The sequence below is a fragment of the Segatella copri genome (assembly GCF_019249795.2).
GTDB classification, from domain to species: domain Bacteria; phylum Bacteroidota; class Bacteroidia; order Bacteroidales; family Bacteroidaceae; genus Prevotella; species Prevotella copri_B.
The window spans coordinates 1-115,343 of the sequence record NZ_CP156892.1 but is presented as its reverse complement, the minus strand read 5'-3'; the positions used below and the strand labels follow the sequence as shown (position 1 = coordinate 115,343).

The 115,343-nt window shown below is 45.5% G+C and carries 105 protein-coding genes; 58 read left to right on the top strand and 47 right to left on the bottom strand.

Annotated features, from left to right (window positions below; translation table 11 throughout):
- The first annotated feature begins 32 nt into the window (after positions 1 to 32).
- The 6 genes from KUA48_RS13485 (at position 33) to KUA48_RS13460 (ending at position 8,877) form a co-directional block, all read left to right on the top strand.
- Entirely contained in the window at positions 33 to 1,784 is a 1,752-nt protein-coding gene (locus KUA48_RS13485) for a phospho-sugar mutase (protein ID WP_218431757.1), read from the top strand.
- Positions 1,785 to 1,992: 208 nt separating this feature from the next.
- Positions 1,993 to 3,432 (top strand): amidophosphoribosyltransferase, encoded by a 1,440-nt coding sequence (locus tag KUA48_RS13480; RefSeq protein ID WP_118253514.1) that lies wholly within the window; start codon positions 1,993 to 1,995, stop codon positions 3,430 to 3,432.
- 205 nt (positions 3,433 to 3,637) lie between these two features.
- Positions 3,638 to 4,966, top strand: a complete 1,329-nt coding sequence (locus KUA48_RS13475; protein ID WP_022120934.1) for a TolC family protein — start codon at positions 3,638 to 3,640, stop codon at positions 4,964 to 4,966.
- 98 nt (positions 4,967 to 5,064) lie between these two features.
- Positions 5,065 to 6,177 carry an HlyD family secretion protein gene (locus KUA48_RS13470; RefSeq protein ID WP_118253515.1) on the top strand — a complete coding sequence of 371 codons (1,113 nt, stop codon included), beginning with the start codon at positions 5,065 to 5,067 and terminating at the stop codon, positions 6,175 to 6,177.
- Positions 6,178 to 6,209: 32 nt separating this feature from the next.
- A complete protein-coding gene (locus KUA48_RS13465) occupies positions 6,210 to 7,904 on the top strand; it encodes an MFS transporter (RefSeq protein ID WP_118253517.1) in 1,695 nt (564 codons plus the stop codon).
- A gap of 103 nt (positions 7,905 to 8,007) precedes the next feature.
- Positions 8,008 to 8,877 carry a helix-turn-helix domain-containing protein gene (locus KUA48_RS13460; protein ID WP_218431758.1) on the top strand — a complete coding sequence of 290 codons (870 nt, stop codon included), beginning with the start codon at positions 8,008 to 8,010 and terminating at the stop codon, positions 8,875 to 8,877.
- A 55-nt stretch (positions 8,878 to 8,932) separates the two neighbouring features.
- On the opposite strand, the gene KUA48_RS13455 is transcribed toward KUA48_RS13460, so the two are convergent.
- The 3 genes from KUA48_RS13455 to proS form a co-directional block, all read right to left on the bottom strand.
- Entirely contained in the window at positions 8,933 to 9,325 is a 393-nt protein-coding gene (locus KUA48_RS13455; RefSeq protein ID WP_118151925.1) for a hypothetical protein, read from the bottom strand.
- Positions 9,326 to 9,481: 156 nt separating this feature from the next.
- Positions 9,482 to 9,904 (bottom strand): hypothetical protein, encoded by a 423-nt coding sequence (locus KUA48_RS13450; RefSeq protein WP_218431759.1) that lies wholly within the window; start codon positions 9,902 to 9,904, stop codon positions 9,482 to 9,484.
- A gap of 47 nt (positions 9,905 to 9,951) precedes the next feature.
- On the bottom strand, positions 9,952 to 11,433 hold the full coding sequence (proS, locus tag KUA48_RS13445; RefSeq protein WP_118151921.1) for a proline--tRNA ligase: 1,482 nt from the start codon (positions 11,431 to 11,433) through the stop codon (positions 9,952 to 9,954).
- A gap of 286 nt (positions 11,434 to 11,719) precedes the next feature.
- Between proS and KUA48_RS13440 the strand changes: the two genes are divergently transcribed.
- The 3 genes from KUA48_RS13440 to KUA48_RS13430 all read left to right on the top strand — a co-directional run bounded on the left by KUA48_RS13440 (position 11,720) and on the right by KUA48_RS13430 (position 15,771).
- A complete protein-coding gene (locus KUA48_RS13440) occupies positions 11,720 to 12,409 on the top strand; it encodes an OmpA family protein (protein WP_153082016.1) in 690 nt (229 codons plus the stop codon).
- A gap of 36 nt (positions 12,410 to 12,445) precedes the next feature.
- On the top strand, positions 12,446 to 13,180 hold the full coding sequence (mtgA, locus tag KUA48_RS13435) for a monofunctional biosynthetic peptidoglycan transglycosylase (protein WP_022120926.1): 735 nt from the start codon (positions 12,446 to 12,448) through the stop codon (positions 13,178 to 13,180).
- A 68-nt stretch (positions 13,181 to 13,248) separates the two neighbouring features.
- The gene (locus KUA48_RS13430; RefSeq protein WP_218431760.1) at positions 13,249 to 15,771 is read left to right on the top strand and encodes an ATP-dependent helicase; all 2,523 of its coding nucleotides are present in this window, start codon (positions 13,249 to 13,251) and stop codon (positions 15,769 to 15,771) included.
- A gap of 640 nt (positions 15,772 to 16,411) precedes the next feature.
- On the opposite strand, the gene KUA48_RS13425 is transcribed toward KUA48_RS13430, so the two are convergent.
- From KUA48_RS13425 to KUA48_RS13415, 3 genes are read right to left on the bottom strand one after another with little or no spacing between them, the layout of a single operon-like run.
- Positions 16,412 to 16,558, bottom strand: coding sequence for a dehydrogenase (locus tag KUA48_RS13425; RefSeq protein WP_218431761.1), 147 nt, complete (start codon positions 16,556 to 16,558; stop codon positions 16,412 to 16,414).
- 35 nt (positions 16,559 to 16,593) lie between these two features.
- Positions 16,594 to 18,081: a DUF4270 domain-containing protein gene (locus KUA48_RS13420; RefSeq protein ID WP_218431762.1), complete on the bottom strand. Its 1,488-nt coding sequence runs from the start codon at positions 18,079 to 18,081 to the stop codon at positions 16,594 to 16,596.
- Between the two features lie 35 nt (positions 18,082 to 18,116).
- A complete protein-coding gene (locus KUA48_RS13415) occupies positions 18,117 to 18,929 on the bottom strand; it encodes a glycogen/starch synthase (RefSeq protein WP_218431764.1) in 813 nt (270 codons plus the stop codon).
- Between the two features lie 174 nt (positions 18,930 to 19,103).
- Here KUA48_RS13415 and panC point away from each other — a divergent pair, with 174 nt between their 5' ends.
- Entirely contained in the window at positions 19,104 to 19,955 is an 852-nt protein-coding gene (gene panC, locus KUA48_RS13410) for a pantoate--beta-alanine ligase (RefSeq protein WP_022120920.1), read from the top strand.
- Between the two features lie 60 nt (positions 19,956 to 20,015).
- Complete coding sequence (panD, locus tag KUA48_RS13405) at positions 20,016 to 20,360, top strand: aspartate 1-decarboxylase (protein WP_089545082.1); 345 nt, start codon at positions 20,016 to 20,018, stop codon at positions 20,358 to 20,360.
- A 97-nt stretch (positions 20,361 to 20,457) separates the two neighbouring features.
- Here panD and KUA48_RS13400 read toward each other — a convergent pair whose 3' ends face one another.
- A complete protein-coding gene (locus tag KUA48_RS13400) occupies positions 20,458 to 23,868 on the bottom strand; it encodes an AAA family ATPase (protein WP_218431765.1) in 3,411 nt (1,136 codons plus the stop codon).
- On the bottom strand, positions 23,865 to 25,172 hold the full coding sequence (locus KUA48_RS13395; RefSeq protein ID WP_218431767.1) for an exonuclease SbcCD subunit D: 1,308 nt from the start codon (positions 25,170 to 25,172) through the stop codon (positions 23,865 to 23,867). Before KUA48_RS13395 ends, KUA48_RS13400 begins: the two co-directional genes overlap by 4 nt.
- Before the next feature lie 482 nt (positions 25,173 to 25,654).
- Here KUA48_RS13395 and KUA48_RS13390 point away from each other — a divergent pair, with 482 nt between their 5' ends.
- Both KUA48_RS13390 and KUA48_RS13385 read left to right on the top strand, forming a co-directional pair.
- Positions 25,655 to 26,293: an HU family DNA-binding protein gene (locus KUA48_RS13390; protein WP_218431768.1), complete on the top strand. Its 639-nt coding sequence runs from the start codon at positions 25,655 to 25,657 to the stop codon at positions 26,291 to 26,293.
- Between the two features lie 49 nt (positions 26,294 to 26,342).
- Positions 26,343 to 26,573 carry a hypothetical protein gene (locus KUA48_RS13385; RefSeq protein ID WP_006846900.1) on the top strand — a complete coding sequence of 77 codons (231 nt, stop codon included), beginning with the start codon at positions 26,343 to 26,345 and terminating at the stop codon, positions 26,571 to 26,573.
- Positions 26,574 to 26,770: 197 nt separating this feature from the next.
- On the opposite strand, the gene KUA48_RS13380 is transcribed toward KUA48_RS13385, so the two are convergent.
- Both KUA48_RS13380 and KUA48_RS13375 read right to left on the bottom strand, forming a co-directional pair.
- Positions 26,771 to 27,262 (bottom strand): DUF6169 family protein, encoded by a 492-nt coding sequence (locus KUA48_RS13380; protein WP_144150639.1) that lies wholly within the window; start codon positions 27,260 to 27,262, stop codon positions 26,771 to 26,773.
- Positions 27,259 to 27,396, bottom strand: a complete 138-nt coding sequence (locus KUA48_RS13375; RefSeq protein ID WP_158577319.1) for a hypothetical protein — start codon at positions 27,394 to 27,396, stop codon at positions 27,259 to 27,261. Before KUA48_RS13375 ends, KUA48_RS13380 begins: the two co-directional genes overlap by 4 nt.
- Before the next feature lie 549 nt (positions 27,397 to 27,945).
- Between KUA48_RS13375 and KUA48_RS13370 the strand changes: the two genes are divergently transcribed.
- The 6 genes from KUA48_RS13370 to KUA48_RS13345 are packed head-to-tail and all read left to right on the top strand — an operon-like array spanning position 27,946 to position 36,381.
- Positions 27,946 to 29,844 carry a site-specific DNA-methyltransferase gene (locus KUA48_RS13370; protein ID WP_218431770.1) on the top strand — a complete coding sequence of 633 codons (1,899 nt, stop codon included), beginning with the start codon at positions 27,946 to 27,948 and terminating at the stop codon, positions 29,842 to 29,844.
- Between the two features lie 13 nt (positions 29,845 to 29,857).
- The gene (locus tag KUA48_RS13365) at positions 29,858 to 32,230 is read left to right on the top strand and encodes a DEAD/DEAH box helicase (RefSeq protein WP_218431771.1); all 2,373 of its coding nucleotides are present in this window, start codon (positions 29,858 to 29,860) and stop codon (positions 32,228 to 32,230) included.
- Positions 32,231 to 32,259: 29 nt separating this feature from the next.
- Positions 32,260 to 32,484, top strand: coding sequence for a hypothetical protein (locus tag KUA48_RS13360; RefSeq protein WP_119249270.1), 225 nt, complete (start codon positions 32,260 to 32,262; stop codon positions 32,482 to 32,484).
- Positions 32,484 to 34,499 carry an AAA family ATPase gene (locus KUA48_RS13355; protein WP_218431772.1) on the top strand — a complete coding sequence of 672 codons (2,016 nt, stop codon included), beginning with the start codon at positions 32,484 to 32,486 and terminating at the stop codon, positions 34,497 to 34,499. Before KUA48_RS13360 ends, KUA48_RS13355 begins: the two co-directional genes overlap by 1 nt.
- 5 nt (positions 34,500 to 34,504) lie before the next feature.
- Positions 34,505 to 36,103 (top strand): ATP-binding protein, encoded by a 1,599-nt coding sequence (locus KUA48_RS13350; protein ID WP_256624400.1) that lies wholly within the window; start codon positions 34,505 to 34,507, stop codon positions 36,101 to 36,103.
- Between the two features lie 2 nt (positions 36,104 to 36,105).
- Positions 36,106 to 36,381, top strand: coding sequence for a hypothetical protein (locus tag KUA48_RS13345; RefSeq protein WP_218431774.1), 276 nt, complete (start codon positions 36,106 to 36,108; stop codon positions 36,379 to 36,381).
- A 161-nt stretch (positions 36,382 to 36,542) separates the two neighbouring features.
- Here KUA48_RS13345 and KUA48_RS13340 read toward each other — a convergent pair whose 3' ends face one another.
- The 9 genes from KUA48_RS13340 to pheS form a co-directional block, all read right to left on the bottom strand.
- The gene (locus KUA48_RS13340) at positions 36,543 to 36,716 is read right to left on the bottom strand and encodes a hypothetical protein (RefSeq protein ID WP_218431776.1); all 174 of its coding nucleotides are present in this window, start codon (positions 36,714 to 36,716) and stop codon (positions 36,543 to 36,545) included.
- On the bottom strand, positions 36,701 to 36,865 hold the full coding sequence (locus tag KUA48_RS13335; protein ID WP_182429538.1) for a hypothetical protein: 165 nt from the start codon (positions 36,863 to 36,865) through the stop codon (positions 36,701 to 36,703). The genes KUA48_RS13340 and KUA48_RS13335 overlap by 16 nt, the downstream gene beginning before the upstream one ends.
- Before the next feature lie 239 nt (positions 36,866 to 37,104).
- Positions 37,105 to 37,914, bottom strand: a complete 810-nt coding sequence (locus tag KUA48_RS13330; RefSeq protein WP_218431778.1) for a HesA/MoeB/ThiF family protein — start codon at positions 37,912 to 37,914, stop codon at positions 37,105 to 37,107.
- A 187-nt stretch (positions 37,915 to 38,101) separates the two neighbouring features.
- Entirely contained in the window at positions 38,102 to 38,527 is a 426-nt protein-coding gene (locus KUA48_RS13325; protein ID WP_022120280.1) for a biotin/lipoyl-containing protein, read from the bottom strand.
- 10 nt (positions 38,528 to 38,537) lie between these two features.
- Positions 38,538 to 38,687, bottom strand: a complete 150-nt coding sequence (locus KUA48_RS13320) for a hypothetical protein (RefSeq protein WP_176425588.1) — start codon at positions 38,685 to 38,687, stop codon at positions 38,538 to 38,540.
- A gap of 24 nt (positions 38,688 to 38,711) precedes the next feature.
- Positions 38,712 to 40,277 (bottom strand): acyl-CoA carboxylase subunit beta, encoded by a 1,566-nt coding sequence (locus tag KUA48_RS13315; RefSeq protein WP_117726979.1) that lies wholly within the window; start codon positions 40,275 to 40,277, stop codon positions 38,712 to 38,714.
- Between the two features lie 177 nt (positions 40,278 to 40,454).
- The gene (locus tag KUA48_RS13310; protein ID WP_218431779.1) at positions 40,455 to 42,866 is read right to left on the bottom strand and encodes a TonB-dependent receptor; all 2,412 of its coding nucleotides are present in this window, start codon (positions 42,864 to 42,866) and stop codon (positions 40,455 to 40,457) included.
- A 660-nt stretch (positions 42,867 to 43,526) separates the two neighbouring features.
- Positions 43,527 to 44,078 (bottom strand): DUF3332 domain-containing protein, encoded by a 552-nt coding sequence (locus KUA48_RS13305; RefSeq protein ID WP_371833717.1) that lies wholly within the window; start codon positions 44,076 to 44,078, stop codon positions 43,527 to 43,529.
- A gap of 32 nt (positions 44,079 to 44,110) precedes the next feature.
- Complete coding sequence (pheS, locus tag KUA48_RS13300) at positions 44,111 to 45,151, bottom strand: phenylalanine--tRNA ligase subunit alpha (RefSeq protein ID WP_118079092.1); 1,041 nt, start codon at positions 45,149 to 45,151, stop codon at positions 44,111 to 44,113.
- Between the two features lie 114 nt (positions 45,152 to 45,265).
- Here pheS and KUA48_RS13295 point away from each other — a divergent pair, with 114 nt between their 5' ends.
- From KUA48_RS13295 to KUA48_RS13285, 3 genes are read left to right on the top strand one after another with little or no spacing between them, the layout of a single operon-like run.
- Positions 45,266 to 46,123: a DUF4348 domain-containing protein gene (locus KUA48_RS13295; protein WP_118151888.1), complete on the top strand. Its 858-nt coding sequence runs from the start codon at positions 45,266 to 45,268 to the stop codon at positions 46,121 to 46,123.
- A gap of 32 nt (positions 46,124 to 46,155) precedes the next feature.
- A complete protein-coding gene (gene murB, locus KUA48_RS13290) occupies positions 46,156 to 47,211 on the top strand; it encodes a UDP-N-acetylmuramate dehydrogenase (RefSeq protein ID WP_218431782.1) in 1,056 nt (351 codons plus the stop codon).
- 37 nt (positions 47,212 to 47,248) lie between these two features.
- Positions 47,249 to 48,028: an MBL fold metallo-hydrolase gene (locus KUA48_RS13285; RefSeq protein ID WP_218431784.1), complete on the top strand. Its 780-nt coding sequence runs from the start codon at positions 47,249 to 47,251 to the stop codon at positions 48,026 to 48,028.
- 256 nt (positions 48,029 to 48,284) lie between these two features.
- Here KUA48_RS13285 and KUA48_RS13280 read toward each other — a convergent pair whose 3' ends face one another.
- Genes KUA48_RS13280 through KUA48_RS13270 form a run of 3 tightly spaced genes read right to left on the bottom strand, consistent with a single transcriptional unit; the run spans position 48,285 to position 49,145 of the window.
- The gene (locus tag KUA48_RS13280) at positions 48,285 to 48,548 is read right to left on the bottom strand and encodes a hypothetical protein (RefSeq protein WP_118253572.1); all 264 of its coding nucleotides are present in this window, start codon (positions 48,546 to 48,548) and stop codon (positions 48,285 to 48,287) included.
- 15 nt (positions 48,549 to 48,563) lie between these two features.
- Positions 48,564 to 48,917: a phage holin family protein gene (locus tag KUA48_RS13275; protein ID WP_118079144.1), complete on the bottom strand. Its 354-nt coding sequence runs from the start codon at positions 48,915 to 48,917 to the stop codon at positions 48,564 to 48,566.
- Positions 48,918 to 48,932: 15 nt separating this feature from the next.
- A complete protein-coding gene (locus KUA48_RS13270) occupies positions 48,933 to 49,145 on the bottom strand; it encodes a YtxH domain-containing protein (protein WP_006846877.1) in 213 nt (70 codons plus the stop codon).
- Between the two features lie 263 nt (positions 49,146 to 49,408).
- Between KUA48_RS13270 and KUA48_RS13265 the strand changes: the two genes are divergently transcribed.
- The 4 genes from KUA48_RS13265 (at position 49,409) to KUA48_RS13250 (ending at position 52,969) form a co-directional block, all read left to right on the top strand.
- The gene (locus KUA48_RS13265) at positions 49,409 to 49,894 is read left to right on the top strand and encodes an SPOR domain-containing protein (RefSeq protein WP_118151880.1); all 486 of its coding nucleotides are present in this window, start codon (positions 49,409 to 49,411) and stop codon (positions 49,892 to 49,894) included.
- Between the two features lie 36 nt (positions 49,895 to 49,930).
- The gene (ruvX, locus tag KUA48_RS13260) at positions 49,931 to 50,344 is read left to right on the top strand and encodes a Holliday junction resolvase RuvX (RefSeq protein ID WP_006846875.1); all 414 of its coding nucleotides are present in this window, start codon (positions 49,931 to 49,933) and stop codon (positions 50,342 to 50,344) included.
- The gene (def, locus tag KUA48_RS13255; protein WP_118151875.1) at positions 50,344 to 50,901 is read left to right on the top strand and encodes a peptide deformylase; all 558 of its coding nucleotides are present in this window, start codon (positions 50,344 to 50,346) and stop codon (positions 50,899 to 50,901) included. Before ruvX ends, def begins: the two co-directional genes overlap by 1 nt.
- A 103-nt stretch (positions 50,902 to 51,004) precedes the next feature.
- Positions 51,005 to 52,969, top strand: a complete 1,965-nt coding sequence (locus tag KUA48_RS13250) for a tetratricopeptide repeat protein (protein ID WP_153079220.1) — start codon at positions 51,005 to 51,007, stop codon at positions 52,967 to 52,969.
- 57 nt (positions 52,970 to 53,026) lie between these two features.
- Here the strand turns inward: KUA48_RS13250 and KUA48_RS13245 are convergent, their stop codons facing one another.
- Entirely contained in the window at positions 53,027 to 55,246 is a 2,220-nt protein-coding gene (locus KUA48_RS13245) for a bifunctional (p)ppGpp synthetase/guanosine-3',5'-bis(diphosphate) 3'-pyrophosphohydrolase (RefSeq protein ID WP_118253579.1), read from the bottom strand.
- 553 nt (positions 55,247 to 55,799) lie between these two features.
- Here KUA48_RS13245 and KUA48_RS13240 point away from each other — a divergent pair.
- On the top strand, positions 55,800 to 57,383 hold the full coding sequence (locus KUA48_RS13240; RefSeq protein WP_218431786.1) for a DUF4301 family protein: 1,584 nt from the start codon (positions 55,800 to 55,802) through the stop codon (positions 57,381 to 57,383).
- Between the two features lie 664 nt (positions 57,384 to 58,047).
- Here the strand turns inward: KUA48_RS13240 and KUA48_RS13235 are convergent.
- Positions 58,048 to 59,079, bottom strand: a complete 1,032-nt coding sequence (locus tag KUA48_RS13235; RefSeq protein ID WP_118201045.1) for an asparaginase — start codon at positions 59,077 to 59,079, stop codon at positions 58,048 to 58,050.
- 285 nt (positions 59,080 to 59,364) lie between these two features.
- Here KUA48_RS13235 and thrS point away from each other — a divergent pair, with 285 nt between their 5' ends.
- The 5 genes from thrS (at position 59,365) to rplT (ending at position 63,603) form a co-directional block, all read left to right on the top strand.
- Positions 59,365 to 61,317, top strand: coding sequence for a threonine--tRNA ligase (thrS, locus tag KUA48_RS13230; protein ID WP_153087090.1), 1,953 nt, complete (start codon positions 59,365 to 59,367; stop codon positions 61,315 to 61,317).
- A 220-nt stretch (positions 61,318 to 61,537) separates the two neighbouring features.
- Positions 61,538 to 61,927: a GxxExxY protein gene (locus KUA48_RS13225; protein ID WP_153073347.1), complete on the top strand. Its 390-nt coding sequence runs from the start codon at positions 61,538 to 61,540 to the stop codon at positions 61,925 to 61,927.
- 329 nt (positions 61,928 to 62,256) lie between these two features.
- On the top strand, positions 62,257 to 62,943 hold the full coding sequence (infC, locus tag KUA48_RS13220) for a translation initiation factor IF-3 (RefSeq protein ID WP_117692814.1): 687 nt from the start codon (positions 62,257 to 62,259) through the stop codon (positions 62,941 to 62,943).
- A 78-nt stretch (positions 62,944 to 63,021) separates the two neighbouring features.
- On the top strand, positions 63,022 to 63,219 hold the full coding sequence (gene rpmI / locus KUA48_RS13215; RefSeq protein WP_006846865.1) for a 50S ribosomal protein L35: 198 nt from the start codon (positions 63,022 to 63,024) through the stop codon (positions 63,217 to 63,219).
- A gap of 39 nt (positions 63,220 to 63,258) precedes the next feature.
- Positions 63,259 to 63,603: a 50S ribosomal protein L20 gene (gene rplT, locus KUA48_RS13210; protein ID WP_006846863.1), complete on the top strand. Its 345-nt coding sequence runs from the start codon at positions 63,259 to 63,261 to the stop codon at positions 63,601 to 63,603.
- Positions 63,604 to 64,122: 519 nt separating this feature from the next.
- Here rplT and KUA48_RS13205 read toward each other — a convergent pair.
- The 4 genes from KUA48_RS13205 to rpsA form a co-directional block, all read right to left on the bottom strand.
- On the bottom strand, positions 64,123 to 64,869 hold the full coding sequence (locus tag KUA48_RS13205; RefSeq protein ID WP_218431795.1) for a hypothetical protein: 747 nt from the start codon (positions 64,867 to 64,869) through the stop codon (positions 64,123 to 64,125).
- Positions 64,870 to 64,953: 84 nt separating this feature from the next.
- Complete coding sequence (locus tag KUA48_RS13200; protein WP_118253592.1) at positions 64,954 to 65,790, bottom strand: porin family protein; 837 nt, start codon at positions 65,788 to 65,790, stop codon at positions 64,954 to 64,956.
- A 20-nt stretch (positions 65,791 to 65,810) separates the two neighbouring features.
- Positions 65,811 to 66,974 (bottom strand): PCMD domain-containing protein, encoded by a 1,164-nt coding sequence (locus KUA48_RS13195; protein WP_218431797.1) that lies wholly within the window; start codon positions 66,972 to 66,974, stop codon positions 65,811 to 65,813.
- 369 nt (positions 66,975 to 67,343) lie between these two features.
- Positions 67,344 to 69,128 carry a 30S ribosomal protein S1 gene (rpsA, locus tag KUA48_RS13190; protein ID WP_118253598.1) on the bottom strand — a complete coding sequence of 595 codons (1,785 nt, stop codon included), beginning with the start codon at positions 69,126 to 69,128 and terminating at the stop codon, positions 67,344 to 67,346.
- Between the two features lie 451 nt (positions 69,129 to 69,579).
- Here rpsA and KUA48_RS13185 point away from each other — a divergent pair, with 451 nt between their 5' ends.
- From KUA48_RS13185 to KUA48_RS13115, 15 genes are all read left to right on the top strand, one after another.
- Positions 69,580 to 71,028, top strand: coding sequence for an SLC13 family permease (locus KUA48_RS13185; protein ID WP_153094309.1), 1,449 nt, complete (start codon positions 69,580 to 69,582; stop codon positions 71,026 to 71,028).
- Between the two features lie 138 nt (positions 71,029 to 71,166).
- Positions 71,167 to 72,144 (top strand): 6-phosphofructokinase, encoded by a 978-nt coding sequence (gene pfkA, locus KUA48_RS13180; protein WP_117692823.1) that lies wholly within the window; start codon positions 71,167 to 71,169, stop codon positions 72,142 to 72,144.
- 208 nt (positions 72,145 to 72,352) lie between these two features.
- On the top strand, positions 72,353 to 73,879 hold the full coding sequence (gene atpD / locus KUA48_RS13175) for a F0F1 ATP synthase subunit beta (RefSeq protein WP_118201327.1): 1,527 nt from the start codon (positions 72,353 to 72,355) through the stop codon (positions 73,877 to 73,879).
- Positions 73,880 to 73,897: 18 nt separating this feature from the next.
- Positions 73,898 to 74,137, top strand: coding sequence for an ATP synthase F1 subunit epsilon (atpC, locus tag KUA48_RS13170; RefSeq protein WP_022121941.1), 240 nt, complete (start codon positions 73,898 to 73,900; stop codon positions 74,135 to 74,137).
- Positions 74,138 to 74,173: 36 nt separating this feature from the next.
- Positions 74,174 to 74,617: a hypothetical protein gene (locus KUA48_RS13165; protein WP_218431798.1), complete on the top strand. Its 444-nt coding sequence runs from the start codon at positions 74,174 to 74,176 to the stop codon at positions 74,615 to 74,617.
- Between the two features lie 48 nt (positions 74,618 to 74,665).
- Positions 74,666 to 75,775, top strand: coding sequence for a F0F1 ATP synthase subunit A (locus tag KUA48_RS13160; RefSeq protein WP_119235926.1), 1,110 nt, complete (start codon positions 74,666 to 74,668; stop codon positions 75,773 to 75,775).
- Positions 75,776 to 75,855: 80 nt separating this feature from the next.
- A complete protein-coding gene (gene atpE, locus KUA48_RS13155) occupies positions 75,856 to 76,095 on the top strand; it encodes an ATP synthase F0 subunit C (protein WP_006846851.1) in 240 nt (79 codons plus the stop codon).
- 137 nt (positions 76,096 to 76,232) lie between these two features.
- Entirely contained in the window at positions 76,233 to 76,733 is a 501-nt protein-coding gene (gene atpF / locus KUA48_RS13150; RefSeq protein ID WP_006846850.1) for a F0F1 ATP synthase subunit B, read from the top strand.
- Between the two features lie 8 nt (positions 76,734 to 76,741).
- Positions 76,742 to 77,278: a F0F1 ATP synthase subunit delta gene (locus KUA48_RS13145; protein WP_022121944.1), complete on the top strand. Its 537-nt coding sequence runs from the start codon at positions 76,742 to 76,744 to the stop codon at positions 77,276 to 77,278.
- A 22-nt stretch (positions 77,279 to 77,300) separates the two neighbouring features.
- Positions 77,301 to 78,887 carry a F0F1 ATP synthase subunit alpha gene (gene atpA, locus KUA48_RS13140; RefSeq protein ID WP_118079073.1) on the top strand — a complete coding sequence of 529 codons (1,587 nt, stop codon included), beginning with the start codon at positions 77,301 to 77,303 and terminating at the stop codon, positions 78,885 to 78,887.
- A 6-nt stretch (positions 78,888 to 78,893) separates the two neighbouring features.
- Positions 78,894 to 79,868 carry a F0F1 ATP synthase subunit gamma gene (locus tag KUA48_RS13135; RefSeq protein WP_118151856.1) on the top strand — a complete coding sequence of 325 codons (975 nt, stop codon included), beginning with the start codon at positions 78,894 to 78,896 and terminating at the stop codon, positions 79,866 to 79,868.
- Positions 79,869 to 80,264: 396 nt separating this feature from the next.
- Positions 80,265 to 80,924 (top strand): UpxY family transcription antiterminator, encoded by a 660-nt coding sequence (locus KUA48_RS13130; protein WP_118079071.1) that lies wholly within the window; start codon positions 80,265 to 80,267, stop codon positions 80,922 to 80,924.
- Positions 80,925 to 80,930: 6 nt separating this feature from the next.
- The gene (locus KUA48_RS13125) at positions 80,931 to 81,722 is read left to right on the top strand and encodes a polysaccharide biosynthesis/export family protein (protein WP_153079232.1); all 792 of its coding nucleotides are present in this window, start codon (positions 80,931 to 80,933) and stop codon (positions 81,720 to 81,722) included.
- 38 nt (positions 81,723 to 81,760) lie between these two features.
- Positions 81,761 to 84,271, top strand: coding sequence for a GumC family protein (locus KUA48_RS13120; RefSeq protein WP_371833716.1), 2,511 nt, complete (start codon positions 81,761 to 81,763; stop codon positions 84,269 to 84,271).
- Between the two features lie 26 nt (positions 84,272 to 84,297).
- The gene (locus KUA48_RS13115) at positions 84,298 to 85,014 is read left to right on the top strand and encodes a tyrosine-protein phosphatase (RefSeq protein ID WP_220431512.1); all 717 of its coding nucleotides are present in this window, start codon (positions 84,298 to 84,300) and stop codon (positions 85,012 to 85,014) included.
- Positions 85,015 to 85,051: 37 nt separating this feature from the next.
- On the opposite strand, the gene KUA48_RS13110 is transcribed toward KUA48_RS13115, so the two are convergent.
- The 5 genes from KUA48_RS13110 to KUA48_RS13090 all read right to left on the bottom strand — a co-directional run bounded on the left by KUA48_RS13110 (position 85,052) and on the right by KUA48_RS13090 (position 89,048).
- Positions 85,052 to 85,144, bottom strand: coding sequence for a smalltalk protein (locus KUA48_RS13110; protein WP_153073356.1), 93 nt, complete (start codon positions 85,142 to 85,144; stop codon positions 85,052 to 85,054).
- Positions 85,145 to 85,187: 43 nt separating this feature from the next.
- Positions 85,188 to 85,700: an N-acetylmuramoyl-L-alanine amidase gene (locus tag KUA48_RS13105; RefSeq protein ID WP_218431799.1), complete on the bottom strand. Its 513-nt coding sequence runs from the start codon at positions 85,698 to 85,700 to the stop codon at positions 85,188 to 85,190.
- 80 nt (positions 85,701 to 85,780) lie between these two features.
- Complete coding sequence (locus tag KUA48_RS13100; RefSeq protein ID WP_153073358.1) at positions 85,781 to 86,302, bottom strand: DNA-binding protein; 522 nt, start codon at positions 86,300 to 86,302, stop codon at positions 85,781 to 85,783.
- Between the two features lie 161 nt (positions 86,303 to 86,463).
- Positions 86,464 to 86,673, bottom strand: coding sequence for a DUF4248 domain-containing protein (locus KUA48_RS13095; protein WP_117692838.1), 210 nt, complete (start codon positions 86,671 to 86,673; stop codon positions 86,464 to 86,466).
- A gap of 101 nt (positions 86,674 to 86,774) precedes the next feature.
- On the bottom strand, positions 86,775 to 89,048 hold the full coding sequence (locus KUA48_RS13090; RefSeq protein WP_194252841.1) for a BT4734/BF3469 family protein: 2,274 nt from the start codon (positions 89,046 to 89,048) through the stop codon (positions 86,775 to 86,777).
- A 237-nt stretch (positions 89,049 to 89,285) separates the two neighbouring features.
- Between KUA48_RS13090 and KUA48_RS13085 the strand changes: the two genes are divergently transcribed.
- The 11 genes from KUA48_RS13085 to KUA48_RS13035 all read left to right on the top strand — a co-directional run bounded on the left by KUA48_RS13085 (position 89,286) and on the right by KUA48_RS13035 (position 98,627).
- Entirely contained in the window at positions 89,286 to 89,702 is a 417-nt protein-coding gene (locus KUA48_RS13085) for a hypothetical protein (protein WP_119230129.1), read from the top strand.
- Between the two features lies 1 nt (position 89,703).
- Positions 89,704 to 90,051 (top strand): IS66 family insertion sequence element accessory protein TnpB, encoded by a 348-nt coding sequence (tnpB, locus tag KUA48_RS13080; protein ID WP_256624524.1) that lies wholly within the window; start codon positions 89,704 to 89,706, stop codon positions 90,049 to 90,051.
- A 60-nt stretch (positions 90,052 to 90,111) separates the two neighbouring features.
- Complete coding sequence (locus KUA48_RS13075) at positions 90,112 to 92,019, top strand: IS66 family transposase (RefSeq protein ID WP_218433790.1); 1,908 nt, start codon at positions 90,112 to 90,114, stop codon at positions 92,017 to 92,019.
- A 219-nt stretch (positions 92,020 to 92,238) separates the two neighbouring features.
- Positions 92,239 to 92,502: a hypothetical protein gene (locus tag KUA48_RS13070; RefSeq protein ID WP_118079067.1), complete on the top strand. Its 264-nt coding sequence runs from the start codon at positions 92,239 to 92,241 to the stop codon at positions 92,500 to 92,502.
- A 414-nt stretch (positions 92,503 to 92,916) separates the two neighbouring features.
- The gene (locus tag KUA48_RS13065) at positions 92,917 to 93,204 is read left to right on the top strand and encodes a nucleotidyltransferase family protein (RefSeq protein WP_228113218.1); all 288 of its coding nucleotides are present in this window, start codon (positions 92,917 to 92,919) and stop codon (positions 93,202 to 93,204) included.
- On the top strand, positions 93,188 to 93,538 hold the full coding sequence (locus tag KUA48_RS13060) for a DUF86 domain-containing protein (protein ID WP_218433764.1): 351 nt from the start codon (positions 93,188 to 93,190) through the stop codon (positions 93,536 to 93,538). Before KUA48_RS13065 ends, KUA48_RS13060 begins: the two co-directional genes overlap by 17 nt.
- 321 nt (positions 93,539 to 93,859) lie before the next feature.
- Positions 93,860 to 94,009, top strand: a complete 150-nt coding sequence (locus KUA48_RS13055) for a hypothetical protein (protein ID WP_153101091.1) — start codon at positions 93,860 to 93,862, stop codon at positions 94,007 to 94,009.
- Positions 94,010 to 94,702: 693 nt separating this feature from the next.
- On the top strand, positions 94,703 to 94,906 hold the full coding sequence (locus tag KUA48_RS13050) for a hypothetical protein (RefSeq protein WP_118255925.1): 204 nt from the start codon (positions 94,703 to 94,705) through the stop codon (positions 94,904 to 94,906).
- An 89-nt stretch (positions 94,907 to 94,995) separates the two neighbouring features.
- Positions 94,996 to 96,147, top strand: coding sequence for a non-hydrolyzing UDP-N-acetylglucosamine 2-epimerase (gene wecB / locus KUA48_RS13045; RefSeq protein ID WP_218433765.1), 1,152 nt, complete (start codon positions 94,996 to 94,998; stop codon positions 96,145 to 96,147).
- A 21-nt stretch (positions 96,148 to 96,168) separates the two neighbouring features.
- Positions 96,169 to 97,716, top strand: coding sequence for a lipopolysaccharide biosynthesis protein (locus tag KUA48_RS13040; RefSeq protein WP_118153418.1), 1,548 nt, complete (start codon positions 96,169 to 96,171; stop codon positions 97,714 to 97,716).
- Complete coding sequence (locus KUA48_RS13035) at positions 97,713 to 98,627, top strand: nitroreductase family protein (protein WP_119226652.1); 915 nt, start codon at positions 97,713 to 97,715, stop codon at positions 98,625 to 98,627. Before KUA48_RS13040 ends, KUA48_RS13035 begins: the two co-directional genes overlap by 4 nt.
- Before the next feature lie 463 nt (positions 98,628 to 99,090).
- Here KUA48_RS13035 and KUA48_RS13030 read toward each other — a convergent pair whose 3' ends face one another.
- From KUA48_RS13030 to KUA48_RS12965, 14 genes are all read right to left on the bottom strand, one after another.
- Complete coding sequence (locus KUA48_RS13030) at positions 99,091 to 99,567, bottom strand: hypothetical protein (protein WP_218433532.1); 477 nt, start codon at positions 99,565 to 99,567, stop codon at positions 99,091 to 99,093.
- Between the two features lie 47 nt (positions 99,568 to 99,614).
- A complete protein-coding gene (locus KUA48_RS13025; protein ID WP_218433530.1) occupies positions 99,615 to 100,916 on the bottom strand; it encodes an RNA-directed DNA polymerase in 1,302 nt (433 codons plus the stop codon).
- 396 nt (positions 100,917 to 101,312) lie between these two features.
- A complete protein-coding gene (locus tag KUA48_RS13020; RefSeq protein ID WP_218433529.1) occupies positions 101,313 to 109,640 on the bottom strand; it encodes a hypothetical protein in 8,328 nt (2,775 codons plus the stop codon).
- 3 nt (positions 109,641 to 109,643) lie between these two features.
- Complete coding sequence (locus KUA48_RS13015) at positions 109,644 to 110,492, bottom strand: hypothetical protein (RefSeq protein WP_153095103.1); 849 nt, start codon at positions 110,490 to 110,492, stop codon at positions 109,644 to 109,646.
- Positions 110,485 to 111,006 (bottom strand): hypothetical protein, encoded by a 522-nt coding sequence (locus KUA48_RS13010; RefSeq protein ID WP_153095102.1) that lies wholly within the window; start codon positions 111,004 to 111,006, stop codon positions 110,485 to 110,487. Before KUA48_RS13010 ends, KUA48_RS13015 begins: the two co-directional genes overlap by 8 nt.
- The gene (locus tag KUA48_RS13005; RefSeq protein ID WP_153095101.1) at positions 110,990 to 111,844 is read right to left on the bottom strand and encodes a hypothetical protein; all 855 of its coding nucleotides are present in this window, start codon (positions 111,842 to 111,844) and stop codon (positions 110,990 to 110,992) included. Before KUA48_RS13005 ends, KUA48_RS13010 begins: the two co-directional genes overlap by 17 nt.
- 1 nt (position 111,845) lies before the next feature.
- Positions 111,846 to 112,121: a LysM domain-containing protein gene (locus tag KUA48_RS13000; RefSeq protein WP_153095100.1), complete on the bottom strand. Its 276-nt coding sequence runs from the start codon at positions 112,119 to 112,121 to the stop codon at positions 111,846 to 111,848.
- Between the two features lie 3 nt (positions 112,122 to 112,124).
- On the bottom strand, positions 112,125 to 112,607 hold the full coding sequence (locus tag KUA48_RS12995; RefSeq protein ID WP_218433527.1) for a hypothetical protein: 483 nt from the start codon (positions 112,605 to 112,607) through the stop codon (positions 112,125 to 112,127).
- Positions 112,608 to 112,619: 12 nt separating this feature from the next.
- A complete protein-coding gene (locus KUA48_RS12990) occupies positions 112,620 to 113,063 on the bottom strand; it encodes an N-acetylmuramoyl-L-alanine amidase (protein WP_118255079.1) in 444 nt (147 codons plus the stop codon).
- The gene (locus tag KUA48_RS12985) at positions 113,060 to 113,548 is read right to left on the bottom strand and encodes a phage holin family protein (protein WP_153095099.1); all 489 of its coding nucleotides are present in this window, start codon (positions 113,546 to 113,548) and stop codon (positions 113,060 to 113,062) included. Before KUA48_RS12985 ends, KUA48_RS12990 begins: the two co-directional genes overlap by 4 nt.
- A gap of 12 nt (positions 113,549 to 113,560) precedes the next feature.
- The gene (locus tag KUA48_RS12980; RefSeq protein ID WP_118066405.1) at positions 113,561 to 113,857 is read right to left on the bottom strand and encodes a hypothetical protein; all 297 of its coding nucleotides are present in this window, start codon (positions 113,855 to 113,857) and stop codon (positions 113,561 to 113,563) included.
- Between the two features lie 221 nt (positions 113,858 to 114,078).
- A complete protein-coding gene (locus KUA48_RS12975; RefSeq protein WP_369503340.1) occupies positions 114,079 to 114,309 on the bottom strand; it encodes a hypothetical protein in 231 nt (76 codons plus the stop codon).
- Between the two features lie 32 nt (positions 114,310 to 114,341).
- On the bottom strand, positions 114,342 to 114,722 hold the full coding sequence (locus tag KUA48_RS12970; protein WP_369503339.1) for a hypothetical protein: 381 nt from the start codon (positions 114,720 to 114,722) through the stop codon (positions 114,342 to 114,344).
- A gap of 4 nt (positions 114,723 to 114,726) precedes the next feature.
- Complete coding sequence (locus KUA48_RS12965; RefSeq protein WP_369503343.1) at positions 114,727 to 115,086, bottom strand: DUF6046 domain-containing protein; 360 nt, start codon at positions 115,084 to 115,086, stop codon at positions 114,727 to 114,729.
- Positions 115,087 to 115,343 lie beyond the last annotated feature (257 nt).

Genomic DNA, 115,343 nt, shown 5'->3' with positions numbered 1-115,343 from the left:
AGAATTAATTAATAACATAATATAATCAAACTATGGCTAATAACGCAGAATTGATCAAGCAGTGTGAAGAAAGAGCACAGCAGTGGCTTACACCTGCTTTTGACGAAGAAACCCGTAAGGAAGTAAAGGCAATGCTCGACGCAGAGGACAAGTCTGCTCTCGTTGATGCATTCTATCAGAACTTGGAGTTCGGTACTGGTGGTTTGCGCGGTATCATGGGCGCAGGTACCAACCGCATGAACAAGTATATCGTTGGTATGGCTACACAGGGCTTTGCTAACTACATCCTCAAGGCTTTCCCAGGTGAGGAGAACCTTTCTGTAGTGGTAGGTCACGACTGCCGTAACAATTCCCGTCTCTTCGCTGAGACCGTAGCTGCCATCTTCTCTGCCAATGGCATCAAGGCTTATCTCTTCGAGAGCCTCCGTCCTACACCAGAGATTTCTTTCGCTATCCGTGAGCTCGGTGCCAAGGCTGGTGTCAACGTAACAGCTTCTCACAACCCTAAGGAATACAACGGTTACAAGGCTTACTGGAGCGACGGTGCTCAGGTTCTGGCTCCACACGATACAGGTATCATCGAGGAGGTAAACAAGGTTACTATCGACCAGGTGAAGTTTGAGGCTAACTGGGATAAGATCAAGATTATCGGTGGTGAGATGGATTACGACTACATGACAGCCGTTCATTCTGCTATGATTGACCAGGATGTCATCAACCGTCAGAAAGACCTCAACATCGTTTATTCAGCTATGCACGGTACAGGTCGTGTCATCGTACCTCTCTGTCTGCGTTCTTGGGGCTTCCAGAACATCAATGTAGTTCCTGAGCAGATGGTTGTAGATGGCAACTTCCCAACAGTCGTTTCTCCAAACCCAGAGAATGCAGAGGCTATGACTCTCGGTATGAAGCTCGGTACCAAGTTGAACGCTGACCTCGTGGTTGCTACTGACCCAGATGCTGACCGCCTGGCCATCGTTTGCCGCGACGACAAGGGCGAGTGGATGATCATCAATGGTAACCAGACAGCCATGATGTTCTGCTACTACATCATTGAGAACAAGAAGAAGTTGGGCAAGTTGAAGCCAACAGACTTCCTTGTAAAGACCATCGTAACAACAGAAGTTATCGCTGAAATTGCCAAGAAGAACAACGTAGAGTTGCGCGATTGCTACACCGGTTTCAAGTGGATTGCACGCGAGATTGCTATCTCTGAGGGCAAGCAGCAGTACATCGGTGGTGGTGAGGAGAGCTTCGGTTTCTTGCCATACGATAAGGTACGCGATAAGGATGCTCCTGCATCTATCTGTCTGATTTGCGAGATTGCAGCATGGGCTAAGGATCAGGGCAAGACTCTCTACGACCTCCTGATGCAGATTTATGCAGAGTATGGCTTCAGCAAGGAGTTCACAGTAAATGTAGTTCGCCCAGGTAAGACCGGTGCTGACGAGATTAAGCAGATGATGACAGACTTTCGTGCCAACCCTCCACAGGAGTTGGGTGGCAGCAAGGTGGTAACCTGGAAGGACTATCAGTCTTTGGAGGTTAAGCATGCTGACGGCAGCGTAGAGAAGCTCGATATGCCTGCTACAAGCAATGTACTCCAGTGGTTCTGCGATGACAACACCAAGGTAAGTGTCCGTCCATCAGGTACAGAGCCTAAGATCAAGTTCTATATAGAGGTTAAGGATCCTTCATTCAAGTGCGCTGGTTGCTACAACCGCTGCATAGCTGCTGCAATGGATAAGATCGAGGCTATCAAGAAGAGCCTGAAGTTGGATTAATTTCATAGGAAATCATATCATGGCGCTCCGGTAATTATTGCCGGAGCGCTTTTCGTTTCAGTAGCCGTTTATTCTTCTCGAAATAGGGTAGCAAGTTACCCTCATAATCATGTTTTTATAGAAAAAAAGCAAAAAGACTTGCGTATTTTCTGATTTTTATTTATCTTTGCACCCATATTACAAAATTATAACATAGAATTATACTCTTATGGGAGGCATTTTCGGAACTATTTCCAAGAAAAGCTGTGTCGCTGATCTCTTTTACGGCACAGATTACAACTCACATCTCGGCACACGCCGGGGCGGTTTGGCAACCTACAGTAGTGAGAAGGGCTTCGTGCGCTCTATCCACAATCTGGAAAGTTCATACTTCAGAACGAAGTTTGAATCTACACTCGACAAGTTTGAAGGAGCTACATCGGGCATCGGCGTGATTAGCGATACAGATGCCCAGCCACTCATCATGAACTCTCATCTTGGCCGCTTTGCCATTTGCACTGTAGCTAAGATAGTAAACAAGGATGAACTTACTCAGCTTCTGCTCGAAAAGAACATGCACTTTGCTGAAATGTCTTCGGGTAGTACCAATCCTACTGAGTTGGTGGCTCTGCTCATTATTCAGGGTAAAACCTTCAGAGAAGGTATCGAAAACGTTTTCCATCACATCAAAGGTTCCTGCACCATGATGATCCTTACCGAGGATGGCATCATCTGTGCGCGCGACAGTTGGGGACGTACTCCAATCATCATCGGCAAGAAGGAAGGAGCCTATGCGGCTTCCAGCGAAACCACCTCGTTCCCTAATCTCGATTATGAAACAGCATATGAGGTAGGACCAGGCGAAATCGTGAAGATTAAAGCTGATGGCATGGAGCAGATCCGTCCTGCCAACAAGAAGATGCAGGTTTGCTCTTTCCTCTGGGTTTACTACGGATTCCCTACATCTACCTACGAGGGCAAGAATGTAGAGGAGGCGCGTTTTACCAACGGCTTTAATCTCGCCAAGACCGATGATGTGGAGGTAGACTGCTGCAGCGGTATTCCTGATTCAGGTACGGGTATGGCGATGGGTTATGCTGCCGGCAAGGGTGTGCCTTACCAGCGCTGTATTGCCAAGTATACGCCTACATGGCCTCGCAGTTTTACTCCAAGCAACCAGAGCATGCGTTCGCTGGTAGCCAAGATGAAGCTGATTCCTAACAAGGCGATGCTGAAGGGCAAGCGTGTGTTATTCTGTGATGACAGTATCGTTCGTGGTACCCAGCTTCGCGACAATGTGAAGGTGCTTTTCGACCAGGCTGGCTTGAAGGAGTGCCACATGCGTATAGCGTGTCCTCCATTGGTATACGGCTGTCCGTTCATCAACTTCACTTCTTCCAAGAGTGACATGGAGCTGATTACCCGCCGTATTATTGAGAAGTTTGAGGGTGATGCCAACAAGAATCTTGAGAAATACGCTACCACCGGTTCTCCTGAGTATCAGAGAATGGTAGATGAGATTGCTAACCAGTTGGGCTTGACTTCCCTGAAGTTCAATACCATCGAGCAGCTGGTAGAGGCCATCGGTCTTCCAAAGTGCCAGGTATGTACCCATTGCTTTGATGGCAGCAGCGCATATACTCTGAATGAGTTTGCTGATGAAGACTAAAATAAGAATATAAGTTCTTGATAGATAAGAAGATAGGTCTAGTGATCCCGCTTAGCGCGGTGTTGCTAGACCTATTTTTATTGTTATTTTCGGAAATTTTGAACATATTGTGATAAGATGTGAATAGTCTTTTATCACCGAAAAGCTGTACCTTTGCATCCAGATAATAAATGAAACGTAAATCAATAGAAATCATTAAGAAGATATGAAGAAAATAATCATCTTATGTTTCGCGCTCGGAGCTTTCCATACTCTTGGCGCACAGGAGACGCTTACGCTCAGCCAGTGCCTGCAGATGGCAGTGGATAACAACCTGTCGCTCCAGAGCAGCCGAAACGAAATAGCTAAGGGAAAGTACGCTATCAGCGAAAATCAGGCTAAACTCTATCCGCAAATCAATGCGGTGGCACAGCTCAACGACAACTTTACGCCGCCTGTTTCGGTTACCGACGGCTCGGCTTACGGCAAGCCTTATAATGTAACCAAGACGTTGCAGTATAATGCTTCGGCGGGTGTACAATTGCAGATGCCGCTGTATAACCAGATGATTCTTACCGCCATCGATATCACCAAGATTGCCGATAAACTCAACCAACTCTCTTATGAGAAGGCGCGTGAAGACCTCATCGTGCAGACTGCCAAGATGTATTACATGGCGCAGAACACATCTGAGCAGATTCGTCTGACGGATGACAATATCAAGCGACTGGTAGAACTCAGAAACATCACCCAGGCTTTCTATGATAACCAGATGAGTCTGGAGGTAGATCTGAAGCGAGTGAATCTCAATATCGAGAACCTCACCGTGCAGCGCGATAACGCCATCGCCATGCTCGAACAGCAGTATACCATGCTCAAGTATGTGATAGATTATCCTGCCGAGAAGGAGATGAAGGTGACAGCCGTAGATCCGGGAAAGATTGAGATGGTGAAGGCTGACGGACTGGATACGGGACTCTACGAACTCCAGTTGCTGGAACAGAAGAAATTGCTCACCCAGAAGCAGACCAAACTTGCCAAGGACGGCTATCTGCCATCGCTCTCGCTGACCGGAAACCTGATGTATTCTGCCTTTACCGATAGGATAGATCACTGGATTCATTCGGGCGAGTCAAACCACTGGTATGGTTCCAATGGTCTGGGCATTCAACTGAGAGTGCCTGTATTCGATGGTTTTGAAAAGCGTTCTAAAATCAGAAAGGCGAAGATAGAGGAGGAGAATGCACGCATCGGTTACGAGGACGCCCTGAAGGGACTGCAGGCAAACTATATGAATGCGGTGAGCGAGGTGAACAACAGTCAGCGCAACTACAAGAAGCAGTTTGATAATTATACCATGGCGCAGGATGTTTACAACGTAACAGCCGACCAGTATAAGGAGGGTGTGGCTTCGATGACAGCGGTGCTGCAGGACGAGATGCGTATGAGCGAGGCAATGAACAATTATCTCACAGCCTACTATCGCTATAAAGTTGCCAATCTCTCGCTGCTCAAGTTGACTGGACAGCTCAACCAGATTTCGGTTGCTAAATAACGGAGAAGAATAAATCATTAAGAAATAAAATATAAACAGGAAAACGGGATGTAAAAAACTTTACTTCATATTCCCTGATTCCAAATTACAATAAAACTATGGAACAGAACGAAAATAAAAATGTAGAAACAGCAGAGGCTACACAGGTATCTCACGAAGAAACCAGGAAGAAACTGAAGAAGCAGCGCGTAAGACAGATTATCGCCAGCCTGATAGGTGTTGCTATCCTGGCTTTCGGACTCTGGAAAATCGTATGCCTCTTCCTCGATTATAACTCTAACGAAACGAGCAATGATGCTCAGATAGAACAATATATCTCACCGGTTAATCTCCGTGCATCCGGCTATATCGCCAAGGTATGCTTCAGAGAACATCAGGAAGTACACAAGGGAGATACCCTCCTTGTGCTCGACGACCGGGAGTATCGTATCCGTCTGATGGAGGCTGAAGCAGCCCTCAAGGATGCCAAGGCAGGAGCCAATGTCATCAATGCTACAGAGCAGACCACCGAGACATCAGCTTCTATCTATCAGGCATCTATCGATGAAATAAATGTACGACTTGCCAAACTCGCCAAGGACTGCGAACGCTATCGCAACCTGGTAGAAAAGAAGGCGGCTACTCCTATCCAGCTCGAACAGTTGGAGGTAGAATATGCAGCCACCAGAAAGAAACTCGAAGGGGTAAAGAAGCAGCAGGCTGCTGCCTATAAGGGTGTAAATGAGGTAACTACCCGCAAGCAGAATGTGGCTGCCTCCATCGAGCGTGCCGAGGCAGCCGTAGAGATGGCAAAGCTGAATCTCTCTTACTGTGTGGTTGTGGCTCCTTGTGACGGCAAACTGGGTCGCCGCTCTATCGAGGAGGGACAGATGGTGAATGCAGGAACCACCATTACCTACATCATTCCAACCAACAACAAATGGGTGATTGCCAACTATAAGGAAACCCAGATAGAGAATCTCTATGTAGGACAGAAGGTGCGTATGACTGTAGATGCCATCAGTAACAAGGAGTTTGAGGGTACGGTGACCGCCATTTCTGGTGCTACCGGTTCGAAATATTCGCTGGTACCTACAGATAATTCGGCTGGCAACTTTGTCAAGATTCAGCAGCGTGTGCCTGTAAGAATCGATTTCAACAACCTCAGCAAAGAGGATAATGAGCATCTTGCTGCCGGCATGATGGTGGTTGTCAAGGCTGAGAGAAAGTAAAAAAAAACAGCTAGATGGAAATGAAGTAATATATGGAAGAAGAATATAAGAATTATCCGTTTTATGATTGGGTGCCCAAACCGCTCGGCATCATCTTCATGATCATCCTCTTCGTGCCGATGATTACGATGAGTGGCGTCTATTCTGCCAACAGCGGCGAGATGATGAGCGGACTCGGCATCCAGTCGGAATACATCGCCTTTGCTGGCTTCTGCACCTCGATAGGAATGGCGGCTTTCTCGCCGTTCTTCTATGATCTGGTGTGCATACGTAGAGAGAAGATGATGTGCATCGTGGGCTTCTCCATTCTCTTTATCCTCAGTTTCGTGTGTGCCCAGACCGACTCGCTGTTTATACTCGGACTGTGCAGTCTGCTGATGGGTTTTGTCCGTCAGACGCTGCTGATGGCGCATCTCTTCGTGCTCATCAGATATGGTTTCGGAATAGAGGCTACGAGGAATATCACTCCGGGATGCGAGCCTACTACCGAGGAAGCATGGGATGCGGTAGATTCGGAGAAGATGGTGTCGCAGCCGGTCATCTATCTCTTCTTCATGATTATCGGACAGTTGGGAACCTGGCTAACGGCATGGCTTGCCTATGCTTATGAGTGGCAGTATGTTTATCATTTCATGATGGCATTCATGCTGGCAGGCATCATCATCGTGTTCTTCACCATGCCTTATCATAAGTATCCGATGCCTAAGTTCCCGATAACGATGTCGAAGTTTGGCAATGTTACGGTGTTCAGTATCATGCTCTGTTCGTTTGCTTATGTCATGGTTTTCGGTAAGACGCTCGACTGGTTTGATGATCCTACCATCCGTTTCTCTTCGGTGGTCTGTCTTATCTTTACCGCTCTGTTCATCTATTTGGAGAAGACGCGGCGTTCACCTTATTTCATCATGGAGGTGTTCCAGCTCAGGGTCATCAACTACGGTATCCTGCTCTTCTTCCTGCTGATGGTCTGCAATTCGAGTGCCATGTTTGTCAACGTGTTCACCAATGTGAGTATGAAGATAGATAACTGGCAGAACGCCACGCTAGGCAACTGGGTGATGGTGGGCTACACCGTGGGACTGATATTTGCAGTTATCGCCAGAGCTAAGAATGTTCACCTGAAGTGGATGTACTGTCTGGGTTTCCTCTTTATCGGAGCCTATGCGCTGTACATGTATTTCGAGGTACAGAACGACGGCATGTATGAACGTATGAAATGGCCTATCATCATCCGTTCTACAGGAATGATGCTGCTCTATTCGCTCATCTCCACGATAGCCAACCAGCGCATGCCTTACCGCTTCATGTCAACCTGGGTTTGCATCATGCTTACCGTTCGTATGGTCATTGCCCCTTGTATCGGCTCTGCGCTCTATACCAATGTGCTTCAGCACAGACAGCAGTATTATGTAACCCGCTTTGCCCAGGATTACGACCGCACGAACATCGAGACGGCGAAGACTTACGACCAGACGGTGAGAGGCATGCAATATCAGGGCAAGAGTGTAACCGAGGCACAGAATATGGCTGCCATGAGTACGAAGGGAAAGGTACAGGTACAGGCCACGCTGGTGAGCATCAAGGAGATGGCAGGCTGGACCTTCTACGGCTGTCTGCTGTGTGCCGGACTGATGCTCGTTCTCCCTTGGCGCAAGCGCAATATCGGGGAACTGACGCGTGAGTATCTGCTGAAGAATGTAGATGTGAAATCCCTGGGAAGAAGGTAGTGGAGTGCTAAAATATCATAAAAGATACAGGCTGCTCATCTGATGAATGGATATTTTTGTTATCTTCGCAGTTAAATCTGAAGATAACAGATTCATATTCATCATGAAAATAACAGATAATATCATCATATATGAGGCTCATGAGTTTCCTCAGCTGTTGATGCAGCCTTTCTACTCCGACTATGTCGGAATCGTAATCTGTCATCAGGGGATGTTCCGTTTCTGTGTAGACGGAACATCCTTTGTTGCATCTGAGGGTGAAACCGTTTTCCTCTCCAAAGGAGTGATGTTTCATGTGCAGGAAACGGGCAAGAACCTCAAATATACCCTTCTTTTTTACCGTGCTGAACAGATTCGTCACATGTTGGGTAATACCGTGGTTACCATGCGTCTTTATGCTACGATTTATCCCAAACCCTGCCATGTCAGGACGACGGGCTATGAGGATATGCTCACTTCCTATGCCCTGATGCTGAGGAAACTGGAGTTGGAAAAAGAGAAGAGTGGTGAACTGGATGCATATTGTGTGCATGAGCAGAAACTGTTACTGATGGCTGTTACGTATCGTTTGTGCAGCATCTTCTCGGCATCGTTCAAGGCTGCCGGCAAGGAGATGGAACGGAAGATTGCCATCTTTGAGTCGCTGGTGCTGCTGATAGAGAAGAACTATATGCGTGAGCGCAGTGTGGCTTTCTATGCAGACGAACTCTGTCTTACACCGAAATATCTGTCGGTACTGGTCAAGTCGGTTTGCGGTCAGACGGTCCAGCAGTTGCTTTTCAAGGCGATGATCCGTCGCAGTATCTACCTGATGAAGAACACCACGAAGACGATACAGCAGATAGCCAATGAACTCAGTTTTCCCAATGCTTCAGCCTTCGGAACCTTCTTCAAGAAACATACCGGTCTGTCGCCTAAGCATTACCGTAATTGGGAAGAGGGAATGAACCGAGATTTCATCCTATATCTATAAAATAAAAAAGGGACAGAGGATTTGTTCTGTCCCCTGTCCCGAAACTGTGATATAACTAAAACAACTGAGCGAAAGCTTCGGCTGTCTTTCCTGTATAGGTCTTCATCTCTGTAACCGGCTTGTAACTGAAATCCTTGAAGGCAAGGAGCTGTGTGGCAACAAACTGGTGGTCGTCAGAGATGCAAGCCTGTAACTTCATATTACCCATGCTGATGGCTGAAACAGGGAATTTGCTGATCGCTGTTTCTACATCCTTAGGGGCTGCACTGAGGATGTTCTCAAGCTTTCTTCCATCCTCTACAGAATATTCTTTCTCTTTTATCTTAATCACACTGTTGGTAGGTTGATAGATGAGCTTGACAGTCAAACCCATGAAACCTTTCTTTACCTGTACATCCTGGAGTGCCAAAACATCAGCACCCATCTCTAAATGATTAATCTTTGCCATAATTTTATACTGTTATTTGCTTATTCTTAATTCTTGAAAAATAATATATATTGAACTGTTTTTTGTTTTGAATAGGGGTGTAACCAGTCTTATCGCAAATCTTAGGAAAGATGCGATAAACCTATATGAAATTTTAAAAAGAGAAAAGAATAAGCACTAACAGAGCAGACGTCGCAGGCAAATGACATAATACTTGCAGGCGACATCAAAGTGGATTGGGGCAGTTTCCTGTCGGAAAGGCTCCATGCCACCTTCTATAGCTGATAAAAGGGATGATAAATAACGGATTCTATTTGTAAGCAATCTACTGGCAGTCTGACTGTTGTGCATGTTGCCACTTGGCAATAAGCGCTGCGGACGGCTGCTACAGATGCGGTAAGCAAGCTGTGAGGCGTTTTCAAGCTGTGCCTCAGGCTGGTTCTTGTCATACTCAACCTTCGCCAAACCATCTTTCTTATGGCTTGCATCTTCGGTATAAGAATCCTCGGGAGTAAAAGAAATAGGGGCAGCAGATACCTCTCCATAGCCTGAGAAGACCATGGATACCAGAAAAAGGATGTATAGTATCAACTGCCTCATATTAAATATATTATGGTGTCAGGATGAACTCCCGACACCAGGGATGATTAATAGCTTCTTGCGATGATGACACGGGCTACAGCTGGCTTGCCGCTTACCATATCTACACCTGGAGTCTGCTCGTAAGCGAAAGGCACGCAGCGGATGGTAGCCTGAGTCTCTTCCTTAATCTTAGCCTCGGTCTCGGCTGTACCGTCCCAATGGCAGAGGAAGAAACCACCGTCCTTCACACGCTTCTTGAACTCCTCGTAGTTGTCGCACTCATAAACGTGAGCATCACGGTAAGCACGAGCCTTCTCGAAGATATTCTTCTGGATGTCTTCCAGCATATTCTTTACGCGCTCAACGATACCGTCGAAGCTTACGTTCTCCTTCTCCAAGGTATCACGGCGCATAATCTCGATGGTGTTGTTCTCCAAGTCACGGCCACCCATAGCCAGACGAACAGGAACACCCTTCAACTCATAGTCAGCGAACTTAAAGCCAGGACGCTTGGCAGGGTTGTCATCATACTTCACGGTGATGCCCAACTCGCGGAGCTGGTCGATGACAGGCTGCAACTTAGCAGTAATCTGAGCCAACTGCTCGTCGCCCTTGTTGATAGGAACGATAACCACCTGGATAGGAGCCAGCTTTGGAGGCAATACGAGACCGTTATCATCGCTGTGAACCATGATGAGGGCACCCATCAGTCGGGTAGAAACACCCCATGAAGTAGCCCATACGTACTCAGGCTTGTTCTCCTTGTTCAAGTAGGTAACATCGAAACTCTTGGCGAAGTTCTGACCCAGGAAGTGAGAAGTACCACTCTGGAGAGCCTTGCCATCCTGCATCATTGCCTCGATGGTATAGGTGTTGAGAGCACCTGCGAAACGTTCAGTCTCACTCTTCACACCCTGCAATACAGGAACACCCATGTAGTTTTCAGCAAACTCAGCGTAAACCTTGAGCATCTCCTGAGCCTTTGCCTCAGCCTCTTCCTTAGTGGCATGAGCGGTATGACCCTCCTGCCAGAGGAACTCAGAAGTACGGAGGAACGGACGGGTACGCATCTCCCAACGCATTACGTTACACCACTGGTTGCAGAGGATAGGGAGATCACGCCATGAATGGATCCAGTTCTTATAGGTGTTCCAGATGATGGTCTCAGAAGTAGGACGGATGATGAGCTCCTCATCGAGCTTTGCGTTAGGATCAACCTCAACCTCTTTGCCATCCTCTGTAGAACGGAGGCGGTAGTGGGTAACTACGGCACACTCCTTGGCGAAACCTGCCACGTGCTCAGCCTCACGAGAGAAGAAACTCTTCGGGATGAGGAGAGGGAAGTATGCGTTCTGTACACCTGTCTGCTTAAACATCTTGTCGAGCTGTTGCTGCATCTTCTCCCAGATAGCGTAACCGTATGGTTTGATAATCATACAACCACGAACTGGTGACAACTCAGCGAGATCAGCCTTTACTACCAAATCATTGTACCACTGACTGTAGTTGTCAGCGCGCTTGGTTAAATTCTTGAGTTCTTTAGCCATATTGCTTTATTCTATTTATTTTGTTTTTTATTTCTTCTGTTATATATATATTAAGGTATAAGCTTGAACCTGCATCATCTGCTGCCGGCAGTTTATCTGTCTGCAGGTGTCTGAAATCCTACTTTTAGGGATTTTCCACCCCCAAATAGGTGATTTCCTAGCTCTATTTCGACAAATACCCTTAAATTTGCATGCAAAAATACAAAAAAATATTAGAAAACTCTCCATTATGGAGAAAAAAGAGTTATCTTTGCAATTAAATAACATAAATATAGGAGATTTTAAAATGAAAAAGACTAATTTTGCAGTTGCAGGCCTCTCTTTGTGCTTGCTTTTCTCAAGTTGTGGAACCAATCAGAAGACAGGTACAGCAGTAGGTGCCGGTTCTGGTGCAGCTCTGGGTGCTCTCGTTGGTGGTTTGCTCAATAATAGCCATCGTGGTACTGGTGCTCTCGTTGGTGCAGCTATTGGTGCAGCTGTTGGTGGCGGTGCTGGTAACCTCATCGGAAAGCACATGGATAAGGTAAAGGCTGAGGCTGAACGGGTGAAGAATGCACAGGTTGAGACTGTAACAGATGCCAATGGCTTGTCTGCCGTTAAGGTAACATTTGCTTCTGGTATCCTCTTCCCAACTAACGGTTCTACTCTCAGCAGCAGCGCAAAGACTGATTTGGCTCAGTTTGCCGGTGTATTGAAGAACAATACCGACTGCGAGGTTTCTATCCAGGGTTATACCGATGCTACAGGTAATGATGGTATCAACTTGCCATTGAGCCAGAAGCGTGCTGAGGCAGTTTACAACTATCTCGCTTCTTGCGGTGTTACCAGCCGTCAGGTAAAGAATGTTCAGGGTTTTGGTTCTGCTAACCCTGTTGTTAATACTACTGCTGCTTGCGCCCAGAACCGTCGTGTAGAGGTTTACATGTATGCTAGCCAGGCTATGGTTAACGCAGCCAACAACGGTACATTGAAGTAATAAGTTTCATGCTCCCGGAAGGGAAAAACTAAATAGATGATTTTGAAGAAAATCAAGAATATAGTAAAATGGGTGGTGGTGCTGTTTTTCAGTACCACCATTCTTGCTGTAGTGGCATATAGGTTCATTCCTGTATATGTCACTCCTCTGATGTTTATCCGATGCTTCCAGCAAGTAGCTGATGGAGAGAGTATTACCCTGCATCATCATTGGGTTTCGATGGATAAGATTTCGCCTCACATGCCAGTGGCGGTAATGGCGAGCGAAGATGCGAGATTCCTGAAGCATCACGGTTTCGACTTCAATGCCATCGAGAGTGCGGCGAAGAATAATGCACGTGGTGGAAAGGTGCATGGAGCCAGTACCATCAGTCAGCAGACTGCTAAGAATGTCTTCCTGTGGCCTGGCCGTTCATGGACCCGCAAGGGATTTGAAGTCTACTTTACCTTCCTCATCGAAATGATGTGGAGCAAGCAGCGCATCATGGAGGTTTATCTCAACAGCATTGAGATGGGACCGGGTATCTATGGTGTGGATGCGGTTGCAGAATATCATTTCGACAAGAAAGCGAAAGATCTGTTTCGTGGCGAGTGTGCGCTGATAGCAGCTACACTTCCTAATCCGCGCAAATTCAGTTCGCTGCATCCTAGCGCTTATATGAAGAAGCGCCAGCGACAGATAGAACATCAGATGAGATTTATCCCTACCTTCCCTCGTGAGGGCGAAGATTTCGACCCAGGCACGGCTGTGGGAGGATATAGGGGGAAGTAATACTTAGTTTATAGTTTATAGTTGATAGGGGTGACCTTAAAATAGTTTTTTGCCTCAAATATTGATTCATGGATTTACTGAAAGACTTGAACGAAGCGCAGCGTGCTGCGGTAGAATATATTGACGGACCTTCGCTGGTGATAGCCGGTGCAGGTTCGGGTAAAACGCGTGTGCTTACTTATAAGATAGCTTATCTCCTGAGCCAGGGCATGAAACCCTGGAGCATCATGGCGCTCACCTTTACTAACAAGGCAGCAAGGGAGATGAAGGAACGTATCGGAAAACTGGTGGGAAATGATCTCGCACAGCATCTCTATATGGGTACTTTCCACAGCATCTTCTCCCGAATCCTGAGAGCGGAGGCTGAGCATATCGGCTTCAACAACAACTTTACCATTTATGACGAAAGTGATTCGCGCTCGCTGATCAAGGCGATAGTGAAGGAGATGGGGCTGGATGATAAGAAGTATAAGCCTGCTGCCGTTCATGCCAAGATTTCGATGGCGAAGAACAACCTGATGAGTGCTGCGGCTTATGAGAGCGATGCGGCTATCTTCGAGCAGAACAAGCGTGCGCAGATGCCTGAGGTTGGTAAGATTTTCGTGGCTTACGTGCAGCGCTGCAAGCAGGCTAATGCCATGGATTTCGATGATTTGCTGACGCTTACCTATCAGCTCTTCAGGGAGCATGAGGATATTCGCCACAAATATGCCGCCCGCTTCGATTATGTCCTGGTGGATGAGTATCAGGATACCAATCACGTTCAGATGTCTATCGTCATGCAACTCTGTCAGGAGAAGCAGCGTGTTTGTGCCGTGGGTGATGACTCGCAGAGTATCTATAGTTTCCGTGGTGCCAATATCGATAATATTCTCAACTATCAGCGCCAGTTTCAGGGCACGCGTCTCTTCAAGCTGGAACAGAACTACCGCTCTACTCAGACCATCGTTGAGGCGGCTAACAGTCTGATCAAGCATAACCGCAACCAGATTCCTAAGGATGTGTTCAGCGAGAATGCGAAGGGCGAGAAGATTCAGTATAAGCCTGCTTACAGCGACAAGGAAGAGGCGGCGATTGTAGCGAAGGACGTGAAGCGTATCCGGCGCGAGGATGGCTGCCAGTATAGTGATTTTGCCATTCTCTACCGCACCAATGCCCAGAGCCGCAGCTTCGAGGAGGAGTTCAGAAAGCAGGGGATTCCTTATCGCATTTATGGCGGACTGAGTTTCTACCAGCGCAAGGAAATTAAGGATATTATTGCTTATTTCCGTCTGGTGGCGAATCCGGATGATGAAGAGGCTATCAAGCGTATCATCAACTATCCGGCACGAGGAATAGGGGCTACTACGGTGCTGAAGATTGCTGACTGTGCCCATCAGAACCAGGTGAGTTTCTGGGAGGTAATCGGTGCCCCAGAGCGGTATGGACTGGCGGTTACCAAGGGTACGATGAACAAGCTGGAAACTTTCAGATTGCTAATTTCTTCGTTTATCGAACGGGCTCAAACTACGGATGTCTATGAATTGGGTGATGCCATTATCAAGGAGAGTGGCATCAGTCAGGATATCATGTCGGGCAAGGATGCCGATGATCTGGCACGTCAGGAGAACCTGGAGGAATTCTTGAGCGGTATGTCGGCTTTTGTGGAGGAACGCCGTGAAGAGGGTAGGTTTGATGAACTCTTCCTGCAGGATTATCTGCAGGATGTGGCTCTGCTTACCGATGCTGACAGCGATGGTGATAAGGATGAACCTCGTGTTTCTCTGATGACGGTTCATGCTGCCAAGGGTCTGGAGTTTCCTACGGTATTCGTGGTTGGTTTGGAAGAGAATATCTTCCCAAGTCCGCTTTCTGCTGCTTCGCTCAGAGAACTGGAGGAGGAACGGAGATTGCTTTACGTTGCCATTACTCGAGCTGAGAAACATTGTATCCTGACGAACGCCAAGAACCGCTGGCGATATGGCAAGATGGAGTTTGATAATCCGAGTCGGTTTATCGATGAGATTGACGGCAAGTTGATTGATAGCCTGGATGAGGCTGGTGGAAGCTTGTTTGGCTCCAGAGCTGATTCGATGTCTGACCAGCCGGAGTGGGCGAGAGCGCAACGTTCTCGCATACCGTGGGAGGATGCTGAGCAGCCTAGATACAGTAGCAGGTATCAGAATTCCAAACCGGTAGCATCGCAGTTTGTAGCAGATCCTAAGCCTTCTCTCTTTGATGATGAACCGGAGACTTCACATACTTCCGGACGCTCGTCTGTTTCCGGACGCTCATCTCTCTCTGAAGGTAATTTCAAGTCTGTTAGAGCGCTGAATGCAGCTAAACGTTACATGGAGACGCATTCTTCTCATCCTGCTTCTCGCAGTACAGGATCTTCTGCAGCATCAGTTTCTTCTTCTGCAGCTTCATCTGTTGGCAGTTCTTCTTGTGGTTTGCAGGAGGGAATGAAGATTGAACATCAGCGTTTTGGACGGGGAACGGTGTTGAAGATTGAAGGTACTGGTGAGAATACGAAGGCTACGGTGGAGTTCGTTCATTCTGGCACCAAACAGCTTCTGCTGAAATATGCCAAGTTTACGGTAGTAGATTAAGTTCTGTAGTCTGATGTTTATATTTAAAGGTTTATCCTGTTTTGAAGTTCTCTCTTACAGGTAGAATCTTATAATATAGATAAAGAGTTATAAAAATAGATTGGGCAAGGTCATCTCTGGTCTTGCCCTTTTTGTTTCTATATACTATAAATTGAAAAAGCGTCCCCGCAGTAGCCTCACGGTTACTACGGGGACTTATATTACTAACATCTAACTTTAGCATTTTTGTTTAAACTTAAAAACGAATTCTTTATGAGAGTAATTTCTCCATTATCTATAAACATAAACCAAGTATCTCATATATTGCAAGTAACTTGTATCCTGCAAATATCTTGTATCCTTAAATGCAAGTTCTTAGAAAAGTTAAACCCATAAATCAGTATCTCTACTAATATCTTGATTATTTTTATTTTATTGCTTTTTGTCTGTTTAATATTTAATACTTTTAATTTACAATGCAAAGATATAAAAAAAATGGGTAAACTCCAAATTAATTTTGTCTTATTTTGTATTAAATGGCTTTTATTGTACTTATGCGGCGGTTTTTAAGGATTAACCGGCAAAGTTAAGAGGGTGTATCATAAACAATCAAATGTTTTATGATACACCCTCTTTCTCAGGATTCTGAATATTTTCGTGTTTATAACGCTTCGTCTTCAGGACGTGGCATCTGTGTCTGGGGCTTCTGTTTCTTGGCTGACTTCATGAATAGTTTCTTCTTCTTGAGCCATGCAGCCTTGCGTATTTCGTATTCTTCGCGATGACGCTCCAAAAAATTATCTGCCATGTTTCGTTTCCTTTTTTACTTTGCGTTATGAATGCTTATTCTTCTTTAAACTTACTGTAAATCACCTTGATTCGGATCGGACCAGATGCCACCTTCTTACCAGTCACCTTGTCTGTGGTATAATCCTTGTCAGGATCATCCGTCCCCACGATGAGTCGGGTAGAAGCGAGTGACATATCGTGATTAATCTTGGAGATGACGGTAGTATAGCCCTGTGTGGTTGTGATGACGTTTACAGGAACCAGTACTACTTTATTCCAGTTTTCCCCCTTGCCCTTGTTCTTATACATGGCAGAAACCAGATTGGCAATATTCTGGAATGTATAGGCATTCTTGTAGGTGCCTGTACTGCTATAGCTTGCTGTATAAGAAGTACGGCTATCAGCCAACTTGCTCTTTTCGAAGAACGACTGCAAACTGTCTTTCTGTACCATCAGGATGGTGCTTGGTGTAGCAAAGTTGTATGGGTTGTCTTCGTTTTCATTGTTGAGTCGTGGGAAAGAGATGGTAGCTGTGTTGAGCGTATCCTTCTCATGTCCCTTCATGATATCTTCGATAGGGAGGGTAACCTCGGTGAAGATACCTGCCGGTGACTTGAGATAAGTACATTTCTCCTGATCCTTACTTGCCAACTTCTTCAAGTTCTCGGTATCGTTCTCAATCTTGTTGAGCTGCAATACCTCTTCTGTACCATCGAAACGGTTGTATCCGATGCTTACAGCTGTACTGTCTGTAACGCCGTCCTTTGCCTTGATGGTCTTGTGGCGGGTCCAGTAGAAGATAAGCTCTGTATTCCAGATCTTAGCCATGTTACCCGTACCGCCTACATTCTTGATATAGAAGCCAGGGCAGACGTTGTGCAGGAACTTGTAGTTGGTCTTGAAGTACTCTGGATGTTCTGCGTATGTTTGCATGATGTAAGAACCATAGTTCTTGTATGTCTTACCATCTTTCTCATACTTCTTATTCAAGTAAATCTTGAAGTTCTTGACATCTGATGTATTGCTCAAGTTGTAATTACTGCTCCAATGCGGGTTGTTTTCGCTTACCCAGCCTTCCTTGAAGGCATTATAATCAGAGTAATACTCCTTATCTTCTGCCATCGGCTTTGTCATCTCATAGGCTGTCACCTTCATTGGGGCGATAGTATCACCATAGCTGGCGTTGTATGAAACCAGAAGGTAGCATGAGTCTGCTTCGATAGAACCCTTGTTTGCCTGCTTGATGTAATCGAGTGTATCTACAGAGAAAGTAGGCAATACGCTCAACTGGGTCATGTAGTCGCCCTTTACATAGTTGCCGGTTTCCGGGTCTTTCATCTTTCCGATGAGTCCCGTGTTGTTGCGGCTCAATACGGCACCTGCTACTATAGACTTTGTGGTAACATTGAACGCTGAGTCAGAAATGTTAATGTTGTCTATCTTATTAGTGATGCTACCACCGATTCCCTCGGTGGTATCATCACATGCAGCGAAAGTAAGCGCTGCTATTACTAATACTGTTAAGAGTCTTAAAATTTTCATTATCCTTGTATGTATGTGTCTCTGTTGTCGGAATTTTATTCTGCGTCAGGACAAACCTTGTTGATGAAGTCTGCGTATGGCTCCTGGATATCTTCTCCCGGATAAGCCAATACAGGCTTGTTCTTCTCCTTCGCATAATCAACGAGAATCTGGTTAGCTTCTTCTTCACCTTCTACCACACCGTCGCTATAGTCGATGGCGAGTTTGCCGAGCTCAATGAAGTCGAAGTCGTCCTGATAGCCGTCGAGCAGTTCAGACTTGGCATCGCGGAAGGCAACGCAACGTTTGAAGTTGGTACCCAGTTCACCCTTAAGTTCGTTGGTATAGAGAGCGGTAATCACCTTTGATTCTGCAAATGAAGGCTCTTCGCTGTAGGCAGTCTTTACGTAGAATGGTACTACTGCGCTAGCCCAACCCTGGCAGACGATCACATCAGGCTGCCAGCGGAGCTTCTTGACGGTTTCCAATACGCCACGTGCAAAGAAGATAGCTCTTTCTCCGTTGTCGGCATATTCCTTTCCGTTTTCATCGGTGCCCATCTGGCGGCTCTTGAAATAGTCGTCATTATCGATGAAATAAATCTGCTGTCGTGTTGTTGGTATAGATGCAACCTTGATGATCAGCGGATGGTCTGTATCATCTATGATAAGGTTCATACCAGACAGGCGAATGACCTCGTGCAATTGTCCGCGACGCTCGTTGATGGTGCCCCACTTAGGCATGAAGGTGCGGATCTCAAAACCTGCTTCCTGCATCTTCTGAGGCAGTTCGCGTCCCATGATTGACATGTGAGACTCGGCTACGTATGGGTCGATCTCCTGATTGATAAATAATACTTTTTTTGCCATAAAATTTAAATTTTATTCTTACGAATTACGTGCAAAGGTACAAAAAAAACTTCAAATAGGGGCATTTTTTCTCCGAAATTCATTATTTTCGGCAATAATTCGCATATTTTTAGGTTTTTTCTTTCTCATTTGAGAAAAAAGTTGTTATTTTGCACCCGAAAACAGATTATGACGATGAAAGTATTCAATAAGATTGTTGACCTCCAGAACGAACTCTTCATGTGTCGTAAGGAGGGAAAGGAAATCGGCCTTGTGCCAACTATGGGTGCGCTGCATGAGGGTCACGCCTCTCTTGTTAAGCGCAGTGTAAAGGAAAATGGCGTGACTGTAGTTTCTGTGTTCCTGAATCCTACACAGTTTAATGATCAGGGTGACTTGGATCGCTATCCTCGTACCCTCGATGCTGACTGCAAGCTCTTGGAGGCTTGTGGTGCTGACTATGTGTTTGCACCATCGGTGAAGGAGATGTATCCTACACCAGATACACGCCACTTTGAGTTTCCACCTGTTTCTACCGTGATGGAGGGTGCCAAGCGCCCGGGTCATTTCAATGGTGTATGTCAGGTAGTGAGCCGTCTTTTCTATATCGTTCGACCAACCCGTGCTTATTTCGGTGAGAAGGATTGGCAGCAGATTGCTGTCATCAAGCAGCTCGTGAAGTACATCAACAGCGATGTGCAGATTGTAGAGTGTCCTATTGTCCGTGATGAGGATGGTTTGGCTAAGAGCAGCCGTAATACTTTGCTGGCTCCTGATGAGCGTGCCATTGCGCCAAACATCTATAAGGCCCTGAAGGAGAGTGTGGAGTATGCCAAGACTCATACCGTACAGGAAACTCACGATAAGGTGGTTGCCGACATCAATGCTGTAGAGGGTCTGGAGGTAGAGTATTTCCAGATTGTGGATGGCGACAGCCTGCAGGATGTTTCTTCATGGGAGGATAGTGCATACGTGGTAGGTTGCATCACCGTTTATTGCGGTAAGACTCCTATCCGTCTCATTGACCATATCAAGTATAAGGGATAATTCCTCGATAGATATTCTTTATTAAGTTTAATCCGTAACAGATCAAGTAATAACAGAACAATGCAGATAGAAGTATTGAAGAGTAAGCTCCATTGTGTGACCGTAACTGAGGCTAACCTGAATTATATGGGTAGCATCACCATCGATGAGGACTTGATGGACGCTGCTAATCTGATAGCAGGCGAGAAGGTTCAGATTGTAGACAACAACAATGGTGAGCGCTTGGAGACCTATATTATCAAGGGTGAGCGTGGCAGCGGTTGTATCTGCCTGAACGGTGCTGCAGCCCGCAAGGTGCAGGTGGGCGATACCGTCATCATCATCGCTTATGCCCTGATGGACTTTGAGGAGGCTAAGACCTTCAAGCCAACCGTGGTTTTCCCAAAAGAGGGAAACAGGGTTTAATATTCAATGGAAACAAAAGAAAGGGTGTGTCATGGACTTATGGCACACCCTTTCTTTTGTTTTATTACTATATAATTTAAGGTGTAATTGCGATGGGTTAAGGATAGATCTCGATATGACTGCTGCCGGAGTTGCCATTCTTGATAATCCTTATTTGGGTGGTGATGCGCTCGCTCATCGTGTCGGTATGACTGATGACGCCCACCTTCTTGCCTTGCGAACTTTGCAGCATGGCGAGGGAGTCGATGACGGTGGCTAAGGTATCGGGGTCGAGGGTTCCGAAGCCTTCGTCAATGAACAGGTTCTCGAAGGAGATGTTGCGGGAGGACAATGCCGACAAGCCCAAGGCTAGACCGAGACTCACGATGAAGGTTTCGCCACCTGATAGGGAGGTGGTGTCTCGGATATCGTCGGCACGGTCGTGGTCGATGACTCGGATGCCCAGCGAATGCTTTACCTGCTGCAGTTCGTAACGGCTGTTGAACTTTCTGATTTCCTGGTTGGCGTGCGCTATCAGGAAACTGAGCGTATAGCATTGGGCTATCTTACGCAGCGTCTTGCCGTCTGCTCCGATAGCATCCGTAATGGCTGTCCAGTCGTCCTTTTCCTGTGTTACGAGATTCAGAGCCTCAGCCTTGTCACCCAACTGCTTCACGGCTTCCTGATGGTTCTGCATCCTGGCGTTGGCAGCAATCAGTTCGTTGCGCTGGCTTCTTTCCTGATACTCCTGCTGAATGGCTAGGAGAGCATCACGGGTTTGGGCTGGCTGATGTTCCAAGTGCTGCTGATGCGCCTTTTCTGCACTCTGGTAAAGGGCGGTAGTTGAAGCCACGGCTTTCTCCTTTTCGTCCTTTTCCCGACGGATGGCATTCCAGTCTTCGGCAGAGTGAAGCATCTCCCGGATGGTATTTCGGTCGATGAATGGTGGTTCGATGCTCTTTTCTTCAAGCTGCTTGTTGTATTCCTCAATCCAAAGGTCGAGTTCCTTTTCCTTCGCTTGCAGATTCTCTTTCATCGTCTTGTTCTGAGACAGCATGGTTTGATGCGAACCTTTACTGTTGGCGAGTTCAGCCTTCAGTTTGTTGATATTCTCGTTCTGGTTATCTGCTGCTTTCGTTGCCTCATCCTTTGCTGCTGTCAGTCTTTGTTCAGCCGCATCAGGTTCTTCTCCATTCAGAATCTGCTTGTATTTCTCCTGCCATTCCTCCATTCCCTTCTTGGCGCTATTCCATGCCTGAAGGGCTTTCTCGTAAGCCTCCTCCTTACTCTTTTGCTGTGAAGAGAGATTGATGGTAAGTGCTTTTTGCTCAGCCAGTTTTGTGGCACAGGTTGAAGCGTTTTCTTGGGCTTTATTCTGTATAGTAGAAGCCTTGCTTTCATACGCAGCTTCATCCTTTACAGCCTTATCCTTGAGTTGGGTCAGCCGTTCTATCTCTTTCTGAATCTTGTTAAAGAGGCTCAGTTTGCTGCTCGCATCTTTCGCCTTGTTTTCATAGATAGGCAAGAGCAATTTCAGTTCTGCCTCTGCCTTCGGAATCTTTGGATACTGGGCGATGAGCGCCTTCCATTCCTCTTCGTAAGTTGCGATTTCTCCCGAGAACTTTTCCTGTTGTTTCTGGAGCGTCTGTACTTCGCCATCGTTCTGTTTTCTTTCGCCGGAAAGCTCCTTTTCCTGTTTCTGCTGCAGTTTCAGCAGATCCTCCTTGGCTTTCAGAAGTTGCGAGAGTTCCGTGGTGGCTTCTTCAAACTGTCTGTTGTCGGTATGATAAGGATGAGTCGTGCTGCCGCAGAGCGGACAAGGTTTGCCTTCCGTCAGGTTGGCACGATGAATCTCCCATTTTTCACTTACCATGAGGGTATAGGCATTTCTCAGCGTCAGGGTCTCTTTCTCCAAAGTCTCGATGGTCAACTTGCCCAGCGCTTCATCTATCTCAGCATTTCTCTTGCCCAAGAGCTGGATGCGCTCCTCATTCTTCTGCTTTTCTGCTGTGGCAGTATCGAGATGAGCCACAACCTTGATGGCTTGCTGAACATCTTGTAGTTTCCGGTCGGCTATAGTCTTACTGTTCTGCAGTTCCTCTATATTCTGTCCGGCAGTCTTATTTCTTTCCTTCTCCCAAGCCTGTTCAGCGGCTTGCGTCGCTTCGTGCAGAACCTGTTTCTGCTTGGCAATCTCTTCCTGTGTCGCTTTGAGGGCAAGGTTCGCTTTCTCCGTTTCGGCTTCCCATTTTTTGATGTCTCGGGCGTTTTCCTCCACGTCTTTCTGGGCAGTTAGATTCTCTTTCTGCGCCAACTCCAATGCCTCTTTCTTTTCTTTCAGATTCGGCATTGCCGCTTCCATTTTTGTTTTCAGCGCCCTTGCTTCAGCGATGACCGGCAGGGCCTTTTCCAGCTGTTCCTGTGCCTTGCTTACTGCTTCCTTCAGACTGGCGAGAGTTTTCTCGCTTTCGCTGATGGCAGACTCTTGACTTTTGATGTTTGCTTCCGCTTTCAGAATGTTTTCTTCCTGCTCTTGGATGCTTTGCGTCTGTCGCTCTACTTCCTGCAGTAGGTTGACGGCAGGCTGTACTTCATCGTGCAACTGCAGACGGAGAATCTGGGCTTGCATCTCTTTGATGGCATCTGATGCTTGCTCCATATCAGTCTGGCAGATATTGATTTGCTTGATTTGCTTATCGTTTTCCTCAAACCATTGCAGGTCTTTCGAAATGGCTTGCAACTGGCTGTCGAGTTCCTTCTCAGCTTTTTCCAACCGGTCGATTTCCTCCTTCAGTTGGGCGAGTTCCTCATCGTTCAGCAGGTTCTGTTTAACGGCTTCCACCGATGCAGCCATCTGGTTGTAGGCATCCGTCGCCTGGTCTTTCGCCTTCTTGATTTCAGTAGCGATGTTCGTATAAGTTTCCTCGCATCCGATGAGTTTTTCCAGGAGTTCGTACCGCTCGTTTTCCTTTGCCGTCAGGAAGTTGGCAAATGAGCCTTGGGCGATGAGTACGGTGCGGAGAAACTGGTCGTAGTCCAGTCCTATGATGTTCGGCAGCTCGTTCCAGTCGGCAGCTTCCTCCGTTATCTCTTCTCCCTTTCTCGTGATTTTATAGAGCGCAGTCTTGGCGTTCTCGTAGCGCACTCTCTGGAATCTGACGTGCCATTCTGCGCGGTAGATGCTGCCGTTGTTGGCAAGGAAGGTGAGTTTGCTGTAGCCTTCCTTCTTGCCACGTGTCAGGATGTTTCTACTGTCGGTAGGAGCCAGACGGTTACTTTCGCTGGCATCGGCAGCTCCGAAAATCTCGATGTTCTGGTTCTTGTCGCCTTTCTTCCTGGGGTAGCGAGGGGCGCGGTTGTAGAGAGCCAGACAGATAGCATCGAGTAGGGTAGACTTGCCACTTCCCGTCGGACCTACGATGCTGAAGATGGTGCTCTCGCCTAAGGCACCTTCTTCAAAGTTGATGATCTCGCCTCCCTGTTTGTCAAGTGAAGCGAGGTTGAGTATTTCGAGTTGTAGGAATTTCATAATGATGATGTCGTTAATAAATCGGATAACATTTTCTCCTGTCTTTCGTTCATCGGAGCGTTGTGTCTGATGGCAAAGGCTTCTTTCAGCGTGTCGAGCGGAGGACGGTTGATGATGTCTTCTATGCTGGTGATGTGCTGGGAACCCTGGATGGTGGAGAGGTCCAGTTGCGGGATGATGCGCTGGATTTTGCAGAGCACGGCATCCTTTTCGTTGACGAGTTTCTCCAGTTCCTTGATGTCATCGCTGGTTAGTTTCTCCTGTTTCACCTTCAGCATCACGTAGTCGAAGTGGTCGCTCAGTTCGCCGTCAGTTCTCTCCTTGAGTTCAGAATTGATGAGCTTCTGCCATTTCTTGAAGGTAAGCTCTTCCTCATCTTCGGGCAGGATGCGGAGGGAATGCTGAGGCTTGTATTCCAGGAAATCTACTTTCCATTCCTTGCTCTTGCCGGTTTCCTTTCCTTCCTCCTCTTCTCCGTGTTCTATGGTGATGAGGTCGATGCCGTGGGTGTAGTCTTTCTCAGCAAACGACATCGGGAGGATACTTCCCGTGTATCTTGCCCAGTCGGTGTTCCAGATATGTTGCCGTTTGTGGATGTGTCCGCAAGTCATATAGTCGGGATGGTCGTTCCATCCTTCCAGGTCCACTTCCTCCTGTCCGCCGATGATGATTTTCTCGCTCGCATCCTTCTTGGCGATATCCGAACCCTTGGCGTACATGTGTGCCATCATGATGCATTTCCTGCCCGGGTATTTCTGTCGAGCCTCAGCCGTCAGTTCTCTCAGAAAGTCGTTGACACCCTGCGAGTAACTGGCGTTCTGCACCACATCGCTTCTAAGGAAAGGTACGGTGAGGATGATGACTTCTTCTCCTTCCTCGTTGGTTACGGGGATGATGAGGTCATCGAAGGAATAGATCCAATGTCCGCCTGTTTTATCATCGTCCCCGCTTTCTCCCTGCTGCCAGATTTTCCTTACGTTTCCTCTTATTTCCACGTGGTATTTGGTGAGCAGCGGACGTGGAGCCTCCAGTCGGCTGGCTGAATCGTGGTTGCCGGCGGTAATGATGACCTGCATGTTCGGGCACAGTTGGGTAGCATCGGCAAGAAACTCGTAATAAACGGTCTGTGCCGCTGCCGATGGATTTCCGTTATCAAAGATGTCTCCTGCGATGAGGAGAGCATCGGGCTTTTGTTCAGCGATTTGTTCCAGGAGCCATTTTAGGAAATGCTTGTGTTCCGGCAGACGGTCGTTGCCGTGAAACAGGTTGCCCAGGTGCCAGTCGCTGGTTGCTAATATCTTCATACTCATAAGAATGTCTAATCTTAGTCTTTTGCTTTGTCTTTGGCTTACAATCCTTTGGCCTTTGGTTTGCAATCCTTTGGCCTTTGGTTTGCAATCCTTTGACCTTTGGTTTGCAATCTGACTACAAAGTTAACACAATTATTTGGGATACGCAAAGAAATAAGCTCAAAAAACGAAGAATTATGGCCGGAAAAGTAAAGATATTCAGGAAAAGTCTTGTTTTATATCTGATAAAGTTGTATCTTTGCAAGGTAGAAATCTTCGTTCATAAACATTGAATGTCCGTTCAGTGTCTTTGAACGGCGGTTCATAGACTTTGAATGTCGGTTCAGTGTCTATGAATGGAGATTTCTCCTAGGATTAAATACTTTTCTTCCTAGGTTTGTGGTCTTTTCTTTTTAAGTATAACAATAAATACTATAGGATGTAAAGGCTGTTGCAATAAGAAATACTAATAAACTAAAATAGGAAAGGAAACTGATATGGCTAAGTACAAATTGCAGGAAATGGGGGATATGCGCTATGAAGGCAAGCGCAGAGTTTATCCCAAGATGGTGACCAACCGTACACTATCCCGAAAAGAGTTCGTCAAGATGATGCAGAACTACCATCGCGGTATTTCGGAAAGTACCACGGAGGCTGTATTGACCGATGTGGTTGATATGCTGACAGACATGCTCTCCATGGGGTACAACGTGAATCTGGAAGGTTTCGGCACCTTCTCCCTCTCCCTCGCTTTCGAGGATGAGAAGCCTAGGGAAATTCTTAATCCAGATGATAAGATGACGTACCGCAAGGTGGGCGTGAAGGACATCAACTTCAAGGCGTCCCCTGAGTTTATCAAGGATGTGAAGCGTGAAACCGACCGTGACCTGGAGCGTGATATGGGTGGCGTAAAGGTTATCCGTAAGCAGCTCTATTCCAGGGAAGAGCGCATCGCCCGAGCCCTGGAGGTGATAGAAAAGAACGGAGTCCTCACCCTAGGTGATTATGCCTCCATCAACAACCTGAGCCGTACTGCCGCCTCTATGGAACTGAAGGAGCTGACAAATGACAAAACTTCGCCGATAGATTCACTAGGCCGCGGCAGCCATAAGGTTTGGGTGAAGAGGAAAGAATAAATGCAACGATAGTATTAAAATAGATGTTTAATTTAAAGTCCAAATAATTATGGAGCAGATTACTATAGATTTTAAGAACGCTTTTGATTGTTCCAAGAAGGAAAAGTCGAAGGTTTGTCGCTCTGGCTATGTACGTTTGGTTCGTTTTATGGATGATAAGAAGCATACTAGACCACAAGTGTATGAGGGCGATTTGTTGGAGGCTATTATGGATGTAAAGAGGGGGAATGTCAAGAACTTCGATACATTGGAGGATATGATGAACTATTTGGAAGCTTAGACATGAGTATAAAATGCCTGGTTAAGAAGTAAATCATTGAACTTTTGCATGTGGTTCAAGCACGGGCTGAAGGCCCAAAAGCTCCTAGCCCAGGGCAACACCCTGGGTATTAAGGCGTTGTCCTCCTGCGCCCTGTAAGGGCAAAAGCCTTGAATATATGCTGCTTTATAACCAATTTTATTGGGATTTGCAAGAAACTATTTCTCTTTTAAATCATTTGCCGACTTTTCGAAATCAGCTTTGATTTCATCTAATAGTGGATTTCTGTTTTCTACAATGATAGAAGAGTAGAATCCTTGACCTTCAATGGTTGTGTTAGCAGACTGGATGGTATACTTTTGTGGGTCTGCATATTCCTTGAACCATCTTATAAACAAACGATTTCTAACTTCTTCACGGTTGTCACTTGTGTCGCAAATATATAGTAAGACATTCAAGTTTTGAAGGAAGAACTCCTCAATGATGGCAATAATCGTTGTGCTTATTTTATTATCGTATGAGCCATGGATTTTATTGTCATTGTGTATGCAAAATTGATAGCTCATACAACCGCCAAGAGGAAACTCTTCCGTAAAAGAAATGGTATAGTTAATCCCCTTGTCTGTTGCAAACAGATAATCACCCTTATCTGAGCAGATAACTCGATAAGGTGATTTGCTGTTAATGTGATGTAGAGACAATTCTTTCATGCGTTTGCAAATTTAGCATAAATGTCAATGCCATCATATTGTTTTGCTCTTTCGAGCATCTCCTCTTTATGTTTTAGGAGTTGTTTAAACTTTCTGATGGTTTCCTCCTTTGTATTGTTCTTTGTTGCTTGCATAATAGCCTCCTTTTTAATGTTATTGTTATTTATTTGGTGGCAAAGATAAGAAAAGTAAATGAGATATGCAAGAAAAAAGACCCAAAATTTTGTGAACCCAATTCTTTTTCGTACTTTTGCAGTTGTCTTGCTGTGGATGGCTGGCGATGAGTCGCTGGCTAGGTAAAAATCCATGGCTTGGCCTATTTTAAATTGAAGACGTTTGCTTGACGTTTCTTCTGACCTGTAGAAACCTGGAAAATTTCAAATCATGTTCAGAATGAGACTGCGGTGGGCGTCTACCCACTGTGTATATACACATGGCATAGGTGTGCCCCTTCGACTGAGGGGGTACGCTCTGTGCTATCATATATATACCTGTTTGGCGTAGGCTTCTGTTGCTTCTTATCTTTGACATGAAAGGCTTTTCCAGGGCCGCTACAGGCAAGGATGGGGCTAAAGGTAATCAGATTCCTACGCCATCATTTTATAATAGCAATCCAGTTTCTAATAATCTTCTCTACTTAGGGAGTCGGTGGAGCACGGAAAAGGGGAGGAAGGTATACCGTTATGGCGAAGAAAATGGATTTGGGTGCTTTGCGCCAACAGATATTAGAACTTCAGATAGATAAGGAGTTAAAGCATGATTTGTTGGAGGTTATCAATGAGAAGAAGCATTATGGACTTGTGTGGGAAGATAGCTCAGAAGTGGCTTGGGACGACATGCAAGACCAACTTCCTGTTTTTGTTGAAGACGAAAGTAAGCGTTTGGATTCTGCGCCAGAAGGTTCGCCTAATCATGTGTTGATAGAAGGTGATAACCTCAATGCTCTTGCTGCTCTTACTTATGCTTATGCAGGGAAGATTGATGTAATTTATATCGATCCTCCTTACAATACTGGTAATAAGGACTTTATCTACAACGACACTTTTGTAGATAAAGAAGATGGCTATCGCCATTCTAAATGGACATCGTTTATGAATAGACGATTGAAAATTGCAAAGCAGTTGCTTTCTGAAAAGGGAGTAATATTCATTTCTATTGATGAACATGAAGTTGCACCTTTACGTTTGCTAGGTGATAAGATCTTTTCCGAAAAAAACTTTGTTGGTCAATGGAATTGGTTTAAGTCTTCAACTCCGCCAGCTCTTTCAAAGAAAATCAAGAGAACAATAGAATATGTTCTTTGTTGGAAAACAACAGCAAATGATTATACTTTCCAAGGTACTCGTAAAGTAAGTAAAAGTAATGATCCTTTTACCAAGCCGCAGAATACTTTTAAAATACTGACTTTTCCTGCAGATAGCATTACTTGTGCTAAAAAAGATGGAGTTTTGAGAGCAGGTGTTTATGGGACGAGTAAGTTCCCTAATGAGTTGTTGGATGATTTGGTCATAGAAAATGGCAAGAATGTTAATGAAGTAAGGTTTAAGAATAGGTTTATTTGGTTGCAAGATACTTTGGACAAAAACATAGATGAAGGTTTATATATAGAACTTTCAGCTAAGGGTGTGCTTTCTTATAAGCGTTCTAATTATTCCCCCGAGGTTCCTCCAAACTTTATAGATTCTAATGTAGGGGTTGATACAACAGAAAACGCTGGAAGACAGCTCCAAGAAATCTTTGGAGAAACGGTCTTTGATTATCCCAAACCAGTTTCTTTAATTAAGTACCTTATAAATTTCACGCCATCAAAGGACTCCACCATCCTCGACTTCTTCGCTGGCTCAGGCACTACTCTCCATGCAACGATGCAATTGAACTCAGAAGACGGCGGTCATCGCAAATGTATCTTAGTGACCAACAACGAGAATAACATCTGCGAAAAAGTAACCTACGAGCGAAACAAACGAGTCATTAATGGTTATACGAACCAGAAGGGTGAAGAAGTCCCTGGCTTGACTCGCAATAATCTTCGTTATTATAAAACAGAGTTTGTGCCTCGTGACCAAAGCAGCAGTAAGAGTCGTCGAGCCTTGATGGCTTCTCTTGTTGACCTTCTCTGCATCAAGAACAATATCTATCAAGAGCAAGAAACATTTGGAGGCAAGAAATTTAAGAAGAACGTATTGCGCTATTTTAAGGATGAGGCTGGACAGATGCTTGTTGTCCTCGACGAGCGTGTAGTCAGTATTATCATTCCGATGATAGCTGAGGTTGCGACTAGGCAGAATCCTTTGAAGGTTTATGTTTATAGTGATGGCGCATACGCATATGAGGACGAATTCCATAAAGTCATGCCTGTTATAGAACTGTGTGCCATGCCAGATGCTTTCTTGCAAGCTTTAGAAGGTGGAACGGATATTCTGCCAAAGCAAAAGTATAGTGAGGCTATGATGAAAGAGTTTCAGCAAAACGAGGCACTCGCCATGCAAAACGAGGAGGTTGTGAAAGAAGCTCTCAGCGATGACTATGATTATGTGTTGAAGGAGAAAGAAGATAATGTTACTAATGACATAATAGACTAAGGAGGTAACGAAAATGATAGAACTACGAGATTACCAGAAAAAGGCGGTGCGTGAACTGAAACAGAAGATGATTGACATGCTCAATGATTCTGAAGACCGCCAAAAGTTGATATTCAAGGCTCCTACAGGAGCAGGAAAAACGGTGATGGTGAGTACCTTGCTGGATGAGCTGACTCGTGACCTACCTATGAATGGGCAGTGCCGATATTCTCGTGTAGCATGGGTTTGGATTGCTCCTAACAAGTTGCATCAGCAGAGTTATCGCTCCATGCGCAATTTCTTTAGTGAACGAAGGTCGTTGCGTCCTGTTATGTTTGATGAGTGTGATCATGTGGATGGTCTGCATCCTGGCGATGTGCTCTTTTTAAACTGGGAGAGCATCAATAAGGATAATGCCGTCATGATTCGTGACAATGAGCAGAACCGCACGCTCTACGAACTGATACGGAAGACCAAGATAGAGCAGCATCTGCCAGTGGTGGTTATCATAGACGAGGAACACATGTTTGCCGGACGTAATGCCAAGAAAAGCGAGATGGTATTGCAAGCTATCCAGCCACACATAGAACTTCGTGTATCAGCAACACCAGTCACCCAAAGCTATCATGCGGTTCTTGTGAAACGTCAAGATGTAATCAATGAAGAAATGATTAAGAAGGGCATAGAACTGAATCCGAATGTAAAGAGCAGTAAGGAACAGTCGGAGCTTACGGTGAACCAGCGTCTCTTGAAGAAGGCTCTCGAAAAGCGAAAGGAACTGGCTGAGGCTTACAAGGAATATGGCATCAATCCGTTATTGCTCATTCAGTTGCCTAATGATAGCAGCGAATCTATGTCGTCGAAGGACAAGACTATCGCCGAGGAGATGCAAGCCTACTTAGAACAGGTTTGCGACATCAGCGTGGCAAATGGCAGGTTGGCTGTATGGCTATCAAAAGATAAATCGCCCAATCTACAGAATATCACTCATCCTGATGATATTACCGAGGTCTTGCTGTTCAAGCAGGCCATAGCCTTGGGCTGGGATTGTCCTCGTGCCTCTGTCCTTCTGATATTCAGAGAATTGCAGAGCATGACTTTTACCACTCAGACCGTGGGACGAATACTCCGAATGCCAGAGCAGCATTTTTATAAGAACGACATTCTGAACTACGGTTATGTTTATACCGACCTTTCGGCAGACATGATTAATATTGTGGGAGATGACATGAACTATATCAGCACCCTCTACGCCAATCGCAAGAAAGACTTGCCGAACATCACGCTCCGTTCTTATTATACGGATAAGCATGGGGCAACAAGAAACCGCTTGGGCTCCCAGTTCCGCAGCATCTTCTATAAGACCATGGAACGGGAATGGGAACAAAACCCGTTGTTGCTCTTCTCTGCAGAAGATTTCTTTGAGGATGATGGTGAGACAGAGGATGCTGACGAGATGAAAAAAAAGGAGGCAGACATGGATGCCAAAATCAAGTTGAATCGCTACAATGCCAAGCGACATGGCGTGCAGACCGATGTATCAAGAATCTTGGTGGCAATCCCGAAGGACACCCCATTGACGGGTGACTCGGGTATCGTGGAGATAACAGACAAGGCAAGGTTGGCTCTGAACGCATCAGAATTGCAGAATCTCTTTACGCTGTTCTGCCGTAAGAATGTTGGTGGGTTCTCCAAATTTGACAGTACGCCAGTCTTGCAAGGAGCCATCGAGAGTGCCTTGGAGGAATACCTGCAAGTCTTTTCGATGGATGTGCCTAAGGTGGTGCTCTATCATCAGAACCGTCCGCGCTTCGAGGAACTGATACGCAAGGCGTTGGTTACCTACGAGGCTACGCTGAAGAGAAATAGCAAGGAGATGACGATGGAATATCAGCAGTCTGTATGGCAAGTGCCGGAGACTCGTCTCTATAATGCGGCAATGGTGAGAACCACGGAAGGCGAAATCTTCAACCATGCCTTGTATCCTTATTTTGAGCAGATTACGGCATCGAGACCCGAGCAAGAGTTTGCGCGTTGGTTGGATGACAAGATGGAATATGTGGAGTGGTGGTACAAGAATGGAGACGAGGGAAAGCAGCATTTCGCCGTGCCTTATACGGATTCGGGAAGTAGAAAACGTTGTTTCTATGTGGATTTCATCGTCAGATTGAAGTCGGGTACCATCTGCCTCTTCGACACCAAAACCAAGGGCAGCGATGCGGATGCGCCAGAAAAGAACAATGCCCTCTTGGATTACATCTCCAGCTATCAAGCTACAGACAAGAAGATTGTGGGTGGCGTGCTCATCAAAGACGAGGGTACGAGCAACTGGTATTATCCTGGAGGCGTTATCGAGAACACAGACAATATAGATGGGTGGTCGGCATTGCATCTGGAAACCCTATAATATAATAAGGTAATCATATATAATAAGGTATGAAGAAAAGCTTGGACAGAACATTCCTGAACTATGGAATCAGGCAGGAAGACATGCAACTCATAGAGAGTGCATGCCAATCTGAAGGTATAGATGCGGAATGGCTCAAGGATTATATCCTCAAGCCTTTCCATGAAGAGCGTAATAACCAAAATGAGTCAAGTCTTGAGGAAAAGAAGGTGACGAAAATACTCAAGAAGGCTCTCAAAGAAATTAAGAAGTAATGAAACTGAAGCGTATCTACATAGAAAATTATAAGACCTACAGAAGGTTGGACTTAAACTTAGAGGTAACGAGCGACCGTCCCATCATCTTGATAGGTGGTGCCAACGGTTGTGGTAAAACTACGCTCTTCGATGCCATCTATTCTGCACTCTATGGATTGAAGATATCCAACAAGCGCCAGTTTGAGGAAATCTTCAATTCGGGGGTAAAGAACGAGAGCGGTATAGAAGGCAAGACCATCATGTTGGAGATTACTTTCTCTGGGATGGTTTTGGGGCAAGAAACGCCTTATCGGTTGTGTCGTGCCTATCGGTTTGTGGATGGCAAGATACAGGAGAGCAACGTGCTCAATATGAATGGTAACAGTTATCCTTACGGTTCTGGTTCCACAGCTATCCAACGCAGCACCAATGAAGCGATAGTCAACAAGATTATTTCTGCCAATCTGCCTGCTGAATTGAGCAACTATTTCCTCTTTGATGCTATGAAGACTTCTGATCTCGTGAAGGAAGAACAAATCAACAAGCTCATCATGAAGAACATCAATTCGGTGATGGGTTTCAATAAATACACTCAGTTGCAAAATGCAGCCTCGGCTTATCTTGATGAGAAGAAGGCGGAACGCTTGGAGAACGAAAACCTGCGTGCCGAATACTTGAAACTGACCAAACAGAAGGTGGAGCTGGAAAGGGATGTGGCAAGTCTTAACGATGCCTACAACGAAGCTTTGAACTATGCTAATGATCATAAGCAGCAGTATGAGCAACTGAAGGAGGGACGGAACTCGGATGATGTGATTCGTGACAAGATGCGCCAGATAGAGGAGAGCATCAACTGTTACTATCAGAAGGAGAAGGAATACAGACAGGATGCCGAGGCTATCTCGAAGGACTTGGAACTGAGAGTCTTCCTGCCGAAAGTAGCCAACATCATCAGTACGGAAGTGGAACTCATTCTGAACGAGAAGGAGCAGGTGGCTTCGGCAAGGGGAAACATCTTGAACGACCAACAGATAGAAAAGGTGACGCAAGAAGTGGTGGAACTATTGAAAGCAAAGTATCCACAACTTGCCGAGGTGTCTATCTCGGAGATTATAGCTGAAATCAAAAAGGCACAAGATGCGAGCGAAGACTACAACGACAAGTTTAGCTATCTGAGCGACAAGGATGTCAGCGTGCTGAAGAATCTCGTGCAGCAATCCTATTCAAATCCTTATATAGCCCTGGATGAGCGACGTGAGAATTTGGATCTTGAACTGGTGGACATGCCAAAGAAAAAAGAGCAACTCGAAGAGTATAAGCGAGCCTTGACAGGAAGCGACTATAGCATCATCGAACTCTATGAGGCCAACGACCGAAGAATAGAGGAAATAAAAGCCAAGATAGCAGAGAAGAAAGCAAGCATCAAGGAACTGGAGAAGAAAATCTCCACTTACGATTATGATATGCCGCAAGTGCCAGATCCACAGTATGACATGCTTTGCAAGTTGCCTGGTTTCTTCAAGACCCTGTCGAGAAAATTGCTGCAAGCCAAGAAGGCGAGCATTGAACGCATGATGAAGGAGCAGTTGAACATCAACTTGGTGATTTATGCTGGCTATATCGGTAGGGTAGAATTGTCAGCCGATGATTCTGAGGAAACATCCTTCAAGATATTCCACAAGAATGGCAACGAGATTTATCTGAGCCAGTTGAATGCCGGTGCCAAGCAGACGGTGATGCAAGTTCTCTTGAAAGTGCTGTATGAGTTGGGTGACTACGACCCGCCTGTGATGATAGACACCGTGATGGGGGTACTCGACAAGGAGAGCCGAGAGGTAATCATCAATCGATACTTCCCAGACCTGGCTCATCAAACTATTTTGCTCAGTACGGATACGGAGATCACTACCGAGACGGATTTCAAGAAAATCGTGGCATACGTGGCAAGGACCTATACCTTGCATAGAGACCAGGAACAACAGTGTACCACGGTAAGTGAGGATTACTTTGGATTACAAATTTACGATTTCTAGAAGAAATGAATGTACAAGATATAAAACTTGAGGGAATGAGAATTCTGGAGGGAACTCATGATTTGCTTGAAGAAGTGAAATATGCTATCGAGCAGAAACTAAACCTTTCGGATTACTCAGATATGGTTCGCCCTGTAGTACTGAACTTTACTACGGTTATGCGAATCTGCCTCCTCGTTGGATTGAGCGATAAGACGCCAAGGAGCAAGGCAAAGGTAGAGGAACTTCAAACCTCAGCTGGTATGCAGCCATTGGGTGGTTCGTTCTTTACCAAGTCGAACATAAAGGAAGTTTTCGTGGCTCTTATTAAAATGCGTTATTGCGACATTGATGCCGACTGGCAGAACTCAACGTTTCTGAGCAAGGTGCTCTTTAGTGAGATGATGAGAGGCAAGAACATCTTGATGGAAGAAGGTGGCATAGATGAGTGGTTGCACTACAGTCCGTTGCGAGGTGGCAAGTCGTTGATGGATATTCCTGAGCTGAATCTCTATGTCGGACAATACGAGAATGGCATGGATGCTGCCCTCGATATTAATAGTACAGCCATCGCCAATACGCAGATATTGGTGGCAGGAACTACTGGTTCAGGAAAGTCAAATTTGCTGGCTGTCCTCATCAACCAAATCAGAATGGCATCGGCTGATACCTACTATCCTGTCAACTTTCTCTTGTTCGATTACAAGGGGGAGTTCTCTGATCCAGCCCATGCCGATTGGCTGTCGAAGTTTGAGACCGATTCCTCTGCCATCTTGAATCCGATGGAGAAACCTTTGCCGTTTACTCCGTTCAAGGACTTTACTGGCAGACCTGTCAATGAAATCCACCTGTATTCCACGACCTTGGCAAATGCCATCTGTGCTATATCTTCCGCTAAGATTGGTGCTTTGATGGATAACAGACTGAGCGAAGCTATCATCAAAGCCTACAAGGCGAAGAACCAGAAACCAATCACCTTTCAGGAAGTTTTTGATCATTATACGATGTTGATGCCCGAGAAGAAACAGGGTGATATGGATAGTGTAAAATCAGTCTTAAACCAGTTGATTCTGAATAATATTTTTGCAGAGGAAGACAAGGTAGATTTGGTGAAAGGTTGTTATATTATCAATTTAGGAAAGTTTGACAAGGAAGGTATCATGGCAAAGGCTATCGTATATTTCGTGACATCTAAGTTGAACAATATCTATGAGCAACTGCCTCCACAGGCAAAGAATGAGGACAGGGTGGAACTACGCCATTTCACCATCATTGATGAGGCTCACTATATGCTTGGTTTCGAAAACAAGCCTTTACAGAACTTGATAGCTGTGGGTAGAAACAAGGGTATGAGCATCATCCTTGCTACACAGAATATGGATTCGTTTAAGAAAGCCTCTTTTGATTTCTATGCCAATGCCCAATATCCTCTCATTATGAAGCAACAGCAACAGAATGATGGAGTGTTGAAAGATTTGTTTGGTGTGAGTGGTATGGCTCTGCAGGAGCTGAAGCAAGCTATTGCTGGTTTGCAGAAGGGTGAACTGATAACCAAGGATACTCAGGCTATGACCCTCGGCATCGGCAAACATTGGAAGAAAATTAAGGTTACTCATCTTATTTGATAATGGATAAAGATATAGACTATTATCTGGGTGCTTTTGAAAAGATGAAAAGGGCGCTTATGCGGGGCGTAAAAGCTCCGCATAAGCCTCTTTTGCTCTTGGCTATTTTAAATCTTTGCCAGCGAGGTATCATAAAAGATAATCATATCGTTCTTTCAAGTGTAAAGTCTTTGCGTGATGTTTTTGCTTATGCAGAAATAGACCAGGAATTATATGATTTAATGGTTGATAGAGAATCTGCTGTAATACTGGAGTGTAAGCTTCAGAAACTCGTATAAACTAATCCCGAAGTATTTATGAATGCTTGCTAGGAGTAAAAATATTATACGAAGCTTTTGCCCTTGCAGGGCGCATTGTTGACTGCGAGTGTACCCAGGGCGCTGCCCTGGGCTAGGAGCTTTTGGGCCTTCAGCCCGTTCTTGAGCCACCTGTAAATGTTCTATTTTGTGCTAGACCTTTCAAGTATTGTGCGCATAGCCCGATAGCGAGGATCTTTTTTGATGTCTCGCTTGGGGCTAATATCATATTTGCGCTCTGTTTCGTCTGCCATTTCTTGGAAACGACGAGCCGCCTCACCATAGAGTGTTGGTATTGCTTTTATTGGATAAGCCATAATCCTTCTGCCTTTAATTCTTCTATAAATTCTTCAAAATCTGTAGCCTTGCCTGTCCTTTCGTATTCCGCTTCAATGGCTTCAATCCTAGCCACGGCTTCTTCTTCATTAGCCGGATGCCAGCCAATAGGATATCTTTTCTCCTTCATAAGCTTGCGTATTTTATCTGCTGCAAATTTACGATTATTATCTGAATCATGCAAGAAAAAAGGGAGAAAAGTTTTTAAAGTATCTTATAATCAAGGTTTTTGCTCTTTATTGGGCTTGGGATGGTTCTGAAAAAAAAGTCACAATATCCGGCAGATGGTGCTGAGTATTGTGACTTAACTTTTTTATTATACAAATAATAATCATTACTAAATAATCACTACTAAATAATCATTAAATATTAGTGGTGCTTCAAATCGCAGGCAGCTTGCTCGTAATCGATGAGATGATCGATGGTAGGGTGGTCGCCGCAGATTTCGCAGGATGCACGCTTCTTTACCTTGATGGTGCGGAAGTTCATCGTCTTGGCATCGAAGGTGAGCAATCGGTCGGTGAGCAGTTCGCCCACACCGAGGAAGTACTTCAACGCCTCGGCAGCCTGGATGGTTCCGAGCATACCAGCGATGGCACCAAGGACTCCTGCCTGGCTACTGGTAGGAACAACGCCTGCTGGAGGTGGCTCCTTGAAGAAACAACGGTAACAAGCCGTGCCTGGCAGATGGGTGAAGGTCTGCCCCTGGAATCTCAGGATGCCGCCATGCGAGAATGCCTTGCCCAGTCGCACACAGGCATCATTGATGAGGAACTTCACCGGGAAGTTGTCGGTGCAATCAATGACGAAATCCCATGGCTTGATGATTTCCTCGGCATTGTCTGAGGCGAGGAAGGTATGGTAGGTTGTTACCTCCACATCAGGATTGATGGCAATCATCTTCTCCTTGGCGCTTTCCACCTTAGGGGTGTTCAAGTCCTTGGTCTGGTGAATGACTTGTCGTTGCAGGTTGCTGAGGTCAACCACATCGGCATCCACGATACCGATATGTCCCACGCCAGCCGCAGCGAGGTAGAGGGCAACTGGGGAACCCAATCCTCCAGCACCAATGATGAGCACCTTGGCATTGAGGAGCTTTTCCTGTCCCTCGAGGCCTACATCCTGAAGGAGGATGTGGCGGCTGTATCTTTCTATCTGTTCTTCTGTTAAATCTATCATTTTATTGTACTTTATGTCTTTTTTTCTTTAGTAAAAAAAATATTTTGTATAGCAGTTTATGCTCATACAGCAGTATAGAAAAAGGTCGCAAACAATTAACAGCTTGCGACCTTTGATATTCTTTATAAGAACCCGAATTATAATCCCGAATCTGGAAGTATAATTCTCTCATTCTCAAATTCTTGATTTACTCGATAACTACGAGTGCATCCTCTTCGAGCACAGCCTGACCAGGCTTAACGCAGATAGCGGTTACCTTACCATCCTTCTCAGCCTCGATGTTGTTCTGCATCTTCATAGCCTCGAGAACGACAACAGTATCACCTGCCTTCACCTCCTGACCAACAGCTACCTCGATGCTGGTGATAGTACCAGGGAGAGGAGCCTTTACAGCATTGGCTGTATTTACGTTGGCAGCTGGAGTAGCCTCAGCATCATCAGATGCAGCAGCTGGCTGACCAAGCACAACCTTCTTCTTCTCTGGCTCAGCCTCCTGTTCCATCTCAACCTTGTAAGCTTCGCCATTCACGTTCACGCTTGCGATGTTACCCTCAACAGCGTCAATCTGAACCTTGTATTCTTTTCCGTCAATTGTATATTTAAACTCTTTCATTTCTATTACATTATGGTTTAGCTGTTAAACTCAAGAACTTGGCGTTCCACATCGTCTGACGTGGCTTGATAGTGATGATGCCAGGCTCCTTGTCGTGTACGTTATTGCCCTGATACTCATAGAGTGCCATGGCAATTGCAGCATAAATATTCTTATCCATTTATTCTAATGTTTAATTATATCATTACATTGGCATACAGCCATGCTTCTTAGCTGGCAAGCTCTGACGCTTGGTTGCGAGCTGAGCCAAACCACGGCAGATGCGGAAACGGGTGTTACGTGGCTCGATGACATCATCGATGTAACCATACTGAGCTGCCTGATATGGATTAGCAAACTTGTCAGTATACTCCTGCTCCTTCTCTGCCAGGAATGCCTTTACATCCTCGCCAGCTTCCTTCTTAGCCTTAGCTTCCTTACCACAGAGAACGGCAACGGCACCGCTGGCACCCATTACGGCAATCTCTGAAGATGGCCAAGCGAAGTTCAAATCGGCACGCAACTGCTTGCAACCCATCACGATATGGCTACCACCATAGCTCTTACGCAATGTGATAGTAATCTTTGGCACGGTAGCCTCGCCGTAAGCGTAGAGCAGCTGTGCACCGTGGAGGATGACAGCGTTGTACTCCTGACCTGTACCTGGCAAGAATCCTGGTACGTCTACGAGAGATACGATAGGAATATTGAAGGCATCGCAGAAACGGACGAAGCGGGCTGCCTTGCGGCTAGCGTTTACATCGAGTACACCTGCATAAGCTGCTGGCTGGTTGGCTACGATACCAACGCTCTGACCATTGAAACGGGCGAAACCTGTGATGATGTTCTTGGCGAACTTAGGCTGAACCTCGAAGAACTCTCCGTTATCGGTTACAGCACCAATCACCTTATACATATCGTATGCCTGGTTAGGATCGTCTGGGATAATCTCGTTCAGAGTATCGTCCATGCGGTCGATAGGGTCTGTGCACTCTACGCGTGGAGCCTCTTCTGTATTGTTGCTAGGGATGTAAGAGAGCAGGCTCTTGATCATCTCGATAGCCTCTTCCTCAGTCTTAGCAGCGAAGTGGGTTACACCACTCTTGGTTGCGTGAACAGATGCACCACCGAGGTGCTCTGCATCGATATCCTCACCAGTTACGGTCTTGACAACCTTAGGACCAGTCAGGAACATGTAAGAAGTCTGCTCCTTCATGATGATGAAGTCGGTCAAACCTGGAGAGTAAACGGCACCACCGGCGCAAGGGCCCATGATAGCAGAAATCTGTGGGATGACACCAGAAGCGAGGATGTTGCGCTCGAAAATCTCACCATAACCAGCGAGGGCGCAGATACCTTCCTGAATACGAGCACCACCTGAGTCGTTCATGCAGATAACAGGTGCACCCATAGTCATAGCCATATCCATTACCTTGCAGATCTTCTGTGCCATAGTCTCAGAGAGTGAACCACCATTTACGGTGAAGTCCTGAGCATATACGTAAACCAGACGGCCGGCTATAGTAGCGCTACCAGCTACAACACCATCACCGAGGTACTGCTTCTTCTCCATGCCAAAGTTAGTGCAACGATGCAACTTGAACATATCATACTCCTCGAAACTGCCGGCATCTACCAACATTTCGATACGCTCACGAGCGGTATATTTGCCACGTGCATGCTGCTTCTCGATGGCCTTCTCGCCACCGCCAAGACGAGCCTGTTCGCGCTTAGCGATCAGCTCCTTAATCTTTTCTACTTGTTTGCTCATAATTGATTATTATGTATTATTTCTTTATTCTTTATAGAATGGTTTCCTGAATCCATGGGATGAGCGGACGAACCGTCATCGCATAATTCGGGCGCAAAGATACGAAAAAAACCGCAGATAGCGAACTATCTACGGTTAAATATTTAGAATAATGTGAAAAATCACTATTATTTGGTCCTAAAATTCCAAAAGAATGCGGGCATTGAGCTGTCTGCCGGTAAGATAATTAGGTACGGCGTATTGCTGGCTGGTTACATCAGTCACCCAGTAATAGCTGTTTACGTTGTCTATGCCGAAGAGGTTGAGGCAATCTACCCCCAGCATCACATTCTTCAGGAAGGTCTTCTTCTCACGGCGGCTGTTGTCGAGCAACTGATAGCTCATACCGATATCTGCACGGCGATAGGCAGTGGCACGGAAACTGTTGGTCTCCAGTTCTCTGTGGGGTGCTGCAAAAGGAAGACCATCGGCAAAGGCGAGTTTCAAAGACATGCGCCACTTCTTGCTGCCCGGGAAATAATCGGTGAAGAAGAGGTTTACCGCATAACGCTGGTCGGTAGGCAAAGGGATGTTCTTGCCTCCCAGTTTCATCTTTGTATCCATGAGCGAAAGACTGAGCCAGGAATCGGTACCCGGAACAAATTCTCCGTAGAGTTTGAAGTCGAGTCCTGCTGCATGACCGCTGCATTCGTTCTGTCCGTAATAAACTACCTTCACGTTACTAACCGAATAAGGAACCAGATTGCTCAAAGCTTTGTAATAGGCTTCGGCAGAGAATTTATAGCGTTGGTCTCCTAGCTTGAACCTATAGTCGTAGCCGGCGATGAAGTGGATGCTTCGCTGGCTCTTGATTTTCTTGTTCAGCGATGCGATGGTTATGCCGTTCACCGTAGATGTATCTCTCAATTCCTTGAAGAATGGAGCCTGATAATACAGACCTGCCGCAAAACGGAGAGTTGTATTTTCGTGGTTGGCTGGTATGATGGCGAGCGACAGACGAGGACTCACGATGGTTTCTCTGTTGAAATTCCAATGACTCATTCTGATACCATAGTTTAGGGTGTAATGTGTCTGTCCGTTCCCGGTACTGTCGGCTGTTCCTCCCGAAAAACGGTAGGTGTCCTGGATGTAAGCTTCCATTCGGTTGGCATTCAGTTCGTTGCGAGCCTTCAGTGAATAAATCATATAGAGGTCTTTGCCATTGTGAGGAATACTGTATCCTGCGGAATCGCGCATCTCATATTCTACTGAATTCTCCTCGATATGTTCACGCTTCAGACTTACTGCGGCCTCCATCTGATGTTTCTTCACCTTGTGCTTGAGCATCAGTTTGGCACTCATCACGCGAGCCGTAAGATAGTTTCGGGCATGTTCGAAATAGGTACCTACACCCAGGTTTTCTGAAGTCTCGGTTTCGTCGAGCCAGTATTGTCCCTGAATGTCATATTTCTCCTGTTCCTTGGTGTAGAAAGCGCTGCCCAGAAGCGAGAGACTGGTGTTGGCGGTAAACTGGCGGGTAATGCCGAGTGTACCGAAGTAGGTGAGGAAGCGGTCTTTTTCCTGACCGTCAAAATATACTCTGAAGCTCTTTACGTTTTCCATTGTTCCGAACTTCGTTTCTCGGTCTTCCGGTTCGAAGTTGTAGTGATTATCAGAGATGTAGCCTATGAAGTCAAGCTTCCAGCGTTTGTTGGGCTGGTAACTCAGATAGGTCTGATAGTCCAGATAGTTTGGCTTGTATTCGCCTTTGGTTTCCATCGAACCGAGCAGGTAAGAGGTGGTTTTGTAGCGCACGCTGTTGAGCCATGAAAGTTTCTGGGTTCCCAGACCGATGTATGCGTCAGCACCCAGCAGACTGGCAGCCAGGCTGCCTTCAACCACTGGTTTCTTGCTTTTTGCTTTCAGGGTTTTGTAGGTGATGTCGAGAGCCGAACTCATCTTGTCTCCGTATTTGGCAGCATATCCTCCGGTTGAGAAACCGATTTTATCTACCATATAAGGGTTGATGACGGAGAGGCCTTCCTGCTGTCCGCTGCGAACCAAAAATGGGCGGAATACTTCTACGTTGTTGATGTATACGGAGTTCTCATCGAAGGCACCGCCACGTACATTATATTGCGAAGAGAGTTCGTTGTGGGTACTCACGCCAGCCTGTTGCTGAACCAGACTTTCCACCCCATTTCCGTTGGCAGATGGCGTCATCTTCATGTCCTTAGTCTTCAGCTCCTGTGTCTGGTCCGACTGTATTTTTTCTCCCTTGATATTCACCTCATCGAGGGTGGTGGATGCTTCGCGAAGTACCACCTGCAGGGTTTGTTTTCCTCGCGGTCTTCTCAGCACTTTTGTTTTTGTCTTGAAGCCGATATATGAGAATTTGACTACCACGCTGTCTGCAGAATGCAGTTTGAGGCTATAGTCTCCCTTGAGCGAAGTAACGGCAGTCTTTCCCTGGCTAGCCACCGAAACGATGGCAAACTCCAGTGGCTGGTTGTTCTCGTCTACCACTTTGCCGTGAAGGGTAAACTCCTGCGCCATCATCTTTATGGTTGCGATGAGGCATATTGTGAGTATCAATAATCTATTTTTCATACTTTTATTAACGAGAAAAACTGAAAAATATTGTAGATGGTTGCAAGTTTTGATGAATGTCACTGGTTGTAATGCATTTGCGTCAGCCCGATTTGGCAGTCATGACGAGACCATATCTACATCAACCTTTATGATTGATGCTGCAAAGATACATTCTTTTCTGTTTCATAGCTATGCGATTTGTGACAATTGTGTGGATTCGGGAAATAAAGTTGGCAAAAATTATATTTTTATGCCTTATCTTGAAATTCGAAGAAATATTTCCGAAGAATAGAAAATTATCTCCGAAGGATAAAATGATATCTCCGAAAGAGAATTTTCTCCTGATTATATATCCCGGCACAGATTGCTGCAGATGATTTTCTGTTGCATGCAGAACAGAATTTTGGATGTGATTTTTGGGAGGTGAAGGTGAAGGGTGTATTTTTACTCTTTATATTATATTCTTTTTTTTTTAGGGTTTTGATGATCAGAGAGTTACGGGTGAAGGGTGGTAAAGGCACTTCTTTGCTTTCTTTAAACACTTTTTTGCATTTGGGCATTCTAAGGAGAGTTTGGTTGGGAAAGGAGAAATATGAACTTGCTTAGGAAAAGAGAAAGGAGATTATAAAAAAGCCCGATAAAAGTGCACTTTTATCGGGCTGGAATTGTTATGATTATTTACTTGTTAAATGCATAGAACAAACCATCATTCATAGCCATGCGGACCTGGTATAAACCATTGGCATCTGCTGGGACGTTGATCTTCTCGCCACTTGGCAAGCAAGCCTGGATGCTGCCATCCTCGTTGAAGCTGAAAAGCTCACGGATATCGCCATCCTTGCTGTATGACCAACTCTTGTGCTTCTTGTCGAACACAAAGTATGATTTCTCACCATCTGGGTCGGTAATCTCGTAGCCATTCTTCAATGTCTTGATGGCATACATGCGACCATCCTTACCCATTACGTCCTTAGTAGTTCCTACCTGGCCAATCACCTTGTTGCCTGTCCAGAACTCGATAGAGTTGAGAACGAGAAGGTCTGCAAATGAACATACTGCGTAAGCTGGAGAGATAAGCACGAAGATAATCTCGTTTACAAACTTGTTGTCTGTTGCTCTCTTATTCCAGTCAAGTACGGAATTTGTCAGACCAAATGAGCCGATGCAAGAACTGAATGTCAAGGCGCCCAACAGGACTGCGATGACAGGTTTAGTTAAATTTTTCTTCATAGTCATAAATTAATTTATATGTTGAGTATCTTTTACTTCGCAGACTCAAACTCGCGCAAGAAACGAGTATCGTTCTCAGAGAAGAGACGAAGGTCGCTCACGCGATATTTCAAGTTGGTGATACGCTCAACACCCATACCGAAGGCATAACCCGTATAGACATTGCTGTCGATACCGCAAGCCTCAAGATCATGAGGGTCAACCATACCGCAACCTAAAATCTCAACCCATCCGGTATGCTTGCAGAAGTTGCAACCCTTACCGCCACAGATGTTGCAGGAGATATCCATCTCGGCACTAGGCTCTGTGAATGGGAAGTAGCTAGGACGGAGACGAATCTTGGTATCTGCACCAAACATCTCACGGGCAAAGGTAAGGAGCACCTGCTTGAGGTCGGTGAAACTTACGTTTTTATCTACATAGAGACCTTCTACCTGATGGAAGAAACAGTGAGCGCGGGCGCTGATAGCTTCGTTACGGTAAACGCGGCCTGGGCAGAGCACACGGATAGGTGGCTCATGGGTTTCCATATAGTGAGCCTCGTCGCCTGAAGTATGGCTGCGGAGGAGCACATTCTTGGTAACATCGTCAGAGTTGGTCTTCTCTATAAAGAAGGTGTCCTGCATATCGCGGGCTGGGTGGTCGGCAGCAAAATTGAGCATCGTAAATACGTGCTTGTCGTCATCTACCTCAGGACCCTGGAAAAGGGTAAAGCCCATGCGAGCGAAAATGTCGATAATCTGATTCTTCACTACGGTGAGTGGATGGCGGGTACCGAGTGCTACAGGGTAGGCGGTACGGGTCAAGTCGATATCATCGCTTGATGCCTCGGCTTCTTCCATCTGCTCCTTCAGTCCGTTGATCTTCTCAAGGGCTGCGTTCTTCAGTTCGTTGATTTTTACTCCAACCTCTTTTTTCTGGTCGGCTGGCACTGTGCGGAAGTCGGCCATAAGGGCGTTAATCTCGCCCTTTTTGCTCAGATACTTGATTCGAAGCTGCTCTACTTCTTCTGCGTTTTGGGCAGTCAAAGTGCTCACTTCTTTCAAGAGTTCGTCTATTTTTTCTAATAACATATCTATATTTTTATCTTTTTTGACTGCAAAGATAACATTTTTTGCTTAAAAGATGAAATAATTCAAAAGAAAGTTGTACTTTTGCATGGAAAATTTGAGAAATTTAATAGGTTTATGAAAAAACTCTGTTTATTAACGGTGTTAATGGCGGTGCTTACCATCGTTTGTTTCACGTCTGTGGGATGTACAGACAAGAAGCCTGCGCCTGCCATTGATTCGGCTTCATCCGACTCGGTGATTGCCGACACCCAAGCGATGGACTCTACAGAACAGCTGATAGAGGAGACTCCGATGCCAAAGGCGGCTGACGAGCTTTTTGATGATTTTGTGTTTAATTTTGCAGCTAACAGAAAGTTGCAGAAAAGTCGTATTGTCTTCCCGCTGCCGGTATATCACGGTAAGAAACTGACCAAGAAGATAGAAAAAAAACATTGGAAGATGGAGCATTTCTTCATGCGCCAGGATTATTACACGCTGATTTTTGATAATCAGAAACAGATGAAACTGATGAAGGATACTACTATCGATCATGTAGTAATAGAAAAGGTGTTCTATAGTAGAAAGACAGTTCAGCAGTTTGTGTTTAATCGCATCAATGGTCAGTGGATGATGACTAGCATCTGCTACGTGCCTATGTATCAGAATAATAATGCCAGTTTCCTGAAGTTTTACGGACATTTTGCTACTGATACCGCTTTCCAGGCTCGCCACATCCATAATCCGGTGAAGTTTACCGGTCCTGATCCTGATGATGATTTCAGTACGATGACAGGCGATATAGAACCGGAAACATGGCCTGCCTTTGCGCCTCAACTGCCTCACGGCATGATTTACAATGTAATCTATGGTCAGAAATATACCGAGAGCAACCAGAAAATCTTCGTGATTCGTGGTATCGCCAATGGTATGGAAACCTCTCTTACTTTCAAAAAAAATGGAGGAAAATGGGAACTGATCAAACTGAATATGTAGCTTTTTAGTTAGTAGTAATAGTTTAACCAGATATGAAGGATATTCGTAACTATGGCCTTTTGGCTCACAATACATTCGGGATTGATGCTAAATGCAGCAGATTTCTGGAGTATGAATCGGTAGAGGAAGCCCGACAGATAGTGGGCTTGCTGACAGAGGCAGATCAGCCACTGCTCATTTTGGGCGGTGGTAGCAATCTCTTGCTGACCGGTGATTATGCTGGTACAGTGCTCCATTCGGCTATTATGGGTATTGAGGTTCTTGACAACAAGACTTTGGCAGCTGCAGAGGGGGATGATGCTTTGTGCAATCTGGATTGGGTATTCATTTCCTGTGGTAGTGGTGAGGTGTTTGATGATGTGGTAGCTTATGCCGTAGAGCATGGCTATCATGGAGCTGAAAATCTGAGTATTATTCCGGGTGAAGTAGGTGCCAGTGCGGTTCAGAATATTGGTGCCTATGGTGTGGAAGCCAAGGATATTATATATAAGGTGGAAGCGGTTGAGATAGCTACGGGCAGGGTAGTGGTGTTTGATAATGCTGACTGCGAGTATAGTTACCGTCAGAGTAAATTTAAGCATGAGTGGAAGGATAAGTATCTGGTGACGCATGTGATTTACCGTTTGCAGAAAACCTTCCGTCCGGATCTGGATTATGGTAATATCCGTTCTGCGCTCGAGGCTAAGTGTATTGCTGAGCCTACAGCCCAGCAACTTCGTGATGCCATCATAGAAATTAGAGAGGCAAAATTGCCTGATCCTAAGGTGTTGGGTAATGCAGGCAGTTTCTTTATGAATCCTATTGTAGAGAAGGCTAAGTACGAAGAACTGGCTGCTCTTTATCCGGGTATGCCTCATTATACAATCGATGATTCTCATGAAAAGATTCCGGCTGGTTGGATGATTGATCAGTGTGGCTGGAAGGGAAAGAGTCTGGGACGGGCCGGTGTGCATGATAAGCAGGCACTGGTGCTAGTGAATCGTGGCGGCGCTACGGGCGAGGAAATCGTAAAACTCTGTAAGACCATCCAGGAGGATGTGAAGCAGAAGTTTGGCATAGAGATTCATCCGGAAGTGAATGTTAAGTGAAGAATTCGGTTGTTTTCAGAAAAATATTTGATAATTAATGAAGGTAACTTTGTTAGGTACAGGCACATCGGGCGGTGTTCCTTCGTTGGGATGTAACTGTGAAGTGTGCCGAAGTACGGATCCGCATGATAAAAGATTGCGCAGTGCAGCAATGATAGAAACGGAGAATACCCGTATTCTGATAGATGCCGGACCTGATATCCGACAGCAGTTGTTGCGTGTGCCTTTCAGAAAGATAGATGGCGTCCTGATTACGCATATCCATTACGACCATGTTGGTGGTATTGATGATTTGCGCCCTTTCTGTATCTTTGGTGATATTAATATCTATGGCGATGAAATCGTTACTGCGGGGCTGCCTCATACGATGCCTTACTGCTTTCCGAAGAATGCAGAAAAACTCTATCCGGGAGCTCCTAAACTCAAATTGCATACCATTCATCCGCATGAGCATTATCAGATAGGTGACATTGAGTTTCTTCCTATCCGTGTGATGCACGATAAGATGCCTATTCTCGGCTATCGGTTTGATAAGTTTGCCTATATTACTGATATGAAATCTATGGGTGATGAAGAATATGCTTATTTGGAAGGTGTGGAAACACTCGTAATTAACGCACTCAGATTTGAGAAAACACATCACAGTCATCAGCTTGTATCTGATGCTATTGAGGTGTCGCGCAGGATAGGAGCAAAACATACTTATTTTATTCATGTGACTCACCAGATAGGTTTTCACGATGAGGCGAATAAAAGGCTGTCCGAAGGCTTTGAATTTGGCTTCGATGGAATGGAGGTATATGTAGGAAATAGATGAATTTTTATTGAAAAAGGTTTAAAAATAGGTTGGTAAAAGTTAATTAAACTGAACTGCTAAGTCTTTTGCTAAGAAAAATTTGCGAGTATCATAGATTATTTCTATATTTGCATGTGTGTTTTTCATAGTATTAGATTTAAGGTTAACAAGGTATTGGGGTCGCAGCGGCGACCCTTTTTTGTTTTTATCCCCTTTTGGATGACTGAAAAATACCTTTTTCCAAGGCATCTTTCCTTTCCCCAAAACGGTATATGATTCATCTCTTCCGAGGTTTGAATCTCCGGTAAAGTTTCCAAGCCAACAGTGCACCGTCGAATGCTCCTGCTCCCACCTGCAGCAAACTCTGCAGTCGCTTGCTAGGACTCGCATTGCGTGACAGGATTTCAGGTTTTGTGAAAAGCGAGTTCCATAAAGTCTGAATCTTGGCATCATCGGCATCAATTTCCTTGCGTATCGCCTCTTTTTTGAGTCGGATATCGTTTAAGGAATTATATTTTGTGATTTCTGAATGATTTGTCATGTTGCGAAAAGGAGGTTATTTTTCCATTAAGAGGCTGGCCAGAAATCTGACCAATGGTCTCTCGATCCACTTATGGCGGAAAATTACAAATAATATTAATATAAATAGGTATACTGCAGCAACAATGCAGAATCCGAAAGTCAGACTACCTATTAAGTCTGCCAATGCAAAAGCAGCGCCAAAGGATAGGTAAATGAGGGTAAGCGTAAGTAAGCCCAGGAGTACCACCGTCATGGTGATGACTGTAAGCAGGCGTACCACCTTATCCACAATATCGAGCTTCAGAAATTCGCTCTGAAGCCCGATGTAATGTTTAAGCACCTCAATGAGCTGCCCGATAGTTTCTACATTTTTATCGTTAGAGAACATCATGATAGGTGATGATTAAACCTCAGGAGCTGCGTCCTTGATATCGTCAACCAGATCATCAACGTCCTTACGGCTCAACTTGATGTCGTGCTTCTTGCAGAAATCGTCTACTGCACCTGCAATCTTACTACGTGTATCCTCACCCTTCTCAGGAGCGAAAATCAAACCGAGTGCTGTACCAGCGATAGCACCGCCGAGGAAAGCACCAATGTAACCTAATGTTTTCATATGCTATAAATTTTAAACGTTAAACGATTATATTCTTGTCATTTTCATTTGACGATGCAAATATACTAAATTCTCTTTAAAAAACAAGTCTTTTAGCCTTAATTTTTCATTAAAAATGTTTTAATAGCCTTATTTAACAAACTTTAGGCGGCATATTCTTCGTTTTTCGGGTATTTTTTTGTATTTTCGCAGAGTAAAAAACGCATAATGCGAAATTTATATTGAATGAACAACAATAATAAACAATAAAACGAATAAGAATTATGAAGAAAATTACAGTATTAAGCATGGGAATGTGCGCAGTTTTGGCGCTCGCAAGTTGTGGTACATCTAAGGAAAGTGCATACAAGAAGGCATATGAGAAGGCTCAGCAGCAGGAACAGCAGGCAGCTCAGGCTCCTGTTGCTCAGGAACCAGTTGTAGCTCCTCTCGAGACTCAGGCTCCTTCTGATGAGCAGACTGAGGTTGATAATGCTACTGTTCGTTCTGAGGATGTTTCTCTCATCTCAGGTTCTGGCTTGTCAAGCTATAGCGTAGTAGTTGGTTCTTTCTCTCTCAAGGCTAACGCTGAGGGATTGGCTAGTACATTGAAGAGCGCTGGCTACGATGCTCAGATCGCCCTGAACACAGAGCGTAACATGTATCGCGTGGTAGCTTCTACATTTGCTGATAAGGCTGCTGCTGTCAAGAGCCGCAATCAGCTTCGCGCTGGTGAGTATCCTGATGCTTGGTTACTCCTTAAGAAGTAATCTGATATTATATAAGGATAAGATATCCGTAGATTAATGCGAATTTTATCTATAGATTACGGTAAAAAACGTACCGGACTGGCTGTGACCGACCCATTGCAGATTATTGCCAATGGGTTGGCCACAGTTTCTACACATGAACTTTTCACTTATATCGAAACTTATATTCAGAAAGAACAGGTGGAGCGCATTGTTATCGGAAAACCGATGCAACCTAACGGGCAGCCAAGTGAAAACCTGGCAAGAGTAGAAAACTTCTACAACCGTTGGCGAAAGGCTCATCCTGAAATTCCAATTGAATATTATGACGAGAGATTTACATCAGTTCTGGCACATAGAGCCATGATAGATGGAGGTGTAAAGAAGAAGGTGAGAAAAGAAAATAAAGGATTGGTAGACGAGATAAGTGCTACCATCATATTACAGGATTATTTGCAATCAAGAAGATAATGATTTTACCGATTTATATTTATGGTCAGCCAGTGCTGAGAAAAGTGGCTGAAGATATTACACCTGATTATCCAGATCTCAAGGTGTTGATTAATAATATGTATGAAACCCTTGATTCCAGCAACGGCATTGGACTGGCTGCACCCCAGATAGGCTTGCCTATCCGCCTCGTTGTTATCGACCTGGATGTGCTCAGCGAGGATTTCCCTGAGTATAAAGGATTCCGTCATGCTTTCATCAATGCCCATATCCTAGAGCTCGATGAGGAAAATACCGACTCTTCTGAAGAGGGATGTCTTTCTATTCCTGGTATCAATGAGAAGGTGGTTCGTCCTACACGCATCCATGTAAAGTATATGGATGAGGATTTTAATGAACATGATGAGTGGATAGGGGGATATCTGGCTCGCGTGATGCAGCATGAATTCGACCATTTGGAGGGTACAATGTTTGTTGACCGTGTGTCTCCTCTTCGCAAGAACATGATAGCAGGTAAGCTCAAGAGTATCATCAAGGGCAATTTCCGTGCTGCCTATCGTACTAAGATACGTCGATAGTTCTTCCGAAAATATAGTAAGCTTCATGGTAATCGTGACGATTGGGCTTACTATATTTTTTATTCTACATTCAATAGGTTTTATTTCAGAGAGTTACGAACAGATGAAGAAGATTCTCTTGGTTCTTTTTATGGTAATGGGCACCATGTCGACTTCTGCCCAATATCGTGTAGACCGACTTGTTACGGCCGGTCGGAGTGCATTGTATTATGAGGATTTCGTCCTTTCAATCAAGTATTTTAATCTGGCTATCGGTGCCAAGCCTTATCTGTATGAGCCTTGGTATTACCGCAGTGTGGCAAAATTTAATCTGGATGACTTTACGGGTGCCGAAAGTGATGCCACCGAGGCGTTGCATCTCAATCCCTATATCAATGATATTTATGACTTGAGAGCCATCTGTCGCATCAGACAAAACAGGTTTGATGATGCGATAGCTGACTATAATGAGGCTATCAGACTTGAACCGCGCAACCGAAATTACTGGTTCAACCGGGCTATCTGCCAGATGGAAAACAAAAAGTATGAGGCGGCGCAGCAGGAACTGGATACCATCGTGGAAAAATGGAAAGACTGGTCGAATGCTTATTCGCTCAAGGCTGAAGTGTATCTGCATCAGAAAGATACCGTGCAGGCTGAGAAATGGCTAGACAAGAGTCTGCAGCTCAATCCGTATGATGGGGATGCCTGGACTACGCGTGCCTATATGGCGCTGGCTAGAAAGGAATGGAAAACGGCTGATGAGGCGCTGACCAAGAGTCTGCATTTCAAACCTAACAATGTCAACAGTTACATTAACCGTGCTTTGGCGCGTATCAATCTGAATAACCTCAGAGGGGCGATGAGCGATTATGACAATGCCCTTGATCTGGATCCGAACAATTTCCTGGCTCATTATAATAGAGGACTGATGCGTGTACAGTTGGGTGATGATAACCGTGCTATCACCGATTTCGACTTCATTATCAAGATGGAACCCCAGAACTTCATGGCTATCTTCAACCGAGCTCTATTGCATGATAAGACCGGTAATCTGAGAGCTGCCATCAAGGATTATACTAAGGTTATCAACCAGTTCCCTAACTTCTGGACCGGTTTGTCTAACCGTGCCAGCTGTTACCGGCGCCTGGGCATGACAGCCAAGGCAGAGATGGATGAATTCCGTATCTTCAAGGCGCAGATGAACAAGCATATCGGAATCCAGCCGAGATGGAGCGCAAAGACCAAGAAGGAGATGCGTAAGCGCTCTGAGGTTGACCCGAATAAGTTTGCTTCGCTGGTAGTAGATGACGAACCGAAGTATGAACACAACTATAAGAGCGAGTATCGTGGTAAGGTTCAGAACCGTCAGGTAGAAACCGCCTTCCTGCCGATGTATCAGCTCTCTTATTTCCCAAACAATCAGAATGTAAATGGAGTTCAGGCTTATGACAAGGAGGTTGATGCGCTCAATCAGCATACCAAGGCAGACAAGGTTTATATCGTTTGCAGTAAGGAACAGCTCGATGAGAATGGTTCTATGAAGATATTCTCGATGATTGATAAACTTTCGGCAGAGTTGAGTGTGGCGAGCGATAATGAAACCAGAAAACGTCTCCTGATGCGCAGGGCCATCGCTCATAGTGTACTTCGTGATTTTGAGGCTGCCATCAGTGATTTCACCTATTATATCTCGCTCGATGACAAGAACTCTTTGGCTTACTGGCAGCGTGCTGTCTGCCAGGCTGAGATGGATGAATTTAACAAGGCTGAGGGCAAGGGTGTTCTGAACATCCATTCTGCCGAGGCTGATTTCAGTGATGCCATTCGCCAGAACAGCAACAATGCTTACATCTATTATAATAGAGGTAATCTTCATGCAGGCAGAAACGAACTTTCAAAAGCAATAGATGATTATACCATTGCCTTGAGAATTGATAACCGCCTTGCAGAGGCTTATTATAATAGAGGTATAGCACGAGCCAAGAGTGGCAATAAGCAGACTGCCATCCAGGATCTTTCAAAGGCAGGAGAACTTGGTTTGTATGATGCCTATTCTGTGATCAAGCGCTTGAATAAGTCGAAATAAAAAAATCCCGCAGATTTTCTCTGCGGGATTTTTTTTCTGTATTTCTGTATTCCGGTTTTATATTCTCGTTACCTGCTTAACGCCCTTCACGGCGCTCAGTTTCTTGATGAGTGCATCGGTCTTGCCAGCATCATCAATCATTACGGTAACATTGCCAGAGAAGAGACCATCCTTGGAAGAGATGTTGATGCCTCGCATGATGAGTTTGTCTTCCTTGGAAATGATGTTGGTGATGTTGCTCACGATACCGATATCGTCGTTTCCGATGATGCGGAGCGTGATGGCATACTTGGATGTTCCCTTGCCGCTCCATTTCGCCTTCACGATGCGGTAACCGAAACGGCGGCGCAGTTCCTTGGCGTTAGGACAATCCATGCGATGTACCTTGATACCCTTGCTGATGGTAACGAATCCGAAGATTGGGTCGCCGTAGATAGGGTGGCAGCAATGAGCCAGTTCGAAATCGATGCCCTTGAGGTGCTCATCGATAACCAGCACATCGTCGCTCTGTTTCATCAGTTCCTCGGTAGGATTCTCAAACTCAAAATTCTCTGCACTTTCTGCAGGCTTGTTGGTATTGGCGAGGTTCAGGTCGTGGTCGCGCTCCTCTATGTATCTCTCGATGATGCTGTTCACGTCGATTTTCTCTTCGGCTACATCCTTATAGAAGTCTGAGTTCTCCTTATATCCCATTTTCTTGATGATGCGCGCCATGATGCTCTCATCAATTTCCAGTTTCCTGTTCTTGAATCGGCGCTCCAGAAGTTCCTTGGCATAGAGACCGTCCTTCTTCTGGGTTTCCTTCAACGCTAGACGAATCTTGGCTTTAGCCTTGGATGTCTGCACGATGTTGAGCCATTCGCGGCGTGGCTTCTGGTTGCTCTGTGTGAGGATTTCTACCTGATCTCCCGAATGGAGTTCCTGTCGGAAGGTGACGGCTCTTCCGTTAATCTTTCCGCCCACACAGGTATTGCCGATGCGGGAGTGGATATAGTAGGCAAAGTCGAGTACCGTAGCTCCCTTCTGGAAGTTCAGCAGGTCGCCCTTTGGAGTGAACACGTATACTTCGTCTTCCTTCAGGTCGGTGGTAAACTGGTCCATCAGCTGCAGATCATCGTTGTTTTCGAGGGCAGCACGGATATTGGCAAGCCATTCGTCGATACCGCCTTCTCCCTGCTTAATACCCTTGTAGCGCCAGTGGGCAGCGAGTCCGTGCTCTGCAATATCGTCCATGCGCTCGGTTCTGATCTGTACCTCTACCCATTTGTTTTCAGGACCCAGTACAGTGGTATGCAGACTTTCATAACCGTTGCTCTTAGGCACGCTGAGCCAGTCGCGCATACGCTTTGGGTTTGGCTGATACATGTCGGTGATGAGGGCAAAGGCCTGCCAGCACTGCATATACTCTTTCTCTCTTGGTGCATCGAGGATAATACGGATGGCAAAGAGATCGTATACACCCTCAAAGGCGCACTTCTGCTTCTTCATCTTCTGCCAGATAGAGTGGATACTCTTGGTGCGGCCCTTCATGTGATATTTCAGACCGGCAGCATCGAGCTTTTCCTGGATTGGCTGGATGAAGCGGGCGATATAGGCATCGCGCGAAGCCTTGGTGGCGTTCAGTTTGTCCTTTATCATATAGTAGGCGTCGTGCTCGAGATACTTCAGACTAAGGTCTTCCAGTTCGCTCTTCAGTTTGTAGAGTCCCAGTTTGTGGGCGAGTGGGGCATAGAGGTAGCTTGCCTCTTCGCTTACTTCATGCTTTGCCTCTTTCTGTTCGGTATCGCGAATCTGTCGCATCACGTTCACGCGGTCGGCAATCATGATGAGGATGACGCGCATATCCTCAGAGAATGAGATAAGCAGATTTCTGAAGTTCTCGCTCTCTATGATAGGGTTGCGCTTATATAAATCGTGGATGCGAAGCAGACCACTGATAATGTGGGCTACGCTATCTCCGTATTTCTTCTGTATCTCTTCGATGGTCTGATAGCCATCGATGACGCTGGTCTGCATCAGGATGGCGATGATGCCATCTCGTTTCAGACCGATTTCGTTTACTGCGATTTCTGCGGTTTGCAGGGCAGCAAGTATTGGATTCATTCCGAAGACATTGCGCTTAATCTGATGGTTGATGAAGGCATGCTGTATGTCTTCACGCAGATGCTGCTCATCGCCTGGCTTGAATGTATCGCCCACGGCGGTTCTCAGGCGCTCTAGTATCTGGAGTGTCTGTTCCTTTTCTTCGGATGTGAATTTAAAAGGTGTTTCGTTCATTGTCGTTCCCTCCTGCTGATGATATATTTATTGAGTCATTATAGCTCATCTATCCATTTCTGACCAGATTTGGTGTTGAGCCAGATGGCAAAGCTGCTGCTAATAATTAGCCCCAGCGAAAAAATAAACATTAATCCATCCATAATAATATTATTTATCGTTATACTTCATAATTCTATTAGCGCAATATGCAATGATAATTGCAGATAGCGTTCCAATGAACAAACAAAGTAAATTGTATATGTTCAATTCTTGGTTTGTTACTAATGGCGATAAACCGCCAATTCCTACACCACTTAAAAATAATGTAGATACCCCATAGAGGTAATGTGATAGCCCCGACCTTCTGTCGTGCTCTTTTGATAATTTACTAACCATGTTGCAATATTCTATTTTAAATTTGACAAACAATGGCGATTCGGCGTTAAAAAACGCCTACTTCGTTAAATTTTCAATGCAAAGGTACAAAAAAAAGCGGAAATATTTCTGATTATCAGAAAAAACTATTATCTTTGTAGCACATATAGTGTAAATTTAACATAAATATGGTATTATGAATCAGCAAGATCTAAACCAAATCTCTGCGCGCGGTATCTCCGAGCAGCAGATTGAACACCAGTTGGAACAAATCAAGAATGGTTTCCCATTCCTCAAACTCGAGGGTGCGGCTGCCATCGGTAAGGGTATCATGGCTCCTACAGCTCAGGAAGTAGAGGACTACGAGAAGGCGTGGAACGACTACAAGGCTGAGGGGCACAAGATTGTGAAGTTCGTACCTGCTTCAGGTGCGGCAAGCCGCATGTTCAAGAACATGTTTGCATTCCTCGATGCTCCATACGATGTTCCTACTACTGACTTCGAAAAACAATTCTTCGAGAATATTAAGAAGTTTGCTTTCCGCAAGGCACTCTGCGATAAGTGCCATGTAAACAACGAGAAGGGCATTATGTGCCTTATCAAGAAGGGTGATTACAAGGCTGTTGTGGCTAATCTCCTCAAGCCAGAGGGATTGAACTACGGACAGTTGCCTAAGGGATTGCTCCAGTTCCACGAGTATGAGGACGAGGTTCGCACCCCAATGGAGGAGCACCTGGTTGAGGCTGCGCTCTATGCTAGCAGCAACGGCGAGGCAAACGTTCATTTCACCGTTTCTCACGACCACCTGGAACTCTTCAAGCAGATGGTAGCCGAGAAGGCAGATAAGTATGCACAGCACTACGGCATCAAGTACAACATCTCATTCTCAGAGCAGAAGCCTAGCACCGATACCATCGCTGCCAATCCAGACAATACTCCTTTCCGCAATGAGGATGGCTCTTTGCTGTTCCGTCCGGGCGGTCATGGTGCACTCATCGAGAACCTCAACGAGATTGATGCTGATGTGGTATTCATCAAGAATATTGACAATGTGGTTCCTGATCGCCTGAAGGCTGAGACTGTTACCTGGAAGCAGGTGATTGCAGGTGTATTGGTTACTTTGCAGAAGCAGGCTTTCGATTATCTGAAGGTTTTGGATTCTGGTCAGTACAACCATGAGAAGCTGGAGGAGATTATCCGCTTCGTTCAGCGCGACCTCTGCTGTCGTAAGGCTGATATCAAGGAGCTGGAGGATGCCGAACTGGTTATCTATCTGCGTAAGAAGTTGAACCGTCCTATGCGTGTCTGCGGTGTCGTTAAGAACGTGGGCGAGCCTGGTGGTGGTCCATTCCTTACCTATAATCAGGATGGCACGGTAAGCCTTCAGATTTTGGAGAGCTCTCAGATTGACAAGAATAACGAGGAGTATATGAAGATGTTCACCGAGGGTACTCACTTCAACCCGGTAGATCTCGTCTGCGCGACCAAGGATTACCAGGGCAATGCCTTCGATCTTCCTAAGTTCGTTGATCCATCTACCGGTTTCATCTCCAGCAAGAGTAAGAATGGTAAGGATTTGAAGGCACTCGAGTTGCCAGGTCTCTGGAATGGTGCGATGAGTGACTGGAATACAGTATTTGTAGAGGTTCCTCTCGGTACATTCAACCCAGTGAAGACCGTGAACGATCTGCTCCGCGACCAGCATCAGGCTGTAGAGGGTGGTATCAAGCACGAGCATCATCACGAACACGGAGAGGGCGGCTGCTGTGGTAAGCACTAATATCCGATTCCGTATATCTCGATGGTAAGATATAAACACAATAAAGGCTCAGCTCCCGATTTTATTCGAGGATTGAGCCTTTATCATTGAGCTAATAATGTGTCTGCTAAAAATTATAAGATGTTCTGAATCAAATAAAAATAGCCTCTTGTTTCAAGTCTGCTAAAGGAAAAACTATCGGTTACAAAGGATAGGAATCCTTAGCAGGAAGTTCTTAGTTGTACCAAATTTCTCCGCCTAATACTGTTGGATACTCTTCAGCTGTTGCTCTTTCTACAGGAGCCGCAATTTCTACGAACTCACCATACTCCTTTACCTTGTTAATGTTCATAATTTGTTGGTTTTGTTGATTTATTAATTTATATTACGGATTGGTATCTAATAAGGATACTGATCTTTTACTTTTTTTCTACGCTGCAAAGTTACACAAAAAATGATATGCAAAAAGTTTTTTGGCAAAAAAACTGTCAATATTTAACCTTCGTTAAATGTTTTCTGCATATTTCCTGTAATACTATTCGGTTTTGTAGGGTAATTTTCTTTGTTTCGCTAAATGACTCATAATGAGCAAGTAAATGACAGTTTGCCAATCTGTAGTTTAATCGTATACACTATCGGGAGACTGTCATTTACTTCATTATATGGATGAAGATTTCACCTTATACTATATAGAGATTTCGCCCGCCAGGGATTCGGTCAGTTTTTCTCTTACCTTTTTGTTATCTGCATATCTTCCCTGCAGATACATCATCTTGGTGACCATAGCCTCTACCGTAGAATCGTATCCGCTTATCACATGAGCTGCTTTCAACTGGAAGCCGGCTCCGTAGCGTTCCATCTCTACACTGCCCGTAAGACATTGGCTGATATTCACGATGTTTACTCCGCGATGGGCAGCCTGATCCAGAAGACGCATGATCCATGGCGTGTGAGGAGCATTGCCTGAACCGAAAGTACGCATCACGATGCCGCGGAGGTCTGGTGATTCCATCACGTGGCGCACAATGTTATCCTGGATACCCGGGAAGAGACTGAACACGATGACGTTCGGATCGAGCTTCAGGTGTGGAACCATTGGCTTTCTGTAATCCGGCGTAAGAATGTGATGGTCGTGATATTGGAAATTGATTCCTACATCGCAGAGGTGAGGGTAGTTGAATGATTCGAAAGCATGAAATCCCTCGGCATTGATCTTGATGGCACGGTTACCGCGAATCAGCTTGCCGTTGAAAAAGATGCATACCTCGGGCACCATAGGGCGTCCTTCAGCATTCTTGGCAGAAGCAATCTCTATGGCTGTCATCAGATTCTCCTTGCCGTCGGTTCGCAATTCACCGATAGGCAGCTGGCTACCTGTCAATATTACAGGCTTGGTCAGATTCTCAAGCATGAAAGATAGGGCAGACGAAGTGTAAGCCATAGTATCAGTGCCATGAAGGATTACGAATCCGTCATAGTTGTTGTAGTTGTTGGATATCATGCTTACGATTTCTGCCCAGCGCATTGGATCCATGTCGCTGGAATCGATAGGTGGGTCGAATTTTCGCACATCGATTTCTGCCTGAATGAGCTTGAATTCGGGCATGGAAGAAACGAGGTGATTGAAATCAAGAGGTTCCAGTACACCTGTCATCGGGTCCTTTCCCATACCGATGGTACCACCGGTATAGATGATGAGAATCTTTGGTTTTGCCATTTTCTATGTTTCTTTACATTTTGTCACGTTATCGGATGCAAAGATAATGAAAATATTTGTTTCTCCAAAACTTATTGGCTAAAAATGTATCTGAATTTTACAAAGTGTTACGAAATATTGGTAGAAAAGCAGATGAAAACTTCAATATCTCAGCATTTTCGGTCTTAAAAGCCCTTAATATAAAGAGGTGTTAGCAAAGTTTAGCAAAATAAATGCATTTTTATTCGCTTGTTACAAAAAGAAATCGTACTTTTGCAGACGATTTAATAAAAATACTAAGTTGTTATGGTAAAAATCACATTCCCAGACGGATCTGTTCGTGAGTATGAACAGGGCGTAACTGGCTTACAAATCGCCGAGAGCATCTCACCGGCTCTCGCTCGCAACGTTGTATCTTGCGGTGTTAATGGTGAGACAGTAGAGTTGAACCGTCCTATCGATGAGGATGCAAATGTAGAACTCTACAAGTTTGAGGATGAGCAGGGTAAGCACACATTCTGGCATACATCTGCCCACTTGTTGGCTGAGGCTCTTCAGGAGCTTTACCCAGGCATCCAGTTCGGTTTCGGTCCAGCCGTAGAGAGTGGTTTCTTCTACGACGTGATGCCAGCCGAGGGTCAGGTGATCTCAGAGAATGATTTCGCCAAGATTGAGGCTAAGATGATGGAACTTGCCAAAAAGAACGAACCTGTGGTTCGCAAGGAGGTGGCTAAGGCTGATGCTCTCGCTGAGTTCAAGGCTGACGGTCAGACTTACAAGTGCGAGCATATTGAGCAGGACTTGGAGGATGGTACCATCACCACATATACCCAGGGCAATTTCACCGACCTCTGTCGTGGTCCTCACTTGATGAACACTGGCCTTATCAAGGCTGTGAAGATTACAAGTGTGGCTGGTGCATTCTGGCGCGGTGATGCCAAGCGCGAGCAGATGACCCGTATCTACGGTATCAGCTTCCCTAAGAAGAAGATGCTCGATGAGTACTTGGTAATTCTCGAAGAGGCTAAGAAGCGTGACCACCGTAAGATCGGTAAGGAGATGGAACTCTTCATGTTCTCAGAGCGTGTAGGTAAGGGTCTCCCTATCTGGTTGCCAAAGGGTACACAGCTCCGCCTGCGTCTGCAGGAGTTGCTTCGTTCTCTCCTGAAGCCTTACAACTATCAGGAGGTTATCTGCCCAGGTATCGGTGGCAAGAGTCTCTATGTAACATCTGGTCACTATGCTCACTATGGCAAGGATGCATTCCAGCCTATCCAGACTCCTGAGGAGGATGAGGAGTATATGCTCAAGCCAATGAACTGTCCTCACCACTGCGAGGTCTACGCTCGCAAGCCTCGTTCTTACAAGGATCTTCCTTTGCGTATTGCTGAGTTCGGTACCGTATTCCGCTATGAGAAGAGCGGTGAGCTCCACGGTTTGACTCGTGTTCGTACATTTACACAGGATGATGCCCACATTTTCGTTCGTCCAGAGCAGGTAAAGGCTGAGTTCGAGAATGTAATCGACGTAATCCTGAAAGTATTCAAGATCTTCGGTTTTGAGAACTACGAGGCACAGATTTCTCTCCGCGATCCTAAGGATACAGAGAAGTATATCGGTTCTGATGAGATTTGGGAAGAGAGCGAGAACGCTATCCGCGAGGCTTGCAAGGAGAAGGGCCTTGAGACACGCGAGGAGGTTGGCGAGGCTGCCTTCTATGGTCCTAAGCTCGACTTCATGGTAAAGGATGCCATCGGTCGTCGTTGGCAGTTGGGTACCATCCAGGTGGACTACAACTTGCCAGAGCGTTTCAAGTTGGAGTATACAGCCGAGGATAACTCAAAGAAGACTCCTGTGATGATTCACCGTGCACCATTCGGTTCACTGGAGCGATTCACAGCCGTTCTCATCGAGCATACCGCCGGTCACTTCCCATTGTGGTTGACTCCAGACCAGGTTGCAATTCTTCCTATCTCTGAGAAGTTTAACGATTATGCTCAGAAGGTACGTCAGTATCTTGACAAGCAGGGTGTACGTGCTTTGGTTGATGACCGTAATGAGAAGATTGGCCGCAAGATTCGCGACAACGAGTTGAAGCGTGTTCCTTACATGGTCATCGTTGGTGAGAAGGAGAGTGCCGAGGGCTTGGTATCTATGCGTAAGCAGGGTGGTGGCGAACAGGCTACCATGAGCATGGAAGAGTTCGCTCAGCGCATCAATGCCGAGGTTGCAGAGCAGCTGAAGGCAGCTGAGGAGTAATCCCGCAGATTGATATTTTCTAATCTCCCGCAGATTTCACAGATTTACACAGATTTTTTCTGTTGAGGGCTCTGTCCCACAGATTTTTTGTGTTGAGGGTTTAGTCCCACAGATTTCACAGATTTACACAGATTTTTGTGTGTTCTGTTGAATATCTGTAACAACTGTGACGTCTGTGGGAGTTTTTTTTTGTTAAGGAGGATTTTAAAATCGTTTGGTTATGACAGAAAATGAGATATCTTATAAGATCATTGGAGCTATTTATAAGGTTTATAATGAATTGGGACCAGGTTTACTTGAGTCGGTTTATGAAGCAGCTCTGTGCTATCAGTTGCGCAAAGATGGACTTAGGGTAGAGAATCAGGTAAAGTTGGATGTCATGTATGATGGTAAGGTTTTGCCTGTAGATTTCCGTCTGGATATTCTTGTAGAAGATAAAGTCATAGTCGAACTGAAGTCTGTGACAGAAATGAAAGATGTCTTTCATAAGCAATTGCTTACGTATTTGCGTGTGGCGAAGAAGCATCTTGGAATATTGGTCAATTTTTCCACCACAGATATACGAAAATCAATCTTCCGTAAAGTCAATGGATATACTCCCATGGATTGAAAGCTTTTCTTAGTCCCCACTGATTTATTGTTTTCTTAAGTCCCACAGATTTCACAGATTTTTACAGATTTAGTTTCTTTATCATAAAGATCTGTGTTAATCTGTGAAATCTGTGGGACTAAAATATATCAATTTGCGGGATTAAATATATCAATTTGCGGGATTAAATATATCAATCTGTGGGGGTAAAACATTAAATCCATTAGAAAAACAAAGAATCTGCGGGCAAAAATGAAAATAACCCACTGAAAATTTGGTGGTTTCACAAAATAATCGTAACTTTGCAGCCGTTTAATCAAAAAGACAAAAAAGAATATATCGAATAGTTAATGAAAAATGACAAAATGAAAAATCAGTACCGCGTAAACGAACAGATTCGTGCACGCGACGTGAGAGTAGTGAGTGATGGTGGAGCAGAAGTGATGCCAGCACGTAAGGCGTTGGAGTTGGCTCGTCAGCAAGAGCTTGACTTAGTCGAGATATCTCCTAATGCGCAACCACCAGTTTGCCGTATAGTTGACTATTCTAAATTCCTTTACCAGCAGAAAAAGCATGCAAAGGAAATGAAGCAGAAGCAGGTAAAGGTGGAGACCAAGGAAATCCGTTTCGGACCTCAGACCGATGAGCACGACTATCAGTTCAAGCTCAAGCACGCTATGGAGTTCCTCAACGAGGGTAACAAGGTTCGTGCATACGTTTTCTTCCGTGGTCGCTCTATTCTCTTCAAGGAGCAGGGTGAGGTTCTTCTTCTCCGTTTCGCCAATGATTTGGAAGAGTACGGAAAGGTGGAGCAGATGCCAAAGCTTGAAGGTAAGAAGATGTTCCTCTACATGAGTCCTAAGAAGGCTGGTACTGCAAAGAAGAGCCAGCAGAAGATGGACCGTGAGAAGCGAGAGGCTGAAGCTAAGGCTGCTGCAGATGCTGAGCGCGCTGCTAATGCTGAGAAGAATGGCTTGCTCGCCAATGCTAAAGGCGGCGATGCTCTGAAGAAACTTGCAGAAGGAACAGAGGATTAAGAAAAAAAAGATGCGTAACGCCCTGGTATATGCGTTGCCATCGCTATAATAAATAACAATTTAAAATTAAAAGTAAAAATGCCAAAAGTAAAGACTAATTCCGGCGCAAAGAAGAGATTCCGTTTCACCGGTACAGGTAAGATTAAGCGTCATCACGCTTTTCACAGTCACATCTTGACTAAGAAGACAAAGAAGCAGAAGAGAAATCTCCTTGGTGAGACTCTCGTAGACCGTTCAAACTTGAAGCAGGTTCGCGACTTGCTCTGCCTCCGTTAATTATTAACTTTTTAGTCGAACTTTTAAAGAAAAAAAATTATGCCAAGATCAGTAAATCACGTTGCATCAAAAGCAAAAAGAACAAGAATCTTGAAGCTCACTAAGGGTTACTATGGAGCTCGCAAGAATGTATGGACAGTAGCTAAGAACACTTGGGAGAAGGGTCTTACCTACGCTTATCGCGATCGTCGTAACAAGAAGCGCACATTCCGCGCATTGTGGATCCAGCGTATCAACGCTGCTGCTCGCCTCGATGGTATGAGCTACAGCCAGTTGATGGGTGCTCTTCACAAGGCTGGTATCGAGATCAACCGTAAGGTTCTCGCTGACCTCGCTGTAAACAACCCTGAGGCTTTCAAGGCTATCGTTGCAAAGGTGAAGTAAATCCGACGCTAGGCTCTTTTCTTCCGTGATTTTTCTCGTAAGAAAGTGTTTAGCCTCTAGATTAAAGAAAACTGAAGATTGCATTGGTTGGAAGTATTTTCGCTGATGCAATCTTTTTTTGTGCCATAAAAATCCAGACGTTCTCGCTTGTAAGAACGTCTAAAACGCGACCATATTAGACTTGAATAGGCAAGATAATACGACTGAGCAAGCGAAATGAGACTACTGAGCAGGCTAAACGAGATTACTGTGTAAGCGCATTAAGCCGTTTGGCTAGGTTCAAAGATATAGAATATGAGGTGAAAGGAGATTGGTTCTAAGGTATTAGAAGCCTGCTTCTAGAAGATTCCCACTAGGCTCGGCAGAGCTGCCGAGCCTAGTGACAACATCTTTAGTTGTACGACTATACATCCTTTAGTTGTACGACAATAAGCCGATTAATAAAATAAGGGTGTGTCATGTTCCATTATTATGGACTTATGACACACCCTCAGCTTGATGATTTATAGTTCTTTCTCTTTACTTGATCAACTCAATACCTGCCTCAAACTTGGTGGTCTTTTCCATGATGGCAGGAAGCTGATTGACAACTGTCAAAATCATGAATCGTGCCAAATCTTCCTTGTCCATACCTGTAGGAGGAATCTTGTTAACCTGAGCATAAAGCATTGCGATGATAGGAGCTACGAAATCCTTGTCAACATAGAAATATACCTTGTTGGTTGCTGGATAAGATACGTGTACAGGAATACCGGTCTTAAACATGTTAGTAATCATTGCCTTCTCCTGAGCATCGTTGATGTCTTCTGTAATCTTGGTTGTATTCAGGAATAAGGTAATCATATTCTCGTTAACTACCTGGTATGAAGCGTAATCGTTAGCAAGCTTCCAGTCCTTGTCATCAGACTCTTCCTTATAAGTTGCAGAAATCTGTCCCTTCTCATTGAAGGTTACATCCTGCAAAACGCTTCTGAGTTGGGTGTTGAGTAACATTGGAGCCATTTTGATGGCATCCTTTACAGGATATGGGTCATCTATAAAGCCTGGGATAGTAATGGTTGCATCATCAGAACCTTCCCAGTTTAATACAACTGAACCTGTAGGATTGCCATTTGCATCAGAACCTACTTCCTGTACCTTCCAGGTTCCTTCAATCTTCTCGTTGCGCACGAAGTTGTCTTTTTCATTGTCATCATCATCGCTGCTACAAGCAGTGAAGAAGCCAAGGGTGCAGACCATGGCCATTAAATAAATAAACTTTTTCATTTTTCTTTTTTGTGTATTAATAAAAAATTATTGTATTGTTTCTATTTATTTATAGAATAATGTACGCGTACATTATATTATATATTACTTCAGCTGATACGTGATACCTACGCTGCCGTAGATAGGATACATCGTCTGCTCGATGGTCTCGAAATCTTTCTTGAAGATGCCGTTCAGACCCCAGCTCAGGTCGGCGCAGAGGCCCCAACGGTTGTTCAAGCGCCAGTCTATTCCGAAATCTACGCCCACCTGCCAGTTGCGCATGTCATCGCTGAAATCGTAATCACCACGCTCGCCTTCATCATGACCCAACTTTACCTTTTGTCCGGTAGGATCGCCCTTAGGATGACCTTCCTCCTGGCGGCGCAAGTAACCATCGTATGCCCAGCCTTCAAACTTCTTTGATGTTACATAGCTAACATACGGACCCAACTTGAAACGGAGGTTGTCGCAAATGTCGTATGTTGCCTGCAATGGTACTGTGATAAGACTCATGTCTACCTTCGTAACCACGTTGCCTGTAAATATACCTTTCAGTTCTTCTCCGCCACGTACTATTCTCATATAATAGTTTTTTACGCCTGCATCAATCTTCATGCCCTTGTTTTCGAAGTGAAGTCCTCCGACGAATCCCCATTTGCCTGAAAGTGGGTGATAAGCATCGATACCCAGACTGAAGTTAGGTTGCAGGGTATAGCTGTGTAGTGTACGGATGGTGGCTGGAAGACCGATAGGGGCTGTGCCTCCGATATTATACGCCACGCGAGCCTGATACTGGTAGCCGTGAAGATATTTGTTCCACGAGGTACGCTTGCTTTCTTCTACCTGCTTGTGCTCCTCAGTCTTCTGATTCTCATTTTCTTCTGCCCATGTAGCAGTGCCCCATGTCAGCAGGAGAGCTAATATTGTTATCTTCTTCATTATATAGTTTCCTCCTTAGCTTATTCGCAAATCAACTTGAAACTGTCTATCCAAAGGGTACTGCCTACGGCACCCAGGAAGTTAGCTCCATCTGAACTGGATGAACTGACAATAGTGAGACTGTAGCCACCATTCTTCAACTTGATTGGGTCTATGGCTTTCTTATACTTGAAATCTACGCTGAAGTGATGCCATTCCTTTGTGTTTCCAATAGCAACTTTTCCGTTGTCATCATGGGTTTCACCTACCAGGGCAAGTGCTACTATCTGTTTGCTGGTCTGTACATTATCTCCGTAGAGCAATACGGCATTTCCTTTTTCATCGATGTTCTCATAGAGTACAGCATAAATGGTTCCGTAGTCATGGCGGTCAAGTTCTTGCATATTCTTGTCGGTGAATTTTTCGCCAGCCTGATACTTATACCAGCCTTCCAACTTTACCGGTTTGGCACTAAAACTGAATGGGCGACCGAACTTTGTTGCCTTCATAGCATCGTTCAGTGCATCGGTGGCATCAAACTGTCCGATGAAAAGGTTGCCGGCAGCGATAGGCTTGTGTACTATGTCTGCGAGCTTGCTGGTGCGCTTAGTAGTGAGCTTCACGCCTTTGCCCTTATAGCCGTCTTTTATCATCACGGTAGGATATTCCTCGGGTTTAGCAGAAGAATTGCTAATTTTGTATCCTGAGTTTCCGGTTGCCCAGATGCCGAGAATATCTCCATTCCAATTTTCCTGCCAGTTGTAGTATCCCTTGCTGAGGTATGCGTCTTCAAATTCGAATTCTTTCTCGTTTAGTATAGTAGTCTGTCCCTTCTTGATGCTTACCTGATAGGTGCGACTCCATTGCTTGTTTTCCGATGTAACCACGTATGTAACTGGACCTTTGGAGAAATCGTGTACGCTTCCGCTTTCCGGCTGGATTGTGGCTCCTTGAGAAAGTCGAAACATAGGCGCCTGCTTTTTGAGGTTTGCGAATTGCGTCATCGTGAACTCGATTTTTGTCGTATCACTCTGCACATTGACCAATGTATCAGATGGATTAGTAAATAAAATCTTGTTGTCTGCATGTATGTATGCCTGCTCGATGTCGCATTCGGCATTGAGTGGTTCTTCCTTAAAGCAGGAGGAGAGGGTAGTGATACAACTCATTGATAGAGCAGCTACTATAAATCTTGACTGTTTCATATCTTAAACTTTCTTTTCCTTTTGTAATCTGGAGAATCGCTTCTCTTTCTTTTCAGATAATTCTCGAGAGAATGATTTCTCTAGCTCATATAAATTATTGCTTTATCGGTTGCAAAGATAAACAGAAAACTCGAAACCGCCAAAGGTTTTTATGATTTTCGACATGTTTTGATAGAAAAATACCATGAATTAGTGGTTTTAGGACATGAATTAGTCGAGATGAGTTTACCGAAGATGGCAGATAGTGTCCGATAGTTTATTTTTTTTAAATACACATAATAAAAAAGGGGACTGAAATCTCATTACTGAAATTTCAGTCCCCTGAATGTTATTTAGCTAATGAATAGCAAATGCCTGATCTGTTTAAGATTAAGCCTTGCCCTCCATCTGAGCCTTCAACTTAGCGAGTGCATCGATATCACCGAGTGATGTGCTAGCAGCAACGTTGTTGATCATAGCTGTCTCGTTGTTGCTCTTGCGACCGCCGTTTGCACGCTTGTGAGCTGGTTTAGCAACTGGCTCGTTACCCTCCTCGAATGTACGAGAGTGAGAGAGGATGATGCGTTTTGTCTCCTTAACGAACTCGATAACCTTGAAGTCGAGAGTTTCGCCCTTCTTAGCCACTGTGCCGTCCTCCTTAGTGAGGTGCTTAGGAGTAGCGAAACCTTCACCACCCTCAGCGAGAGCTACAACAGCACCCTTGTCCATCAACTCAGTGATAGTACCCTGGTGAACAGAACCTGGAGTGTAGATTGCCTCATACTCATCCCATGGGTTCTTCTCCAACTGCTTGTGGCCGAGGCTCAAGCGACGGTTCTCCTTATCGATTTCGAGAACTACTACGTCGATAGAAGCGCCTACAGAAGTGAACTCAGATGGGTGCTTAACCTTCTTAGTCCAAGAGAGGTCAGAGATGTGGATCAAACCATCAACACCTTCCTCAAGCTCTACGAAGATACCGAAGTTAGTGAAGTTGCGAACCTTAGCTGTGTGCTTGCTACCAACAGGATACTTAGTCTCGATAGCCTCCCATGGATCTTCCTTGAGCTGCTTGATACCAAGGCTCATCTTGCGCTCAGCGCGGTCGAGAGTCAGGATAACTGCCTCTACCTCGTCACCTACCTTCATGAAGTCCTGAGCAGAACGCAAGTGCTGGCTCCAAGACATCTCAGATACGTGGATCAAGCCCTCTACACCTGGAGCAATCTCAACGAATGCACCATAGTCAGCCATAACCACTACCTTACCCTTCACGTGATCACCTACCTTGAGGTTCTCGTCGAGGGCATCCCATGGATGTGGAGTGAGCTGCTTCAAACCGAGAGCGATACGCTTCTTCTCCTCATCGAAGTCGAGGATAACAACGTTGATCTTCTGGTCGAGAGATACAACCTCGTGTGGATCGCTTACGCGGCCCCAAGAGAGGTCTGTGATGTGGATCAAACCGTCAACACCGCCGAGGTCAACGAATACACCGTAAGTAGTGATGTTCTTAACGGTACCCTCGAGGATCTGACCCTTCTCGAGCTTGCCGATGATCTCCTTACGCTGCTGCTCGAGCTCCTGCTCGATGAGAGCCTTGTGAGATACAACGACATTGCGGAACTCCTGGTTGATCTTTACAACCTTGAACTCCATTGTCTTGCCTACGAATACGTCGTAGTCGCGTATAGGGTGAACGTCGATCTGGCTTCCTGGCAAGAAAGCTTCGATACCGAAAACGTCAACGATCATACCGCCCTTAGTGCGGCACTTGATGTAACCCTGGATAACTTCCTCGTTCTCGAGAGCTGCATTCACACGCTCCCAAGACTTGCTGAGGCGAGCCTTCTTGTGAGAGAGTACCAGCTGGCCCTTTACGTCCTCCTGGTTCTCTACATAAACCTCAACCTTGTCGCCTACCTTGAGGTCTGGGTTGTAACGGAATTCAGAAGCTGGGATAATACCATCGCTCTTGTAACCGATGTTTACGATAACCTCTTTCTTGTCTACAGAGATTACTGTTCCCTCTACAACCTGGTGTTCTGTTACCTTGTTAAGAGTTTCGTCATAGGCCTTCTCGAGGTCTGTTTTGCTGACGTTTGCGCTTGTGCCATTCTCAAACTCATCCCAATTGAAGTCGTCCAATGGCTTTACGTTCTTTAAATCTGACATAAAAAATAATTAAAAAATTAAAATTAATAAAGTTTGACTTTATGTGAATTGTATAAATCGGGCGCAAAATTACTCATTTTCTTTGAGTTACAGGCATTTACTCTTGATTTTCTTCTTTTTGTTAGTAATATTTAACTAAAATCACTATTTTTGGTGGGCTCCTTCGGGGGAAATACATATAATATATATAAACATAACCTTTTAATATTCTGATAACTTCCTCCTCGATATTTCTTCCTGTGATGTTTTTCTCTGTAATCCGTGTTTTCATCTGATTCTATGATGAAATGAAGAGGAAAGATAAATAATAGCGAAAGAAAAAAACGGACGAAATTTTCATTTGTATGAAAATGAGTTAAATTCATTAAAAAAAGATACCGAAATGTTGGCGATAACAAAATAATTGTTACCTTTGCGCTCAAAATGTAATGAATATAATAAAATTAATGATATGACACTAGTCATCCTTGCCATACTGATATTGGCATATATTCTCATTGCAACCGAGAATATTACCAAGGTGAACCGTGCTGCCGTAGCCATTTTTGCTGGAACGGTAGGATGGGTTCTCTATATCTGTTTCGGTATGGACTTCGTGACCAGTGAACACTCTTCAGATTATTCACGCTATCTGAATCTCGGAATGTGGAACGAGATAGAATCCACCAGTACAACGGTGAAGTATTTTATTGCCCGTAACATCTTCCTTCCTTATGTGGGTAGAGCAGCAGAAATCGTACTATTCCTGCTTGCTACTATGACGATAGTTGAAATTCTCAATAACAATGGTTGCTTCGATTTTATACGCCAGTTGTTACGTACCCGAAGCGCCAAAAAAATGCTATGGATTCTCGCTGCCGTAACCTTTGTTATCTCGGCAAATCTCGATAATCTTACTACAACAGTGATGATGCTTACGATGATGCATGGAGTAATTCCAAACCGTCGTCAGCGCATGGTGTATGGAGGTGCCATTCTTCTTTCTGCCAACTGTGGCGGAGCTCTTACCGTTATCGGAAATCCGGAAGGACTGGTGATGTGGAATATGGGTGCTGTAACGGCTACTCATTATTTCCTGTCGCTTCTGCTGCCATGTCTTGCAGCTTGGCTCATTCCGTTGTTGATGATGCAGCGCATGCTGCCTGAAAGAGTAGAGACAGAATGGATTGCTATGCCATACCGCGGGGATGATACCCGTCTCAATGTATGGCAGCGCTTGCTGATGCTCTTTGTGGGCATCGGTGGATTGTGGTTTATCCCTACCTTCCATAATATTACGAAATTAAGTCCTTTCCTCGGTGCGCTCTGCGTATTGGGCGTACTTTGGATTGTGAACGAGATATTCAACCGTAAACTCATGAATATGGATGCGATGGCTGACCGTCGTACTCCTAGAGTGTTCCAATACGGAGTCGTCCAGATGATTCTCTTCGTGATGGGTATCATGCTTGCCATCGGAGTGGTGAAGGAGACCGGCGCTTTTGACGATTTTGCTACTCTTCTCAACTCTGTCGGTATGGATGATAAGCGTCCTGGCGTGCTGTTGCATGGCGTCTTGGCTGGTATCATCAGTACTGTACTTGACAACTTTGCTACAGCCATGAACTTTTTCTCCCTTCATGATCTGGCAAATGTGAATGATCCTTCATTCAGCATGCTTGCTGATTATCATACCAATGGTATCTACTGGCAGATGATTGCATATTGCGTAATGGCTGGTGGTAACGTTCTTGGTATCGGTACAATCAGCGGTCTTGCCCTGATGAAGATGGAACGTATGCACATGGGATGGTATTTCCGCAATATTGGCTGGAAAGCTTTGATGGGTGGCGTCATCGGACTTGCTATCCTTTGGCTCTCTCATATCCTGGTGGCTGGTGCTGCAAACCTAATTCTTTAAATCGATAAACCCAAACAAAGCAAGGGGTATACCCTTGGATACCTACTGTATATGTAGGGGTAATGGATGAAAAACATCATCCTGAGAGGATAATAAACTAACATTAAAAAAATATATATAATATAATAAGGTATAGTTATGGCAAAGATTAAGACTATTGGAATTTTAACATCTGGAGGAGATGCTCCAGGTATGAATGCTGCTATCCGTGCGGTTACCCGTTCGGCTATCTACAACGGTTTCACTGTGAAAGGTATCTATCGTGGTTACGATGGTCTCATCAATGATGAAATTAAAACCTTTTCTACAGAGAATGTAAGCGGTATCATCGGCACAGGTGGTACGATGCTGAAGACAGCCCGTTCTAAGGAATTCATGACCGAAGAAGGTCGTCAGAAGGCATTTGAAACGATTCAGAAAGAGGAAATAGATGCGCTTGTCGTGATTGGCGGTAACGGTTCGCTGACAGGTGCGATGAATTTCGCACGTGAGTTTGATGTATGCTGCATCGGATTGCCAGGAACAATTGATAATGACCTTTATGGTACAGACAATACAATCGGTTATGATACTACGATGAATACCATCGTAGAATGTGTAGACCGCATCCGTGATACTGCGCAGAGCCACGAGCGTATCTTCTTTATCGAGGTGATGGGCCGTGATGCCGGTTTCCTGGCGCAGAATTCAGCTATCGCCAGTGGAGCAGAGGCAGCTATCATTCCAGAAGATTCTACCGACGTAGACCAGTTGGCTCAATTCATGGAGCGTGGTATCCGTAAGTCTAAGAAAAGTTGTATCGTCATCGTGTCAGAGAGTCCTAAGTGCGGTGCTCTTTATTATGCCGACCGTGTGCGCAAGGAGTTCCCTGAGTTTGATGTACGTGTATCTATCCTGGGTCACTTGCAGCGTGGCGGCCGTCCGTCAGCCCGTGATCGTATTCTTGCGAGCCGTACCGGTTGTGGTGCCATCGAGGCTATCATGCAGGGACAGCGCAATGTGATGATTGGTGTACGCAATAACGAGGTAGTATACGTTCCGCTTTCTGAAGCTATCCGCTCAGATAAGCCATTCGACCGTAAACTGATCAAGGTTTTGGACGAGTTGAGTATCTAATTTATAGAGATAAGGGTAAGAAGAGAGGAGTTTGAACTCCTGACTTCTTGCTTTTGCATAGGAAAATGGTTTAAAGGGAACTAAAAATGGTTTAATTAGGTATAAAAGCCGAATAAAACTTTAAATTAATTTGTGGTTTCCATAAATTGTTGTTACTTTTGCAGTCAAGAATAATATAAATATATATAACTTTTAAACTAATAAGCTTATGTCACAAATTAACGGACGTATCTCTCAGATTATCGGTCCTGTTATCGATGTTTACTTCGATACAAAGGGCGAGAATCCAGAGAAGGTGCTTCCTAAAATTTATGAAGCTCTGAAGGTAAAACGTCCAGACGGACGCGAACTTGTCATCGAGGTGCAGCAGCACATCGGTGAGGATACAGTTCGCTGTGTCGCTATGGATAATACTGACGGTTTGCAGCGCGGCTTGGAGGTTATCTCTACAGGTAACCCAATCCAGATGCCAGCCGGAGAGCAAATCAAGGGCCGTATGATGAATGTCATCGGACAGCCTATTGATGGTATGAATGAATTGGACATGAAGGGTGCTTATCCTATCCACCGTGAGGCTCCAAAGTTTGACGAACTTTCTACTCACAAGGAGATGCTTGCTACCGGTATTAAGGTGATCGACCTGCTTGAGCCTTACATGAAGGGTGGTAAGATTGGTCTTTTCGGTGGTGCCGGTGTAGGTAAGACGGTGCTTATCATGGAGTTGATCAACAACATTGCCAAGGGACACAACGGCTACTCTGTATTTGCCGGAGTAGGTGAGCGTACCCGTGAGGGTAACGACTTGATTCGAGACATGCTCGAGTCTGGTGTTATCAAGTATGGCGAGAAGTTCCGTAAAGCGATGGAAGAAGGTAAGTGGGATCTCTCACTTGTCGATCCTGAGGAACTTGCCAAGAGTCAGGCTACCCTGGTATATGGTCAGATGAATGAGCCACCTGGGGCACGTGCTTCTGTAGCTCTCTCTGGTTTGACCGTAGCTGAGGAGTTCCGTGATCACGGAGGTAAGAATGGTGAGGCAGCGGATATCATGTTCTTCATTGATAACATCTTCCGTTTCACCCAGGCTGGTTCTGAGGTGTCTGCGCTGTTGGGTCGTATGCCATCAGCCGTAGGTTATCAGCCAACGCTGGCTTCTGAGATGGGTGCCATGCAGGAGCGAATCACTTCTACCAAGAATGGTTCCATTACCTCTGTACAGGCCGTTTATGTGCCTGCCGATGACTTGACCGACCCTGCTCCAGCTACCACCTTTACTCACCTGGATGCTACCACTGAGCTTTCCCGTAAGATTGCATCTCTCGGTATCTATCCTGCCGTAGACCCGCTGGGTTCTACCTCTCGTATCCTCGACCCGCTGATTGTGGGCAAGGCGCACTACGATTGTGCACAGCGAGTAAAGCAGTTGTTGCAGCGTTATAACGAGTTGCAGGATATCATCGCCATCCTCGGTATGGATGAGCTCTCTGATGAGGATAAGTTGACCGTGAACCGTGCACGCCGTGTACAGCGTTTCCTGAGCCAGCCATTCACCGTAGCAGAGCAGTTTACCGGTTTGAAGGGTGTGATGGTTCCTATCGAAGAGACTATCAAGGGCTTCAACGCCATCCTCGACGGTGAGGTAGATGACCTGCCAGAGCAGGCATTCCTCAACGTAGGTACTATCGAGGATGCCAAGGAGAAGGCTAAGCAGTTGCTCGCAGCAGCACAGGCGTAATCTTTAAATCCACGGCTTATGTTACAGCTAAAGATAGTATCTCCTGAGAAAGTAGTCTTCCAGGGTGAGGTAGAGAGCGTACTGGTTCCGGGAACCCTCGGCTCGTTCGAGATTCTCAAGGATCACGCGCCTATCATCTCTTCGCTCGAAGTGGGCAAGGTGGAATACACTACCAAGGAAGGCAAGCAGGTAATGAACATCAAGGGCGGATTCGTGGAATGTAAGAAAAACGAAGTAAGCCTTTGCGTAGAAGTTTAGATAAGTGATTAATTTTTAGTGATTAATTATTAGATAATGGAAAAAGACGAAAAGTTGCGCTTGCAGACTATCAGACAGGCGAGTATCAGGTATAAGCAGATTTCTTTGTGGCTTACAGCAGCAGTGGCTCTTGCCGTGCTCTTTGCCTGCAGATTGTCTGCTCAATGCGATGATATGATAGCCCAGGTTGTTAACCCGCTGGTAGTGAGTGCGATATTCTCACTCGCTGCAAGTACTGCTTATGGTGAAGCATGGAAGGCTGTTGCAAAGTCATCGCCAGCCAATCTCGCCAAGTTCTATCTGGCGGCATTGGTCTTGAAACTGATGGCCGGTACATTGGTATTCCTCATCTATGTGTTGGTATGCGACAAGCAGAACATTCTGGGTTTTACCGCAATCTTTGCCCTTTTCTATGTCGTACTTCTCGTGTTCGACTGCATCTACTTCGCTCGGGTAGAGAAAAAGAACCGTCTTTCATAAGCGGTTCTGAAACAAATAATTAATAAACAAAAGTAAGAATTAAAGAATATGAAACATCTCAAGCAATTCCTCTTGATGGCGATGCTGCTCTTCACGCTGGCACCTCTGCAGGTATCGGCTAAGGAGAACATCGATGTGAAAGAGATATTGTGGGGTCATATCAAGGATTCTTATGAATGGCATATCACCAAGGTGGGAGACCATCCCGTAGTGATTCATCTGCCAATCATCGTTAACACCACTTCGGGCTGGCACGTGTTCTGCAGCAGCGAATTCTCGGAAGAGAAGGATGCCAATGGAGACCGTCCGGGCCCTTATAATCTGGTGATCAAGAACGCTGATGCGCAGGCGAATCCCAACAAGATAGTAGAGAAGGTGGGAGACCAGGAGGTTCGTCCGCTTGACATCTCCATCACGAAGACCGTTTGCGTGCTCTTCATCGATGCTATCATCCTGTTGCTCTGTGTCCTGATACCAGCCCGCTGGTGCAGGAAGCACAAGGTGGATGATCCTGCACCAAAGGGTTTTGTGGGACTGATGCACATGTTCATCATGTCGGTATATACCGATGTAATAGAGGCCACCCTGGGTAAGGAAGCCCCAAAGTACGCACCATGGTTGCTTACTTGCTTCTTCTTTATCTTCGTGGCGAACATCATGGGTATCGTACCATTCCCTCCAGGTGGTGGTAACCTGACGGGTAATATCGCCTGCACCGTATTCTTCGGTGTAACGACATTCCTGATTACCAACTTCACCGGTACCAAGGAATACTGGAAGGAAATCTTCTGGCCGGAGGTACCAACGTGGTTGAAGGTGCCAGTGCCACTGATGCCATTCATCGAGCTCTTCGGAATCTTTACGAAACCGCTGGCTCTGATTATCCGACTCTTCGCCAACATGATGGCGGGTCACGCCATCGCACTTTCGTTTGCGGCTATCATTTTCATCATGTTCAACATCAGTGAGAATGCTATCGCCAACTATGTGGCAGGTACGGGTATGACAATAGTAAGTGTTGCGATGAGCGCCTTTATGATGCTCCTCGAAGTATTGGTAAGCTACATTCAAGCATTGGTATTCACCATGCTGAGTGCAGTATTCATCTCGCTGGCTCATGTAAAGTCTCATGAGGCTGAGCCAGAGGTAGTGAAGTAGTTTATAGATTATAGATTACGGATCTAATTTCATTCAGATAATAAACAAAGAAAATATTAACAACTTAAATTATTAAGATTATGTTATCACTTTTATTAGCAGCAGAGATTGCAAAGTTGGGTGCCGCAGTAGGTGCAGGTTTGGCCGCTATTGGCGCAGGTATTGGTATCGGTCGCATTGGTGGCCAGGCTATGGACGCTATGGCTCGTCAGCCAGAGAAGATGGGCGACCTCCGTTCTTCTATGATTATCGCAGCTGCGTTGGTTGAGGGTGTTGCGTTCTTCGCTGTCATCATCGCCATCCTGGCAATCGTTATGTAATCATCTCATCTGTCACTATCATCTGCCCCGATAAAAGGAAGTCTCAGGCATCAGCCTGATGTCTTTCCGGGGCATGATAGAGATGATTCTAGAGTTAGTTTTAAAAAAACGTTTAAGTAAAACTTTAACCAGTATATATGGATTTATTAATTCCTGATAGCGGTTTGCTCTTCTGGATGACGCTGGTCTTCATCATCGTCTTCATCATTCTTTGGAAGGCTGGATTCCCAGCCATCATTAAGATGGTGAACGAGCGCAAGGCTTTCATCGATGATAGTCTGAAGAAGGCTCACGAAGCCAACGAGAAGCTTGCCAATATCCAAAAAGAAGGTGAATCCATCTTGCAGGAAGCTCGCGAGAAGCAGGCTGCCCTCCTCAAGGAGGCTGCCGAAACCCGCGATGCCATTGTAGAGAAAGCACAGGATAAAGCACGCGAAGAAGGCGCACGTCTCCTCTCTGATGCCAAGAAGCAGATTGAGACCGAGAAGCAGAACGCCATTCGTGAAATCCGAGGCCAGGTAGCCGAACTCTCTGTTCAGATTGCAGAGAAGGTGCTCAAGGCTAAGCTCTCTGATGACAAGGCACAGATGGATATGATAAATCGACTGCTGGACGAGGTTTCTTCTGACAACAAATAGTAAAGCTTATGGATATAGGTGTAATATCGGTGCGTTATGCCCGTGCCCTCATCAAGGCTGCACTCGGCATGAAGCTCGAAGATCAGGTCTACCAGGAGATGCAGACGCTCTTTAAGAGCTACATCGACGTGCCTGAACTGAGATTTACGATAGACAACCCTATGCTTTCCAAAGACAAGAAAGAGGCACTTCTCATCACAGCCTTGGGCAAAGAGCCTACGGAACTGAGCAAGAAGTTTATCGCTCTCGTCTTGAAAGAGGATAGGGAGAGCACCCTGCAATTCATGGCTGCTTCGTATATCACTCTTTACAGGAAACAGAAGAACATCATCCGCGGTAAGCTGATCACCGCCACTGCCGTTGACGCCTCTACTGAGGATAAGATGCGCAAGATGGTGGAGCAGAGAACGAAAGGTACTGTGGAGTTCAAGACCGAGGTGAACCCTGAACTGATTGGTGGTTTCATCCTTGAGTATGATACTTACAGAATGGATGCGAGCGTAAAGACTAAGCTCAACAACATTCTGACACAGCTCAAAAAGTAAAAATAATTAAAGTAAATAAACAATGTCAGATAAAATTAAACCAAGTGAGGTGTCTGAGGTTCTTCAGCAGCAGCTCCAGGAGGTTAATGGCTCTCAGCAGTTTGACGAGGTGGGTACCGTGCTTACCGTCAGCGATGGCGTGGCGCGTATCTATGGTCTGCGTAATGCCGAGGCTAATGAACTTCTTGAGTTTGAGAACGGAACCATGGCTATCGTCATGAACTTGGAGGAAGACAATGTAGGTTGTGTCCTCTTAGGTCCTACAGCTGGCATCAAGGAGGGACAGAGCGTGAAGCGTACACACCGTATTGCTTCTATCCGCGTAAACGACAACTTCCTCGGACGTGTCGTAAACCCTCTGGGTCAGGCTATTGATGGTCTGGGTGACATCGACCTCACCGATTCTTTCGAGATGCCTTTGGATCGTAAGGCACCTGGTGTAATCTATCGTCAGCCAGTAAAGGAACCTCTTCAGACTGGTTTGAAGGCGGTAGACTCTATGATTCCTATCGGTCGTGGACAGCGTGAGTTGATCATCGGTGACCGTCAGACCGGTAAGACTGCCATCGCAGTGGATACCATCATCAACCAGAAGAGTTTCTATGAGGCTGGCAAGCCAGTATATTGTATCTATGTAGCTATCGGTCAGAAAGCATCTACCGTTGCAGCATTGGTACAGAACCTCAAGGAGCATGGCGCTCTGCCATATACCATCATCGTAAGTGCTACCGCTGCCGATCCTGCAGCCATGCAGTATTACGCACCATTTGCCGGTGCAGCTATCGGTGAGTACTTCCGCGATCGCGGTTACTCAGCTCTCGTCGTATACGATGACTTGAGTAAGCAGGCTGTGGCTTACCGTGAGGTATCTCTGATCCTCCGCCGTCCATCCGGACGTGAGGCTTACCCTGGTGATGTCTTCTATCTCCACTCTCGTCTGTTGGAGCGTGCCGCTCGTATCAACGACCAGCAGGAGGTAGCCGAGCAGATGAACGACCTTCCAGAGTGCATGAAGGGTCACGTAAAGGGTGGTGGTTCTTTGACAGCCCTTCCTATCATCGAAACACAGGCAGGTGACGTATCAGCATACATCCCAACCAACGTGATTTCCATCACCGACGGTCAGATCTTCCTTGAGACCGACCTCTTCAACCAGGGCTTCCGTCCAGCTATCAACGTAGGTATCTCCGTATCCCGTGTAGGTGGTTCTGCCCAGATTAAGAGTATGAAGAAGGTGGCTGGTACACTGAAGATTGATATGGCTCAGTATCGTGAGCTGGAGGCCTTCTCTAAGTTCTCTAGCGATATGGATGCCGTAACAGCGATGACTCTGGACCGTGGCCGTAAAAACGACCAGTTGCTGGTTCAGCCTCAGTACCGTCCAATGCCGGTAGGCGAGCAGGTAGCTATTCTCTATTGTGGTGTTCACGGATTGATGCACGACGTGCCAATGGATAAGGTTCGCGACTGTCAGGATCTGTTCCTCGATGCAATGCGCAGCCAGCACGCTGATGTGATTGAGACTTTGGGCGATGGTAAACTCACCGATGATGCCATTAAGGCAGTCGAGGAGACCATGGCTAATGTTGCAGGACAATATAAAGCGTAATAGCCTATGCCGTCATTAAAAGAGATTAAAACTCGCATAGCCAGCGTTAACAGTACCCGTAAGATTACGAGTGCGATGAAGATGGTGGCTTCCAGTAAGTTGCATCATGCTCAGGTAGCTATCCAGAATATGCTGCCTTATGGAAATATGTTGGAACATATCCTCAAGAGTTTCCTGGTAAGTACTCCGAATGTCGACCATCCGTTGCAGTTGGAGCACAAGGAGACCAAGCGTGTAGCTCTTGTGGTATACAGTTCTAACAGCAGCTTGTGTGGTGGATTCAATTCCAACGTTATCAAGATGATGATGCATGCGGTGGACGAGTATAAGGCTCAAGGCATTGACGACATCACGGTATATCCTATCGGACGAAAAGTGGCAGAGAAGGCACAGAAACTGGGTTTGAAGATTGGCGGTAACTTTAATGATCTTGCCGATCATCCTCGTGCCAGCGCCTGTGCAGATATCGCCTATTCACTTGCCAGGCAGTATGCTGCTGGTGAGCTCGATAAGGTGGAGATGATTTATCATCACTTTAAGAGTGCCGGTTCACAGATTCTGACCCGCAAGACTTTCTTGCCTATTGACCTCAGCACTGAGGCGATAGGAGTGGATAACGATCGTGACCTTACCTCTAATGTGGCTACGGCAAAGGCTCAGGAATATCTGCGCCAAAAGCAGGCTGAAGCTGACGGACGCCAGAGTTCTGAGGCAAAACCTCTGAATGATGACTTCATTGTAGAGCCAGACTTGGAGACTGTTTTGGGAGTCTTGATTCCTAAGCAGCTTCGTCTGATGATTTATACAGCGTTGCTGGATAGCCAGGCGAGTGAGCATGCTGCCAGAATGGTGGCCATGCAGACCGCTACGGATAATGCCGATGAACTCTTGCGCGAACTCAACTTGCAGTACAACAAGAGTCGTCAACAGGCCATTACCAATGAATTGCTTGATATTGTGGGAGGTAGCGTAAACAACTAAGTTTCCTTCCATCTGTATAATGTTTAATCGGGGTAAATCACTTATTGAAAGAGATTTACCCCGATTTTATGTTTTGTATGCAAATAAAATAGTGAAATTAACTAATATTAAGAAAGTGGCTCAAAAAACTAATTTTATCTAAAATTGCGCTAACATTCTTTCATTTTTTTTTTTTTTGTTAACTTTGCGGCGCATTTGAGAACTAAACCAGAAAATATGAGGCTTAGTTACCCAAATGGGATTGCGGGTACAGCATCGCCTGGATCAGGGTTGCTCCGAACGACAGAAGCTTTATGAGAAGTATACTGTCTCAATCTCCTTGCTGCTTGTGACGACTCGTTTCGACATAAGGGGGAAGAGAAAATGTGTCTGTATAAGAATACTTAAAATGAAAGAATGGACAATTCAATAAAAGATATCAATCATTCTCTAAGCATACAAGCCGAGACTCTTGGCGAACCAGCCGAGACAGAGGCATCATGGTATGCCATGCGCGTGTTCATGAACAAAGTGGCGCTTTGCCGAGACTTGTTCAACCTGTTCAACAACGCGCTTAAGGATCCTGACCAGATGAAAAACACATTCCCCGAAGACATGATGGGCGATGTGATGGAATATTACGCCCCTTTCGTAAAAGAGAGACATGTAAACAGCCAAGGCAAGAAGATTGTGGTGGAGCGCCCACTCATACCCTCGCTTTTCTTCATGCGCAGCAACAAGCGACAGGCGCTATGCCTGGAGCGGGAACTGTGTGGCAAGGCAAGGCTATATCGCCAGCTGGTGGACTTCGACCCACAGCCCATCGCCATTCCCAAGCGACAGATGCAGATGTTCATGATGGTATCGTCGGGCGATCAGGAGGGGCTGGAATATTTCGAGGATGGAGCCTTCAACTGGAAGAAAGGTGAACGTGTCAGGGTCATCGACGGCAGGTTCAAAGGTCTGGAGGGCGAAATCAAGCGCATCAATGGCGACCATCGCCTCATCGTGTCGATAGACGGGGTCTGTGCTGTCGCCACCACCTATATACCAAGATGTTTTCTAGAAAAAATATAAAATCATATGAAATATCGTAATTCATTGCTTTCTGGAGCTTTTTGTACGGGACTTCTTGTCCTGTCAGCTTGTGGAGCCCCACAACAAATAGCTTATTTCCAGGATTTTAACCAAAATCCTGACACGCTAATCAATCTGAAAAGTGCGGTGATCACCGCCAAGCCAACAGATAAACTCTACATCGGCGTGAAGAGCAAGGATCCACAGATCTCACAGCTCTTCAACCTTACGGGAACCGCCACCACGTCGACCGTCGCCAAGGATGCCTATTATTATACGGTAGACAGCAAGGGCAATATCGATTTCCCTGTGTTGGGAACCGTTCATGTGGCAAACCTGTCGCGTGAGCAGGTGGCTGAGAAAATCAAGAAAGCGTTGATAGACGCAAGCCTGGTCAAGGACCCTGTGGTTACCGTGGGCTTGAGCAATCTCCATTACTCCGTGATGGGAGAGGTAAACCATCCTGGACAGTTTGCCATCGAAGACGAGAAGGTTACCATCCTCGATGCCATCAGCAATGCCGGCGACCTGACCATCACCGGTGTGCGCGACGACGTGATGGTGCTTCGTCAGGAAAACGGCCATCAGAAGATTTATAAGATCAACCTCTGCTCGGGCAAGGATGTGTTCAGCTCGCCTGTATATTACCTGCAGCAGAACGACGTGGTGTATGTTTCGCCTAACGATACCAAGAAGCGTACTTCTACCGTCAATGGAAACACCATCCAGTCTACGGGCTTCTGGCTGAGCGTATCTTCACTCGCCGTTGCCATCCTCACCTTCCTCAAGGTTAATTAATAATTGATAATTAATAGTTTATAGTTTATAAATTATAGATGATACAGAATTCAAATCCGGCGAATAATCAGGGTGCTCCAAATCCGATGCTTCGCCGCAACCAGGGGGATGATTTCCTCCGCCTGCAAGACCTCTTTTATCTCTGTTTAGCCAGATGGAAATGGTTCGTGCTCTCCCTGTTCGTTACGATGGGAGCAGCCGGCTATTATCTGCTCTCTACACCGAATGTATACCAGCGCACGGCTTCCCTGCTTATCAAGGATGAAAGCAAAGGTAGTTCCATCAATAATGATGTGGAGTCGATGTTCTCTGATATGGGATTGGGAGGCACCAAGTCGAACGTTAATAACGAACTCATTGCCATCAAGTCGCCTTCCGTTCTTCTGGAAGTAGGAAAGCAGCTGAAACTCAATGTAGATTACGCTGTTGACGGACGATTCCACCGCAATGTGCTCTATGGCAACGACCTCCCTGTCACCGTGCAGTTCCTCACCATCGGCGAAGAACACTATGGTTCGATGACCGTTTACCTGAAGGGCGGAGATAAGTTTGAACTCACTGATTTCAAGGGTACCTCTTCTAATGGAACTCCTGTGGAGACCAACAAGACCGTCACAGGTAAGTTGGGCAAACTGGTTCAGACTCCATTGGGTAAGGTGAAGCTGGAGGCTGCACCGTCATACGCTGCCTTTATCAAGGGTGGCGATGCACCGGCACTCTACGTAAGCCATACCGACCTCTATTCCATGACCAATCGCATCTTGGGCTCGCTCACGGTGGGATTGAACGAGGAGAAGACTACTATCGTAAATCTTACCTATACGGATGTACAGACCAAGCGTGCCGAGGATATCCTCAACACCATCATCGCCGTATACCGCAAGAACTGGCTCGACGACAAGAACCAGATGACCGTTTCCACCTCCCGTTTCATCACCGAGCGCCTCGGCGTTATCGAGCATGAGCTGGGCGATGTGGATAAGGATATCTCTTCCTTCAAGAGTGCCAACCTGTTGCCTGATGTAGAGACTGCAGCTCAGCAGTATATGCAGAAGAGCAGCGATTTGAGCAAGCAGATCATGGATCTCAACTCACGCCTCTCCATCGCACAGTATATCCGCAGCAGTCTCGTAGGCAGAGTGAGCAAGAACCAGGTGTTGCCATCCAATACCGGTATCGACAGTCCGGGCATCGAACAGCAGATTGCTGAATACAATAAGACCCTGTTGGAGCGCAACAACATTGTGGCAAACTCCAGCGAACAGAACCCATTGGTTGCCGATTACGACCAGAACCTGAATGCCATGCGCAGAAGTATTACGGCAAGTATCGACAACTTCGTGGTAACCCTCCGCACCCAGCTGGGCACCCTGCAGGCTAACGAGGCGCATACCACCTCGCAGATTGCCAGCAACCCTAACCAGGCTAAGTATCTGCAGACCGTAGGCCGTCAGCAGAAGGTAAAGGAGGCGCTCTATCTCTTCCTCCTCCAGAAGCGTGAGGAAAACGAGCTCTCCAAGGCTTTTACCGCCTATAACACCCGTGTTATCACTCCTCCTACAGGCAGCAACCTGCCTGTGGCTCCTGTGCGCCGCAACATCCTGCTGGTGGCATTCGCACTGGGCTTCCTCATCCCTGTGGTCATCATCTTCGTGCGTGAAAACATGAACACCACCGTGCGTGGCCGCAAGGATCTGAAGAACGTAACCATCCCATTCCTGGGCGAGATTCCGTTCTATATCAGCCGCAAGAATCGTCCAACCCTGAAGCAGCTCATTCTGTTCTGGAAGAAGCCGAAGGAGGTGCGTCAGATTGTGGTGAAGGCTGGCAAGCGCGACATCGTGAACGAGGCATTCCGCGTATTGCGTACCAACTTCGAGTTCACCATCGGAGCGCATCCTGAAAAGAACGTCATCGTCATCACTTCCTTTAATCCGGGTTCCGGCAAGAGCTATCTGGCTACCAACATCGCCATGTCGCTCGCTATCAAGGAGAAGAAGGTGCTCGTCATCGACGGTGACCTCCGCCATGGTTCCACCTCTATGCTCGTAGGCAATCCTGCCGAGGGCTTGAGTGATTACCTCAATGGCAGAACCGACGACCTGAAGGGCATCATCTGCCATGGTGAGGAGAACGGACTGGTGAAGGATTTCGACATCCTGCCTATCGGTACCATGCCTCCAAACCCAACGGAGCTTCTCTTCAGCGAACGTTTGGAATCGCTTATCAATCAGCTCCGTAAGGAGTATGACTATATCTTCATCGACTGTCCTCCTGTAGAGATTGTAGCCGATACCCAGATTATCGAGAAATATGCCGACCGCACCATCTTCGTGGTTCGCAGCGGCTTGATGGAGCGCAGCATGCTGGGCGACATCGAGCAGTTCTACAAGGACAAGAAATTCAAGAATATGTCGCTCATTCTGAACGGAACCAAGGCTCAGGGCGGCCGCTACGGCCACTACTATCGCTATGGCTACCACTATGGCTATGGCTACGGCTACCACTACGGCTCCGACAAGAATGGGGGTGCAAAAATAGGAAAGTAGAAAATTGGATGAAAGAATAGAAAAATATGTATATATTCCGTGAGGCGTTCCGTTGGATTTGCAATCCGACGGCAAGCAAGAAAGCACCATCAGAGAGACTCCCCGGCGGCATCGACTGGCACTGCCACATCCTGCCCGGCGTGGACGACGGATTTCAAGAGGTAAAGAAGTCGTTGGAAATGTTGTGCTTTTACGAAGGCGCAGGCATGAGGGATGTCTGGCTTACGCCTCATATTATGGAAGACGTACCCAACGAGACCACCCATTTGCGCCAAGTATTTGCCGACTTCCAGAAACAATATCAGCAGGACTTCGCCGAGCGAAACCCTGCTGACAGAAAAATGCTCCGGCTGCATCTCGCAGCCGAAAATATGCTAGATGCGCTCTTCGAAAAGCGCCTGAAGGCAAACGACCTGTTGCCGCTGGGCGAGGATGGCAAGCTCCTGTTGGTGGAGACGAGCATCTTCTCTGCCCCGATGAATTTTCATGCCCTCCTGGAGCGCATCAAGAACAAGGGCTACACGCCCGTGCTTGCCCATCCTGAGCGCTACCTCTATATGGAGAAGCGCGATTACGAGAAGCTCAAGTTGATGGGCATCAAGTTTCAGCGAAATGCGTTCTCGATAGATGGGCAGTATGGCAAGAAGGTGCAGAAACGATGCAAGTGGCTCATGAAGCACGATATGTACGACATGGTGGGCTCCGACATGCACCGCCTCGGCATCTTCAGGCAATACTGGTAGAATTAGAACTTAAGGTTAAGGTTTGATTACTGGGAATTTACTGGCAGCTCTGTACGCAGAATGCGCTAGCTACGGCGGTAAGTACGGTGATGATGAAATTGATCACCTTCTTGATGGTTTCTTTCTTCATAGTTCAAATTAAAAATTCAACATTCAACATTCAACATTAAGCATTAAAGTGGAAATTTTTTCGCTGCATCGAAGCAAGGGCATGCCTTCGGGGTGGTGCCCGGCAAGTCACGATGACCCACTATCTTAGCCTGTGGGAACGTGATCTTGAGCTTGCGCAGCAGATTCCACATTGCGTCATACTGGGCGCGGGTAAGGGTGTCGGCAGGACGCCCCTCGTCATCCAGCCCGCCCTCGTAGCAGATGCCGATGGAGCAGCGGTTGTATGGGCGGGCATGTGAGCCCACCTCCAGCAGCTTTCTGAACTGCGTGATGCTTCCGTCCTTGTGGACATAGAAGTGGTAGCCCACGGTGCGGAATCCACGCTTCTTGTGGTCGCGCATCAGTTGCTTGTCGGTGTAGTTACGGTCGGCACGTGTTGCCGAGCAATGGATTACGAGAAAATGGACGCTCAGAGGTGAGTCCATCATCTCGCCGTTCTCTGTGTAGGCGAGCAGGTGATGCTCATTGAGCACCTCCTTGCCGCCAATCGTCATCGGAAATCGATCTTGTGTCATTTTCGGTCAATATATTTAAAAAAACATGTTAAGGGGATTTGCAATCCCCGTTAAGAGATAACGGGGATATGCTATCCCGGTTACTCAAGTCCATCGCCTTCCGAACCGCTGCCTGGGTTAGTGGTAGAGCCAGATTCGCTCTTGCCTGTATCTCCCGATGGCGTAGTTGTTTCGGTGTCGGTGGTGGTCGAAGACTTCTTTTTCTTAGCACCATACTTCTTCAAGTTGGCGTCGAGGTTGAGATTCACAGAGCGGAAGTCGCCCGTGGCGCGGGCTTTCATTCTTACTCCTTCGATGTTCTTAGATACGGTGAAGTCGTCGGCGTTCTCTGCACCCATCTTGTTCTTGATGCTGATGTAGAAGATGGCGAGGTTGTCGAGCTTTACATTCTTGCCCATGAGCAGGAGCTCCTTGATGTGGGTCACGGCATCGATGAGGATGCCCTTGATGGTCCCGGCTGAGAATGGAGAGTTGTGACCATGCATGTGGTCGGCGAGCTCATCGAGATCTACAGTTTCACTAATGTGGGGCTTGGCGTAGTATTTGCCGTAAGCCTTCTCATTCTTCTTGTTGTTGTTCTTCTTTAAATCGTACTCAATCATAAGGCTAATAAATTGTTTTATGGTTCGTGTTTCATGTATTAAAGCGCTGCGCAGTGCTTGTTTCTTGTTTACGGTTGCAAAGATACGACTTTCAGAAGAGGCTTCTGTACGATAGGGGTGAGATAGGGATACGATGGGGCATAAAACTGGAAAACTCAGTATTATGGCTCGCCCAGATACTCATAGATGAGCAGCGTCTGGCGCATGGTGAAGGTCTTCGCCAACCGTTCGTAGCCCTCTCTTCGCAAGGCTTCAAGCAGAGGCGGGCAGTGGTTTACCATTCGCATCAGGTGGTTAAGTGCCACGTGTTTCGACTGCTCCGGAAAGTAGAGCTTGGCAAGCTCGAATTTTTTGTATATCTTGATTTTCATATAGTTTTGACTTTTATGAATCGCGGTAATAATACTTAGCGTTTCTCTTGATGATACTTAGCGTTGCTGGCAATGCTGGTTAGCACTTGCCAGAACGTTGTTTACTGTTGGTCAGAACCATTCTGGCTATCCGTAGCTACGGCTCTGTACGGTTTCAGGTACGTTTCTGCGCATTCGTTTGGACTGCAGATCGCCTCGGTGTTGATTTCTCCCGGATTCTTCTCTATCACGAGCCATCCGTTGCCTTTGGCGCGGTGTACCTTCTTGAATCCCAGTCGCTGCATCACGGCGCTCAGATTCTGGTGACTCATGTTGCGGCTCAGGGCGGGACTTCCGCCTATGCGCTCCATGATTTCCGATGAATAGCGGAACTTTACATATTGAGGGGCGGTGTCTGATTTCGGTACCTTGTAGAAGCGCAGTATCTGGTCTTCCATGAAGTTGGAAACCATGAACATGCCGTTGTGCTCCCTCATCACGTCGATGTCGACGGTGGTGAGCCAGTATACCCATCCCTCTTCCTGGTTCTTCACCCGATTGGTTACCTCTTGTCCCAGAGCTACAGCCTGGGCATAGACGTGCTGGTAGTCGATGGGGGTCTCCCTAGGACTCTCGATGTTGTCTACGAACCAGGGCGAGTAGCGGCGGTTCTCCTCGTCGGTGATGATCTGTATGCTGTTGCTGGTGCCACAGAGGGCACCACGGTGCAGCAGTTCCGAACGATACTTGTCGTAGGGGCGGCGGATGGAGAACACCAGCTTGGTGACGTTGCTCTTAAGGGCGCTCAGCCCCTTGCCGAAGGTAGACTCCAGCTCGTCGAGGCATATCAGTGCCTTGCTTGAGAAAGCCTCCATGAAGTCCTTGTCGGTATAGTTGGCGGTTGACTCGTTGATGAAGTACTGGCGCAGGCATGGTGGCAGGATATAATAGAAGAATGTGGTTTTGTTGATGCCACCCCTCCCGATGAATATCAGGATGGTCTGGCTCACCACTCTCGGTGAAACCCATGCCACCACCATCGATACGAGCCATTTCTTGAAGAAGTATCTGAACTCTTCCTGCGAGTGGTGGTAGCCAGGGCAATAGTTGATGGTTACCCGGTTGGCAAGCTCGTCGATGTAGTCGGTCTTTCCGTCCCATTTTGGCAGACTCCTGAGATATTCGTCGAAGGGATCCCAAGGTTCGCTGAAGTCACTGTTGATGATGGCGTGCAGCTTGATGGCGCTCACTTCGAGTCCCATCTCGTCCATCTGGGTCCAGATGGTGTTCTCTATGTTGTCGTCGATGCGGGTCCACTTATGGTATTTGCCTTTGATTATATCGCGACTCAGCACCTCGTGAAATCCCGTCACCTCATTGTGGTGGAACTCGTATCTCATCGAGAGCCACTGCTTGATTACCTTGACGGTCGGCTTACCCGAGAAGCCCTCGCCTTTGCGGTAGAAGTGCCAGGTGCCTAGTTTCTCGGTGTGCTTGTAGCATGATTTCATCACGCTGTCAGCATCGGGATAGTCGGAACTGAAGTTGCTCTTGGCGTAGGTCATTGCCTCTTCCTTGTCTATGCCATAGCGCACGCACACCTTGCCGAAGTGGAGCACATACTCGTTGTGGGCACCGCTCTCAAACTTGTAGCCCCACGTGTCGAGTAGGTTCAGTATGTGCTGCGCTGCCTCGTCCATCGAGGGAACCCCCTTGCCCAGTGCCACCATCTTCTGGCTGTTTCGCTTGCGCTTGCTGGCACGTTTGGCATATTTCGCCTCGTTGGCCTTCTTGGTGTAGAGCGCCTTCAGGTCGTGGGTGTCCAGGCCGAAAGCCTCTGCGTCCCAATGGAAGTAGGCGGTAGGGTCGTGTGCGAGTCCGCACATCCGGGTGATGTCTACGCATTGCTCGTCGGCAGGCACGCCTAGCAACTTACTGTAATAGCTCATCGCCTTGCGTATGATCACATCGAAAAGTTCCAGTGCGGTCACCTCGTCGTCATCTATGGGCAGGTATCTGGAGATGATGCGCAGGCCCCGTTGGCTCACGGTGATGAACCTCATCATGGTATGAGGGTCGGCGTCCGCCTTCTGTACGACCTCCTTCATCTTTTCTGCAGGAATCTTGTCGATATCCACGGCAATCATCTGGGTGGTCTTCACCACGTTGCGCAGTTCCTTGCCCCGTCCGTCCATGAGCACGGAGGTAGTGATGCCTGGCATCATCACCTTGGTTTGATGAGCGAGCTCGCTGCTGATGCGCATGTTCTTGCGGTAGTCTTCGGTACGAGCCTGGGTCATGGCGTCGAGGGTGATGATTCGCTGCAGTTCATCAAGACTGATGAGTTGTCTGCTTTCGCTGGAGGCGATAGCATAGAAGAAAGATGGTAATACCATTTCTTGTCTTTGTTTTTGTTCTGTTATTGTCATTTTTAAGCAAATAATTATAAGTTGTTTTAAAATTGAATCATATAGATTCCGCTGCAAAGCTAAGCATAAAATTTGGCATTGAAATCAAAAAGTTCCGATTTTGGAACATAACATAAATTTATTTAAAATGTAACCATCTACTTCTCCATATTGCCCGCTAAAAAATAAGTATTACCTTTGCTGCCGATTAAAAAATGGTAACAAATGGAAAATAAGAAGAAAGCAAAAGTTGATTACGCAGCCATCATTCGTGAGTTCGAGATGTATGGTCGTGGTCGTTCTCTCAAACAATTTTGTGATGACAGTAGTTATGTTTATCCTAATGTGCTTCGATACTATCGTAAGTGTTTTTGGAATAGCAAGTCTAAGTTGGCAGCTTCTCCTAATGGTGACAAGTCTCTTGTTCCCTTGGAGATTGAGTCGGCAGCAAGTGTCAACTCAGCTTCTTCAAGTGTGGACTCTTGCAAGCCAGAAGAACCGACCATGCCTGTGGCTGCTCCTTCTATCCCGACATACAGTATCGTCTCGATGCACATATCGTTCAGCAATGGGATGGAGTTGTCACTTTGCGAGACAAGTGTAAATGAGATTACAGCTTTGTTGCACAAAATAGTTGGCTGAAATGATATCCTTTACAAGTAGACAGAAGTACTATTTTTATTCTGGTCCTATGGATATGCGTAAGGATATCGATACGCTCACAGAAGTAGTTCGTAGCCAAATGGGGCTTGATCCTTATATCGAGGAATCGGTTTTTATATTTATGTCGAAGAATCTTCGTACAATGAAGATTCTCTATCGTGGTCGCCGCCGCTTTGAATTGACAAAAATCCGCTTGGATGATGAAAAATTCTTTTTGCCTGTATTCGACGAACAGCGTTCCTGCTACAAAATTTGCTGGAGCGACTTCGTTACGCTTACAGAGGGTGTTCAAGTCACTAAAATGCAGATAAAAGAAGATGTTGTTTGATGGCTCAACTATCTGATTATTAGTATTTTAGTTATAAAAAATATTCGAAAAAACTTGCATATGTCAGAAAAAAGTAGTACCTTTGTAGGCATGAATGACGAAATGAAGTTACGTTTTGCTTATGCTGAGATAGCTCGTCTCAAGGATGAGATGGCAACAGCGAATCGTGGGCAGGTAGATTTGATAGCTCACGATCAAGCCTTGCGTGCCGATTTCGAACGTCAGCGTGAGGAGGATCGCCAGTTCTTCAAGGCTCAGCAGGACAATATGAAGGATTTCTATATGCAGCAGATGAAGGAACAGGCTGAGCGCCATAAGGAGGAACTTAAGCATCTGCGAGAGGAGAACCTGGAAAATGTAAAGCGTATTATGAAGGATAGCGCCAACCACCAGAAGGCATCGGATAACTTGATAGCTTCCTTGAATGAGAAGATTACAAAGCTCACTTCGATGCTTGAAAAGTCTTCGCTCTCTGCATCGGAGGCACAATGGCTGGCCCGTTATCGCCAGCGCCAACGGTTCAAGCGTAATGCTGAGCAAAAGAATTTGCTGAAGTCTGGCAAAGAGGTTACGAGAGAAGAAGAAAAGTCTGATTGGCCTGAAGATTCCAATGATGACGTTCCATCTACTCCGTCTTCTGCATCAGGTGACCAGACTCCTGCAAAAAAGAAGAAAAAAGCATTGGACAAGCGTTCTACTCGCACAGATTATCAGAAGAACAAGCCATATACGACTGCTCCTATCTATCATATGCTTCATGAGTATTTTACCCTTCCTGAAGGAGGACACTTTGTGAAACGCGATGGGGAAGTGGAGACTTGGTGGTATCGTGAGTTGATTCGTATTCCTGAGCATTACGAAGAGCATTTCTACGAGGTGGCAAGCTATTATGTTCCTGGGCATGGAGGTGGAGTCACTCGTCCTAATACCCGCTTGATTAAAGGTGTTTCCTTTGACTTGGAACTGATAACTTATGTTCTTACCGAGCATTTCGCTTACAATACTCCATTTACGAGAATTGTAGAGAAGCTATCTCATATGGGATTGAATATGAACGAGAAAACCTTGGGAGTCATCGTACATAAGATAATCTCTTATATCCGCAAGGAAATGAAAGATGTCTGGGAGGCGACTATCAAGAAGACTCACAATTGGATGATTGATGAGACCTCAGGTCTTGTTGGTGTGAAGACAGATGAAGGTGTCCGTAAATACTTGAAGCGTTATTTTTGGGGAATCAAGGCTAATGTTCAGAAGCTCGTGTGGTTTATATACGAGCATGGGAGTCGTGGCCTCAAGGCAATCCGTCAGTTCTTGGACAACTTTATCGGCTTCTTTACTACTGACGGTTATGTAGTATATAAGGTGTATGACGATGATGAACTTCATCCTGATCAACATCGTTCAGCATGCCTGACACATATAAGGCGAAAGTTCGTAGAGTCCTTGGAAGAGAATCATTCCTTGTCTATGTGGTTTATCGATGAGATAGGTAGACTATTTGGAATCGAGCATGACTGCAAGAAGGCAGGTTTAACAGCCGACCAGGTTCTTGTGGAAAGGCTTCAAAGGAGCAAGCCTATCATGGACCGAATCAAAGAGAAGTTTGAGCGATTTGCTAGATCGAATTACAAAGGCTTGGGCGCTTTGACAAAGAAGGCTCTTAAATATATCAAGACTGAATGGTCGGCAATGCAAACCATTTTGCAGGATGGCAACCTTGAGTTGTCTAACAACCTGGCAGAACAAATGATGAGACACATCAAGCTGAATCTTAAAAACTGTCTGAACATCGGCAGTGAAGATTCTGCGCTTGACTATGCCTTCATGTTTTCTGTCATAGAAAGCTGTAATATGAACAAGTTATCTCCTGGGTGTTACATCAAGGAGCTAGTTAGTCGTCTTACTGCCAAGCCTGTTTGTACAGCAGAAAAAGTGGCACTTTTGCCTTGCTTTATGCAAAAATAAATGTTAAATCCAATCATTTTTTATTTTTAACATCTCTTGAATCGCCTTTACATAAAGGTGGTTCAGAGGGTGTATGGAAATATAGATGGTTACATTTAAAATGTTTTTCAAAAAAATCAAAAGTGAAGTCATGGGAATCAAGGATTCCTACGACTACAGACGGGCATGATTTCTGCCCACAAGTGTTTTAATCTTTTAGTCCACAACGTGTTCTGGGCTATGCGTGAAGAACTGAAGGAAGACCGCTTTGAGGGTGGTCTTACTGAGGAGGAGAAGCATTGGGCTTCCACCAAGTCAGCCATCCGCAAGGAGTTCCGGCTGTCTGATGCGTACACCAAGAGTCTGGAGGCGATGGACCGTGATGTTTCCATCGACGACTACTGGGGCGCGATACGTTGGATGGAGTCGTTGGTTGGCGAGGCTCACAGAGACGAGCTGCTTCGTCTGATTGACGGGTTGCTGGAACCTTTGTCGCCGAAATGAGCGATTTTTAGATTAGCAAACAAAGCGTGAAGTGTGAAGGGGGTAAATGAACTTTAGCGTGAAAAGTGTGTTAAAAAGAAGGCATAACTATCTGATACCCTTTCTCTTTATCTTTTGCGCACGATGTATATACAAAAGTTCTTATACACCCCCTTCACACCCACCCAAACATACAAACAAGAAGAAGTGATTGTAAAAGTCTGTGAAAATCTGACCGAATAGGTCAAAAAATCTGTGTTCATCTGTGAATTGAAAATCGGCGGCCGAAGGGAAAGCCAAATCTGTGGGACATCGATAATCCTCCGATTTGTTAAAATCCGGAATTTCCTTGGCTATTTCAGATATTTCCCTTATATTTGCAGCATGTAAACAATAAAAATGTACTCGATTATGATTAGTAAGAATGTTGAAAATATGATTCCAAAGATTCAGCAATTCTTTGGAAGCCAACCCATCAAGAAGGCTTGGCTCTTTGGTTCATGCTCAAGAGGCGAAGAGAGTATGGATAGTGATGTCGATATTCTTGTAGAGTATGATCGCCAGAACTCCCGAGTATCATTGATGAAGATTGCTGCCATGATGCTCAATTTAGAAGATTTACTTCATCGTAAGGTAGATATGGTAGAAGCCAGTCGCCTCTTACCTTTTGCATTAGACTCAGTAAATAACGACAAGTTCTTGATTTATGAGAGAAAAAGTTAAAGATAGAGGCAGATTAGAACATATTCTTGAAGCCATCAATGAAATTCAAGAGTATAAATCTCAATATACTTTAGAAGACGTTAAAAACAGCAAGCTTGTTTTTTACGGCTTTACGAAGTTTGTTGAGGTAATAGGAGAGGCTGTCTATATGCTGACAAAGGAATTTAGGGCTAGTCATCCGGAAGTTGATTGGCGTGTTATAGAAAAGATGCGTCATGTATTAGTGCATGGCTATTATACTGTAGATCCGGAAAGTCTTTGGGATACAATAGAATGTGATATTCCAGAGTTAAAGCCTTGGATAGAGAAATATCTGCAAGAACAACCAGAATAAAGTTTTCCGTCAGGCGACAGACAATCGCAATTTTATTGCGTAAGCACTCTCAGCCAGCCCTTTAGGTTTCTGTCCCCTACAAGGGGAAGAGGACAGGGGAGTCGAAAAATCTGCGTCATCTGACCGAATAGGTCAAAAAAATCTGCGTCATCTGCGAAATCTGCGTGACCCTCTTAAATCCCCCGCCGCCCAGGCCGCAAAGAAATCTGTGTTCATCTGTGAAATCTGTGGGACATCGATGTGTTAAAAACCGGAAATACCTTGGCTATTTCAGATATTTCCCTTATATTTGCACCATGTAAGGTACTAAATATTAGAATTATGAGAACGTTCAATTATAATGAAATGCCTCATGAAGTTTTAGAAATGGCTTCAGAGTACGCCATTAAGGAAAGTCGTTCGGGAAGAGGTCTATCTCATTCTCAGGCAATGGAAAAGATTAAAGAGCAAAGAGGATGGAGAAATCATTAATATTATGGTGATAGCTCATTACAGGCAGTCAACTGTCACTGTTGCAAAAATGATTAATCGCTTCATCGAGCATCATACGAAATAAAGTCATCTGTCAGATGTTAAACTCTCACAAATCGCCATTCCATCCCTGGCGGTCCCATCCCGCATAACCTGGCGAGACCTTTGATGGTCCGCCAACCTTATAGCGTAGCGGTTCGAGCACCGAGTAGGGCGGTTTTCCTCTTCTTCCCTGAGGTTTCTGTCCCCCGCAAACGGGGGAACCGAAGGGGGTGTAAAGACCATTGGAGAAGACCGAGATGAGAGGTGGAGCCTTCTTTAATGGTAAAGAAGGACGGGATGATTTTAGAACAAATCTCTTTGCAGGAGAGACGGAGAGGTAGAAAAAACTCTTATAATATCAAATTCAAATTAGTTTTACTCAATCAATATCCAGGTAAGAATACCCTAAAAACGATTCTTATCTGGTAAGGACTCTATGTCCTTCATTTCCGATACGAAACAATTGTATAGTTAGAAATAACGAAATAATATATAAAACGAGAAGTAGCTTAGTAGTCTGGGCGCTACATAATCACCCACAACGCATCCTGCAGTTCTCTTTCGGAAACTGACCCACCGAAAGAGGCTCAGGATGCAATTATATAATCGCTAAAAGACACAGCTTGCCTTATAATAATGATGAGGTAGAGAATGCTGTTTAAAAAAGAGCATAAAGTTTATTCGTTTAATCCTGCAGCTTTGACTTCAATCTTTTTTGGCTGTAAGACAGATGATACTATGATAGAGGAAGTTAAACAGGTAGTTAGAGACAATGAATATCTAAGACATGTTAAGTTTTATAAAGCTGTCATGGATAGTAATGCTTTTAAACTGAATTTTGAAGAATTGGATTAGTATCTTTACTATTGGTGTAGATTCTGTCATTTGTTTAGTACCAAATTACGTATGAATCAATTGTTATTCATGATAAACAATAATATTATATGATAAAAGTAATGTTAGTCTTCGGAACTCGTCCAGAGGCAATAAAAATGTGCCCATTGGTAAAAGAGTTTCAGAAGCATAATGATGGGTTTGAGACCATCGTTTGTGTAACAGGTCAGCATAGAGAGATGCTCGACCAAGTATTGAATATATTTGAGGTAAAACCAGATTATGATCTCAACATCATGAAGCAGGGACAAGACCTGTATGATGTCACTGCCCGTGTATTGACTGGAATGAGAGATGTATTCAAGGAGTGCAAGCCAGATGTAGTATTGGTTCATGGCGATACAACAACATCAACGGCGGCAGCCCTTGCAGCATTCTATCAGCAGATTCCTGTTGGTCATGTCGAGGCAGGACTTCGTACACATAACATCTACTCACCATGGCCAGAGGAGATGAATCGTCAGATTACAGGTCGTATTGCAACTTACAACTTCTCTCCAACACCTCTGTCAGAAAGTAACTTGAAGGCAGAAAAGGCACAAGGTAATATTTATGTAACTGGCAACACGGTGATTGATGCCCTTCACATGGTAGTAAATAAGTTGAAGAACGACGAGACTTTGGCGAAGGAGCAGAAAGAGATTTTAAAGCAGGCAGGTTATGATGTTAATCGTTTGGCTGATGGTAAGAAGCTGGTTCTGATAACAGGTCATCGCCGTGAGAACTTCGGTGAGGGCTTTATTCACATGGTAACTGCCATCAAGGACTTGAAAAGCAAATATCCAGATGTAGATTTCGTTTATCCAATGCACTTGAACCCAAATGTGAGAAAACCAATCCACGAGGTATTCGGTGAGGATTTGAGTAACTTGGGCAATATGTTCTTTATCGAACCATTGCAATATTTGGAGTTTGTATATCTGATGGAGAAAGCTACTATCGTACTGACAGATTCTGGTGGCATCCAGGAAGAGGCTCCAGGATTAGGTAAGCCAGTTCTCGTAATGCGTGATACTACAGAGCGTCCTGAAGCATTAGCAAGTGGAACTGTTCACCTTGTTGGTACCGACTACCAGAAGATTATGAATGAGGTTAGTACTTTGTTGGAAGATGAGCAAGCTTACGAAAAGATGTCAAAGGCCGTGAATCCATACGGAGACGGTAAGGCTTGCGAGAGAATTGTAGAAATATTGAAAAAATAAAAGAAGACTATATTAAAAATTATGTCTAGTACTGATTCTAGAGTTAAGAAGTCTTTGTTGAATGCAAGGGTAAATCTTATTTTCTATTTTTTGGTATTGATATTGTCTTTCTTTTCAAGAAAGATTTTCTTAGATACATTAGGAGCAGAATTTATTGGTTTTACAAGTACTTTGCAGAATTTGCTAGGATTTTTAAACTTGGCGGAGTTAGGTATTGCTACTGCTATTGGATATATTCTTTATAAACCATTATTTGAACATGATGAATTAAAGATAAATGAAATTGTTTCTGTATTAGGATATTTATATCGCTGTATTGGTGTGGTAATATTAGCAGCAGGAATGATTCTTTCCATATTTCTTCCTTTGATCTTTCCAAATACAGAGTTTAAATGGACTTTAATATATTTTGCTTATTATAGTTTCTTAGCTTCTTCATTAATAGGATATTTTATCAATTATCGCCAAAATTTGTTGGGTGCAGATCAAAAGAATTATGTTGTTGTTGGTTATTTCCAATCAGCTAATATTCTTAAAACACTTTTGCAGATATTTCTGGCGTATTATTATAAAAACTATTATATATGGGTAGCTATAGAACTGACTTTCGGTATCTTATACTCATTCGTACTTAATTGGAAAATCAATCAAACTTATCCATGGCTTAAATCTGAGATAAGTGAAGGTAGAAAGTTGATGAAGAAATATCCTGAGGTCGTTAAATATACGAAGCAACTGTTTGTTCAAAAAATAAGTAGTATAGTACAATGGCAAACAGTTCCATTTTTGACTTATGCATTTGCTAGTTTGCAAATGGTGGCTTACTATGGTAACTATACTATTATTACAGATAAATTAGCACAGTTTGTCAATACTTTCTTGGAGAGTACTGGAGCTGGTGTAGGTAATTTAATTGCAGAAGGGAATAAAGATAATATTAAAAAAGTCTTTTGGGAACTTATTTCCATTCGTTATTTTATTGGCGGCGTTATATCTTTTGCTATTTATATGTTAATCAATCCATTTATAGCATTATGGTTAGGAGATAAGTATATCCTTGATGACATCATCTTAATCTTGATAGTAATCAATGTGTTTATAAGTTACACAAGAGGTGGTGTTATGCAATTTAATTATGGATATGGCTTATTTTGGGATGTTTGGGCTCCTATAGCAGAAATTGTAATAAATTTAGGTGTAGCTTGCAGTTGTGGTGCTCTTTGGGGACTTCCTGGTGTTTTGTTGGGTGGTATTGTTAGCCAAATTCTGATAGTGAATATTTGGAAGCCTTACTTATTATTCCATTGGGGATTTAAAGATAATGTATTGGAGTATGTAGGTGGTATAGGAAAGATTCTATTTTTAGTAATGATATCTATTTTATTGGTTACTTATATAGCAGACCATTATATAAATATTATCCCTAATCAGTCTTTCTTATCTTGGGCTCTATATGGGGGAATTGTGGTTTGTACATATATGTTGGTATTAGCATGTATGTTCTTCTGTTTCGTTCAACAGTTCAGATTTTTTGTACATAGATTTATTCATAAAAGTAGCATTAAATGAAAATAAGTGGAAAATTTTTGAAAGTTTTAATACCTTATAAAATATATAAGCTAATAGCAAATGGCTTTATAGTTGTTCCGAAATATTATAAGGAAATCTTAACTGAGACGGAACGTTATTTTGACCTATCTTTGGAAGATCATATTTATAAGGATTTGATGTTGATGCGTAAGTTTGGACATATTATAGATAAAGGCTTACATCGAACGGATGCATCTCCTGGGCATAGTAAAAATTATTACGATGCCTTGAAGCAGCTGATAAAGAAAATAAAAAAAACGGAATATGCTAATGATCCTACGGTATTATGGGCAGAAGAAAAGCTTGCTAAATATGAACAACTTCAGAGTCATCCTAATGAATTCAAACCTTTCAGAAGCGATTTTTCCCAGAATAATATAACTTTTGAACAGTTTGAAGGACTTGTAAAGGCAAGACGTTCAAATCGTTGCTTTACTTCTCAACCAATATCAGAAGACACCATTGCAAAATTGAAGGATATTGCAAATTGGGCTGCTAATAGTTGCAATAAACAGCCTATTCGAATTTTTGTTGCTAATGAACAAGATTTAGCAAAGAAATGCCTGTCATGTTGTATCGGGGGTACCGGATTTGGTGAAAATATTCCTTCTTTTTGGTGTTTTACAGCTAATGTGAGAGGTTATGTTTGGCCAACAGAAATGTATTTACCTTCTGTTGATACTAGTTTGGGTGCTCAGAATGTTTTCCTTGCTGCACAAACTATGGGAATAACAGGAACAATTCTGTCCTGGGGACAACATACTAAAGAAGATGATATAAAGCTTAGAAAACTTTTGGATATTCCTGAAGATTATGCTATTATTTTTTGTGCAGTCATGGGCTATGCCGAATATGGTTATTTAGCTCCGATACGTAAAAATAACGAATAACATTTAACTGATTATAATGAATATATTTCTTATCCATCAATATGCAGGAAATAAAGGTGATAGAGCGGTAGCTTATGCTATGTGCAATCTCATCAAGTCGATAGACTCGAGTATTAATATAACCATCTCTACATCATCGCCAGAGTTGTGGAATAACGAACCTTTTTATTCGAAAAATGGTATCAAGTTTGTTTCTAACAGTTGGTGCTTTAGTGAAGCTTCTCCACATTGTTATTGGCAGACTTTAGAAAAAGTTAAGCCCTATACTTTTACTATACTTCGTACGCTTTATTTAAACATGGGTAAAAATAGCATTTGTAAATGTTTTATTAATCCTGGTTATATAATCACGGCAAAACGAAAAGCGCACACATTCAAAAACGAAATGTGTTTTCCACAGACAAAAACGAAATGTGAATTAAAAAAGCACTCAAACAGCAAGTTTGAGTGCTTTTTTGTGATTTTAATCGAATAAAGACCAGTCTATTTCTTCCTTTTCCTTCCAAGCAGATTCAAGACAACCTTGTATGTGTGCTTGAACTCCAAGAGTGAAGGATGTCAACTCTTCAATATCTTTGAATGTGTATAGAAGAGGATTGGCATCAGAACCAAGTTTGACAGTCGGCATTGACTTCAAATCTCCATCCTTGGCCAAGCCATAAGCCAAGGTGTAGTTTCGCTGATTTTCATCAGACAGCCACACCTGATGACCATTCCACTCATAGCCATCCAATATCGCTTTCTGAGCGTTTGAATTGATCTGAGTGATAATAGTATCTTTCACCTCTTCCAAAGTTGGCTGATGATTAAATGTTTTGCGCCAGTTCCAGCCAACTTCATTGCCATCATCCTTGCCGAATCCATAGAACAAATCCCAACGGTTTCGACCAACCTTCATCAATCCGTCTTGACGAATTGGAGAACCATAAACTTTTTCCATCTTCTTGTTGTTGTTTAAAAGTAAATAAACTGCCGTTCAAACCTTGTTTAAGTGAATCGGTATTTTACCTTGTTTCCATCAAAGACCTCACTCTCAATCACAGTTGTGAATGGGAAACAATCCTCGATGTCACTTGCTTTGTCCAAGATTTGTTTCATTTCCTCGGATGCCGTGAAGAATTTTGCCCATTCTCCAGTCTTGGCATCCTTAAAGCTTACGATGTAACGACCTTCACCTTGTGAGGTCTTCACATCCTTCTCATAGTCATGGATTTCGATTTCCTTGTTGACAATGGCACTCAGTCTGACAGCCTTGCCAGGGAATCGTTTCTTTCCATCCTCTGGGGTATATGTAATACCCAGTTCACTGAATTTCTTCATACGTCTATTTGTTAGTTTGAAAAATAAATGTTTGCAGTCTGCATGGCAAGCCATTCCTTTGAATGATCCTATGATTTCCTGTCTTCGCTTGCGACTCTTGACCTTGGCAAGATGCCTGGCTGTTTTCTGCTTGGTTCTTTTTCTTACTAAGGAATAATCCTCGTAATGAACAAATCCCAAATAATCAAGTCCAACACTGACAGGTCTCACAGCTTCACTTGGTTTGATATTCAGTCCAAGTTTATCAAGTTCTCTATGCAAAATGTCTCGCCACCTCCAAAGATCTCGCTTGTCAGTTGACATCATTACTATATCATCACAATATCTGTAATAATAGCGGATTCCTACGACTTCTTTCATATAATGGTCTATGGGTGACAAGTGGAGGTTTGCAAAGCATTGCGAACTTCTTAGTCCTTTTGAAAGCCCTTTGGGTAGCAAATGAACAAAGTTTGAAAAGATTTTTAAGACAACAGGATCACTTACGTATTTTTTCAAATCTTCATACATCAAATCTTGATTTATGGAGTCATAGAAATGATATATATCACATTGATAGTAATATAAATGCTCCTCACATTCATGTATGTCATTTTCAACAATATGGTGAAGATAGTGCATACCTCTTCCCTTAATGCTTGCAGCAGAAGTCTCAATCACCGTTGGATATACGTACTTTTCAAAGACACTCATAATTGCATGACAGCCAATTCTATCAACAACCGGAGGTGCTTGTACATCTCTTTCCTTTGGACCATCTTTCACATGAAGGTTTTTGAAACCTGTTATGTGGAAAGTACCATCCATAATGTGTTCACGGAGATATGTTTTGATTGTCTCTTCTTTCTTTCTTAGTCGCTCTTCTTGTTCTGGCTTCAGATCTTTCACCACATAGTCAAAACTTTCGTTGAGGTTTTCGATTGAGACAATCTCCGGGACCAAATTGTTCAATGTCTTAAAATCATTCATAAGCCTTCAGGACTCCTATTTATGTTTCGGCTTTCCACAATATTGTGCTGTTGCCGAGGCTCGGGGTTCTCGCATATACGATGGGCAATCACGTTGCCACCTGCATGGGTGCGATGAAGCTGTCTAAAGACAGGTAGTTCTTAATTCGAGACGAGTGCCGATGTTCGTATTCGAGTTCGATGAAGCGTTGTTCGCATTCGCATAAGCGAGACCGCCATTCGCATTCGCATTGTTGTTGGCACGATACAGGACACGACCGTTGAACCCCTCTACCTCCCCTTTGGGGACTGCAAAAGTACATAAAATTTTTCAAAAATCGACCGCCATGGGCGGTAAATTGAGGTGGAGCACCTTTTTTAGAAGGTCTCCACCTTACGCTTTGACGCTTTTCCGCCATCACGCTGTTTTCAGCTCTATCGCTCCCTTGAAGGCGAGACGAGTGCCGATGTTCGTATTCGAGAACGATGAAGCGTAGCTCGCACCCGCACAAGCGAGACCGCCACTCGCAAACGCATAGTAGTCGGCACGATACAGGACACGACCGCTGCTATGGTTATACCAATAGATGACCGTGTAGTTCTGATTCCACTTACTGTTGTCGCTTGTGAGCTTTGTTGGAACAAGATCAGCATGTCTTCCAAATCTTACACGTCCGATGCAATAGCCGTTGGCATTGATGCCTTGCACGGCTCTCTCTGTTTGAGTGAATGGGTCATAGATATGCCAGACACAATCCAGGGAATCACCCGATGTTGCAACCATCTTGCTTTTCTTGAAACTTGTGAAGCTCTTGATGTTCACACCTACGTTGTCCATCCACTCACAGTTGCAAGCCAAGAAGTTCTCTATGCCGAGCACCTTGTTTCCCATGCCATTGTTCCAAGGACTGTTTGCCTTTCCGATGGAGTTCCAATAGCCTGTTTTATAGTTGTTAGTCCATCCATTGCTGCTTGATGAGCCAACACCACGGCCATAGCCACACACTGCCTGTGCATCACGGTTTCCAATGAGCGCATAGAAGAGGTTTGCCACATCCTTGCTGGTCTCGTAGTCTATCATCTGATAGCCCTTGCCTCTCAGCCATGCCAAGTTTTGGAAGTCCTTGTAGGTATAGTGCAAGGTAAGATCGGCTATGTCTGTAGGGTCTATGTTCTGCACGTTGCCCTCGCTGTCATACGTCCATCCTGTATATGTGTTGCTGTTGCCGTCACCTAACTTTGCAGCGACACCAGTCACACTTCTCAGGGTTCCGTTGAGCATGGCTGCCTCATAGATCCCGACAAGTTCTGGCTTGTGCTCCACCCAGTCTGGCTCTATTGCTTCAAGTTCGGAACTATCCACGGCAATAACCTCACCATCCGCATTGGCTACCTTCACGGCAAAGATGAAATACTTTGAGCCATCTGGAACCGATGTGAAGGTATAGTCACCTTCCATGAAGTCTGAGTCAGAAGCCATGCCAGTCAAGTTGTAGATGTCGATGACAGAGCCGTCTTCCTTGACGAACACTCCACCGATACGGCTGCTTGTCACTCCAGGCCAACGTACCTGCTTCATGCCTTCCACATCCATCTTATATGCGTTGTAGCTCGCATTGGTGCGAACGAACGTCGATGAGCTGTCTATTTTAAGGTTCTCAGAATCATCGTAGATGTTTGTGTCAATGGAGTCAGTACAAACGGAACAACCAGCCATGAGCATGATTTCCGTTAGCTTTACTTTCTTTGTGACACTTGCACTTGACATCGGCTTTGTCTGTAGGCTCGAATAGAACAAGTACTTTCTGTCATGCTTGTAGTCGTTGATGCCCTTGTACCAGTATCGCCCGATATACATGAAGGCATCATACTCACCCTTGTCGTATGTGTTTTCAAGCGAACGACCGTCGGCAAGCTTCGAGTAGTCGCTTTCATCCAAAGGAATGCAATTCATCTTGGAACTTCCCTGGTCGTAGATGCCTATGACTGGCTTCATGTCATTCCAAATTTGCAGGACATGTGCGGATGCCTTATATTCGTTGCTGTAGTCGTAGCCTGTTTTGTTGTCAAGGTTGGTGATGTTCTGAGGGTCGTTCACCGTGTCATCAAAGACAACTCCACTGTATTGGCTGTTATATACATTCAACTCAGGGAAGTAGGCTTGCAATGTTTCAAGCGTCTCCTTGGAGATGAAGTCTGTCATTATCCATCGGCCTGTCAAGCCTGAGCATTTTCCGCTCTCACCATAAGATGTGCCATTCACGTCAAGTCCAACGGCTCCACTGTCCTTCAATGTTTGGAGAATGCTTGATACTCCAGATACATTCACGTCCGTCAAACGGATGAACTTAATGTTAGCACCACCATTGATACAGTCGAGCAACAACTGGGTACTGCTGATCTTTGGGCTATTTGTCACAAGCACACTTCTCACACCATCAAGGCCATCAAAGGAGAGGCCTCCAGGATATTGAAGCCTTGGAAGGTTCTTGAAAGAGAGACTTGTCATCGTAGATGGTAGTTGCAGCGTCTCGATTGGCGAGGTCTCTGCGAGGTCTATTGATGAAAGAAGTGAGTTCTTGGCAAGGACTGTCTTCAATCGTGGGCAATAGGTAGCCGTAATTGACGTAATCTTTGTATTTCTTACGTCAATAGAGGTGAGGAACGGCTTGTTTCCAAGGTTCAGTTGAGTGATGGATCCACTTCCTTCCACGGTCTGGTAATATTCGCCACCAAGAATCAGTTCTTGCAACATTTCACAGTTGGAGATGTCCCAGCTCTCAGCCTTTGGGGTGCAACCAGACAGGTCAAGCAAGGCAAGGTTCTTCGCTCCAAACACATAGAGCATGGTTCCTGCACCAGTTGCCGTCATTCCACTTCTGAGCGTGTAGCTCTCACCTGCCTTCAAATAGCAACTGTCCACGCAAGCGTCGGCACGATCCACGCCTATTCCAAAGAATCCATCCTTGGCAGCTCTGATGTTGATGGTGATGTCGCTTCCGACGGCACGCATCTTGAATGGGTTTTGGTAAAGTTCGCCCACTTGGTAATATCCATCACGATAGGCAAAGCGTTTTCTGAATGTCTCAGGGAGATCGTCAAGACGTAGCCCATGAACCGCATAGTAATAGTTGGCTCCAGCGGTGGAGTTCTCTATGTACTTTCTTTCGCCATCGAACGATGAGATGACCTTTGCCCATTTGCTGAGTCGGTCTGTCAACCACAGTTTGGTGCAACCTTGCGCTGAGAATATCTTCATGCCGTCTGCCTCTGCATTTCGCATGTCCTGTGCGATGTCATGCAAGGTGACTGCGCTTTCCCCATTTCCATCAAGCCAAAAGACTGCCGCCTTGTATGACTGCTGGAACATTACGCTGTTCCAGCCCTGGTAATAATGCTTAGGGTCATTTACGGCATCCAAGTCCCAAGGAACAGTGAGACCACAGTCGTTGTCATAGTTCCAGACACAATCGCCATCATACCAGTGGTTGAAGTAGGCTCTCTTGTTTCCATCCGTGTCCTTGTAGAAAGACAGCATCATGTTCTTGCTTCGCTGATCGACTGCAAGGATATAATCGCTTGCGCATACATAACACAAGGTGCTGCGGACGTTGGCAAACTTGTGAAGCTCGTGCGACCACTTGGCAAGACGGTTCTCCTTTGTTCCGCTCACCGTTGCCCCATCAAGGGTGATGTCGCCATCTGCCTCTGTGAGGTCGTTGCTACATTGCTGTGTAAACAAGAGGAAATTATAAAGGTCGTATGGAACCTTCTTCCCAGACTCATAGAGGGCATTCAAGTCATCATCGTCAGGGTATCGGCATTCATAGTAGGAAAGCCAGACTGGCTTGCCTGTCGCCTCGTCAATCCTCATCATGTCATCCACGCTGTCCACGCCCTTCAACCAACAGAGATAATCATATTTCAGATACTCATAGCACGTCGTTGGATTGAGAACCTTTCCAGTGACAGTCCACTTTCTCGTAGCCTTGTCATAGGTCATGGAGCCAGTGGTGTCCATCCAGTTTCCACCGCTATACTTGGCGTACTTGTCATCAGAGGTGTGATAGACTGCCGTCCAGTCATATTCGGTCACTTTGTCCGCCTTGACCTCTGCAAGGCTCTTCGATGTTTCCGTTGGGTCTGCCACGGCCGTGGTCTCTATCATGGAGCCTGTTCCATCGTTCTCGATGAATATGTTGGAAGGACCGCAATACTCGGAAAGCATGTAGATGTTTCCAGCCACGAGCGAGGAAGTGTCCTTCATCACCTCATCCTTGAAGTCCGTGAGCTTTTGGCCCTTTGCTGCCACAAGTTCCTTGAAGTCGCCATAGTTCAGGCAGTCTGCCGTATAGCCGTCAACCTTCTCGAAACCAAAGAAAGAAGGATTATTCTTGTCCACGTTGAAATTGGCCTTCGCATGGAAGTAGGCGTATGACTCATTGGTGGCATCCACGGAGTTGATGTCCGTCCTGAAAAGTGCGCAAGGAACTGAGTCGATGGATGTATTTAGTGTCTCACTTCCTTTGTATGCGTTCTGGGCTGGTGTCATATAACCTTCACCAAGGGCACGTTGGAGCTTGTTCATCAGTTCCATCGTAGCTCCATTGTTTGCGCCACCAGAGTCGGAGTAGTCCACCTTGATTGTCGCCACGTTGAACCACATGCCGTCTTCCTTCACACGAATCTTGCCCTTGGCTGCCATCTTCTCGCATAGCTTGAATTTCTCCAAGTCTTCACCTGTGAAGTCTTCCTCTGTATGGAGCAAGATGACCTTGCAGCCCTTGAACTTGCCCTTCTTGTTCTTGACAGGACGGAGTGAAGAGGTCGTGCCTTGGTTTACGGTTGGAACCATCAGCACCTTGAAGTCTTGCCATGGACGGTCTGGGAACCTGACTATCCAGTCGAAGTAAGCCTTGGTTTTCTTGTCGCCATCAAGTTTGTCCAGATAGCCAGGATAGTTCTGCTCGATGTTGTCCGTGTCGGCATTTTTAAGGAGTGTGACACAACAAAGCCCTGCATTCATGCAGGCTTGCATGGTTGGGCGGTCCTTGGTCGTTCCCTCAGCTGTCTGCGATGCCATCACCAGGTTCTTCTCATACTCACTGAGCATTTCCTTGGTGTCCTTCAAGCCCACAAGGTAGTTGTTGAGTGCCTGGCGGAAATTGAAGTATGTAGCCCATGCCGTAATCTTATACAGGTAGATGTCTGCACTGGTACCGTCGAAGTCGATGGTGTGTTCGTTTGTGGTGAACTTCCCTGCGTCATAGTAACAAGCACCAGCTTCGTCACCATTTCGGAATATCTTGATGCTTCCTATACCAGAGTATGGGGCGATGGCAGAAGGCTCTATCACGATGTCGAAGCGTGTCACCGTGTCCTGGGCGTAATACACCACGGCTGTCTGTTGCGCTCCAAGGTCATCTGGGTTGGTTGCCGTTGCGCCATCACAGGTGAAGACCAGTTTCTCACCAGTGAGATAGAAGCCCACCTTGTTGTCGCCAAGGCAGTCTATCAATTTCACGTTTCTGTCTTCCACATTCTTGACCTTGACCGTGAAGCTGATGGCCATTCCATTCTGTTCAATGCTGTTGGATGCAAAAGGCTTGTAGTCGCACACCGCCTTCATGTTCTCAGCAATACGTAGGGACATGATGCCCTTGTCGTTGTCCGTTCCATAGGAGGAAGTACCAAAGGAATCCTTGACAAAGCCATTGGTGCTCCAGTTTGACCCTTCCACGTTGATGGAGGTCTCACCGTCCTTGATGGCCTTGTCTTCCTCGCTGTTCGAGCGTGAGTCCATGGTGATGTTGAACACTCGCTGTGTGTTCACTTCCTCCACATCGACCAGACTTCCGTCAATCACGAAGGATGCTGCCTGTGATACGGAATCCCCACATTCCACATATACGTCGATGGTCTTGGAGCCATCATGTACGCTTTCAAGCACCTGCTTGTTATACGTGTATGTCTGCGAGCGATACGCCACGCTGCTGTTCTGTACCGTTCCATCGTAAAGAATCACAGCCTTGGGGTTGTTGTCGTTGGCCACATATAGCGCATAGTCGATGGAGATTGACTCGTAGAGCTTGCGCTTGCCTTGGATTTCGTCCGTGTACCATCTTGTGGCTACAATGGGAGTGTTGTTTCCTTCCTCCACGACCATGACTGAGGTATGGAGGTAATTGCCAATGACACCGCTTCCCACATCCTCGCCATGGATTCTCAGTGGATAGGCTCCATGTGTCAGTGAAGTTCCCAGACAGTTGCGTGGGTCTATGTTGACGGAATGCGAATAAGTGTCCGTGATGATTGATGAGCCAAGTTCCTGCCATTGGTTGTTGATGTAGATTTCCGCAATGGCCTTGATGCCCTTGTCGCTGGCGTTGTTGGCAAACTTATACATCGGGATGCTCTTTGCGGATCCACCGACGGAAAGCGAGGTGTTCTGCGTGAAGTTGAGGGTCTGGACGCTTGTGATGGTCACATCAACACCAGAGACATTGATGTTTCTCGAACCGTTGTTTCCTGCGTCATCGTATGCCACCAACTGGAAACGCTTGGTGGTTGCCGTCACGAAATAGGAGCTAACGTCTATGCCAAAGTCGTATGTGTCGCCCGATGCCGACGAAGCCTTGTTGACTGAAAGGGTTTCGAGGACTTGGTTTGTGTCCCTGTCCTTCAACACGATTTTCTCTATCATGTTGTAGATCTCGCCACCTCCTTGCGTTGTGATGCTTCGGATGGCTGCCTTGATGAGCACGGTGCTTCCTGCCTTGGCATAAAGTGGTGAGCTTTCAAACTGGATGCTCACAATGGTACCAGAGCCACCACCGCTGCCTGTGCCAACAGGGAACTGTTGTTCGTCACCGATGCCCTCACCCTCTGAATTGGCAAGTTGAAGCTTGACCACTCCCTGGGTCTCGGTGTCCACCTTGATCTGTGAAGGAACGTTCTTGTATGCGCCTCCAGTGGAGAAAGCGTCCTTGCCATCCTTTTCAGGCTCATCCTTTGCCTCCATTTTAGAGCCACCGCCAAAGTCACTCCAAAGACCCACTTCGCCAATATCCGTCACCTCACCCTGGAATTGCTTGGTGTCCATTTTGTTCTCACCAGTGGAGTATGAGATGATGAGACCCTTCTTCGCATAGATGACACCAGTCTTCTCCTGGTATTTCAGGAGGGCTGAGACAGCGGTCTCCAAAGACCAGAATTTTCCCACGTCTGGACTGCCCACAAGCTTGTCGATGATGAGGTATGTCTCGGAACCTGCTGCGAGTGAGCCAAAGTCTTTCCAGTTGTCCGTGTTGAGCCAGTTTGTCTCGGTCACGGTCTTGCCCACGTATTGGTAAGTCTTCCAAATGCTCGCTGACATCTCGAAGGAAATGATCAGACCGCTCACAGCCTTGCCTTCCTTCCATGCCACATGAATGGCAGACATACTCTCGTTCTGGCTGTCGGAAAGTTGGTAATAGCCAGTGATTGGAACCTCGTTGGTGGCATTGAATATGCTTGCAGGGGTTGCCTTTGGAGCTATTTGCACCATGTCGTTGCCTGTCCAGATGTAAGGAACCTTTCCCATGACATCCACATAGATGACAGATTCACGAATGGTCTGCTTCACCCATGTCGGCTTGACATCTTCTCCCACCACGAGATCCTGGAGCCTTTCCAACTGCTTGTTTTCCGATGAATATCTGTATGAGTTTACGATGGAGGCAGATGGAGTGTCCCAGTAGGACACCATGACCACATCATAGACTTCTTCTGGAAGGTGGGAGCTTGGCACTTTCTTGTTTGAGTCAAGCGGGGCGATGCCGCCTGCCTCGCCAATCTTGTCCGTGATGGCTTTCACGGTTGCCGCATTTGCCACGGCAAGGCTCTCACGGATGTTGTCTGCCAAGGCTTTGCCACCACAAAGTGTCCATTCCGTCCATCCTTCATCCTTTGTGTGGGTTCTGGTATATTCGGAAAAGACAGTTCCGCTTGTTATCTGCTTTTCTGCATTGAGGGCGATGGAACCTCTTGCCACCTGTATGCAATATTCCTGGTCATAGCCAATGACAAACTGGCTCACCTGTATATTCACACCGTTGAGCTGCGCCCTCATCTCACCTACAAACTTGAAGTTATCGGAGGTGGCACATGCTGCATCAAGTTTGTTTTGAAGCTGGGCTTCCTTGGTGGTATCGCCATCTGTGAGATTGCCAAGCGAGACGAATGGGTCGCTCAGTGCGCTGCTGTTGTCACTGGTTCCCTGGAGTCGTTTCAAGAGTTCCGCATCACCATTTGTGCGGTTGGTCTGTTCCGTGTCGATATGGGCTTGCAAAGTTGTGTCCGCTTTGGCTCGATCAATGATTTCCTGGTCAACCTGTTGCTGTAGGGCATAGATGCTTCCAAGATTACCCATCAATAACCAAGGATCTGTGTCATTGCCCTTTTGGAAGGCATAGACATTTCCACTCTCTTGCTGGGTGGAGTTCTTTGCGTCGTATATGGCTACGAGCTGGCCAAAGCGAAGTGCCTTGCCATTGCTGCCTATAGGAGCCGTGCTGTCTGCCTTCATGGCTGCATAGCTCTTGTAAACCTGATGGATGCCAAGACCATCCGCATTCTGCTCCATATCGGCAAGGTATGCCAAAGTATCGGCATGAAGGCTGCCAACTTCCTCTGGGGAGATACTATCTACCTGCGTCTTGCGACGCAAGGTTTCTGCACGCTGTTGTAACTTGTAGATTGATTCCATAGTTTATTTGTTTGATTTAAACTCACTATATTTGAATGTAACAGATACAGGAATAATAGGAAATTCATAACTATCATCATAGAAGTCTTCAGGGAAACCTCCTTCTGGCTGTAGAAGGACTACTGGAGCAACAGGCTTTGCACAAACAGCAAGTTGGTATTTCTTTCCAAGATAATCAAATGTAGGACTGACCTTTCCTTGCAGATACTCACTATCGTTGCTGTCATCAAACTTAAAGAGTATTCCTTTTGAAAGAGCTCCATCAGAAGTGTCCCAACTCTTAGCCGATGTACTGATGTTGATTGTAAGTTGTCTGTCATTGTCTGCCTCGTTGACTTTAACCTTACCCGAATATCCATTAAAGAAGGTGACTTTTGCATTTTCCTTGATTGAGCCAAGACCAAGGGCAGAGGAAAGCAAATCCAGCAAGGGATGCAAATTATATAAATTATAGGCTTGGTCAGCACCTGTTGAATCCGTACTCACATAAACCTCCTTGGATTGAGTGCAATTTCGATTTTGCCCATCTTCAAAAGTTCGGACATCTTCTTCCTTGTTTTTGACGCATATATATATAGGTTGATTCCAATTATCTATAGCCAAAGGAGTGTCTGGCCATGAGAGAAAGTCACCATCAACAACAAGCGTGCCTGCTGACAAGATGAATTTCGTCTGCATCTTTTCCGTGTCAATTTCAGAATTTCTAAAGTCATAGTCATCCAGGATGAAAACATTTGTCTTAACCAAGGCCAACAATAAAGGCTTGATGGTTTCGACTATCATGTCTTGGAGTGTCTTCAAGTCATCCAAGCAAACAGGCTGACCGCCCTCACTAAAAATTAGCTTATTCATAATCGTATAATTTTATGCTGTACGTGCGTCCAGCTGGTTTGTAAAACGATAACAGTTCCTTTATCCTTGTAAGGTTCTTGCCCTTGTATTTGTCTTCATTGGAGTCAAGCGATGTACAAAGAAACGTTGGAACCCATACGACGAAACTGTCTTTGTAACTGCTTTCTTCCTTGTATTTCAAAATGACACCAGTCTTTGAATCCTTGTGCAAATACTTGCATGGTGCATCCTCATGTTTGAAATGCCAATAGCTTGTCAAGTCTTCCTCTTGCGTCTCGATGTAAATTTGAAGATCTGACAGGAAGAACGCATCATTCAAGATTTTCTCCAAGTATATGACATTGGCCGTGATGTCAAGTTTTTCCGATACATTGTCACGATGCTCCATCAGTTTGTCGTAGATGAATACCAAAGGTAAGATGAGAGCCTTCAACAGGGCTATGAGAAACTTACTTCTCAAAATAGGTGGAAGTAATTGTACCACCAACTTCGTCAAGTCAATCCTGTACCACATAATTCAATGAGTTTGTGAGACCTTCTGCGATGAAGCTACCGCCCAAGGCCGTATAGTTATTTCCTTTAATCTCTGTGTAGCTCGTGCCACCATCTTCCATGTAGGAGCATTCTCCAAGTTCCACATCGTTCACTCCATCAACATTCAGAATGGCATTTGTCAGCTTAGTCTTGTTGAAAGTTCCACCATATACGATGCCACTCAAATATGAGTTTATGGCATTCTCCACAGGCTTGCTTCCATCGGAAATCATAGTGCCATCCGAATTGATGACCAATGGGTCAACGTAAATCTTTGCCCTGATGACAATTCTGTCAGCCTCCTTGGAACGGATGGAAAGAACCACTCCTGCGACCTTCACCCTGTTCATGTACTGTTTGAACACCGTTAAAACGTCGTTTGAAAGTGCCACAGGCTTGCCGTCCTTGTCACCGCTCACAAGTATTTGTACGCTCGTGCCCCTGTCTCTCACGGCTGCGTACTTCACCACTTGCTTGCTTTCGTCGATGTTGGCATACATATACTGTTGGGTGGCCTCGTTCAACACAAGGCTGTCACCGTACTGGAACGCCTTGGCCATCTTGTAGTACCATGGCACAGAGGCGACCACGGCCATGGAGACTTTTTCATCCACGTCCTTCGTATATTGCTCAAAGATGGCTTCAAGCACATGGCTACAGGCTGCCACGATGAAGAATATGATGTTCTCCAAGCTTACGGATGAAAAACAACGATTCCATGTGTCACCCTCTTTTAGCCCATATTTCTCACGGATGTTGGCATCTGCCATGAAGGCATCCGTCATCGTCTTTTTGATTTCTGATACAGTCCTTGCCATGTTACTCAAATTCTTGTGTAAATTCCTCGCCAAAGATTCTCAGGCGGACATTGCCGTTGTCCCTTGCGGTTGCAGGGCTTACGTCATTGTTCTTGCAATAGTTCTGCATGACTCTGTTCCATGTGCCGTCTGGAAGTTTCACCTCTGTTCCTGGCTCTGGGATGTCCGTGATGCCGATTCCATTCTTTTGGGCGATGGCTATCATGGCTTCCCATGAGCCAAACTCCTGGATGGCGATGTCTGCCATCGTCTGTCCGTCCTTGACCTTTGCCTTCATAACTTAATCTTTTTTGCCTTTCTTCACAGCGTTATATACAGAGCCACAAAGGCAAGTGAGAATAAGAAGCCAAAAGGCATAGTTCAAGATTTTGTCCATATAGCCAGACTGAGATTTGACAATCTCTTTTTGTTCGTCTTGCCTTTGGTCATGTCGCTCGTTTGCCTTTTGCTTGTTGGTCTCATGCTGCGTCTGGGCCGTTGACTCGTTTTTGCTTGCCTTTCGGTTACGTTCCGTGCTTCGGTACTTTTCCTTGCTCAGGACGTTTCCGTCCTTGTCAAGTGTCAGCACGGTTGAATCCTTGATGTTCACGGAATCAATCACGTTCAACTCATATCGGATGATGGTGGAGTCCTTGAAAACAATGGAATCCCGAATGTTCACGGAATCCTTCAAGACAAGCTTCTGCGAAGACTCCACTTTCTTGCTCGAACCACAGGCGGCAAACATGATCACTGCCAGGAGTAAATAAATGTAATGTTTCATTTTGTCTTGTTTTTAGATGTCTTTGTACTCATCCTTGGCATTGAAGCAAGGGCAAGCCTTGATCCACTCATTGGGTGTTATCTTGCCATCATGGTTCAAGTCAGGGCTAAAGTCACGATGTCCCTGGATAATCGCATTTGGATATGTCTTGCGCAATAGCTTCAAGAGGCTCACCAATGATTTCTTCTGTGCCTCTGTGCGGTTGTCCGTTGGCTTTCCGTTTGCGTCGATGCCACCGATATAGGCGATGTTGATAATCTTTGAGTTCCATCCTTTCACGCCATTGCTTACCTTCTCCACGGCCAACATCTGATGAATCTTACCATCTGGAAGAATCACGTAATGATAGCCAGGGTATTTCCACCCCTTGCGTTTAAACTCCAGTTCGAGTTGCTTGATGGTTGTGCTTTGGCTGCCAGCCGTGCAATGGATTGCGATAAATTCTATTCTTCTCATTTTCTTTTCAATGCTTGGAGGGCGTTTTCCACATCCTCTGTTTTTACGTTCAGTTTACTTGCGATTTCTCCCACAAGAGCCTTCTTCAGGAGTTTGAGGAACGGCATGTTCGGGAAACAGATCAGCATACTTGCGGATGTGCTCCATAGCTCCACGAGGATGATGCAAATGCAGATGGCACTTGTGGTGAGTCCGTTGCTCGCCCCGATGAGCTTGTCAATGAGGATGAAAAGCACAATTACGGAACCATACACCGCCAACTTGCTGAATGAATCCCTGGCAAGCTCGCTCTTTGTGAATCGCTTTTGCTTCAAGCTGGATGCGATTCCCCAGGCTGCGTCCATCAGCACAGCTGCCACCGTGAAGCCCACCATCGTCTCGTAACCTGCCAAGAAATTGGCTATGATCAGGAATATGGCAAGGAGCCATCCCCACACAGTGGACAATACCACCGTCAATTTATTCAAGAAATGTTCTAAAACCATTTTTGTTCGTTTTTAATATTTTGCTTTTATTTGAATGCCAGTTTGGGTGATTGTCACCTTTTCGACGCTTTGCCCATCCATTTCCAGCTGTTCCTTGACTTTCGTTCTCCAATAGATTGGATCGTTGTCAAGCAACATGTCGCTGATGCCTACGCCAACGGATGGATTTTCTTTCAGCTCACCATTGTGAAGGGTAAGTAGCAGGGCTTGGTTCTGTCTGAGCACGTCACCCACCAGAAGAGAGCCATGCGACACCATTGGCTCCAGGATTGGAGAATCCTTGTTGTATTCAAGTTGTATTCCTTCCATGTCAATGCTTTATTTTCTCATCCTCATAGTCGCCCTTGTTGAACGACTTTGCGGAATCCGTTGGTTTGACCGTTGTGAAAGTTCCACCAGGGTGGCTCACGGTCACTTGGTGTGTATGGTTGTTGAAGGCTTCCACAAGCTCATTGATCTTTTGGGTCAGCTGCCCTATGTTGATGAGACCTCCAAGCTTGCCACCGTTGATGACGATCGTCTCAATGTGGTCAACCTGTAGAACGACAAGTTCCCTGAGGTCTCCCGACAAGCTGCCGATGGTCACGGCACTGCCCACCTTGGGTGTGACCAGCATCAAGCCATCGTCTTTTATCTCGGAGGCTTTGAGCCTTACCCCTGGTTCCGTCAACGGATTTCACTATACCTTGGTAGATGGCGATGCTCTTGCCTCCACCTGCCAATGCCCTCAAATGTTCCTGTAATTGTCTGTACTCATCCATAATCAACTCAATCTAAATCCTAAACTGACCTTTCAGAGACCACACCCAGAGACCACCTTGGCAAGGAGATCCTTCAAGGCTACCTTTTGAAGCACTTCGTTCTTCATGTCCTTTCGGAACAGAAAGATGTCATCCTCGCAATATAGCTTGACGTTCCCTCCATCGGTGGATATGCGTTGAAGCCATCCTTCGAACTCAGTTTCAAGTCCTGCCTCTTCGTAGCCAAGGGTGATTATCACCTTGTCGCCTCGCTTTAGCTTGTCTTCGACCTGGAGGGCATGGTTGTACTCTGATGCAGGAAGAGTAATGACAGCCGTGTCCGCAAGTAGTTCCACGCTACGATGGATTTCTACCTTGTCAATCATACAGAGCTTGTATGTGCCGATTCTGATGTCAAATGCCATGGTGTACATAATTCTATGCGTTTAAGTCGTCACGGCTCAACAGCAACTTGTAGATGTCATCACTGTAGGCCTGTATGGTGTAGTTTTGATTGATAGTGCCAGAAGTGAAGGGAATGTCCCAACTCTCGATGGCAAGTTGGCTGATGCCGAATATCTCAAGCAATGGATTCAGTGCCTTCACGTGACCAGCCTCACAGAAACTTCTGAGCTTTGCCACGTCCGCCTCAGGGTACTTGCCATCCATGCCCATCAAGATGCCCTCGATTCTCACGCTGTAGTCATCCTGCGTCCAACGTTCCTTGATGCTTCCCCTGATTTTGCCCTTTGAGACGTTTCGCCTCACAAGTATGTTCTGCCCATTGACGCTGATCATTGGCTCCATGGGGAAAAGCCACTCTTGCGCTCCAGACTCTTCAAGCTGGAATCGAAGGGGCAAGACCATCGGCACGCCTGTCGCATTCGTGCGAACCACGTCTTCAAGCTCTGCATCCGACATGGTTTCCACGTCAAAGCCCGAACTGTCTGGAATGGTCTTGGCCGCTGACATGTAGCCAAGGTTCACGCCATGGAAGTTGTTCTCTCGAAACAACCAATAAGGAGGAACCTTGGTGAGTCCCATGGCTCGCAAGG

What these genes read in the sequence shown, in the direction of transcription:
- KUA48_RS13485 (WP_218431757.1), top strand. Translation starts at nt 33, where the DNA reads ATGGCTAATAACGCAGAATTGATCAAGCAGTGTGAAGAAAGAGCACAG.
- KUA48_RS13480 (WP_118253514.1), top strand. Translation starts at nt 1,993, where the DNA reads ATGGGAGGCATTTTCGGAACTATTTCCAAGAAAAGCTGTGTCGCTGAT.
- KUA48_RS13475 (WP_022120934.1), top strand. Translation starts at nt 3,638, where the DNA reads ATGAAGAAAATAATCATCTTATGTTTCGCGCTCGGAGCTTTCCATACT.
- KUA48_RS13470 (WP_118253515.1), top strand. Translation starts at nt 5,065, where the DNA reads ATGGAACAGAACGAAAATAAAAATGTAGAAACAGCAGAGGCTACACAG.
- KUA48_RS13465 (WP_118253517.1), top strand. Translation starts at nt 6,210, where the DNA reads ATGGAAGAAGAATATAAGAATTATCCGTTTTATGATTGGGTGCCCAAA.
- KUA48_RS13460 (WP_218431758.1), top strand. Translation starts at nt 8,008, where the DNA reads ATGAAAATAACAGATAATATCATCATATATGAGGCTCATGAGTTTCCT.
- KUA48_RS13455 (WP_118151925.1), bottom strand. Translation starts at nt 9,325, where the DNA reads ATGGCAAAGATTAATCATTTAGAGATGGGTGCTGATGTTTTGGCACTC.
- KUA48_RS13450 (WP_218431759.1), bottom strand. Translation starts at nt 9,904, where the DNA reads ATGAGGCAGTTGATACTATACATCCTTTTTCTGGTATCCATGGTCTTC.
- proS (WP_118151921.1), bottom strand. Translation starts at nt 11,433, where the DNA reads ATGGCTAAAGAACTCAAGAATTTAACCAAGCGCGCTGACAACTACAGT.
- KUA48_RS13440 (WP_153082016.1), top strand. Translation starts at nt 11,720, where the DNA reads ATGAAAAAGACTAATTTTGCAGTTGCAGGCCTCTCTTTGTGCTTGCTT.
- mtgA (WP_022120926.1), top strand. Translation starts at nt 12,446, where the DNA reads ATGATTTTGAAGAAAATCAAGAATATAGTAAAATGGGTGGTGGTGCTG.
- KUA48_RS13430 (WP_218431760.1), top strand. Translation starts at nt 13,249, where the DNA reads ATGGATTTACTGAAAGACTTGAACGAAGCGCAGCGTGCTGCGGTAGAA.
- KUA48_RS13425 (WP_218431761.1), bottom strand. Translation starts at nt 16,558, where the DNA reads ATGGCAGATAATTTTTTGGAGCGTCATCGCGAAGAATACGAAATACGC.
- KUA48_RS13420 (WP_218431762.1), bottom strand. Translation starts at nt 18,081, where the DNA reads ATGAAAATTTTAAGACTCTTAACAGTATTAGTAATAGCAGCGCTTACT.
- KUA48_RS13415 (WP_218431764.1), bottom strand. Translation starts at nt 18,929, where the DNA reads ATGGCAAAAAAAGTATTATTTATCAATCAGGAGATCGACCCATACGTA.
- panC (WP_022120920.1), top strand. Translation starts at nt 19,104, where the DNA reads ATGAAAGTATTCAATAAGATTGTTGACCTCCAGAACGAACTCTTCATG.
- panD (WP_089545082.1), top strand. Translation starts at nt 20,016, where the DNA reads ATGCAGATAGAAGTATTGAAGAGTAAGCTCCATTGTGTGACCGTAACT.
- KUA48_RS13400 (WP_218431765.1), bottom strand. Translation starts at nt 23,868, where the DNA reads ATGAAATTCCTACAACTCGAAATACTCAACCTCGCTTCACTTGACAAA.
- KUA48_RS13395 (WP_218431767.1), bottom strand. Translation starts at nt 25,172, where the DNA reads ATGAAGATATTAGCAACCAGCGACTGGCACCTGGGCAACCTGTTTCAC.
- KUA48_RS13390 (WP_218431768.1), top strand. Translation starts at nt 25,655, where the DNA reads ATGGCTAAGTACAAATTGCAGGAAATGGGGGATATGCGCTATGAAGGC.
- KUA48_RS13385 (WP_006846900.1), top strand. Translation starts at nt 26,343, where the DNA reads ATGGAGCAGATTACTATAGATTTTAAGAACGCTTTTGATTGTTCCAAG.
- KUA48_RS13380 (WP_144150639.1), bottom strand. Translation starts at nt 27,262, where the DNA reads ATGAAAGAATTGTCTCTACATCACATTAACAGCAAATCACCTTATCGA.
- KUA48_RS13375 (WP_158577319.1), bottom strand. Translation starts at nt 27,396, where the DNA reads ATGCAAGCAACAAAGAACAATACAAAGGAGGAAACCATCAGAAAGTTT.
- KUA48_RS13370 (WP_218431770.1), top strand. Translation starts at nt 27,946, where the DNA reads ATGGCGAAGAAAATGGATTTGGGTGCTTTGCGCCAACAGATATTAGAA.
- KUA48_RS13365 (WP_218431771.1), top strand. Translation starts at nt 29,858, where the DNA reads ATGATAGAACTACGAGATTACCAGAAAAAGGCGGTGCGTGAACTGAAA.
- KUA48_RS13360 (WP_119249270.1), top strand. Translation starts at nt 32,260, where the DNA reads ATGAAGAAAAGCTTGGACAGAACATTCCTGAACTATGGAATCAGGCAG.
- KUA48_RS13355 (WP_218431772.1), top strand. Translation starts at nt 32,484, where the DNA reads ATGAAACTGAAGCGTATCTACATAGAAAATTATAAGACCTACAGAAGG.
- KUA48_RS13350 (WP_256624400.1), top strand. Translation starts at nt 34,505, where the DNA reads ATGAATGTACAAGATATAAAACTTGAGGGAATGAGAATTCTGGAGGGA.
- KUA48_RS13345 (WP_218431774.1), top strand. Translation starts at nt 36,106, where the DNA reads ATGGATAAAGATATAGACTATTATCTGGGTGCTTTTGAAAAGATGAAA.
- KUA48_RS13340 (WP_218431776.1), bottom strand. Translation starts at nt 36,716, where the DNA reads ATGGCTTATCCAATAAAAGCAATACCAACACTCTATGGTGAGGCGGCT.
- KUA48_RS13335 (WP_182429538.1), bottom strand. Translation starts at nt 36,865, where the DNA reads ATGAAGGAGAAAAGATATCCTATTGGCTGGCATCCGGCTAATGAAGAA.
- KUA48_RS13330 (WP_218431778.1), bottom strand. Translation starts at nt 37,914, where the DNA reads ATGATAGATTTAACAGAAGAACAGATAGAAAGATACAGCCGCCACATC.
- KUA48_RS13325 (WP_022120280.1), bottom strand. Translation starts at nt 38,527, where the DNA reads ATGAAAGAGTTTAAATATACAATTGACGGAAAAGAATACAAGGTTCAG.
- KUA48_RS13320 (WP_176425588.1), bottom strand. Translation starts at nt 38,687, where the DNA reads ATGGATAAGAATATTTATGCTGCAATTGCCATGGCACTCTATGAGTAT.
- KUA48_RS13315 (WP_117726979.1), bottom strand. Translation starts at nt 40,277, where the DNA reads ATGAGCAAACAAGTAGAAAAGATTAAGGAGCTGATCGCTAAGCGCGAA.
- KUA48_RS13310 (WP_218431779.1), bottom strand. Translation starts at nt 42,866, where the DNA reads ATGAAAAATAGATTATTGATACTCACAATATGCCTCATCGCAACCATA.
- KUA48_RS13305 (WP_371833717.1), bottom strand. Translation starts at nt 44,078, where the DNA reads ATGAAGAAAAATTTAACTAAACCTGTCATCGCAGTCCTGTTGGGCGCC.
- pheS (WP_118079092.1), bottom strand. Translation starts at nt 45,151, where the DNA reads ATGTTATTAGAAAAAATAGACGAACTCTTGAAAGAAGTGAGCACTTTG.
- KUA48_RS13295 (WP_118151888.1), top strand. Translation starts at nt 45,266, where the DNA reads ATGAAAAAACTCTGTTTATTAACGGTGTTAATGGCGGTGCTTACCATC.
- murB (WP_218431782.1), top strand. Translation starts at nt 46,156, where the DNA reads ATGAAGGATATTCGTAACTATGGCCTTTTGGCTCACAATACATTCGGG.
- KUA48_RS13285 (WP_218431784.1), top strand. Translation starts at nt 47,249, where the DNA reads ATGAAGGTAACTTTGTTAGGTACAGGCACATCGGGCGGTGTTCCTTCG.
- KUA48_RS13280 (WP_118253572.1), bottom strand. Translation starts at nt 48,548, where the DNA reads ATGACAAATCATTCAGAAATCACAAAATATAATTCCTTAAACGATATC.
- KUA48_RS13275 (WP_118079144.1), bottom strand. Translation starts at nt 48,917, where the DNA reads ATGTTCTCTAACGATAAAAATGTAGAAACTATCGGGCAGCTCATTGAG.
- KUA48_RS13270 (WP_006846877.1), bottom strand. Translation starts at nt 49,145, where the DNA reads ATGAAAACATTAGGTTACATTGGTGCTTTCCTCGGCGGTGCTATCGCT.
- KUA48_RS13265 (WP_118151880.1), top strand. Translation starts at nt 49,409, where the DNA reads ATGAAGAAAATTACAGTATTAAGCATGGGAATGTGCGCAGTTTTGGCG.
- ruvX (WP_006846875.1), top strand. Translation starts at nt 49,931, where the DNA reads ATGCGAATTTTATCTATAGATTACGGTAAAAAACGTACCGGACTGGCT.
- def (WP_118151875.1), top strand. Translation starts at nt 50,344, where the DNA reads ATGATTTTACCGATTTATATTTATGGTCAGCCAGTGCTGAGAAAAGTG.
- KUA48_RS13250 (WP_153079220.1), top strand. Translation starts at nt 51,005, where the DNA reads ATGAAGAAGATTCTCTTGGTTCTTTTTATGGTAATGGGCACCATGTCG.
- KUA48_RS13245 (WP_118253579.1), bottom strand. Translation starts at nt 55,246, where the DNA reads ATGAACGAAACACCTTTTAAATTCACATCCGAAGAAAAGGAACAGACA.
- KUA48_RS13240 (WP_218431786.1), top strand. Translation starts at nt 55,800, where the DNA reads ATGAATCAGCAAGATCTAAACCAAATCTCTGCGCGCGGTATCTCCGAG.
- KUA48_RS13235 (WP_118201045.1), bottom strand. Translation starts at nt 59,079, where the DNA reads ATGGCAAAACCAAAGATTCTCATCATCTATACCGGTGGTACCATCGGT.
- thrS (WP_153087090.1), top strand. Translation starts at nt 59,365, where the DNA reads ATGGTAAAAATCACATTCCCAGACGGATCTGTTCGTGAGTATGAACAG.
- KUA48_RS13225 (WP_153073347.1), top strand. Translation starts at nt 61,538, where the DNA reads ATGACAGAAAATGAGATATCTTATAAGATCATTGGAGCTATTTATAAG.
- infC (WP_117692814.1), top strand. Translation starts at nt 62,257, where the DNA reads ATGAAAAATGACAAAATGAAAAATCAGTACCGCGTAAACGAACAGATT.
- rpmI (WP_006846865.1), top strand. Translation starts at nt 63,022, where the DNA reads ATGCCAAAAGTAAAGACTAATTCCGGCGCAAAGAAGAGATTCCGTTTC.
- rplT (WP_006846863.1), top strand. Translation starts at nt 63,259, where the DNA reads ATGCCAAGATCAGTAAATCACGTTGCATCAAAAGCAAAAAGAACAAGA.
- KUA48_RS13205 (WP_218431795.1), bottom strand. Translation starts at nt 64,869, where the DNA reads ATGAAAAAGTTTATTTATTTAATGGCCATGGTCTGCACCCTTGGCTTC.
- KUA48_RS13200 (WP_118253592.1), bottom strand. Translation starts at nt 65,790, where the DNA reads ATGAAGAAGATAACAATATTAGCTCTCCTGCTGACATGGGGCACTGCT.
- KUA48_RS13195 (WP_218431797.1), bottom strand. Translation starts at nt 66,974, where the DNA reads ATGAAACAGTCAAGATTTATAGTAGCTGCTCTATCAATGAGTTGTATC.
- rpsA (WP_118253598.1), bottom strand. Translation starts at nt 69,128, where the DNA reads ATGTCAGATTTAAAGAACGTAAAGCCATTGGACGACTTCAATTGGGAT.
- KUA48_RS13185 (WP_153094309.1), top strand. Translation starts at nt 69,580, where the DNA reads ATGACACTAGTCATCCTTGCCATACTGATATTGGCATATATTCTCATT.
- pfkA (WP_117692823.1), top strand. Translation starts at nt 71,167, where the DNA reads ATGGCAAAGATTAAGACTATTGGAATTTTAACATCTGGAGGAGATGCT.
- atpD (WP_118201327.1), top strand. Translation starts at nt 72,353, where the DNA reads ATGTCACAAATTAACGGACGTATCTCTCAGATTATCGGTCCTGTTATC.
- atpC (WP_022121941.1), top strand. Translation starts at nt 73,898, where the DNA reads ATGTTACAGCTAAAGATAGTATCTCCTGAGAAAGTAGTCTTCCAGGGT.
- KUA48_RS13165 (WP_218431798.1), top strand. Translation starts at nt 74,174, where the DNA reads ATGGAAAAAGACGAAAAGTTGCGCTTGCAGACTATCAGACAGGCGAGT.
- KUA48_RS13160 (WP_119235926.1), top strand. Translation starts at nt 74,666, where the DNA reads ATGAAACATCTCAAGCAATTCCTCTTGATGGCGATGCTGCTCTTCACG.
- atpE (WP_006846851.1), top strand. Translation starts at nt 75,856, where the DNA reads ATGTTATCACTTTTATTAGCAGCAGAGATTGCAAAGTTGGGTGCCGCA.
- atpF (WP_006846850.1), top strand. Translation starts at nt 76,233, where the DNA reads ATGGATTTATTAATTCCTGATAGCGGTTTGCTCTTCTGGATGACGCTG.
- KUA48_RS13145 (WP_022121944.1), top strand. Translation starts at nt 76,742, where the DNA reads ATGGATATAGGTGTAATATCGGTGCGTTATGCCCGTGCCCTCATCAAG.
- atpA (WP_118079073.1), top strand. Translation starts at nt 77,301, where the DNA reads ATGTCAGATAAAATTAAACCAAGTGAGGTGTCTGAGGTTCTTCAGCAG.
- KUA48_RS13135 (WP_118151856.1), top strand. Translation starts at nt 78,894, where the DNA reads ATGCCGTCATTAAAAGAGATTAAAACTCGCATAGCCAGCGTTAACAGT.
- KUA48_RS13130 (WP_118079071.1), top strand. Translation starts at nt 80,265, where the DNA reads ATGGACAATTCAATAAAAGATATCAATCATTCTCTAAGCATACAAGCC.
- KUA48_RS13125 (WP_153079232.1), top strand. Translation starts at nt 80,931, where the DNA reads ATGAAATATCGTAATTCATTGCTTTCTGGAGCTTTTTGTACGGGACTT.
- KUA48_RS13120 (WP_371833716.1), top strand. Translation starts at nt 81,761, where the DNA reads ATGATACAGAATTCAAATCCGGCGAATAATCAGGGTGCTCCAAATCCG.
- KUA48_RS13115 (WP_220431512.1), top strand. Translation starts at nt 84,298, where the DNA reads ATGTATATATTCCGTGAGGCGTTCCGTTGGATTTGCAATCCGACGGCA.
- KUA48_RS13110 (WP_153073356.1), bottom strand. Translation starts at nt 85,144, where the DNA reads ATGAAGAAAGAAACCATCAAGAAGGTGATCAATTTCATCATCACCGTA.
- KUA48_RS13105 (WP_218431799.1), bottom strand. Translation starts at nt 85,700, where the DNA reads ATGACACAAGATCGATTTCCGATGACGATTGGCGGCAAGGAGGTGCTC.
- KUA48_RS13100 (WP_153073358.1), bottom strand. Translation starts at nt 86,302, where the DNA reads ATGATTGAGTACGATTTAAAGAAGAACAACAACAAGAAGAATGAGAAG.
- KUA48_RS13095 (WP_117692838.1), bottom strand. Translation starts at nt 86,673, where the DNA reads ATGAAAATCAAGATATACAAAAAATTCGAGCTTGCCAAGCTCTACTTT.
- KUA48_RS13090 (WP_194252841.1), bottom strand. Translation starts at nt 89,048, where the DNA reads ATGGTATTACCATCTTTCTTCTATGCTATCGCCTCCAGCGAAAGCAGA.
- KUA48_RS13085 (WP_119230129.1), top strand. Translation starts at nt 89,286, where the DNA reads ATGGAAAATAAGAAGAAAGCAAAAGTTGATTACGCAGCCATCATTCGT.
- tnpB (WP_256624524.1), top strand. Translation starts at nt 89,704, where the DNA reads ATGATATCCTTTACAAGTAGACAGAAGTACTATTTTTATTCTGGTCCT.
- KUA48_RS13075 (WP_218433790.1), top strand. Translation starts at nt 90,112, where the DNA reads ATGTCAGAAAAAAGTAGTACCTTTGTAGGCATGAATGACGAAATGAAG.
- KUA48_RS13070 (WP_118079067.1), top strand. Translation starts at nt 92,239, where the DNA reads ATGCGTGAAGAACTGAAGGAAGACCGCTTTGAGGGTGGTCTTACTGAG.
- KUA48_RS13065 (WP_228113218.1), top strand. Translation starts at nt 92,917, where the DNA reads ATGATTCCAAAGATTCAGCAATTCTTTGGAAGCCAACCCATCAAGAAG.
- KUA48_RS13060 (WP_218433764.1), top strand. Translation starts at nt 93,188, where the DNA reads ATGAGAGAAAAAGTTAAAGATAGAGGCAGATTAGAACATATTCTTGAA.
- KUA48_RS13055 (WP_153101091.1), top strand. Translation starts at nt 93,860, where the DNA reads ATGAGAACGTTCAATTATAATGAAATGCCTCATGAAGTTTTAGAAATG.
- KUA48_RS13050 (WP_118255925.1), top strand. Translation starts at nt 94,703, where the DNA reads ATGCTGTTTAAAAAAGAGCATAAAGTTTATTCGTTTAATCCTGCAGCT.
- wecB (WP_218433765.1), top strand. Translation starts at nt 94,996, where the DNA reads ATGATAAAAGTAATGTTAGTCTTCGGAACTCGTCCAGAGGCAATAAAA.
- KUA48_RS13040 (WP_118153418.1), top strand. Translation starts at nt 96,169, where the DNA reads ATGTCTAGTACTGATTCTAGAGTTAAGAAGTCTTTGTTGAATGCAAGG.
- KUA48_RS13035 (WP_119226652.1), top strand. Translation starts at nt 97,713, where the DNA reads ATGAAAATAAGTGGAAAATTTTTGAAAGTTTTAATACCTTATAAAATA.
- KUA48_RS13030 (WP_218433532.1), bottom strand. Translation starts at nt 99,567, where the DNA reads ATGGAAAAAGTTTATGGTTCTCCAATTCGTCAAGACGGATTGATGAAG.
- KUA48_RS13025 (WP_218433530.1), bottom strand. Translation starts at nt 100,916, where the DNA reads ATGAATGATTTTAAGACATTGAACAATTTGGTCCCGGAGATTGTCTCA.
- KUA48_RS13020 (WP_218433529.1), bottom strand. Translation starts at nt 109,640, where the DNA reads ATGGAATCAATCTACAAGTTACAACAGCGTGCAGAAACCTTGCGTCGC.
- KUA48_RS13015 (WP_153095103.1), bottom strand. Translation starts at nt 110,492, where the DNA reads ATGAATAAGCTAATTTTTAGTGAGGGCGGTCAGCCTGTTTGCTTGGAT.
- KUA48_RS13010 (WP_153095102.1), bottom strand. Translation starts at nt 111,006, where the DNA reads ATGTGGTACAGGATTGACTTGACGAAGTTGGTGGTACAATTACTTCCA.
- KUA48_RS13005 (WP_153095101.1), bottom strand. Translation starts at nt 111,844, where the DNA reads ATGGCAAGGACTGTATCAGAAATCAAAAAGACGATGACGGATGCCTTC.
- KUA48_RS13000 (WP_153095100.1), bottom strand. Translation starts at nt 112,121, where the DNA reads ATGAAGGCAAAGGTCAAGGACGGACAGACGATGGCAGACATCGCCATC.
- KUA48_RS12995 (WP_218433527.1), bottom strand. Translation starts at nt 112,607, where the DNA reads ATGAAACATTACATTTATTTACTCCTGGCAGTGATCATGTTTGCCGCC.
- KUA48_RS12990 (WP_118255079.1), bottom strand. Translation starts at nt 113,063, where the DNA reads ATGAGAAGAATAGAATTTATCGCAATCCATTGCACGGCTGGCAGCCAA.
- KUA48_RS12985 (WP_153095099.1), bottom strand. Translation starts at nt 113,548, where the DNA reads ATGGTTTTAGAACATTTCTTGAATAAATTGACGGTGGTATTGTCCACT.
- KUA48_RS12980 (WP_118066405.1), bottom strand. Translation starts at nt 113,857, where the DNA reads ATGGAAGGAATACAACTTGAATACAACAAGGATTCTCCAATCCTGGAG.
- KUA48_RS12975 (WP_369503340.1), bottom strand. Translation starts at nt 114,309, where the DNA reads ATGGATGAGTACAGACAATTACAGGAACATTTGAGGGCATTGGCAGGT.
- KUA48_RS12970 (WP_369503339.1), bottom strand. Translation starts at nt 114,722, where the DNA reads ATGTACACCATGGCATTTGACATCAGAATCGGCACATACAAGCTCTGT.
- KUA48_RS12965 (WP_369503343.1), bottom strand. Translation starts at nt 115,086, where the DNA reads ATGATCAGCGTCAATGGGCAGAACATACTTGTGAGGCGAAACGTCTCA.